This is a genomic window from Pseudomonas sp. ZS1P83, from assembly GCF_054897825.1.
Genome location: NZ_CM142706.1, coordinates 3,710,172 through 3,824,047, shown reverse-complemented (window position 1 = coordinate 3,824,047; position 113,876 = coordinate 3,710,172). Strand labels below are relative to the sequence as shown.

Below are 113,876 nucleotides of genomic sequence, written 5' to 3'. Positions count from 1 at the left end.
GCTTGAGGCTCGGGTCAAATGGCCGCTGATCAGTGTCACCAGCAATTGCCAGGTCGTGCAGCGTTTGACGTAGCGATCAGCTTGGTGTGTTTCGATGGATTGCTGGAAAAACTGGCGCGGGATCGCACTGAGTAGTTGGCTTAAACGGGTGCTGGAAAACATAAGTCAAAATCGAGTCTGAAAAAACCGATTATGCCTCACAGCCGCCAACAGCAAGAGGGAGCAAGCTCCCCCCTCGTTTTTTACCGGACACTAGTGACGCGGAGCGTGGGAACGATCAGCGTAAGTTTACCCGTCACCTCCTTGAATTATTCCTTGCCCGCCCAACCCTGTTTCGGTTATCACTCTGTACATGATTAGACAGGTACGATTTGACAAGAAAAAACGGGTGGTCGACGAACTCATCCGGCGCATCGAAAACGGCCTCATGGAGGACGGCTTTCTGCTGCCGGGCGAGCATCAATTGGCTCAAGAATTCAAAGTCAGCCGCGGCACGCTGCGCGAGGCCCTCGCCGAGTTGAAACGGCGCAACTACATCGCGACCCAAAGCGGGGTGGGCTCCATCGTCACCTTCGACGGTGTGGTGCTCGATCAGCGCAGCGGCTGGGCCCAGGCCCTGGCCGACAGCGGGGCGCTGATCAATACCGAAGTGCTGCGGCTGGAGGCGGTCACCCGTCCTGACCTATTGCCGCGTTTCGGCACTGACCAATTCATCACCCTCGACCGGCGGCGCCGTTCCAACGAAGGCAAGCTGGTCTCCCTCGAACGCTCATTGATGCCCGCCACCGGAGGCCTGGAAAGCCTGCCGCGGGTCGGCCTGATCGATAACTCCCTGACCATCACCCTGGCCGCCTATGGCTACATCGGCGAACGCGGCGATCAATGGATCGGCGCCGAACCCTTGAACGCCGAAGACGCCGAACTGCTGGGCCGTCCGGTCGGCACGGTTTTCCTCAAGGCCTTGCGCACCACCTACGACCGTCAAAACCGATTCATGGAGCAGGTCGAAAGCTTGCTCGACCCGGTGCATTTTCGCCTGCACCTGCAGTTTGGAGAGTCAAATTGACCGCGCTCGACCGTGCCTTGGGTGCGTTCTACGGACTGGCCCTGGGCGATGCGCTGGGCATGCCGACCCAATCCCTGAGTCGTGCCGAAATCAAGGCGCGCTTCGGTGAAATAACTGCCCTGGAGGATGCCGGCCCGGATCAACCGATCGCAGCTAACATGCCCAAAGGCTCGATCACCGATGACACCGAACAGGCGATTCTGGTCGGCCAATTGCTGGTTGAAGGCGAGGGTCGGATCGAACCGGCGATGCTCGCCCAACGGCTGATCGAATGGGAAACCGAGATGCAGGCCAAGGGCTCGCAAGACTTGCTCGGCCCTTCGACCAAGCGTGCCATCGAGATGATCCTCGCCGGCCACTCGCCGGAAGAGGCGGGGCGCTACGGCACCACCAATGGCGCGGCGATGCGCATCACGCCGGTGGGGCTCGCGGCGGACGTTGCCAACCCTGAGCGTTTCATCAACGCTGTCGTGCAGGCTTGCCAGGTCACCCACAACACCACGTTGGGCATTTCCAGCGCGGCGGCGGTGGCGGCGGTGGTCTCGGCCGGTATCAACGGCATGGACCTGGGCGAGGCGTTGAACCTCGGCCAGCAAATCGCTCTGCAAGCTGAAAGCCACGGTTACTGGGTGGCTGGCGGACGCATCGCCTCGCGCATCAGCTGGGCGCGGACCCTCAGCGTCGACAGCGACAAGGCATTGCTGGCGGATTTGATGTACGACGTGATTGGCACCTCAGTGGCCTCGCAGGAATCGGTGGTGGTCTCGTTTGCCCTGGCCCAGCAAGTGGCCATTGGCGAAATGAACGCGTTCGAAGCGCTGTGCATGGCCGCGAGCCTTGGCGGAGACACTGACACCATCGCGGCGATTCTCGGCGCCATGCTCGGGGCCTGCCAGGGCCTTGAGAGTTGGCCGGCGGCGATGATCGACCAGGTCAAAACCGTTAACGACCTGGAGCTGGAACCTTTGGTAAGAGGACTTTTAGCTTTGCGCTGACTGGACTGACGCCATCGCAGGCTTGCCCGCGATGGGCGCGCTGCTGACTTGAATTTATTACCCGCAATGGATCGCACTGACTTGGCCAGGACAGCCGGGATGTCGTTTTGTCTTCCGTCATTGCCCACAACCACAACAAAGGCAACAGGAGCATTTTCACATGAGTTCATCGAACGCCGGGCAAAGCGCCGGGCAACTGGAAACCCGTGGCATCGAGCCGGTGCCGGAAGCGGAGTGCAACGGTCATCCGCTGCAACTGTTCTGGGTCTGGTTCGCGGCCAACATTTCTATCCTCGGCCTGCCGCTGGGTGCGACCCTCGTAGCCTTTCGCGGGCTGGCGATCTGGCAGGCGATCATCGTCGCGATCCTTGGTGCCGCCGGTTCCTTCGCGGTGGTCGGGATCATCTCTATTGCCGGTCGCCGTGGGCGCGCACCGAGCCTGACGTTGTCGCGAGCGATCTTCGGTGTACGCGGCAACATCGGGCCGACCCTGGTTTCGTTGATGTCGCGTCTGGGCTGGGAAACCGTCAACACCACCACTGCAGCGTTCGTGTTGCTGTCGCTGTGCTCGATTCTGTTCGGCTCGCCGGTAGAAGCCCAAAGCGCACCGCTGCTGACCCTGGTGTTCATCGCAATTTTCGTGTTGCTGACGTTGTCGGTCTCTGGCCTCGGTCACGCCACGTTAGTGGTGATTCAGAAGTGGGCGACTTACGTGTTCGGTGCGCTGAACCTGCTGGTGGGCGGCTTCCTCTGCGCCACCATCGACTGGAGCGCGGTGTTCAACGCAACGCCCGCGCCGTTGAGCGCGATGATCATCGGCGTTGGCACCATGGCCGCTGGCACCGGGATCGGTTGGGCCAACGCCGGTGCCGACATGTCGCGCTATCAGCATCGCAGTGTCAAAGCCGCGCGCCTGGTGGCTTCGGCAGCGTTCGGTGCGGGGATTCCGCTGGTGCTGCTGATCACCCTCGGCGGCCTGCTGTCGGTGGGCAACAATGACCTGGCCTCGGCCACTGACCCGATCATTGCAATCCGCGACATGCTGCCGACCTGGATGGCCGTGCCGTACCTGATCACCGCGTTCGGTGGGTTGCTGCTGTCGAACAACCTCTCGGTGTACTCCGCCGGTTTGACCACGTTGACCCTCGGACTGAAGGTCAAACGCGTCTACGCCGTGGTGGTCGATATCGTCGCGATCTTCGCCGGTTCGATTTATTTCATGCTGATCGCCGACAGTTTCTACGGTCCGTTCATTACCTTCATTTCGCTGCTGGCGGTGCCGATCACAGCGTGGGTCGCGATCTTCGTCGTCGACCTGATTCACCGTCATTACTACAGCCCCCAAGACCTGCTGGACGTCAGCCCGAGCAGCGCTTACTGGTACAGCGGCGGTATCGAATGGCGCGCCTTCGGTGCGTGGGCGGTGGCGATCGTATTGGGCTTCAGCTTCACCACCATTGGCGCGACCGAACAAACCGTGTGGTTCCGGGGATTTTTGTCCGACTCCTGGCTGGGTCATAACGGACTCGGCTGGATCGTGACGTTCCTGGTGGCCGGCGGGATTTATTGGGTACTCGGCGGGGCCAAGGATCGTCGTGGCGCGATGACCGAGAACGCTCATGCCTAGATTGCTGCACACCGGCCAGGTCATGATCGACCTGGTCATGGCCGTGGATAAACTGCCTGATTCGGGCGGCGATGTGCTGGCGCAGTCCGCCAGTTTCGAGGCTGGCGGCGGCTTCAATGTGATGGCTGCCGCCCAGCGCAATGGCTTGCCGGTGGTTTACCTCGGCCGACATGGCACCGGACGTTTCGGCGACCTGGCCCGCGAAGCGATGAACGCTGAAGGCATTCGGATCGGCATCACTCACCGCGCTGAGCGGGATACGGGATTGTGCGTCGCGGTGACCGAAGCGTCAGCCGAGCGCAGCTTCATTTCCTACATCGGTGCCGAGGGTGAGTTGACCGCCGAGGACTTGGCGAGCGTGCCGACCAAGGCGGGTGACTATGTCTACGTCAGCGGCTACAGCCTGCTGCATGGCGGCAAAGCCCAGGCACTGGTGGATTGGATTCTGGATTTACCGAGAGCGATCAACGTGGTTTTCGATCCGGGTCCGCTGGTGGATTCGCCGGATGAGCCGTTGATGCAAGCCTTGCTGGCACGCATCGATCTGTGGACCAGCAACAGTGTCGAGGCGTTGAAGTTTACCGGTGCGTCGGACATTGCCGAGGCCTTGAACCGGTTGGCCGATCATCTGCCGGTCGACGTCTTGATGGTGATTCGTGACGGCCCTCAAGGGTGCTGGATCAGTCAGTGTGGGGATCGCCAGCATGTGCCGGGTTTCAAGGTTAAGGCGGTAGACAGCAATGGTGCGGGGGATGCGCATGCCGGGGTATTTGTGGCCGGGTTGGCGCAAGGATTGTCGGCGGGTGAGGCGGCGCGGCGGGCTAATGCGGCGGCGGCATTGGCGGTGACTCGCTGGGGGCCGGCGACTTCACCGGGGACTGCCGAAGTGGATGCGCTAATTAGCCAGACTTTCGGTGCCTGATCGCGATGGGGCCTTAAAATTCGAGTCTGTCAAACGGTCGCAGCCGCGCACGACTGCGACCTGATTAGTCTTGCTAAACGTCCAGCTTGCGCGCCGCCTCAACCCCTGCGGAACTGAGTTTGATCGGCAAGCTCAACGAATGCTCACCCGCTTCGTTGCAGGTCACATGCCCATGTTGAATCAGCCCGCGATCCTGCAGCGTGGCGAGGGTGCTGGCCACGACTTTTTCCCCCCGGTAATTGTCCAGGACCTCTTTGCCCAAGCCGCTTGGATGGGCATGCAGCAGACGGGTCAGGATTTCTTTCTCAAGGTTTTTATCGACGTTCATGGTTACCTCTTCATGGATGTGGAAAGGTCGCTCGCGTCGGCGAGCTATTGGCTGGCACCACCTTCTGAACCCGAGCCACCGGTGGTGGTTTTCGAGCCGACGCCGGTGTCGGCGTTATCGGGTGTCTGGGTGTCTGGCCTGTTCATTCCGCCTTGACGGCCCGCGTCGTTGCCCTGGGTCCGTGGGTCGGTGCCCGTAGACGGAGGCAGGCTGCTGTCGACGCCCGTGCCATTGGTGTTTATGCCGGGTGCGCTTTGGATGGCTGGAGCTTTTGGGGCTTCGACCGGGTCGGTCGGGCCGGTGCCAGAGGCGGTAGTCGCAGCAAACGTGGCGCAGGACAACAGGGAGGTGAGAGCGAGCGCGGTCAATCTGGACATCATCATGGTGTGTCTCCATTTAATAGAGTCCCTACTTGATGTTGGTCCGCCCCCGATTTGGATTGGTGCCTGATGAACGACGAACGGTCTAGACCTGCTGCAGCGCTTTGCTGGTAACGGCGCGGCGCCAGACCAGCCGGCCGACGCTGATCAGCCAGTTCAGCACGGACACTGCCAGTACCGTGAGCAGCAGCGTCGACATCCCTTGTTCGACGATGATTTTCCCGGCCAGCAACGGAAAACCGAACACGCCGATGAAGTAGGACAGGCTGAACAGCAGCAAGGATTGCGCGGTGGTGCCGTTTGGCGCCTCGTTGGCCGCCAGGCCGTTGATCACCGAATAGGTCAGCCCGTAACCGAACCCGAGCATCACTGCCGCCAACACATAGCTGAACCTGTCGTCGACGACGAAACCGAACATCAGGATCGAGCCCACCATCAAGCCCGACAGCAGGCAGGACGCCCAGAATGGGTCGCGCTTGACCACGAAGCTGGCGATCAGCATTCGGCTGCTGATCGCAGCGCTCATGAAGCCGAGGAAGAACAGTGAATAGTCCAGTGACCGCGCCGCCGCGTAGCTGGTTTGGAAACTCGACAGACCGCCGAACACACAACCACCGAGGCCAACCATGATGATCGGGAACACCGCTTTGGACGACAGCACTTGCGCCGCTGCACGCCAGGAAATTCGTGACACCGATGCCGAGTGGGCGGGCGCCTTCTTCAGCTGAGAATCCAACCGCCAAAACAGCAAAACGCCGATCAGGCTGGCCAGCGCCGCCAGGTAAAACGCCGCGGTGATCGGATACCCGAGGGCGCTCGCGGCGCGACCCAGTAATGGACCGCTGCCGATCCCGGTCATCATGCTGCCCGACAGCAGCGCAAAGTATTTCGCGCGTTGGGAAGGCGTTACCAGACTCGCCACGATGATCGGCCCCAAGGTGTAGAACACGCCCCAACCAAGCCCCAGCAAGAGCCCGAAAAACAACAGCAGATTGCCGAAGCCTGATGCCAGGGCGAAGCCCAGACTGGCGGCCACCAGCAAGACGCCGAACAGGGCAATCGATCGAGCGGCACCGAGTAGATCGGACAAGTGTCCGGAGGCGATGACCGCGACAAAGGTGCTGAGCATCGCCGCCGAAATCACACTGCCGGCATCGTGCTCGTTGCCGCCGCGGGAACCGATCAACAGCGACAGCAAAAAGGTCGAGCCGTAGGACAGCGACAGCAAATAGCTGGCGAGGCAAAACAGTCCGAACAACCTGCTGGAGACTGGGGGTGTTGGGCTAGACATGACGCGGTTCCTTGACCCGAGAAGAGAGTTTCATCTATCTATCACGCAAGGCATCGATGTTAGGTCTGAGGTTATCGATTTCAGGGTTAGCGCTGGCCGGAGTAAAGCTTCAGCACGCACCGATTTCTTCCTTGAACAACACCATGAACCCCTTCAACCGTTCGTGGCGAATCTGCGCCAGACGCTGGCCGGTGGTCGTCTGGAATCCGTCCGCCAAGTGCAGTAGTTTGGTCTGGAAGTGATCGAGGCAAAAACGTTTGTCATCGTATTTCCGTGCCTTCGCCTCGGGATCCTGTGGGTCGTACAGCGCACTCCCCATACGTCCGGCGATGTAAAAGGTCCGCGCCACACCGAGCATGCCGAGAGAGTCGAGGCGGTCGGCGTCCTGCATGATTTTGGCTTCGAGCGTGGTCGGCGCGATGTTGGCGGAAAAACTGTGCGCTTCGATGGCATGGGCAACATCGCTGATTTTTGCGCCTGGCCAGACCCTGTCTGCCAACACGTTTGATGCCTTCTCGGCGGCCAGCCGCGACGCCTGAGAACGCAGCGGCGAGTTCTTCTCTACCGCCACGCAATCATGCAAAAGCACCGCTGCGAGCAGCACCTCAAGATCGCCACCTTCTTGCGCGTGGAGCGTTCGCACGTTGTGCCAGACCCGCTGCAAGTGCGACAGATCATGAGCACCGTCCTCTGAGGGTTCCAGCGCGTGGGGTAGCAGTTGCGCAGCGAGAAGTTGCAGTGGCGCGAAAGCATCAGTGTTCATAAACATCCCGTTAAGTGAAATCGTCTTTTGCAGCGACATAGCCCTGTAATTGGATGGACTCGCCCAAGCCGAGGCGTCAATGCGCCACGATGGCAGTCTAATTAGCCAACGACAGCGAGGGCGAGTCCATGAAAAAGCATACTTCGATTGATCAATCCCTGTCTTCTTCCGATTTGTCGGCCTGCACAACCGTGGCGGTCGATCTGGCCAAGCAGGTCTTTCAGGTCGCCGGTGAAGACGTCCTCGGCCAGGTGCACTACGAGCAACGGATCAAGTCGCGCGAGGCGTTTTATGAGTTTCTCCGCCAGTTGCCGCCTCATGTCGTGGTTCTGATGGAGACCGGTCCGGGTGCTCAAGCTTGGGCCCGGCAGTTGCAAGACCAAGGCAATCTGGCACGGATTCTTCCAGCCGGTTTGGTGGCCACACATCGCAGCGGGCCTAAAAATGATCGCAACGATGCGCTGGCGATTCTGCGGGCTGGTCGCGATGAAAAGATCCACGCAGTGCCGGTGAAAAGCGTTGCGGCGCTGGCAATGCAGGCGTTGCATCGCGCCCGCCAAGGTTATGTGCGTCGACGCACGGCGGTGAGTAATCAGATGCGCGGTCTGCTGCTCGAGCACGGCGTGGCCTTGGCGCAGGGCGATGTTGCGATCAGCCAGAAAATTCCGCGGGTACTGGAAGATGCCACCCAGCCGGTGCCGGGCCTGCTGCGAGAACTGATCGACGAACTGTTGGCCGAGTGGCGCCATTTGGGCGAACGCATCAGCGTGCTGACGGGGCGCCTGGAGGTGGCCGCCCGCGCCGACATGACGGCGAAGCGACTGATGACTGTGCGCGGCATCGGCCCAGTCACTGCCACGGCACTGGTGGCCAAGGAAACCAAGCCTGAGCGATTTCCCAATGCCCGCAAGTTTGCCGCGTACTTTGGCATGGTGCCTGACCAGCACAGCAGCGGGCAGACGGTCCGGCTGGGGGACATGACCAAGCGAGGCGATGTTTATTTACGCAGCCTGATGATCCAGGGAGCCCATGCGGTACTGCAACAACTACGACCTGATTCCCAGCAACCCGATGACCGCCGCTTGTTGCGCTGGATGAGCCGACTGGGCCGTAAGGAGGCTGCGGTCAGGCTAGCCAACCGCAACCTGCGAATCGTCTGGGTGCTTCTACAGAATGACCAGACTTATCGTCGCCAGGCTGGTGATGGCCAGCAAGCGACGATGAGCCACTGAGCGACAGAGTTCTGCCACCGAGGTACTAACTGTCCGGCCCTTTGCTGAAAAAAAATTGACCCCAGGTAAGACCGGCGTGGATTGATGCCTTAGCTGCTACTGGCCTTCGAGGCCTGACTGTAATCGGCATACCACGAGCTCTTCCAATTTTGGCCAGAAGCCGAAGACGGCTTCCTCGAATAGGCCTAATACATAGATGCAACGGGGCGGCGGTTTTTCAAAAGCGGGTAGACAGTGAGGGCGAGTCCATACATAGCAGCTGGCGAAGCCTGCGTTCGGCTGCGCCAGCCGCTACACATGCTCCATGGATCAGCTTTGAATTTCCAGTGTGACGAGCGCCGCTCGCCGACTTAGTATGGCGTTTTCCACTGTTGACGAAGGCACGTCCATGACGATCGAGATCCGCCCGGCGACCCCGAGCGATGCACCGCAAATCCTCGGGTTCATCACTGAACTGGCCGACTACGAACGCGCCCGCCACGAAGTCATCGCCAGCGTCGCCGACATCGAGCGCAGCCTATTCAGCGAAGGCGCCACCGCCCACGGCCTGATCTGCCTGCGCGACGGCTCGCCGATTGGCTTCGCGGTGTTCTTCTTCAGTTATTCCACGTGGTTGGGCAGCAACTGCCTGTACCTCGAAGACCTCTACATCACCCCCGAACAACGTGGCGGCGGCGCCGGCAAAACCTTGTTGCGCCATCTGGCGAAAATCGCCTGCGCCAATGATTGCGGTCGATTTGAGTGGAGCGTGCTGGACTGGAACAAACCGGCGATCGAGTTCTACAAATCCTTGGGTGCTCAGCCGCAGGAAGAGTGGGTTCGGTATAGGATGGATGGGGCGGTGTTGAGGGAGTTTGCCGAGGGCAATTGATCGCACACGACATCCTTTAAAGATCGCAGCCTTCGGCAGCTTCTACCTCGATTTGTAGGCGTCGCCGAAAGCTGCGATCTTTTTTTGTTCTCCTCCCAATATATGGGATAGATATTTATATATTGAGATTTTGGCGCGTCCGGGTTTATAGTCCAGCTCACTCACTGCCAATAAACAAAACAGGTGAAGCGATGCTGGCGCAATTGATCGCGCTCGATTGGGGGACAACCTCATTACGTGCCTACAAACTCGCCGCGGGTGGCCAAGTGATGGAACAGTGTTCGCTGTCGTTTGGGATCATGCAGTTACCCCGGACGCCGCGAATCATTAAAGGTCAGGAATGCGCCGACGGTTTTGAGCTGGCCTTTGATGAGGCCTGCGGTGACTGGCTCGACGCGCAACCCGATTTGCCGGTGATTGCTTGCGGCATGGTCGGCAGCGCACAAGGCTGGCGAGAAGCGGCTTACTGCGATACGCCGGCGAACGTCGCCAATCTCGGAACTTCCCTACAAACGGTTCGCAGTCTTCGCGGTGTTGATGTGCACATCGTGCCGGGCGTGATTCAGCGTTCGCGCCTGCCGAACGTGATGCGTGGCGAAGAAACCCAGGTGCTCGGCGTGCTGCAGAATTTACCGGTCGAGGCGGGCGGTGATCTGTTGATCGGCCTGCCGGGCAGTCATTCGAAGTGGGTGGAAGTGGCCGACGGCTGCATCGTGCATTTCGATACCTTCATGACCGGCGAAGTCTTCGCCGTGCTCAGCGAACACAGCATTTTAGGGCGAACCCAGCACAAGGGCGCGTCCTTCGATGGCCAAGCGTTTGATCGTGGCGTGCAGGTGGCTCTGTCGGCGGATGGCGAGATCGGGCCGTTGTCGACAGTGTTCAGTGCCCGCAGCCTCGGATTGACGGGCGAACTCAGCGCCACCGCTCAACCGGATTACTTGTCCGGTCTGTTGATCGGCCATGAACTGTCAGCGTTGGCGAGTGTTCAGCGCCGCCGACGCAACAGCGTTCATCTGCCTTCGATCATCCTCATCGGTAATGCCCAACTCTGTGCCCGCTACAGCCGGGCCCTCGACGCCTGCGGTTTTGCCCGGGTGACCCTGGCCGAACACGCCACCGAGCGCGGCTTGTGGCAGTTGGCGGTTGCCGCCGGGCTGATCACACCACACTCATCCCGTTAAACCTGACTGGAGGTCTGAAATGCTCAAGCAAGCATTGGCGCAAAACGGTCTGATCGCTATTTTGCGTGGCCTGCGCCCGCAAGAAGCGGCAGCCATCGGCGAAGTCCTTTACGCCGCCGGATTTCGCGTCATCGAAGTGCCGCTTAATTCCCCAGAACCGTACGAAAGCATCCGCATCCTGCGCAGTACCTTGCCCGCCGATTGCCTGATCGGCGCGGGCACGGTGTTGACGCCGGAACAGGTCGAGCAAGTGAAAGCGGCGGGGGGCCAATTGATCGTCATGCCTCACAGCGATGCCAAGGTGTTGCGCGCAGCGAAAGCGGCGGGGTTGTTCCTGTCGCCGGGTGTGGCGACGCCGACAGAGGCCTTTGCCGCATTGGCCGAAGGGGCGGACGTGCTGAAGATGTTCCCGGCCGAGCAGATGGGCCCGGCAGTCGTCAAAGCCTGGCTGGCGGTGCTGCCTGCCGGAACGATTCTGGCGCCGGTCGGCGGGATCACGCCGGACAACATGCAGGTGTTTATCGACGCTGGCGTCAAAGGCTTCGGACTGGGTTCCGGGTTGTTCAAACCGGGTATGACACCTGGGGAAGTGGCCGTAAACGCCAAGGCGTATGTCGCTGCATGGAACGCTCTGCGTTAAGACTTTTGGCGCCGAGCGCGCTGCATCTATTAGAGCTGCATTTATAAAAAGAGAGCACAAGATGAAAATCACCAAGCTGACCACTTTCATCGTTCCGCCGCGCTGGTGCTTCCTCAAGGTCGAAACCGACGAGGGCGTGACCGGCTGGGGTGAACCCGTGGTCGAAGGCCGCGCGCACACGGTTGCCGCCGCCGTTGAAGAATTATCCGACTACCTGATTGGCAAAGACCCACGCAACATTGAAGACATCTGGACGGTGCTCTACCGCGGCGGCTTCTATCGTGGTGGCGCCATCCACATGAGCGCGTTGGCCGGTATCGATCAGGCGCTGTGGGACATCAAGGGCAAGGCCTTGGGTGTATCGGTCAGCGACCTGCTGGGCGGGCAGGTGCGGGACAAGATTCGTGTGTATTCGTGGATCGGCGGCGACCGGCCGGCGGACACCGCTCGCGCTGCGAAAGAGGCGGTCGAGCGTGGTTTCACTGCGGTGAAAATGAACGGCACCGAAGAGCTGCAATTTCTCGATTCCTTCGAGAAAGTCGACCTGGCCCTGGCCAACGTCGCCGCCGTGCGTGACGCGGTGGGCCCGAACGTCGGCATCGGCGTGGACTTCCATGGCCGGGTGCACAAGCCCATGGCCAAGGTGCTGATGAAAGAACTCGACCCCTACAAATTAATGTTCATCGAAGAACCGGTGCTCAGCGAAAACTACGAAGCGCTGAAGGAACTCGCGCCGCTGACCAGCACCCCGATTGCCTTGGGAGAGCGGTTGTTCTCGCGTTGGGATTTCAAGCGCGTGCTCAGCGAAGGTTACGTCGACATCATTCAGCCGGATGCTTCCCACGCCGGAGGTATCACCGAAACTCGCAAGATCGCCAACATGGCCGAAGCCTATGACGTGGCGCTGGCGCTGCATTGCCCGTTGGGCCCGATTGCGTTGGCGGCGTGCCTGCAACTGGACGCGGTTTGCTACAACGCGTTCATCCAGGAGCAGAGCCTGGGCATCCACTACAACGAGAGCAACGACCTGCTGGATTATGTCAAGGATCCACGGGTGTTCGACTACGACAAAGGCTATGTGAAAATCCCGAATGGCCCGGGCTTGGGGATCGAGATCAACGAGGAATATGTGATTGAGCGCGCGGCTGTTGGCCATCGCTGGCGCAACCCGATCTGGCGCCATGCCGATGGCAGTTTTGCCGAGTGGTGATATGACACCGTCCTTGTAGGAGCGAGGCTTGCCCGCGAAGGCGTCAGTGATAGCGCCGCCGACAGTCAGACAGACAGACCGAGGAGTGGCCTTCGCGGGCAAGCCTCGCTCCTACAGGATTTTGCGTTTCGTCCATAGCCCTCAATAAACATAAGAAGAGGCACTCCCCATGCAACCGCAAACCCTCACAGGGCAGGCGTCGTTGGTGACGCCCAGCCGCAAGCGTTTTTTCATCATGGTCCTGCTGTTTATCACCGTGGTGATCAACTACCTGGACCGCAGCAACCTGTCCATCGCCGCTCCTGCGCTGACCAGCGAACTGGGCATCGATCCGATTCATGTCGGTCTGATTTTCTCCGCATTCGGCTGGACTTACGCCGCCATGCAAATCCCCGGCGGCTGGCTGGTTGATCGCGTCCCGCCGCGGATTCTCTATAGCGTCGCGCTGCTGTTATGGTCGATCGCCACCGTCATGCTTGGCTTCGCGGCCAGCTTCATCGCCCTGTTCGTGTTGCGTATGGCGGTCGGCGCACTGGAAGCACCGGCGTACCCGATCAACAGCCGTGTGGTCACCACTTGGTTTCCCGAGCGCGAGCGTGCTACGGCGATCGGTTTCTACACGTCCGGGCAATTCGTCGGTCTGGCGTTCCTTACGCCGGTATTGGCTTGGCTGCAGCATCAATATGGTTGGCACATGGTGTTTGTCAGCACCGGTGCGGTGGGCATTCTCTGGGCGGTGATCTGGTACGCGGTGTACCGCGAGCCACGGGATTTCAAAGGCGCCAATGACGCCGAAATCGACCTGATCCGCGAGGGCGGCGGCTTGGTGGATATCCAGGCTGAACAAGCCAAAGTCAAAGCCAAATTCAGCTGGACCGATCTCGGCATCGTTCTGACCAAACGCAAATTGTGGGGTATCTACCTCGGCCAGTTTTGCCTCAACTCGACGTTGTGGTTTTTTCTGACGTGGTTCCCGACCTACCTGGTGAAATATCGCGGCATGGACTTCATCAAGTCCGGCCTATTGGCGTCGCTGCCGTTTCTCGCAGCCTTCGTCGGTGTGCTGTGTTCGGGGTTCTTTTCCGACTGGCTGATCCGCCGCGGTTACACAGTGGGTTTCGCCCGCAAGTTGCCGATCATTGGCGGCCTGCTGATTTCCACCTCGATCATCGGCGCCAACTTCGTCGAGTCGACACCGCTGGTGATTGCCTTCCTCGCGTTGGCGTTCTTCGGTAACGGGCTGGCTTCGATCACCTGGTCGCTGGTTTCAACGCTGGCCCCGGCGCGATTGCTGGGATTGACCGGCGGGGTGTTCAACTTCATCGGCAACCTGTCGGCGATTACCACGCCGATCGTCATCGGTTTCCTCGCCACCGGTGATTCGTTTGCCCCGGCGATCACCTACATTTCGGTTCTGGCGTTGATTGGTGCGCTTTCCTACATCTTGCTGGTAGGCAAGGTCGAGCGTATCAAGTTGTAGTCGCAGCCGTCGGGCGACCATAATGCCGCCCGTTCACTCGCTCAACGGTAAAGGCTGGATATGCAGGAAGACGCCCCAAAAATCGCCAAGGACGCCGCACCGACCGGCACCCAGACACTGCTTCGTGGTTTGGGTGTGGTTCAGGCCGTGGCCAGTGGTGCTCGCGATCTCAAGGAAATCGCCCGGCTGATCGGCACCACCCGCAGCACCACCCATCGTCTGGCCAGTTGTCTGGTGGACGAGCGTTACCTGCGCGTGGTGCCGCAAGTCGGTTATTTGTTAGGGCCGAAGCTGATCGAACTGGGTTTCCAGGCGCGCGAAGAGCTGCCGTTGGTGACCTTGGCCGGTCCGTATCTGGATGAGTTGTCGGCGTTGACCGGCGACACCATTCATTTGGCGATTCGTGAAGGCGACGAGGTGCTGTACCTGCACAAGAATCCGGGGCGCAATGGCCCGGAAATGCGTTCGCGGGTCGGCCATCGCATGCCGTTGGCGCGTACCGGGATCGGCAAGGCGCTGATGCTCGATGACACGCAGGACGAATGGCAGCGGTTGTACGAAGTCAGCTTGCCGGCGGGTGGGAAAAATCAGTTCTGGCCGCAACACCCGGAGCAGTCCTGGGAGCAGTTTCAGCAGCGCATGGTCGAGTATGTAGCGGGCGGATATGCCTTCGATCTGGAAGACAACGAACCGTCGATCCGCTGCGTGGCGGCGCCGATCCGCGATGCCAGCAAACGCATCGTTGCCGGCATCAGCATCGCCAGCACCGTGCCGTATATGCCGCTGGAAAAAATGGCCGAGCTGATTCCCCTGATCAAAGGGGTCACAGCCCGGCTGTCGGCGGAGCTTGGCGCTAAGGTCTGATCAGACCTTCAATGTCGCCATGTCGATCACGAAACGGTACTTCACATCACCTGCAATCATGCGGGCGTAAGCCTCGTTGATCTGGCGGATGTCGAGCATTTCGATGTCGCAGGTGATGTTGTGCTCGGCGCAGAAATCCAGCACTTCCTGGGTTTCGGCGATGCCACCGATCAGCGAGCCGGCCAATACGCGACGGCTCATCACCAGTTTGCCAGCGTGGACCGGTGGATCTACCGGTTCGATCAGCCCGACCAGAATGTGCACGCCGTCGAAACGCAGCGTATCGAGGTAGGGATTGAGGTCGTGCTGCACCGGAATGGTGTCCAGCAGGAAGTCGAAATGGCCGGCCGCAGCCTTCATCTGATCGGCATCGGTGGAGACGATCACGTGGTCTGCGCCTTGACGACGACCTTCTTCAGCCTTGCTCGCCGAGCGGGTGAACAGCGTCACTTCCGCGCCCATCGCCTTGGCGAACTTGATGCCCATGTGACCGAGGCCGCCCATGCCGAGAATCCCGACCTTATCGCCCGCCTTCACGCCGTAGTGCTTGAGCGGCGAGTAGGTGGTGATGCCGGCGCAGAGGATCGGCGCGGCGCTGGCCAGATCGAGTTTTTCCGGGATGCGCACGACGAAGTGCTCGCTGACCACGATGCTGTCGGAGTAACCGCCCATGGTGTTGCTGCCATCGACGCGGTCCGGAGTGGCGTACGTCATGGTCGGACCTTCGAGGCAGTATTGCTCAAGGTTCGACTGGCAGGCTTCGCAGCTGCGGCAGGAGTCAACCATGCAGCCGACGCCGACCAGATCGCCGATTTTGTGCTGGGTGACGTTCGAACCAATCGCGGTAACTTTGCCTACGATCTCGTGGCCAGGCATCAACGGATAAACGGCAATGCCCCACTCGTTGCGTGCCTGGTGGATGTCGGAATGGCAAACACCGCAGTAGAGAATATCGATCGCAACGTCGTCGGCCCGAGGGCTGCGGCGCTCGAATTTCACGGGGGCGAGGGGAGTGGTGGCCGACTGGGCGGCGTATCCGATGGCGGTGTACATGATGAACCTCGCAAAAGCGGTGACAGGTGAGAGGGGCCATTCTGGGCGTCGCACCTGTCACCGGCCATGGCGATTCCTCCGGGTGTCATGCCTAATCCTCCGGCTTGTTTCTTTGACTGGTCAAATGGGCGATCAGACCTGCGATGATGCTTTCATCCCTTTTTCCGTGACTTTTTCTGTGAAGAGCTCCCCATGTTGTTGACCCGTCATCTCGATGCCAATGCCACCCTGGTTTCGCTGATTGAGCCACTGGCGATCCGCGACGGTTTCACACAGACCGCGTTGCCCGGCGTGCAGGTCTTGCGGGCGAGTTGCGATGTCGCCCGGGGCCCGCATATCTATGAGCCAAGCCTGATGATCATCGCCCAGGGCAGCAAACTGGCGTATCTAGGGCCGCGAACGCTGGAATACGGCGCCGGGCATTATTTGATTCAAGCGTTGCCGGTGCCGTTCGAGTGCGAAACCTTTGCCTTGCCGAATGCGCCGCTGCTTGGGGTTTCTGTAGCGATTGACCGGGTGCTGCTGGGTGAGTTGGTGCTGGCCATGGGACTGTCGCCGGGACGGCATATTGCGGTGCAGACGCCGGAGTCGATGACGTCGGTAATACTCGACGACGGGATGCGCGGTTGTGTGGAGCGGCTGTTGCGTTGCCTGCACGATCCGCTGGAATCCCGGATCATGGGGCCGTCACGATTGCGTGAGTTGCTGTTCGTCGCGTTGCGTGGACCGCAAGCCGATGTGTTACGTGCGCTGGTGGAGCAGCAGGGTCAGTTCGCCCGTGTCGCGGCGTCGATCAGCCATTTGCATGCGCATTACACCGAGCCGTTGAATGTCGAGACTTTGGCCAGCTGCGCGAACATGAGTGCGTCGACGTTTCATGAGCATTTCAAACGCAGCACCTTGTTATCGCCGGTGCAGTACTTGAAGCGCTTGCGCTTGCTCAAGGCGCAGACGTTGCTGGTGGCCGAAGGTTTGGGTGTGGCGCAGGTGGCGCATCGGGTCGGGTATCAAAGTACGTCGCAGTTCAGTCGCGAGTACAAGCGCTACTTCGAGCGTAATCCCGGCGATGAGCGCGCTGCCTGACGGACAACAAAAAGGCCCCCATTCGGGAGCCTTGATGTTCAGCCGTTCGACTTACATGTTGGGATAAGTCGGGCCGCCGGAGCCTTCCGGCGCCACCCAGGTGATGTTCTGTGCAGGGTCCTTGATGTCGCAGGTCTTGCAGTGAACGCAGTTCTGGGCATTGATCTGGAAGCGCTTCTCGCCGTCTTCCTTGGTCACCACTTCATACACGCCGGCCGGGCAGTAGCGCTGAGCGGGCTCATCGTACATCGGCAGGTTCTTGGCGATCGGGATGCTCGGGTCGGTCAGCTTCAGGTGGCACGGCTGTTCTTCTTCATGGTTGGTACCGGAGATGAACACCGAGCTGAGTTTGTCGAAGCTGATCTTGCCGTCCGGTTTCGGGTAGTCGATTTTCTTGCAATCGGCCGCCAGTTTCAGGCAAGCGTAATCCGGCTTGTTATCGTGCAGGGTGAACGGCAGTTTGCCGCCGAAGATGTTCTGGTCGAGCCAGTTGAAACCGCCGCCGACGATGGCGCCGAACTTGTGGATCGCCGGGCCGAAGTTGCGGCTGGTGAACAGTTCGTCGTGGAGCCAGCTCTTCTTGAAGGCGTCGACGTAAGTGGTCAGCTCTTCGGTGCCGTCTTTTTCAGCAAACAGCGCCTCGGCCACGGATTCAGCGGCGAGCATGCCGGACTTCATCGCGGTGTGGCTGCCTTTGATCTTGGCGAAGTTCAGGGTGCCGAGGTCGCAACCGATCAGCGCGCCGCCCTTGAAGACCATTTTCGGCAGCGAGTTCAGGCCGCCCTTGGAGATGGCGCGAGCACCGTAGCTGATGCGCTTGCCGCCTTCCAGGTACTGCTTGAGCACCGGGTGATGCTTGAGGCGCTGGAACTCGTCGAATGGCGACAAGTAAGTGTTGCTGTAGGACAGGTCGACGATCAGACCCACTACAACCTGATTGTTTTCCAGGTGATAGAGGAACGAGCCACCGGTGTTCTCGGTGCCCATGATGTCCAGCGGCCAACCGGCGGTGTGGACTACCAGGCCTGGCTGGTGCTTGGCCGGATCGACTTCCCAGATTTCTTTCAGGCCGATGCCGTAGTGCTGGGCGTCGGCATCGCTGTCGAGGTTGAAGCGCTTGATCAGCTGCTTGCCGATATGGCCGCGGCAACCTTCGGCGAACAGCGTGTACTTGCCACGCAGTTCCATGCCCGGGGTGTACAGGCCTTCTTTCGGATGGCCTTCGCGGTCAACGCCCAGATCGCCCGTGATAATTCCGCGAACCACGCCGTTCTCGTCGAACAGCGCTTCCTGAGCGGCGAAGCCCGGGTAGATTTCTACACCCAGGTTCTCGGCCTGCTGGGCCAGCCAGCGGCATAGGTTGCCCAGGGAGATGATGTAGTTGCCTTCGTTGTGCATGGTCTTGGGCACAAAGAAGTCAGGAATCTTCTGCGCGCTGTCGGCGTTCTTGAGAACGAAGATGTCATCGCGAGTAACCGGCGTGTTCAGCGGGGCGCCGAGTTCTTTCCAGTCCGGGAACAATTCGTTCAGGGCGCGGGGTTCGAAAATCGCGCCGGAGAGAATGTGAGCACCGACTTCGGAGCCTTTTTCGACCACGCAGACGCTGATTTCCTTACCGGCTTCGGCGGCCTTCTGCTTCAATCGGCAGGCGGCGGAAAGACCCGCGGGGCCGGCACCGACGATGACCACGTCGAATTCCATGTATTCGCGTTCCACAGGTTATCTCCTACTCAAGGCTCAACAGTTTTTTTTCTAATTGGAGGTTTGGTGTCGCATCCATGAATTCCTGCTCAATGCTGGAAGAGGACAATCGATGAACCACCTTTCTCTCTGGGTGGCGCATTATATCTACACCACTCCTAGCGTCCAATACAAACGTTTGTTTGAATCGGCTCAAAGCCAGAGAAATCAAAGTCACGCGGCTTATGACTGGCCATTTTGCCGTATTGACCGGAATAGGCGTTCCGGTCAATATACGGTCGGTTTTGCGCTCGCCGTAGGCTGACTGTTGGTTTCAAGAGCACCTCTAAAGACAGGGCGATGGCAGTACAGGGTGGTGCGCCGCGCAAGTTTGCTGCGCAGTTTACACGTCGCGATATTGAATGACTTGTCAGTCATCACTGACGAACGGTCATCAGCATCGTGAGCGCTTATCCCTTGACACCTTTGCCAGCGTTTTTAGAGGTGCCCTTGCGCCGATGAGCATCAAACCGCCAGGTTCGCCTAGGCGACTTTCTTTTCACCGGAGAGTAACGAGGAATCCATGAAGGTTCTTGTAGCTGTCAAACGCGTTGTGGATTACAACGTCAAGGTTCGCGTCAAGGCGGACAATTCCGGCGTTGACCTCGCCAACGTCAAGATGTCGATGAACCCGTTCTGCGAAATCGCAGTGGAAGAAGCCATACGCCTGAAAGAGAAAGGTGTTGCGACTGAAATCGTCGTCGTCTCCATCGGCCCGTCCACCGCTCAAGAGCAACTGCGCACCGCGCTGGCTCTGGGTGCCGACCGCGCCATCCTCGTCGAATCCGCCGAAGATCTGACTTCCCTGGCCGTTGCCAAACTGTTGAAAGCGGTTGTCGACAAGGAACAGCCTCAGCTGGTGATCCTCGGCAAACAAGCCATCGACAGCGACAACAACCAGACTGGCCAGATGCTCGCAGCATTGAGCGGCTACGGTCAGGGCACGTTCGCATCCAAAGTCGAAATCAGCGGCGACACCGTTGCCGTGACTCGCGAAGTCGACGGCGGCGCGCAGACGGTTTCCCTCAAACTGCCGGCCATCGTCACCACCGACCTGCGTTTGAACGAGCCGCGCTACGCGTCCCTGCCAAACATCATGAAAGCCAAGAAGAAGCCTCTCGAAGTGCTGACTCCGGACGCTTTGGGCGTTTCCACCGCCTCCACCAACAAGACCGTGAAAGTCGAAGCGCCAGCTGCACGCAGCGCGGGTATCAAGGTCAAGTCGGTGGCTGAACTGGTTGAAAAACTGAAAAACGAAGCGAAGGTAATCTAATCATGACTATCTTGGTAATCGCTGAACACGACAACAAAGCAGTGGCCCCGGCCACGCTGAACACCGTGGCTGCCGCTGCGAAAATCGGTGGCGATGTTCATGTACTGGTTGCAGGTCAGGGCGTTGGCGCCGTGGCTGAAGCCGCTGCGAAAATCGCTGGTGTGGCGAAAGTGCTGGTGGCCGACAACGCCGCCTACGCTCACCAACTGCCGGAAAACGTTGCGCCGCTGGTAGCAGAGTTGGGCAAGGGCTACAGCCACATCCTGGCTGCCGCGACTTCCAACGGCAAAAACATCCTCCCGCGCGTTGCCGCCCAGCTGGACGTTGACCAGATCTCCGAGATCATCTCGGTCGAAAGCGCTGACACCTTCAAGCGCCCGATCTACGCCGGTAACGCCATCGCCACCGTTCAGTCGAACGCTGCGGTCAAAGTGATCACCGTTCGCGCCACCGGTTTCGACCCGGTTGCTGCTGAAGGGGGTTCGGCGGCTGTTGAAGCCGTTGCGGCTGCTCACGACGCTGGCACATCGAGCTTCGTCGGCGAAGAACTGGCCAAGTCCGATCGTCCGGAACTGACCGCTGCCAAGATCGTCGTTTCCGGCGGCCGTGGCATGCAGAACGGCGACAACTTCAAACACCTGTACGCCCTGGCTGACAAGCTGGGCGCTGCCGTCGGTGCTTCCCGCGCCGCGGTCGACGCAGGTTTTGTACCCAACGACATGCAGGTCGGTCAGACCGGCAAGATCGTTGCTCCACAGCTGTACATCGCCGTCGGTATCTCCGGCGCGATCCAGCACCTGGCCGGCATGAAAGACTCCAAAGTGATCGTTGCGATCAACAAGGACGAAGAAGCGCCGATCTTCCAGGTGGCCGATTACGGCCTGGTGGCGGACCTTTTCGAAGCCATCCCTGAGTTTGAGAAGCTGGTCTAATCCAGCGGCCTGACTTATAAAGAGCCCGACCTTTTGGTCGGGCTTTTTTTTGTTTCGGATTTGAGTGGGAGAGTGTCGCCATGGATCTGCGCCGAGTTTACGGCTGGTCATTGCTGCTGGGTCTGACGGTGTTGCCGGTGCTGTCCGTCGCCGCGGGCAAGTGCGAACGCCTGGTGGTGACCGGCAGCCCGGATGCGCCGCCGTACCTGTGGCAAGATCCGCAAAACCCCAAGCACCTGATCGGCGCCAGTGCTGACCTGTTGCAGCAAGTGGCGGGGGAGCTGGGGATCAAGGTCGAACTGCTTTACGCCGGCAAACGCTCCCAGGCCCTGGACGAAGTGCGCAGTGGGCGAATGGACATGCTGGCGGATGCGTCATTGACGGTCAGTGAACTGGAATCCCTGGATTACATTCATCCTCCGTTACTGGAAAACGATTACCTGGTCTGGACCCGCAAAGACTCGACGCTGGACTACAACGAAGCGCAGGACCTTCACGGTCATCCCGGCGCGTTGTCGGAAAAGTCTCGCATGACCCCGGCATTTGGCACGTTCGCCGAGCAGCAATTGACCCTCATACGGACTCCCAACCTGACCCAGGCGTTTCAGAAATTGCTGCTGGGCGAGGTGGAATTTGTCCTTGCGGGACGCTACTCGGGCATGGCAGCTGCGCAGACACTTAACCTGGCCAACGACCTGATCGCCCGTCCACAACCGATCGACAAACCCGGCCTGTTCCTCGCGGTTTCCCACAGCTCAGCCTGCAACGATCCGTGGTTGCGCGGACAGCTGGCCAAAAAGATGACAGAATTGCCCGCGTCCGGACTGACGGAAGCCGTGCTGCAACGCAATATCGAGCGCTGGAAGGCGCAACAGCAGCAATCGCCGCAACAACCCGTCAGGACCCCAAAACAGTAGGGATTTTTAGTGAGTATTCGACCTCTTTTCGCTGCCCTGGCCGTTCTGGCTCTGGCGGGTTGTGCAGCCGATCCGGCGCCGAATGAACAAATGCGCCTGACCGAACAGGCACTCGTACAGGCAAAGGCCGTGGGCGCCATTGCCGAGGACGTGCCGGAAATGAAACTGGCCGAAGACAAGTTCAACCGTGCCAAGGGCAGCATGAACGACCAATCCTTCAAGAACGCGCGCATGCGGGCCGAGCAGGCCGAGCTGGACGCGCGTCTGGCCGAAGCCCGGGTTCTGACCCTCAAGAGCGAGGAGCAGTTGAACGTGCTCAATACCCGCATCACTCGCCTGCGCAAGCAACTGGGAGATGCCCAATGAACCTCAAGACCAAAGCACTCGGCGGTTTGATCCTGGCAGGCTGCGTAAGTCTCTATGGTTGTGCCGGTCAGCACAACGAGGCCGCGTTGCAGCAAGCCAGTACTGACTTCCAGAAGGTCAAGGAAGACTCCAGCGTGCTGCGAATTGCGCCCAAGGACGTGATTCGCGCGGGTGAGTCGCTGGCCCGCGCCGATCGTCTGTCCAGCTACTGGGGCAGTGGATCGGACGTGCTGCATTACGCTTACCTGAGTGAGCGCTACAGCGAAATCGCGCGCGAACACACCAATCAGGTGCTCAACGAAGAACGTGCCGCGAAGCTCGAACTGGAGCGTCAACGACTGCAACTGGCCCTGCGCGAATCCAAACTGCTCAGCGTGCAGCAGCAGGGCAAGTGGCTCGAAGAACAGATTGTCGCGCTGGCGACCACCCAGACCGACCGAGGCCTGGTGATGACCTTGGGCGATGTGCTGTTCGACACGGGCGAAGCCGAGTTGAAAAACTCGGCGAACCGTGTGGTGTTGAAGATCGTGCAGTTCCTGCAGCTCAACCCCAAGCGCGTGGTGCGCATCGAAGGCTACGCCGACAGTACCGGCGGCAAGCAGGAAAACCTCAAGCTGTCTCGCGACCGTGCGCAATCGGTAGCGAACGTGCTGATGGATCTGGGCATCGACGACAAACGCATCCAGGTCGAAGGGTATGGCGATGAATACCCGGTGGACGTGAACGCCTCCGAGCGGGGCCGGGCACAGAACCGTCGGGTGGAAATTGTGTTCTCCGACGAAAAAGGCCAGCTCGGCGCTGCCCGCTAAGGGCTGCGTCACTGGAAAACCCGGCCTGCCAGTCAGCGCCGGGTTTTTTGTGCCTGCCATTTACCTCTCGCCGGGCGAATAAAAGCAGTACAGTTTTTGCTGACAATGCACTGTACGGTCGACTATTGTGGCAACTGTCCCAGTACACTTCTAAACTGTTCCGGTATTGTTTCACACAAGAATAAAATGCCCGTGAAATCGAGTGCTGCGTCATGACCAATCTCTTGCTCTACCAACGTATTGCTCAGCAACTGGCCGAAGACATCCGCCGTGGCGTCTATCAACCGGGGGAGCGCGTGCCTTCGGTGCGCAAGATGAGCTCGCAGCTCAACGTCAGCCATGCGACGGTGTTGCAGGCTTACGCCAACCTCGAGGATCAGGGGCTGATCCGCGCCCGGCCGCAGTCGGGTTACTACGTGCACCAGACCCCGGCCTTGACCGCACCGACACCGGACATCGCCCGAGTCGAACGTCCCGGTCTGGTCACTCGCAGCAGCATCATTCAACAAGTCCTGGTCGAGTCTCGCCGCGAAGGTGTGTTCCCTTTGGGCGCGGCCGTGCCGAGCGTCGATTATCTGCCGGTGCGGGCGCTGCATCAGCAACTGGCCAAAGTCACCCGGTTCCATAGCCCGCGGGCTTTCAGCTACATGTTCAGCCCGGGTTTCGAACCGCTGCGACGTCAAGTGGCGATCCGCATGCGCGATGCCGGCGTGGTGGTCGATCCGTCGGAAGTGGTGATTACCCACGGCTGCGTTGATGCCTTGCAGATGTCGCTGCGCGTGCTGACCCGGCCGGGCGATTTGATCGCCGCCGAGTCGCCGACCTACTACGGTTTGTTGCAACTGGCTGACCTGCTGGGCCTCAAGGTCATCGAAATCCCCAGCGATCCAGCCACTGGCATGAGCCTCGAAGCCTTGCAACTCGCGGCCAACCAGTGGTCGATCAAGGCGCTGGTGTTGACCACTCGCCTGAGCAATCCATTAGGCGGCACCATGCCTGAAGAGCGGCAAAAGCAACTGCTGCGTCTGGCCTCGGATTTCGATATCCAGATTGTTGAAGACGATATCTACGGCGAGTTGATGTTCGAGCAGGGTCGCACCAAGTCGCTTAAAGCCTACGATCGGCTGGACCGGGTGATCTATTGCTCAAGTTTCTCCAAAACCCTGTCGCCGGGCGTGCGGATCGGCTGGATGATTGCCGGCAAGTACCAGCAGGAAATCCAGCGTTTGCAGACCTTCAGTACCCATTCGGCCTGCAGCGTCACGCAAATGGGTATTGCGGCCTATCTGGAGAACGGTGGTTACGACCGGCATTTGCGCTACATCCGTCAGGAGTACCGCAAGAACCTCAGCGCCTTCCAGCTGGCCGTGCAGCAATACTTCCCGGAAGGCACACAGATGACCCGGCCTACCGGCGGCTTCATTCTTTGGGTCAGTCTGCCGGGGCGGGTCAACACTCAGGAGCTGCACGTTCGTGCGTTGCAGCAGGGCATCAGTATCGCGCCGGGGCTGATTTTCAGTAACACCGAGCAGTTCAATCACTGCATTCGGCTGAACTGCGGCACACCGTGGAACCGTGAAGCCGAGCGTGCATTGATGACCCTGGGCATGCTGGCCACCCAGCTCTGCCAGGAGATGGCCGGCGGCCTGTGACGGGGCTGGCAGGTTATTCCTGTCCGTGCTTGTCATGTTGCCTGCAACAGGCGAGCATATGGCCTCCTGCCGTTGCGCCGTTGGGTACATGAAATCGATTTTCCCCGCCGTCTGGCTATCGATCTGCCTTCTGATGACGCTCCAGGCCGAAGGCGTCATGGCGGCTTCCGTTCAGGAAAAGCCGGCAGCCAGCGCCACATCGAAAAAACCGGCTCCCGGCAAAAAAGCCGCGCCGGTCAAAAAGAAAGCGGCCCCGGTGAAAAAACGACCGCCGATTGTCTCCAAGTCCAAGCCGGCCAGTGAGGTCGTGAAAACCAAGCTTCCTTCGGCCAATCTGGACTTGAGCCTGCCCGAGGACATGGTCGAGGAGCTGAAACCGATCGGTACGGTAGCGTTGCCACGGCACGATGCAGTATTGCCGCAAATGTTCGGTGACAAGGCTGGCAGCACTCCGTTTCAGCTCAACGGACGGCTGATCAGCAACGAAATGCAGTTGCAACTGCGCAACGAAGAGCGCCGTGAAGTCGAAGGCGCAGCGCTGGAATTCGAGTTCAAGCGGTAATTCCCTCCCATCTGTGACCCGCTGGCCAGACGCTTTGTCGGAGACTGGTCAGTCACGCTCGTTTTGAGCGAAAAAACCCGGGTCCAGGCAATTTTAAACAAGCGTTTTAGCGGTTACTCTGTGCCACGTCCTTTAACACATCGCCCGTCGCGAGGAGCTCGTCGTCATGAAATGCCGTGAAGGCTGTGGCGCCTGTTGCATTGCCCCTTCCATCAGTTCACCGATTCCCGGAATGCCCAAGGGCAAAGCCGCCGGAGAACGTTGCGTACAACTTTCTGTCGAAAACCTGTGCAATATTTTCGGCAACCCGGAACGTCCTGCCGTGTGTTCGGCTTTCGAAGCCGACATCGAAGTCTGCGGAAGCAGCAGTGACGAAGCGATCAAATTGCTGGGTTGGTGGGAGCAAATGACGGCTGCGTGATGTGTTCACCCAACGGAACTTCAACAATAAGGAATAAGATTATGGGTTCGCTGCAACGTATGGCTGTGCTGTGTGGTTTGACGGTAATACTCTCTTCCACGGCTGCTCAGGCCGAAGACTGGAAAGTCGCCAAGGAACAGGACGGCATCAAGATCTCCTTGAGCGAGGTGGCCGGCTCCGATTACAAGGCCTACCGTGGTGTCACGCTGATGAAGACCACCCTGGCCAAACTGCGCGCATTGCAGGAAGACGTGCCAGGGGCCTGCGCCTGGATTCACGAATGCAAGACCCAGAAGTTGCTCAAACACGAAGGTGATCAGAGCTGGACTTACACCCAGTTCAATACGCCTTGGCCGGTCACCGCGCGTGATTCGGTGCTGCATGTGACCACCGTCGAGGGTGCCGATGGCAGTCTGACCCGTAAACTCGAAGGCGTGCCGAAGTACATTCCTGAGGAAAAAGGCTTTGTGCGGGTGACCAAGGTCGACGGTTTCTGGAAGTTCGTGCCCAAGGGGGACCAGATCGAAGTGACCTATCAGGTGCACACCGAGCCGGGCGGTAGCATACCGTCGATGGTCGCCAACAAGTTTGTGGTTGATGCGCCATTCAATACCTTGAAAGCCCTGAAAGAACGCGCCGAGAAGTAATCGATTCGCTCTTTTGATAAAGCGCCCTGACTGGTTCGGGGCGTTTTCTATTTGAATGCCGGATTGCCCACTGCGCAGGACTCACGCCTCGCGCCGATAGCGGGACGCAGAGCGTCCCCGGCGGCATTCCCACGCGGAGTGGGAACGATCAGTGGGTGAGCGCTGAGTGCTGTTGACCGCTGCAACGGAAATATCCCGAACTAACGGCATCAGGAGCAGGGGACTTTATTTTGTTTCGGGATATGCGCTGCACGAAATTTTCACAAAGTCTACAAGACAATTCGCCCGCGCCAAACATGCCGGGCAGTAATCAATGGCAATGCCGCGGTTGATCGTGCAACATTTGCGCACCGCACAAGCCCCGGGGCCGAGTACTGGCCAACAGAGGGCTAAGGCGCAGATGTATTTTTTGAAACTTCAACTTCCAATGGGTCCTAAAACGACATGGCAAACCCGGACGCCCTGAGTCAGCAGCGAGCTTCTAGTCGCCTGCTGCAACCGACCGTCAAATCGCATCTGGCCTACACGCTGCTGTGTGCCCTGGTCATGATGGTCATGTTCAGCCTGCTGCGCGTTGCGCTGCTGGTTTACAACAGCGAGATGATCCTCGACACCCCCGCCTCGACCTTTCTCGAAGCGTTCGTCAACGGTCTGCGTTTCGACCTGCGTCTGGTGGTCTATCTCAGCATTCCTTTGCTGCTGGCGCTGTTCAGCACCCGTGCGATGGCCGCACGCGGGTTCTTCCGTTTCTGGTTGACCATTGCCTCGAGCATCGCGCTGTTCCTCGGCCTGATGGAGATGGATTTCTACCGCGAGTTCCACCAGCGCCTCAACGGCCTGGTCTTCCAGTATGTGAAGGAAGACCCGAAAACCGTAATGAGCATGCTCTGGTACGGTTTCCCGGTGGTTCGCTACCTGCTGGCCTGGGCCGTGGGCACGTTGATCCTGACCCTGGCGTTCAAGGGCGCCGACCGCGCCACCCGCCCTCGTGGTCCATTCAGCGGCGGCAGCATCGGCACGCGCCAGATCGCCCCGTGGTATGCGCGCATCGCGGTGTTCGTCGTCTGCCTGCTGGTCTGCGTGGTGGCCGCTCGTGGCACGTTGCGTCAGGGCCCACCACTGCGTTGGGGGGACGTCTACACCACCGACTCGAACTTCGCCAACCAGTTGGGCCTCAACGGCACATTGTCTTTGGTCGCAGCGGCCAAGAGCCGGATGTCCGCAGATCGCGACAACATCTGGAAGGCAACCCTGCCACAGCCGGAAGCGCAGAAAATTGTGCGTGACATGCTGGTGATGGCGGACGACAAACTGGTGGATACCGAAACCGCAGCAGTGCGTCGCGATTACACGCCGCCGGCCGACAAGACCCTGCCGATCAAGAACGTCGTCGTGATCCTGATGGAAAGCATGGCCGGTCACTCGGTGGGTGCCTTGGGCGCACCGGGCAACATCACGCCGTACCTCGACAAACTGTCGAAGGAAGGCCTGATGTTCGACCGCTTCTTCTCCAACGGGACCCATACTCACCAGGGTATGTTCGCCACCATGGCGTGCTTCCCGAATCTGCCGGGTTTCGAATACCTGATGCAGACGCCGGAAGGCAGCCACAAGTTGTCCGGCCTGCCGCAATTGCTCAGCGCCCGTGACTACGGTGACGTCTATGTCTATAACGGCGACTTCGCCTGGGATAACCAGTCGGGTTTCTTCAGCAACCAGGGCATGACCAACTTCATTGGTCGTAACGACTTCGTGAATCCGGTGTTCTCCGATCCGACCTGGGGCGTGTCCGACCAAGACATGTTCGACCGCGGTCTGGTCGAGCTCAAGGCGCGGGAAAACGGCAAGCCGTTCTATGCGTTGCTGCAAACCCTGTCCAACCACACGCCATACGCCTTGCCGACGCCATTGCCGGTTGAGCGCGTGACCGATCGCGGCAGTCTGAACGAGCATTTGACTGCCATGCGCTACGCAGACTGGGCGCTGGGCCAGTTCTTTGAAAAGGCCCGCAAGGAGCCGTATTTCAAGGAAACCCTGTTTGTGATTGTTGGCGACCACGGTTTTGGCAACGAGCGTCAGATCACAGAAATGGACCTGGGCCGATTCAACGTGCCGATGCTGATGATCGCACCGGGCATCCAGGAAAAGTTCGGCCAGCGTGACCATACAGTGGGCACGCAGATCGACATCGTGCCGACCATCATGGGCCGCATTGGTGGTGAAGTGCGTCATCAGTGCTGGGGGCGCGACCTGCTCAACCTGCCTGAAGGCGACACCGGTTTTGGCGTGATCAAGCCGTCGGGTAGCGAGCAGACCACCGCCATCATCACGGCCGATCAGATCCTGGTGCTGCCGAAAGAAAAGGAAATGGCGCCGAAGATGTACCAGTACGAACTGGGCGCGACACCTCACGCCGAGATCGTTCCAGATGCGCCGCGTACCGCTGAGCTGAAGCTCAAGCTCGAAGCGTTCCTGCAAACGGCGACCAAGAGCCTGATCGACAATACCGCCGGTGTGGTTGACGGCAAGCCGGACTAAGTCTTGATGCAATAAAAAAAAGAGGCCCTTGAAAAGGGCCTCTTTTTTTTGCCGGTTAAACCTTTATATCTTGCCGAGCAACAGCAGGATCAACAGCACCACCAACACGACGCCGATGATACCCGACGGGCCATAACCCCAACTTCTGGAGTGCGGGAACACTGGTAAACCACCAATCAGCAAGAGGATCAGGATTACGATAAGAATTGTGCCCATGTCTATTTCCTTGTTGGAAGTGTTCTGGAATACCTGGCGTTTAACTGTCAGCCGGGATGCTATAAAACCAGGCTGCTTACAAAATCCGACTGTCGCGTATGAAAGAAAATTCCAAGTTTTTTTAATGTTTTTCGAAGAAAGGCTTATTTCGTTTTTTGTTGTACTAGTTGGTTCAGTGTTTGCCACGGTTTGCTCGGGCCATTCAGCAATCTGATGGAGCGTGGGCCCGGCAATATCCTTCGCTACACTCGGCTCATCTTCCCCAGAACAACAAGGCTGTTTGCTATGCAAAATCGCATGATGATCACTGGCGCGGGCTCGGGCTTAGGTCGCGAAATCGCGCTGCGCTGGGCGCGTGAAGGCTGGCAGTTGGCCTTGTCGGATGTCAGCGAACCCGGTCTGCAGGAAACCCTGAAGCGGGTTCGCGAAGCCGGTGGCGATGGTTTTATCCAGCGCTGCGACGTGCGCGATTATAGCCAGCTGACCGCTTTCGCTCAGGCTTGCGAAGAGAAACTCGGTGGCATCGATGTCATCGTCAATAACGCCGGTGTTGCCTCGGGCGGGTTCTTCAGTGAGTTGTCCCTGGAGGACTGGGACTGGCAAATCGCGATCAACCTGATGGGTGTGGTCAAGGGCTGCAAGGCCTTCCTGCCGCTGCTGGAAAAAAGCAAAGGCAAGATCATCAACATCGCGTCAATGGCAGCCCTGATGCAAGGCCCGGCCATGAGCAACTACAACGTGGCCAAGGCTGGCGTGGTGGCATTGTCCGAAAGCCTGCTGATCGAACTGGCGCAGCAGGAAGTCGGCGTGCATGTGGTGTGCCCGTCGTTCTTCCAGACCAACCTGCTGGACTCCTTCCGTGGCCCGACGCCGGCCATGAAAGCCCAGGTCGGCAAGTTGCTGGAAAGCTCGCCGATCACCGCTGCCGACATTGCCGACTACATCTATCAGCACGTTGCCGCTGGCGAATTCATGATTCTGCCCCACGAGCAGGGCCGCATGGCCTGGGCGCTCAAGCAGAAGAACCCGCAACTGCTCTACGACGAAATGACCGTCATGGCTGATAAAATGCGCGCCAAGGCCAAACAAACCGCAGGCTGAGCTTGCCCATGCACAACACCGTCGTTAGGGTGGCCACAATCGGCCATCCTCGCGAGACGTTTGCATGCTCAATTACCTGTGGTTTTTCCTTGCCGCGCTGTTTGAAATCGCCGGATGCTTTGCCTTCTGGATGTGGCTGCGCCAGGGCAAAAGCGCCTGGTGGGTCGTGCCGGCTCTGTTCAGCCTGACCTTGTTCGCGCTGCTGCTGACCCGCATCGAAGCGACCTATGCCGGTCGCGCCTACGCCGCTTACGGTGGCATCTACATCATCGCGTCGATTGGTTGGCTGGCGGTGGTCGAGCGGATTCGTCCGCTGGGCTCGGACTGGATCGGCGTGGCGTTATGTGTAATCGGGGCGAGCGTCATCCTTTTCGGCCCGCGATTCTCCGCTGCCTGAAGGATCGGTCCTTCATTCAAAGGATTTGTCAGACGTATCCTTAGGAAGCGTTCGTCCTGCGCTGTAGGGCGGGACTGATTGTCTGTCAGCGTATTGAAGAGCCGCTGCACGCGGGGCATCTTCAGGGTCCGAAAACCCTGAAGGATGAATGTCATGCTTGTACTCAGTCGCGTTGTGGGCGAATTGATTTCCATCGGTGACGACATTTCTGTGCGCATTGTTGCGGTCAACGGCAACACTGTGCGCTTCGGCGTCGAAGCGCCGCAGAACGTCAACGTTCACCGGGCGGAGGTCTACGACCGCATCCAGGCCAAACGGGCAAAAAACAAAGGGCGCTGAAGGCCTCAGTCGAACAGGTGCTTGGGCACATCATGCTTGAGCATCAACTGGCATTGCTCGCTGTCCGGATCGAAGACAATCAGCGCCTGGCCCTTGGTCAATGCCTGGCGAACCCGCAGAATACGGGTTTCCAGCGGCGTGTCATCACCGTTATCCGTACCGTCACGGGTTACGAAATCCTCGATCAGGCGAGTGAGGGTGTCGACTTCAAGTTGGTCGTGGGGAATCAGCATGGGCACCTCGGCTAAACAATGGCGCGATGCTACGGCGAATGGGAGGTTGCGGCTAGCCTGCTGGCCTTAGTGTTTGTGTTAGTGATCGTTCCCACGCTCTGCGTGGGAATGCCTCAACGGACGCTCTGCGTCCGCTTTTGGGACGCGGAGCGTCCCGGGCTGCATTCCCACGCGGAGCATGGGAACGATCGAAAATGCCAAGCGCGAACTCAGGTATCCGATCGCTGCCCCACCAAACTATCCACCGACGGCACCCGCGTATCGCTTTCCATCTGCGTGTCATGTTCGATCTGATGACTGAACCGGTCCAGTGAGCCCTTGGCCGGTTGTGCATCGCTGGCAAACACCGGCGGACTAAGGATGTAGGCGCCGAGCAATCGACTGAGCGCAGCAAGGCTGTCGATGTGGGTGCGTTCGTAGCCGTGAGTGGCGTCGCAGCCGAAGGCGAGCAGGGCGGTGCGAATGTCGTGCCCGGCAGTGACCGCCGAATGGGCATCGCTGAAGTAGTAGCGGAACAGGTCGCGACGCACCGGCAACTCGTTGTCACTGGCCAGGCGCAGCAGATGCCGTGACAGGTGATAGTCATAAGGTCCGCCGGAATCCTGCATCGCCACGCTCACGGCGTGTTCGCTGGAATGCTGGCCCGGTGCGACCGGGGCAATGTCGATGCCGACGAATTCGCTGACGTCCCAAGGTAGTGCCGCCGCGGCGCCGCTGCCGGTTTCCTCGGTAATGGTGAACAGTGGATGGCAGTCGATCATCAGCTCTTCGCCGCTGTCGACGATCGCTTTCAATGCCGCCAACAAGGCTGCAACACCGGCCTTGTCGTCGAGATGTCGAGCGCTGATGTGGCCGCTTTCGGTGAACTCCGGCAACGGGTCGAAGGCGACAAAGTCACCGACGCTGATCCCCAGAGAGTCGCAATCGGCACGGGTGGCGCAATACGCATCCAGGCGCAGTTCGATGTGATCCCAACTGATCGGCATTTCATCCACGGCGGTATTGAACGCATGCCCGGAAGCCATCAGCGGCAGCACGCTGCCACGGATCACGCCGTTGTCGGTAAACAGACTGACCCGGCTGCCCTCGGCAAAACGGCTGGACCAGCAACCGACGGGGGCCAGGGTCAGACGACCGTTGTCCTTGATCGCGCGAACCGCCGCGCCGATAGTGTCCAGGTGAGCGGAGACCGCACGGTCGGGGCTGTTCTTCTTGCCCTTGAGAGTGGCGCGGATGGTGCCGCGGCGGGTCATCTCAAAGGGAATGCCCAGCTCTTCAAGCCGCTCGGCGACATAACGCACGATGGTGTCGGTGAACCCGGTCGGGCTGGGAATGGCGAGCATTTCCAGCAGGACTTTTTGCAGGTAGTTCAGATCCGGTTCCGGAATTTTGTGGGTCATGGAAACTCCTGATGAGTTAACGACTGATCGTTCCCACGCTCCGCGTGGGAATGCAGCCAGGGACGCTCTGCGTCCCAAATACGGACGCGGAGCGTCCAGTGAAGCATTCCCACGCAGAACGTGGGAACGATCGAGAGGGAGCGTTAGCCAGCCGGCTGACTATGCGGAAACAACAAATCCACAAACCGCTCGGCCGTCGGCTGCGGTTCATGGTTGGCCAGTCCGGCGCGCTCATTGGCTTCGATAAATACATAGTCCGGTTGATCGGCGGCGGGCACCATCAGGTCGAGCCCGACCATCGGAATATCCAGCGCACGCGCCGCACGCACCGCCGCTTCCACCAACGTCGGGTGCAAGATCGCCGTCACATCCTCAAGAATGCCGCCGGTATGAAGATTCGCCGTACGCCGTACGAACAGATGCTCACCGGCCGGCAGAATACTGCTGTAGTCATGGCCGGCCGCCTGCAAGGTGCGCTCGGTTTCATGGTCCAGGGGGATTTTGCTCTCACCGCTGGTCGCCGCCTGACGCCGCCGACTCTGGGCTTCGATCAACTCACCGATGGAATGCTGACCGTCACCCACCACTTCTGCCGGTCGGCGAATGGCCGCGGCGACCACCTCAAAACCAATCACCAGAATCCGCAAGTCGAGGCCTTCGTGGTAGCTCTCCAGTATTACGCGGCTGTCGAACTCGCGGGCGAATTCGATGGCTTGCTGGACCTCTTCGATGGTGCGCAGATCTACGGCGACGCCCTGGCCTTGTTCGCCATCCAGCGGTTTGACCACCACGCGTTCGTGCTCGTCGAGAAACGCCAGGTTGTCATCGGCGTTGCCGGCCATTTGCTGCGACGGCAGGTTCAAACCGGCGGTCTTGAGCACTTTATGCGTCAGGCTTTTGTCCTGGCACAACGTCATGCTGATGGCGCTAGTCAGATCGCTGAGAGATTCACGGCAACGTACGCGGCGACTGCCATGGACCAATGTGAACAGGCCGGCATCGGCGTCATCGACTTGCACTTCGATGCCGCGACGGTGAGCTTCCTCGACGATGATCCGTGCATAAGGATTGAACTCGGCTTCGGGGCCCGGGCCAAGAAACAACGGCTGATTGATGCCGTTTTTGCGCTTGATCGCGAAGGTCGACAGGATGCGAAACCCGAGTTTGGCGTAAAGACTTTTCGCCTGCCGGTTGTCGTGCAGCACCGACAGGTCCAGGTAACTCAGCCCACGGCTCATGAAGTGCTCGATCAAGTGTCGCACCAGCACTTCACCGACACCCGGTCGCGAACAGTGCGGATCGACCGCCAGGCACCACAGGCTGCTGCCGTTCTCTGGATCGTTGAACGCCTTGTGATGATTGAGGCCCATGACACTGCCGATGATCGAGCCGCTGTCCTCATCTTCGGCCAGCCAATAGACGGGGCCACCCTGATGGCGCGGGGTCAGCAAACTCGCGTCGATCGCCAGCATGCCGCGCAATTGATACAGCTGATTGATCGCTTGCCAGTCCGCGTCACTCTGGGCCCTGCGGATGCGAAAGCCGCGAAACACCCGAGTGGACTGACGGTAATCGCTGAACCACAGGCGCAAGGTGTCGGACGGGTCGAGAAACAACTGGGCCGGCTCCAACCCCAGCACTTGCTGGGGCGCAGCCACGTATAGGGCGATGTCGCGCTCGCCGTTTTGTTCGTTAAGCAGCTCTTGGGCCAGGCTCGCCGCATCCGGAAAAGTATGGCCGATCAGCAACCGGCCCCAGCCGCAATGCACGGCTATCGGTGCGGCGCCCAATTCGCTGCCGTCTTCGGCCAGACGCGCCTGCAAGCGTTCGTACGAGGGCGCCTGACCGCGCAACAAGCGTTGGCTGTAGGCCGTGGCGTGGGGTTTCATCGATCAGATTCCTTGTTCACTGAGCCACAGGTTCAGCGCCGCCAATTGCCACAGCTTGGAGCCGCGCAATGGGGTCAACTGGCCTTGGGGATCGGTCAGCAGGCGGTCGAGCATCTCTGGCTGGAACAGGCCGCGATCCTGGCTCGGATCAAGCAGCAGTTCGCGCACCCAGTTCAGCGTGTCGCCCTGCAAATGCTTCAGACCAGGGACCGGGAAGTAGCCTTTCTTGCGGTCGATCACTTCACTCGGAATGACCAGTCGCGCGGCTTCTTTCAAGACTTGCTTGCCGCCGTCCGGCAGTTTGAATTTGCCCGGCACGCGCGCCGACAATTCCACCAGGCGGTAGTCGAGAAACGGCGTGCGCGCTTCCAGGCCCCAGGCCATGGTCATGTTGTCGACGCGTTTGACCGGGTCGTCCACCAGCATGATCGTGCTGTCCAGACGCAGGGCCTTGTCCACCGCCGCATCGGCACCGGGCTGTGCGAAATGTTCTTTGACGAAGTCACCGGCCGCGTCATTGGCCGTCAGCCATTTCGGCTGCACAGTGGCGGCGTAATCGTCGTAGCTGCGGTCGAAAAACGCATCGCGATAGGCCGCGTACGGATCGGCGGCACCGTCGACTTGTGGATACCAGTGATAACCGGCGAACAACTCGTCGGCACCCTGGCCGCTTTGCACCACCTTGCAATGCTTGGCCACTTCACGGGACAGCAGATAGAACGCAATGCAGTCATGACTGACCATCGGTTCGCTCATGGCGCGAAACGCTGCGGGCAGTTGCTCGATGATCTCTTTTTCGTCGATGCGCAGTTGGTGATGTTGCGTGCCGTAGTGCTTGGCGATCAGGTCTGAATACTGGAACTCGTCGCCGCGCTCGCCGCCGGCGTCCTGGAAACCGATGGAGAAGGTCGACAGGTTTTCCACACCGACTTCACGCAACAGACCGACCAGCATGCTCGAATCGACCCCGCCCGAAAGCAGCACACCCACATCGACCGCCGCACGTTGACGGATCGCCACCGCGTCACGGGTGCTGTCGAGTACACGGTCACGCCAGTCTTCGAGTGTCAGATTCATCTCGTCGGCGTGTGGGCCGTAGGGCAGGGTCCACCAGGTTTTCTGCTCGGTGGTGCCATCCGCTTCGATGCGTATCCAGGTCGCCGGTGGCAGTTTTTCGATGCCGGCCAGCAAGGTGCGCGGCGCCGGGACCACTGCGTGGAAATTCAGGTAATGATTGAGTGCCACCGGATCGAGGATCGGGTTGATGTCGCCGCCCTTGAGCAGCGCCGGCAGCGCCGAGGCAAAGCGCAGGCGCTGACCGGTGCGCGACAGGTACAGCGGCTTCACGCCGAGACGGTCGCGGGCGATGAACAGGCGTTGGGCGTCGCGTTCCCAAATGGCGAAGGCGAACATGCCGTTGAGCTTGGGCAGCAAGGCTTCGCCCCAGGCGTGATAGCCCTTGAGCAGCACTTCGGTGTCACCACCGGAATAGAAGGCATAACCGAGGCTTTCAAGCTCGGTGCGCAGTTCCGGGAAGTTGTAGATCGCGCCGTTGAAGGCCAGGGACAAGCCCAATTGATTGTCGATCATCGGCTGCGCCGAGCCGTCCGACAGGTCCATGATTTTCAGGCGACGATGGCCTAGGGCAATCGGCCCTTGGCTATGAAAGCCCCACGCGTCAGGGCCGCGAGGCGCCAGGTGATGGGTGATTCGTTCAACGGCCGCGAGGTCCGCAGGTTGATGATCAAAGCGTAACTCGCCAGCTAATCCACACATAAAGTCCTTACCGGTTTTTCCGTTGGGGAGGGTCAATCGATACGCGCCAAAAACGGCGGGTACTCAGAAACTGACCCGGCTGAATCCCCGGAGTTTTAGACCGATAAGTTATAAGGCGAGCCGTCAGACTTTTCCGCGGATCAATTGGCGCACGGCAAAACGGTTGGGATGACAGGCCTCGGCGACCGCTCTGGGCAGGGGCAGAGGTTCGTTCTCGATCCACGCTGCGAGCAATTCACCCGACAGTGGCGCGGTGATCAGGCCGCGAGAACCGTGGCCGCTGTTGACGTAAAAACCCTCAAGCCAAGGGCAGAGAATGTCCGGTACTTGCCGGGCGTCCTTGCTCAGTACGGCGTAGGCGTCGACGAACGCTCCTTGCTCGGCCAACGGGCCGACGATCGGCAGATAATCCGGGCTGGTGCAGCGGAACGCGGCGCGCCCTTCAAGCTGCTGCGGCTCCAGTTTTTGAGCATGCAGTCGAGTGGCCAGGTCGGGGGAGATTTCCTCGAGCAAGGCCAGATTGTCGAGGTGTTCCGCGAGGGTCGGGGTCAGGTCATCGCTCTTGAAGTCGAAGCTGGCGCCGAGCGTGTGTTCGCCCAGTCGAGCCGGCGCCACATAGCCTTCGGCGCAGACGACGGTGGCCAGGCTCTGACTTTCAGGTGTTTGCGCCAGTCGGGTGATCTGGCCACGAATGCGTTTGAGGGGCAGTTCGGCGCTGTGCGCAAAACGCTTGATCTCGGCGGCGCCGGCCAAAATCACCACGGGGGCACTGGCCAGCAAATCATCCCCGTCCCAGGCCTGCCACTGATCATCAACCTTGCGCAGTTCCAGTACATCGCGATGGGGCAGCCACTGGATGTTCGCTGAAGACGCCTGCCAGTGGCACAACGCGGGCGGATGAACCCAGCCGCCTTCCGGGAAAAATAATCCGCCGTGCTCAAGGGCGATGCCGGCCTGGGCCTCGGCTTGCGGTTGATCGAGCAAGTGCACCAAGTCTGGCGCAAAGGCTGAAGCCAATTGCGCCTGACGCTCCGCTTCCTTGGCGTTGAAGGCCAGTTGCAAGACCCCGCAATCGTCCCAGTCGACGCCTCGATGCAAATGCTCAAGCAAGCGCCGGGTGTGACCGAAACCACTGACAATCAATTGCGACAACGCCGTCCCATGGGCCGAAAGCTTGAGGTACAACACGCCCTGAGGATTGCCCGAAGCTTCCTGCGCCAGGGCGTGGTGGCGTTCCAGCAGACTGACTTGCCAACCCCGCGCCGCGAGGCTGGCAGCCGTAGCACAACCGGCCAGGCCAGCACCGATCACCAGCGCCCGACGTTCGCCGGTCAGCGGCGTTGGGCGCGCAAACCATGGTTTGGCCGCGGCGGGCGCCGGGACTTCTTCAGGCCAGCCGAGGAACACGCCGCGCAGGATTTCCCATTTGTGGCCAATGCCGGGCGTGCGCTTCATCTTGAAGCCCGCCGCATTCAGCAAGCGGCGCACCCAGCCGGTGCTGGTGAAGGTGCTGATGGTCGAGCCGGGTGCCGCCAGCCGGGCGAGTTCGGCAAACAGCTCGGCGGTCCACATGTCAGGGTTTTTCGCCGGGGCGAAACCGTCGAGGAACCAGGCATCGATCTGTGCGTCCAGTTGCGGCAACTGCTCCAATGCATCGCCGATCAACAGGGTCAACGTCACGCGACCGTTATCCAGCACCAGCCGCTGGAAGCCTTGATGGATAGCCACGTACTGCGCGAGTAACTGATCGGCAAACGGCTTGAGCTCCGGCCATAGCGCAAGCGCCCGTTGCAGATCCGGTGCACTCAGCGGGTACTTTTCGACACTGACAAAATGCAGTCGCGCTCCGGCCACCGCATGCTGCTCGAACAACTGCCAGGCGCACAGAAAATTCAACCCGGTGCCGAAACCGGTCTCGCCAATCACCAGTCGACCGCCGGCCGGCAACGCAGCGAAGCGCTCACGCAAAGCATTCTGTTCGAGGAATACGTAGCGGGTTTCGTCCAGCCCCGACAGATCGGAGAAATACACATCATCGAACACCCGCGAGCGCGGGAGCCCTTGGTCGTCCCAGTCGAGCTGGGCGTGGGGCAATACAGGTTTCATGGCAGGCTCGGCAACGGCAAGGCGGCCATTCTAGCCGATCGCCGATTATCGGGCGATGATGATGGTGCGGACTCGAACCGCTTTTCGTAGGAGCATGGCTTGCCAGCGAAGGCGTCCTCGAGTGCGCCTTCGCTGGCAAGCCATGCTCCTACAAAGAACGGTGCAACAGCATGGGGAATTTCCCCGTCGTCCACCTGCCCAATCCGCTAGTCTTGCTCAATCCTGGAAGGAGCCGTCCCATGTTCGAATCCGCCGAAATCGGTCACGCCATCGACAAAGAAACCTACGACGCCGAAGTGCCGGCCCTGCGTGAAGCCTTGCTCGAAGCGCAGTTCGAACTTCACCAGCAACGCCGTTTTCCGGTGATCGTTTTGATTAATGGCATCGAAGGCGCCGGCAAGGGCGAGACGGTCAAGTTGCTTAACGAATGGATGGACCCACGCCTGATCGAGGTCCGCACGTTCGATCAACAGACCGACGAAGAGCTGGCGCGGCCACCGGCCTGGCGCTACTGGCGGATGCTCCCGGCGAAAGGCCGGATGGGGGTGTTCTTCGGCAATTGGTACAGCCAGATGCTGCAAGGTCGGGTTCATGGCTTGTTCAAGGACCCAGTGCTGGATCAGGCGATCAACCAGTCCGAGCGCTTTGAAAAAATGCTCTGCGACGAAGGCGCACTGATCTTCAAATTCTGGTTCCACCTCTCCAAGAAGCAAATGAAGGCGCGGCTCAAGGCCCTGGCGGATGACCCGCTGCACAGCTGGCGCATCAGTCCGCTGGACTGGCAACAATCGCAAACCTACGACAAATTCGTGAAATACGGCGAACGCGTATTGCGCCGTACCAGCCGCAACTACGCGCCTTGGCATGTGATTGAAGGCGTGGACGCTCATTACCGCAGCCTGGCGGTGGGCAAGATCCTGCTCGAAGGTCTGCAAAATGCTTTGACGCGACGCAAGGTCCATCCCGACAAGGTCAATGCTGCGCCGTTGTCCATCAGTGTCGATCAGCTCAACCTGCTCGACAGCCTGGATTTGACTCAGCGTCTGGACAAGGACGATTACGAAGAACAACTGATTACCGAGCAGGCGCGATTCTCAGGCCTGATGCGCGACAAACGCATGCGTCGGCACGCCTTGGTGGCGGTGTTCGAAGGTAATGATGCGGCCGGCAAGGGCGGGGCGATCCGCCGGGTCGCGGCGGCCCTCGACCCGCGTCAGTACAGCATCGTGCCGATTGCCGCGCCCACTGAAGAGGAGCGGGCGCAGCCGTATCTGTGGCGGTTCTGGCGGCACCTCCCGGCCAAGGGCAAGTTCACAGTGTTCGATCGTTCGTGGTACGGGCGGGTGCTGGTGGAACGCATCGAAGGCTTCTGCCCGCCGGCGGACTGGTTGCGGGCGTACAGTGAAATCAATGATTTCGAAGAGCAGATCACTGACGCCGGGGTGATCGTGGTCAAGTTCTGGCTGGCCATCGACAAACAGACGCAACTGGAGCGTTTCCAGGCCCGGGAAGAAATTCCCTTCAAGCGTTTCAAGATCACCGAAGATGACTGGCGCAATCGTGATAAATGGGACGACTACCGCGCGGCGGTCGGTGACATGGTCGACCGCACCAGCACCGAGATATCGCTCTGGACGCTGGTGGAAGCCAATGACAAACGCTGGGCGCGGGTTAAAGTCCTGCGCACCATTAATCTGGCACTGGAAGAGGCTTTCGAAAAGTCTGACAAACACGACAGGAAGGTGAAAAAGCCCAAGAAGTGAGCGATGGTTGCGCATACGCGGGGTGAATGATTGTCGCGGTCGATAACACGGTGGACTTATGCTCGGTCCACTCCCAACCGACAACAATAATGAGGTATGCCATGCGTGAAGTAGTGATCGTCGACAGCGTGCGGACCGGCCTGGCCAAATCCTTTCGCGGCAAGTTCAACCAGACCCGTCCGGACGACATGGCGGCTCACTGCATTAATGCGCTGCTCGAGCGCACGGGCATTGACCCGGCCAGCGTCGAGGATTGCATCGTCGGTGCCGGCTCCAACGAAGGCGGTCAGGGTTTCAACATCGGACGCAACGTCGCGGTGCTGTCGCGCCTGGGGACTGGCACTGCCGGCATGACACTCAACCGTTTTTGCTCGTCGGGCTTGCAGGCGATTGCCATCGCCGCCAACCAGATCGCTTCGGGTTGCAGCGACATCGTCATCGCCGGTGGCGTCGAGTCCATCAGCCTGACCATGAAAAGCATCAACACCGACAATCTGATCAATCCGCTGCTTAAAGAGCAGGTGCCAGGCATCTATTTTCCGATGGGGCAGACGGCCGAAATCGTTGCCCGTCGTTACAACGTCAGCCGCGAAGAACAGGACCTGTACGCGCTGCAAAGTCAGCAACGTACCGCTCAGGCTCAGGCCGCTGGATTGTTTGACGATGAAATCGTGCCGATGGCGGTTAAGTATCGCGTTGAAGACAAGGCCACCGGTCAGGTGCAGATCCTTGACGGCATCGTCGATCGCGACGACTGCAATCGCCCGGGCACTACCCTGGAAAGTTTGGCGGGATTGAAACCGGTGTTTGCCGAAGGTGGTTCGGTGACGGCGGGCAATTCTTCTCAGTTGTCCGATGGCGCGTCGATGACGCTGGTCATGAGCCTGGAAAAAGCACTGGAACTGGGGTTGAAGCCGAAGGCGTTCTTCCGGGGTTTCACTGTGGCCGGGTGCGAGCCGGATGAAATGGGCATCGGCCCGGTGTTCTCGGTGCCGAAGTTGCTCAAGGCCAAGGGTTTGCAGGTTGCCGACATTGATCTGTGGGAACTCAACGAAGCCTTCGCGTCCCAGTGCCTCTACAGCCGCAATCGGCTGGAGATCGATAACGACAAGTACAACGTCAACGGCGGTTCGATTTCCATCGGCCATCCGTTCGGCATGACCGGTTCGCGTCAGGTCGGGCACCTTGTGCGTGAATTGCAACGGCGTAATCTGCGTTACGGCATCGTCACCATGTGTGTGGGTGGCGGGATGGGGGCGACCGGGTTGTTTGAGGCGGTGCGTTAACCCTTAAGATGTTTGCTGTTTATTAGATGGCCTTCGTCGGAACGCCGCACGGAGCAAGCCCGCTCGCACATTCAACCGCATTCCCATGTGGAAATTCGGTCAAAAATGTGGGAGCGGGCTTGCTCCGGGCGGCGATCCGACGAAGGCAGCGCCGCGGCCTATAGGCTCATACGCAAAAGCAGCATCCGCTCGATGTAAGCCTGTACCTCCCGCGCCAATTTCTCCGTGTTTTCAAACGGCCCCTCCAGGGTGTTTTCACGGGTGCTGAAATACAACTCCCCATTCACACGACACACCCGGTCGCAGCGAAAGTGCGTGGCGGGGGCAATGTCCTGGGCGCGTTTGCCGTACATGGCGATCTCCTGAGTGATGTTCCTGCTGGCGAATTCAATGAGCTTATGCATGAACTACTTGCAACGCCTGGCCAGCCGATCGACGGCATAGCGCCAATTTAATGGTGCGACCCGCACAGTTTCATTCGCGGCCAACGCCCAACTGTCCCTGTGTGCCGAATGGCGCTAAGCCTAGAATGACCTTTCTCACCACTGGGCTTCGGGGTTCGCCATGCACATTTCATCGGGTCGCTGGGTTTATGGTCTGTTCCTGGCCTTGCTGACCGCGTTGCTGTGGGGAATCCTGCCGATCAAACTCAAGCAAGTGCTGCTGGTGATGGACCCGGTGACGGTGACTTGGTTTCGCCTGATCGTGTCTGGCGGGTGCCTGTTCATTTACCTGGCGGCGACCAGGCGCCTGCCGAGCCGTAAAGTGCTCGGGCCGCGCGGAGGCTGGTTGGTGTTGATGGCAGTGCTCGGCCTGGTGGGCAACTACGTGCTGTACCTGATGGGCCTGAACCTGCTCAGCCCCGGCACCGCGCAACTGGTGGTGCAGATGGGGCCGATCATGTTGTTGATCGCCAGCCTGTTTGTGTTCAAGGAACGGTTCAGCGTGGGGCAGGGGATTGGCCTGCTGGTGCTGCTGATCGGCTTCGCGCTGTTTTTCAATCAGCGCTTGGCCGAGTTGCTGACCTCGCTGACCGATTACACCGCCGGTGTGCTGTTGGTGCTGTTAGCGTCCACGGTCTGGACCTTCTACGCGTTGGGCCAGAAGCAATTGCTCACGGTGTGGAATTCGTTTCAGGTAATGATGGTGATTTACCTGTTCTGCGCGCTGCTGCTGACGCCGTGGGTGCATCCGCTGGAAGCGCTGCAACTGAGTCCGCTGCAAGGCTGGCTGCTGCTGGCGTGCTGCATGAACACCCTGATCGCCTATGGCGCGTTTGCCGAGGCTCTGGCCCATTGGGAGGCTTCGCGGGTCAGTGCAACGCTGGCGATTACGCCGTTGGTGACCTTCGCTGCGGTGGCCGTGGCGGCGGCGTTATGGCCAGACTATGTGCATGCCGAGCAGATCAACGGTCTGGGTTATGGCGGGGCTGTGCTGGTGGTGCTGGGGTCGACGCTGGTCGCGCTGGGGCCGTCGTTGATTGCAGGTCTGAGAGCACGGCGGATGCGGATGGCGTAAGTTGATCGTTCCCACGCTCTGCGTGGGAACGATCGGGGTAGGGGGCTTAACCCTTGGCACCCGCCTCCAACATATTCTCCGGCCTTACCCACGCATCAAACTCTTCATCCGTCAGATACCCAAGTTGCAACGCCGCCTCACGCAAGGTCAGCCCTTCTGCGTAAGCCTTTTTGGCGATCTCCGCCGACTTGTCATAACCAATGTGCGGATTCAGCGCCGTCACCAGCATCAATCCACGTTCCAGGTGTTCAGCCATTTTCTCTGCATCCGGTTCCAGACCCGCGATGCAATGCTGCTGGAAGTTGCTGCAGCCATCGCCCAGCAGGCGGATCGATTGCAGCAGGTTGTGGATGATCACCGGTTTGAACACGTTCAATTGCAAATGGCCCTGACTCGCTGCAAAACCAATGGCGACGTCGTTGCCCAGTACCTGACAAGCGAGCATCGATAGCGCTTCGCACTGAGTCGGATTGACCTTGCCCGGCATGATCGAGCTGCCCGGTTCGTTGGCTGGCAGTTTCACTTCGGCGAAGCCTGCTCGCGGCCCGGAGCCCAGCAAGCGCAGGTCGTTGGCGATTTTCATCAGGGTCACGGCAAGGGTTTTCAGCGCGCCGGACAGTGTTGTCAGCGGTTCATGGCCAGCCAGGGCGGCGAATTTATTCGGTGCGGTGACGAACGGCAGGCCGGAGAGGGCGGCCAGCTCGGCAGCGATGGCTTCGCCAAAACCATGGGGCGAATTGAGCCCGGTGCCGACCGCGGTGCCACCCTGGGCCAGTTCACACACGGCCGGCAGCGCGCTGCGGATGGCCCGCTCGGCGTAATCCAGTTGCGCGATGAACGCCGAGAGTTCCTGACCGAAGGTAATCGGCGTCGCGTCCATCATGTGGGTCCGGCCGGTCTTGACCAGTTTCATATGCCGCGCGGCCAGCTCGGCCAATCCGCCCGACAGTTCGCTGATCGCCGGCAGCAAATGCTGTTGCACCGCCTGAACGGCGGCAATGTGCATGGCGGTCGGGAAACAGTCGTTGGAGCTCTGCGAGCGATTGACGTGATCGTTGGGGTGGACCGGCGTTTTGCCGCCGCGAGGATTACCGGCCAGTTCGTTGGCGCGTCCGGCGATCACTTCGTTGACGTTCATGTTGCTCTGGGTGCCGCTGCCGGTCTGCCAGACCACCAGCGGGAACTGGTCGTCGTGGCTGCCGTCGAGCACTTCGTCGGCGGCCTGCTCGATCAACCGGGCGATGTCGGCGGGCAGGTCACCGTTGCGGTCATTGACCCGCGCCGCGGCTTTCTTGATCAGCGCCAGGGCATGCAGCACCGCCAGCGGCATGCGTTCGTTGCCGATGGCGAAGTTAATCAGCGAGCGTTGCGTCTGAGCGCCCCAGTAGGCTTCATCCGGGACTTCCACCTGGCCAAGGCTGTCGGTTTCGATACGGCTCATCATGCACACTCCTGTAAGTCTGATAGCGCAGTTTAGGCCGTGATCGCCGGCCGTGGTTCCATCAGTCTGGAATTTGACCGTTCAACCCCTCTAAATCAGGCCCGATAAGGCTTGGGGTTGAGCGACACACTTTTTTAGGCGCAGAATGGACGCCCTTGGGGTTTTACCTCGCCTGCTAGAAAAGGAAACTCGATGACTCGTCTTCGTGCCATCTGTACCGCGGTTGCACTGGTTTGCGCCAGCGGCCCTGTTTTTGCCGATACCGCCAGCCACAACGCCAGTGCCGAAGCTTTCCTGACCCTGGCGCACGCTGACAAATTGGGCACCCCGGTGTACATGCAAGTGCAGCAAATGTTCGCTCAGCGCTTTCAACAGACCAAAGCACCTGAATCGAAAAAAGCCTTACTGGAAACCTACCAGGCCAAAGCCAACGCCGCGCTGGACCAAGCCATTGGCTGGAACAAGCTGAAGCCGGACATGGTCAAGCTCTACACCACCAACTTCAGCGAATCCGAGCTGAAAGACCTGGTCGCGTTCTACCAATCGCCACTGGGCAAGAAAGTCCTGGAAAAAATGCCGCAGCTGACTCAGCAATCGGCCCAGATGACTCAAGCCAAACTGGAAAGCGCAGTGCCTGTGGTCAACAAACTGCTGGCTGACATGACTGCCGAGCTGGAGCCTAAAGGCGCCGCCGCTCCAGCCAAGAAAAAGCCTTAAGCGGAGTTCGGTATGACCATGCAACAACGCATCGAATCGACGCTGGCCCTGTTGCAGCCGCAGCATCTGCAAGTGTTGGATGAAAGCCACATGCACAGCCGTGGGTTGCAGACCCACTTCAAGGCCGTGGTGGTCAGCCAGCAGTTCGAAGGGCTCAACCGGGTCAAGCGTCACCAAAAAGTCTACGGCACGCTCGGCGAGCTGATGGGCGAGTTCCATGCGTTGGCGCTGCATACCTACACACCAGAGGAATGGGCACAGATCGACGCGGCTCCGGCCTCTCCAACCTGTGCTGGCGGCAGGTAGGAGCGAGCGGTGCGGCGATCCGACTTGCCCGCGAAGGCGTATTCAAGATCGCCTTCGCCGGCAAGCCGTGCTCCTACAGAGAAACATTTTTTTTGCTAGAATCCGCAACGCGCCGCTTACCCGGCGCGTTTTTTTTCGCATCCGGTTCACCCTTTACGAGGGTAGCCACCTGGAGAATCACCCATGACACAACAGATTGTCGTGGCGGCACTGTATAAGTTCGTCACTCTGGAAGATTACGTCGCCCTGCGCGAGCCGCTGCTGCAAGCAATGGTCGACAACGGCATCAAAGGCACGCTGCTGATCGCTGAAGAAGGCATCAACGGCACCGTGTCCGGCAGCCGCGAAGGCATCGACGGGCTGATGGCCTGGCTCAAGAACGATTCACGTATGGACGACATCGACCACAAAGAGTCGTACTGCGACGATCAGCCGTTCTATCGCACCAAAGTCAAACTCAAGAAAGAAATCGTCACCCTCGGCGTTGAAGGCGTGGACCCGAACAAAAAGGTCGGCACCTACGTCGATCCAGAGAACTGGAACGCCTTGATCAGCGATCCTGAAGTGCTGTTGATCGACACTCGCAACGACTACGAAGTCTCGATCGGCACCTTTGAAGGCGCCATCGACCCGAAGACCACCAGTTTTCGCGAGTTCCCTGACTACATCAAAGCCAACTTCGACCCGGCCGTGCACAAGAAAGTCGCGATGTTCTGCACCGGCGGCATTCGTTGTGAAAAGGCCTCGAGCTACATGCTCAGCCAAGGCTTCGACGAGGTTTATCACCTCAAGGGCGGCATTCTGAAGTACCTCGAGGAGGTGCCGCAGGAAGAAACCAAATGGCAGGGCGACTGCTTCGTGTTCGACAACCGCGTGACCGTTCGTCACGACCTCAGCGAAGGCGACTACGATCAATGTCATGCCTGTCGTACACCGATCAGTGTCGAAGACCGCACATCCGAGCACTATGTGGCCGGCATCAGTTGCCCGCATTGCTGGGATACGCTCAGCGAGAAAACCCGCCGCAGCGCCATTGATCGGCAGAAGCAGATCGAACTGGCCAAAGCGCGCAACCTGCCTCATCCGATCGGCTACAACTACAAGCAAACTCCTTCCGAGGCTTGAATCATGTCAGCGCAACGCCTGCTCTATGTGATGGACCCGATGTGTTCCTGGTGCTGGGGCTTTGCGCCCGTCGCCAATGCGCTGGTCGAGCAGGCGCAGGCGGCAGGTGTGGACGTGCACTTGGTGGTGGGAGGTTTGCGCACCGGCAGTGGTTCGGCGCTGGAGCCGACCACCCGGCGCTACATTCTTGAGCACTGGCAGGCGGTCACCGAAGCGACTGGCCAACCGTTCAAACTTGAAGGCGCATTGCCCGACGGGTTTGTCTACGATACCGAACCCGCCTGTCGGGCACTGGTGACTGCGCGCAGCCTGGCGCCGGATTGCGCGTGGAAACTACTTGGGCTGATTCAGCACGCGTTTTACGCCGAAGGTCGCGATGTCACCCACGCCAGTGTTCTGGTGGAGTTGGCGGAGCAGGCCGGTCTACCGCGCATCGAGTTCGCCGCTGCGTTCGACCGTGCCGATCAGCACGCCGCGACGGCTGCCGATTTCACCTGGGTCCAGGACCTGGGCATTGCCGGTTTCCCTACATTGCTGGCTGAGCGTGATGGTCAATTGGCACTGTTGACCAATGGCTATCAGCCGCTCAGCGTATTGTCTCCGTTGCTCGGCCGCTGGCTGGAGCGCGCTGCCTGTGCATGATCTGCCCGATGATGCGCCAGCTCCAAAGCGTATCGATCGCCTGAGCTGGGGGGAAATTCGTCGACTGGCTCTTCATCACAAAAAATCCCTGTGGATTGCCAACGGCGTGGCGGTGTTGGCAACGCTGTGCAGCGTGCCGATCCCCTTGCTCTTGCCGTTGCTGGTGGACGAAGTGCTGCTGGGCCACGGCGACACTGCGCTGAAAGTCATGAACCACGCGCTGCCCGAAAACTGGCAGAAAGCCGCAGGTTACATCGGCCTGATGCTGCTGGTGACCTTGACGCTGCGCTGTGGCGCCTTGTTGTTCAACGTGGTGCAGGCAAAGTTGTTTGCGGCTTTGGCCAAGGACATCGTGTATCGGATTCGCACACGACTGATCGAACGGCTCAAGCGCATCTCACTGGGTGAATACGAAAGCCTGGGCAGCGGCACGGTGACCACGCACCTGGTCACCGACCTGGACACCGTAGACAAATTCGTCGGCGAAACCCTCAGCCGTTTCCTCGTCGCCATGCTCACACTGGTCGGCACCGCGAGCATTCTGGTGTGGATGCACTGGAAACTGGCGCTGCTGATCATGCTGTTCAACCCGCTGGTGATCTATGCCACGGTGTTGCTAGGTAAGCGGGTCAAGCACCTGAAGAAACTCGAGAACGACAGCACCTCGCGCTTCACCCAGGCACTCACCGAAACCCTCGACTCGATTCAAGAAGTACGCGCCGGCAACCGTCAGGGCTTTTTCCTCGGTCGTCTCGGCCAGCGGGCTCGTGAGGTCCGCGATTATGCGGTGACGTCGCAGTGGAAAACCGATGCCTCGAACCGTGCCAGCGGCTTGCTGTTCCAGTTCGGCATCGATATTTTCCGTGCGGCGGCGATGCTCACTGTGCTGTTTTCCGACCTGTCCATCGGCCAGATGCTCGCGGTGTTCAGCTACCTCTGGTTCATGATCGGCCCGGTGGAACAACTGCTGAATCTGCAATACGCCTACTACGCCGCCAGCGGCGCGCTGTCGCGGATCAACGAGTTGCTGGCCCGGGCCGATGAGCCTGAATATCCGGGCGGAGTGGACCCGTTCAACGGTCGCGAAACCGTTGGCATCGAAGTCCAGGGATTGAGTTTCGGTTACGGCGACGAGCTGGTGCTGAACCAGATGAACCTGTCGATCGCTCCCGGTGAGAAAGTCGCGATCGTCGGTGCCAGCGGCGGTGGTAAAAGTACGCTGGTGCAGTTGCTGCTGGGCTTGTACACGCCGCTCGCCGGAACGATCCGCTTCGGCGGTTCGACCCAGCAGGAAATTGGTCTGGAAACCGTGCGCGAGAACGTCGCTGTGGTCCTGCAACATCCAGCGCTGTTCAACGACACTATCCGCGCCAACCTGGCCATGGGCCGTGAGCGCAGTGACGAAGCCTGCTGGCAGGCTTTGGAGATTGCTCAGTTGCACCAAACGGTTCGTGAGTTGCCCAACGGCCTGGACAGCATCGTCGGCCGTTCCGGTGTGCGCTTGTCCGGCGGCCAGCGTCAACGTCTGGCCATTGCGCGGATGGTCCTGGCCGAGCCCAAGGTGGTAATCCTCGACGAGGCCACCTCAGCGCTGGATGCCGCCACTGAATACAACTTGCACCAGGCGCTGGCGCGGTTCTTGAGCAACCGCACCACGTTGATCATTGCGCACCGTCTTTCCGCAGTAAAACAGGCCGACCGGGTGCTGGTGTTCGACGGCGGGCAAATTGCCGAGGATGGCGACCATCAGCAGTTGATTGCCGATGGTGGGTTGTACGCCAAGCTTTATGGGCATTTGCAGCAATTGCAGGTCAGCCCCAAAGCACCTTGAGCGCGTTGTCTGCGCCATCGTGACCGAACTCTTTCAACACCACTGAACACGACTCACAAGGGCGCATCGTCGTCGCCACGTCGACGGAGCGGATCTGCGACAAGTCGGGATATTTCTTACGAATCGCAGCGATCAGCTTGCTTTCGCTGTCCAGCGAAGTCGGTCTGATCGTCTGTGCCGGTTTATAGGTGTTGATGTCCTTGATCGTCAGGGGAACGGCCAATATCTTGCCCTCGGAAGTGACCTCAAGGGAGGTTCTGGGGTAAGCCTGATCGAAATCAATGTTGAAGTACGTCGTATCACCCATACGGACCTGATTGCCGCCCAGATGCTGGAACAACGGCAAGCGGGTGGTGGTGCGCTGGGCTCCGGAAACACTGACGTAGACCTCCCGACTCCCCGAAACGGTCGTCACGTCGGCGAAGGCGATGTTTCTGGCATTGAGCGCACGTTCGCGCAGGGGCAACAGCCGTTGCAGTTTCTGCATCGCTCTGTCGATACGCAACGCGGCGGCGGCATTGGCGGGATTGCTGGTCGGCGACTGGAATAGCGTATCGAAGATAGTGGCTGTTCTTTCCCGGAAGGCTTGCGGCGCTCCGGTGCTGCGTGTCCAGGAACTCGCTCCTTCCGGTAATCGGGTGACGATCATTCGTGTCGAGTTGTCGAACATCAACGCCTCACCCGGGCTGGTGTCCACTCTCAGCCAGTTCATATTGTCGGGCGGCGTCGTCGTGACGCCGAGGGGGATGGCGATGTCATCCATGGTTTTCATGGCGCGTTCAACGGCCTCGACCCCGTGAATGCGCGCGACGTTGTTGGCATTCAGCGAGCCGGTGTAGACCACTATCAGTTCGTTTTTCAGTTCGTCGCCAAGGGTATCGGCTTTTTTGAGGGACAGCAGGCCGTCGTACAGACTCTGCCCCACGCCGCGTTCGGCCACGTAAAAGTCTCCCGCGTTGAGGCGTGTAAACACATAGTGTTTCGAGCCATCCCTGGACAGGCAGATAATCGCGCCCACCTGAAAAGTATCGTCAAGACCCTGCTCCGGCACGTTGACTTTGACGCGCGCATAAATGCCCTTGCGAAATTCGATGGTCGCGGTGAGGTGATCGCGTTTGACAAAGGAGGTCGCTTTCAGGGGGGCGCGGCCGCCGGCCGGGGTGTAAATCGTGTCACCGAACCAGAGCGCCCAGCCTTTGGCTTCGTCGAATCGCTCGGCGGGAAGCGGAGGGGCCGCCGGCGGCCTCGTGACGAAACTCGTGGTGCACACCGCTCCAGGGATGCAACGCACTCGGCATGGCAGCGCCGTGTATCCGACCTCCACAAGGTCAGCGCGGCGTAACGTGTTTTCGTGCAGTCGATAGGGCACGTCATCAAGCAGTATCGTTGTCCGGCCATCAACTTCGAGCAGTTCTCGCGCCCGGACGTTTTCCGACAGTTCGACGAGTACGTGATCGCTGCTGGTTTCCAGGCTCCGGTAATGAGATCGACCTCGTATCAATTCATCGTTTTTCAATGCCGGCCCGTAAGGTCTGGACGCTATCGGGTCCAGCAGACGGTAGTGGGGTTCAGCACCCGTGCGCATCTGGCGCACAGGCATATCATCGACCCCTTTGAGCGTGACCAAATCATCCGTGGCGGCCAGCGGCCTCCATCGTCCAGCGTCCTGAACGTCGGGCAGGCTGCGCAGCACGTCATACCGGGCGGCATTGCCGATCAGCATCTTGGACCTGAAGATGCCGGACCTGCCTAATTTGATGATGGCTTTACCCAGTGGATGCACCAGTTGCGGAAGCCCATCAAGGGGCAAAAGTGCTCGTAGGCTGGATGTCAGCAAACGCTTTGTCAGCGTTCCAAACGTGTTCAGACGAGCGAAAACCGTCAACTGGCCTCCGGCTTTCAATAGCGCCACGGAGCCTGAAGCAAACTTGCCGACGGGCTGCACGAACGCAACCAGGTCAGCAAACAGGCCGAATACACCGTTGATGATTCGGTGGCGGTCCCCGGAGGCCAGGTCTTCGATGCTGTTCCAGAACGGAACGAAGATTTTCACGAGCTGGAGGGTTTTTTTATCTTGCGCTGCTTTGCGTTCAAATGCGGTTTGCCCGTTAGCGGCCTTTCTCAGCGCCTTGGGGTCGACATATAGAAGCTCAGTCGCGATCAGGTGGCTGATGGCTTTCGTTCGCTCGGACGACAATGTAGTGGGAGCGTTCTGTGCGCTTGAAGACCCGGAGGCTGTGGCCGGTAGCGTGTTACCCAGCTGTTCAATGATGGCCTGGCAAGACGCATTGTCCTTCGGGACGGTGCCCGATGAGTGAGCGCCCCAGTCGAATGGCAGGTCTTTATGGCGAAGCACTGAAACCTTGACGGTTCCGGATCTGCTGACTTTCCACTCCTGGGTGGTGTTTCGGCCGCCAATCAGCTCCGGTGAGAGCGCTTCGAGACGGCGTATGACCCCGGCACGAGGCAATAGCTCGTAAGTGACAGTTTGCTGCTTGTGAGTGGCCCGTAATATCAAACCGTTGCGGGCTCTGAGCGGCAGGATCATTTCAGCGGTTTCATTCTGTGCTTCGACACTCGTTGTCTCTTTTCTCAAACTGTAAACTCTGACCTCGCCGGACTCCAGTATCCGGCGATCAACCCTGGGCAGTGAAGCGAGCAGGCTCTGAATCAGTGTTTCATACGCCGCTTTAATCAATTTCAGATACTGTTTAAAGGCGCTATCAAAGAGCACTTTGATATCTGGCAGCTGTTTGTGGGGAGACAGGAAGAAAATGGAATTGGGCAATTTCCAGTGGGGCGAGACTCTTATTTTTCTGTCCTCCAGCAGCTGTATTTTCTGGGGAGTAAGGGTGCGGCCGTCATTCTCGGTAATGGTCCAGACTTTCTTATTGTCGAATTGGCCCGAGGCGTAAACATCAACGAAGCTGTAATAGTCATACTCCTTGCCTCTGAGCACGGGAGTGTCGCGAAAACCATTCGGGTCGAGAAAGATTTTCCAGGCAAGTTTTTTCCCGTCGGAACTGAAGCTGCCTTTGCCAAAGATGCGTTCCACCTGCGCTTTCGCCATATCGAGCCGGCTTGGGGGGTGCTGATCAAGTTGCAGGACGGCTTTCGTCAGTTCGTCCGTGTGCCGGTCGAGGCAGCACAGCGCGTGTTCAATCTCGTCATCCGAATAATTCCCATCGTCGCGATGAGCTACTTCATCCTGGGTTATCGCCCAGGCAAGGGCCGGATCAATCCTTGTCAGGGTAAGGAGTTCCAGTTGTTCGGGCGACGCCTCCCTGGAGGTATCGATCGGCAGATTGACCAACTGCTGGAATGTCATCTGGTCCATCGCTTGCGCATCTGTCGCCTGAATAAGGTTCACGCCGTTGACAAAATTCACCCAAGCGACAGAACCGCAGTATCGAAGCGTGGGCGGAATGTCTCTGACGCGAAATTCGCTCGGAAATCGGGGCAGAAACAACCGAGACATGATGATGGCTTCTTTTTCCGAGGCTGCCCGTGCGGACTTGATCAGATGGACCACAAATTCGGACTGGATGGTCTGATAGCTTTTTCCCTGGATCGAGGCGGTCCGCAAGTCGTAACCGGCTACGCAGACGGGGGATTCACTGTCGGGCCGGTTCAGCCAAAGCTGTAAGGCCCGGGCGGTCAATTGGCTGCGGATGGTGGGTGATGTTTCCTCACCCTGATTGCCTCCGTACCAATCAATGGCCTTTAAAAGTGAACGGCCCAGCGTTTCGGCTTCGGCGGTTTGTAGAATCCTCTGTAAAAAAACAGTGGGTGTTGCCTTGATCTGCTCGATAGTCTGCGACGAAAGAACATGTCCGGCGAGATAACTAAAGGGTGAAGAGGTTTTTTCGGGTAAAAAATTCTGGACGGCAAGGATCACTTCTTCCCGGATGATCCGGTCGTGCAGTGCATGCACATCCACGCGGTCGGGATTGGCGGACACTCGTTTGACACTTTCGAACAGCGCCAGGTCTTGTGGGGTCGGGCCTCGCCTCAACTGTAAAAGGTCATTGCCACTCTCGAGCTTTAAAGCGGCCGCCGCCCGCCATTCTTCCAGCTCTTTTACCGATAAGCTCAAAGGGTTGCTATGTCGACGTTCGGCCGGCAAGGCGTCGTATTGCGCCATTTGACCTTGAGGTTGTTGTGATGCGGTTATTTCAGGGGGAATGGATGTCATATCAATTGGCGTCTTCAGTTATGAAAGACACCAGTCTTGAGCACCTGAAGCTGCTTGTGGCGGTACATAGTTATTACGGGTCGCGGTTTTTGCACTCCAAGCGTCGGGCTGTCCCCCAGTGCGCGTTGCATGCGCCGCTATGCCAATTGAAATTGCCGGACGCGATCTGTCCGCTTGCCGGAAGAGGAACTCCCCCCTAGTCTAGCTGTAGCGATTTCGTCCGGAAGACGATCAAGCAGTGCTAATGCAAGGGACCTCATGAATCAAACGCGGACTCTCGGAACGCCACGGTTGTTGGGCATCGTCTGGCCATTCATCGCCGTAGTGCTGTTTCAGGCCCTGCTGGGCGGTGTCAGCCTGTACGTTCTGTCGGCGGTGCGCGGCTATGTGGCCGGTGAAAGCCTCTGGTCCAAGGGCCAAAAAGACGCCATCTATTACCTTAATCTCTACGCCGACAGTCGCGACGAGAGCATTTTTCTTAAATACCAGAACGCCATTGCCGTGCCCCAAGGGGGCCACGAGTTGCGCGTGGCGCTGGACCATCAGCCGCCGAATATCGAGGCGGCACGAAGGGCGATCCTCAAGGGTGGCAACCACCCGGACGACGTCTCCAGCGTGATCTGGCTGTACCTCAATTTCCGGCACTTCACTTACCTCGAGAAAGCCATCGACCTCTGGACAGTGGGCGACGCGTACCTGGTGCGTCTTGATGATGTTGCACGGGAAATGCACCAGCTCATCACTGTCAGTCAGGCCTCCGAGAGCGATATCAAGCGTTGGAAGGATCAGATTTTCGCCATCAACGATGAAGTGACGCCGGCGGCGAAGGCCTTCAGCGATGCCTTGGGCGAAGGCTCGCGGGTGATTCTGCGTCTGCTGCTGGTGACGAACCTGGCCACCGCCCTGGGCTTGATTGTCCTGGCCCTGATGCGCACGCACAAACTGCTCAAGCAGCGCCATGCCTTCGCCGACGCGCTGCAGTTGGAGAAAGACCGGGCGCAAATCACCCTGCAATCGATTGGCGATGGCGTGATCACCACGGATGTCGAAGGCGCGATCGCCTACATGAACCCGGCCGCCGAGGCGTTGACGCACTGGAAGGCCGAACAGGCGACAGGTTTGCCGCTGGCGGCGCTGTTCAATCTGCTGGACGAGAACGCTCAGACCGATGGCTTTACGCTGATCGAGCACATTTTGAGCGGACAGCTCAGCGGTGGCAGCGAACACTCCAAATTGATTCAGCGTCTGGATGGCAGCACGGTGTCGGTCACCCTCGTCGGTGCGCCGATCCGCAACGCTGGCAAGGTCAGCGGCACGGTGCTGGTGCTGCACGACATGACCCAGGAGCGGCAGTACATTGCCAATTTATCCTGGCAGGCGACTCATGACGCCTTGACCGGGCTCGCCAATCGCCGCGAGTTCGAGTATCGCCTGGAACAGGCGTTGCACAACCTGACGCGGCAATCGGGGCGCCATGCGCTGATGTTCCTCGATCTGGATCAGTTCAAACTGGTCAACGATACCTGCGGCCATGCCGCGGGTGACGAATTACTGCGGCATATCTGCGCTTTGTTGCAATCCGGTTTGCGCGAAGGCGATACCTTGGCCCGGCTGGGTGGAGACGAGTTTGGCATCCTGCTGGAGAACTGCGCCCCGGAAGCCGCTGAGAAAATCGCCGAGGGCCTGCGTCAGACCGTGCAGAACCTGCACTTCGTCTGGAAAGGCCGACCGTTCGTGACCACGGTGAGCATCGGGCTGGTTCACGTCGCTCAGAACCCGGCCACCCTTGAAGTCTCGCTGCGCGCTGCCGACATGGCGTGCTACATGGCCAAGGAAAAGGGTCGCAATCGGGTTCAGGTCTATCACGCCGACGATTCGGAACTGTCCCTGCGCTTCGGCGAGATGGCTTGGGTGCAGCGCTTGCACATGGCGCTGGAAGACAACCGCTTCTGTCTATACGCCCAGGAAATTGCACCCCTGGGTCATATCGAAAAGGTCGGCGGACACATCGAAATCCTGTTGCGCCTGCATGACGAAGCCGGACGCATGATTCTGCCCGATAGTTTTATTCCGGCTGCCGAACGTTATGGGCTGATGACATCCCTTGACCGCTGGGTTGTGCAGAACGTATTCAAGATCATTGCCCAATGCATTGCCGAAAAGCACAAAGGGCCGTTAGCCATGTGTGCGATTAATCTGTCAGGTACAACTATCGGAGATGACGCGTTTCTGGACTTCCTGCGTGAACAGTTTGTTACTTACTCCATACCGCCTGAAATGATTTGTTTTGAAATCACTGAAACCAGCGCAATTTCCAATCTTGGAAGTGCAATTAGATTTATTAATGAACTCAAAGGTTTAGGCTGCCATTTCTCGTTGGATGACTTCTGCGCCGGAATGTCCTCATTCGCCTACTTGAAACATTTACCTGTAGACTTCCTGAAGATCGACGGGAGTTTCGTAAAGGATATGCTGGACGACCCGATTAACCGCGCCATGGTCGAAGTGATCAATCACATCGGTCATGTCATGGGTAAGCGTACGATTGCCGAGTTTGTTGAAACACCGCAGATCGAGCAGGCATTGCTGGAGATTGGGGTGGATTACGCTCAAGGGTATGTTATTGAACGCCCGCATCCGTTTACCTGCGACAGTTTACAAAGTCGTCCTGCCAGGCCTCAGCCTTTGTTATTCAAGGCGCCTGGCACGTTCCGTTGAAATCTCTTGCTGATCCTTATAATCACAATCAAAAGGAGCTCGACAGTGATCGACACATTCAACCGAACCGGCCCCCTCATGGAAGCTGCAAGTTACCCCGCCTGGGCTCAGCGCCTGATCCAGGATTGCAGCGAGAGCAAACGCCGGGTTGTCGAACACGAATTGTATCAGCGTCTGCGTGACAATAAACTCAGCGCAAAGACCATGCGCCAGTACCTGATTGGTGGCTGGCCAGTGGTCGAACAGTTCGCTTTATATATGGCACAGAACCTCACCAAGACGCGCTTTGCCCGCCACCCGGGCGAAGACATGGCGCGTCGCTGGCTGATGCGCAACATTCGTGTCGAATTGAACCATGCCGATTACTGGGTGCACTGGAGTCGCGCTCACGGTGTCAGCCTGGAAGATCTGCAAGCGCAACAGGTTGCCCCTGAACTTCACGCCTTGAGTCACTGGTGTTGGCACACCAGTTCGGCGGATTCGCTGATCGTTGCCATTGCCGCCACCAACTACGCCATTGAAGGTGCGACCGGGGAGTGGTCGGCGCTGGTCTGTTCCAGTGGCGTCTACGCGGCATCGTTCCCGGAGGAAGATCGCAAGCGGGCCATGAAGTGGTTGAAGATGCATGCTCAGTACGACGATGCCCATCCGTGGGAAGCACTGGAAATCATCTGCACGCTGGCGGGCATGAACCCCAGCAAATCCCTGCAAGTGGAATTGCGGCAGGCAGTCTGCAAGAGCTACGACTACATGTTCCTGTTCCTGGAGCGTTGCATGCAGCTTGAGCATGCGGAAAAGGCCCCGGTCGCGCGTGAGCGTATGGCGCTGGCCGAAAGCTGATCCGTTATCCCCGTATTGAAAAAGCCTGCTCCCCTCTGTCCGTATCGACAGGGGGGGCAGGCTTTTTAGTGACAGCTGAAAATGACTAGGCGCTGACCTTCAGTCCAACCAGCCCGGCAATGATCAGCGCCACACTGGCTAGCCGGAACAGCGCCATGGATTCGCCAAACAGAATGATCCCGGCGATCACTGTCCCGACTGCACCCACACCCGTCCAGATCGCATAGGCCGTGCCCAGCGGCAATTCCTTCATGGCAAGGCCCAGCAGACCAAGGCTGATGGCCATGGCGGCAACGGTCAATGCAGTGGGGAGAGGGCGGCTGAAACCATCGGTGTATTTAAGGCCGACGGCCCAGCCAACTTCGAACAGACCGGCGAAAAACAGAATGATCCAGGACATGAGAGACCTCCATCGATTGACGGGGTCGTCCCCAGATTAATGACTCGATCGAGCCGCGAGGTCGTCCTCGCGTTGTGCATTAGAGTGCCCTTCATTAATCCGGGGATCAAGTTTACGGATCAGTCGACAGCCTGCTGAGCATCTGTTTTCCGATCTTCTTTCTCACTCATCCGGCGGAAATAGGTCGAGAGCAGCGCCCCGGAGATGTTGTGCCAGACGCTGAACAACGCACTCGGCACCGCCGCCAGCGGCGAGAAGTGCGCACTGGCCAAGGCCGCGCCCAACCCGGAGTTTTGAATGCCGACTTCCAGTGCCCGAGATTTACGCTGGGCCAGTGGCAACTTGAACAGCCGCCCGGTCAAGTAACCCAGCACAGCACCAATTGCAGGAACGACCAGAACAGTTCCATGAAGGAGAACCGGCAACCAGGCTGAGGCCGGCAGCCAGATCAATGCGGAGTCAGCAACGGGGCGAGGAGGGTGGTGACAGGGCCACGCGCCATGGATGGCGAGCGACTTCGGCGAAGTCTTCGAGCTTGAGGGTCAGGCCCATGCCGAACATCACCAGCCCAAGCAGCGGCACGATGGCACCTTTCAGGCCGATGAACCAGGTCGGTTGCAAGAACGCTACGACGGCGAAAATCAGAACCCAGTAAGCGAAGGTGTTGCCGACAAAGCGACTCAATGCAGCCAGTGCACGCATGGCCTGATCCTTATTATGTGAAACGCCACCGAAGCGGTGGCGTTTGAAGATCATCCAATACCTGCAGCGAGGTTTAGATCCCCTGCGGAGTCTCTTCGCTGCCCAACGCTTCAACCAGCGCCGGCAGGAAGTCGCCAAAGGTCAGCATCATCAGGGTGAAGCTGGCATCCAGTTGGCCGAGGGCTTCTTCGCCACCGTCCTGTTCCGCCTGGTCTTGCAGCAGGTCTTCGAACTTCAGGCGCTTGACCACCATTTTGTCGTCAAGTACGAAAGACAGCTTGTCTTGCCAGGCCAGCGACAGCTGAGTGACCACTTTGCCGGTGCTCAGGTGCAACTGGATTTCTTCGCTGGTCAGGTCTTGACGCTTGCAACGCACGATGCCGCCGTCTTCGTGGGTGTCGCGCAGTTCGCACTCGTCCAGTACGAAGAAGTCGTCCGCAGCTTTCTGGGTGGTGACCCATTCGGTCATGGTCGCGGTAGGGGACATCTTCACGGTCAGCGGACGCACCGGCAGCGAGCCGATCACTTCACGCAGGGTGGACAGCAAGTCCTCGGCACGTTTCGGGCTGGCCGAGTTGACCAGGATCAGGCCCTGTTTCGGCGCGATGGCGGCGAAAGTCGACGAACGACGAATAAAGGCGCGCGGCAGGAAGGCCTGGATGATTTCATCCTTGATCTGGTCGCGTTCCTTTTTGTAGACCTTGCGCATTTGTTCCGCTTCGATCTCTTCGACCTTTTCCTTCACGGCGTCACGCACGACGCTGCCCGGCAGAATGCGTTCTTCTTTACGCGCGGCGATCAGCAGGAAGTCGCCGCTGATGTGCACCAGCGGAGCATCTTCACCCTTGCCAAATGGCGCGACGAAGCCGTAGGTGGTCAACTCCTGGCTTGCACATGGACGCGCCAGTTTGGTGGCCAGTGCAGTTTCCAACGCCTCGGCATCAAAAGGCAGATCTTGGGTCAGGCGATAGATAAGCAGGTTTTTGAACCACATGGGGCGAGTCTCTCCTTTATACAAAGGGGGGCATTATTCTCTTCGCGGCGCCATAGGCCAACCCTTCTCTAAGCCTTTGGAAGGCCTGAAAAATTATTTTAAAAAGTGCTTGCCAGAGGTGAAGTCGCTCCGTAGAATGCGCGCCACACCGAAAGTGAAGGGTGATTAGCTCAGCTGGGAGAGCGTCTGCCTTACAAGCAGAATGTCGGCGGTTCGATCCCGTCATCACCCACCATTCGCTTTTAGTGTTACGCGCAGCGGTAGTTCAGTCGGTTAGAATACCGGCCTGTCACGCCGGGGGTCGCGGGTTCGAGTCCCGTCCGCTGCGCCATATTCGGTAACCTGGAACGCTGAACGCCAGGTCACCACGGAAAAGCCCGCTAGCGCGGGTTTTTTTCTGTCCGTAGTTCCTGCAGGGTGTATCGTTTACGGGTTTTCAGATTTTTTTGATAAATTTATCAATTAAATCAACATGTTATGAAAATCTGTGGCACAATGCGCCCCGCAACGAAGGTAAAGGGTGATTAGCTCAGCTGGGAGAGCGTCTGCCTTACAAGCAGAATGTCGGCGGTTCGATCCCGTCATCACCCACCACTACTTTCAATGTTACGCGCAGCGGTAGTTCAGTCGGTTAGAATACCGGCCTGTCACGCCGGGGGTCGCGGGTTCGAGTCCCGTCCGCTGCGCCATATCCGGTAACCTGGAACGCTGAACGCCAGGTCACCACAGAAAGCCCGCTTAATGCGGGCTTTTTGCTGTCTGGGGTTTGGCTTCTGCCGGGGCTCCACTGAGAAAGCGACCTTGGGATCGCTTTTGTCGTTCTGCCTTCTTATTGTTCGGCGTTGCGGCTGTGTCGGTAGTCGCTCACGGCTTCATACACGGCTTTGCGCAACCGGTTGATGCCGCCGATAGGGCGATGAGCCTCAAGGCCAAACCACGGGTTGAACGACTGGTTATCGCATTGCACGTTCAGCGCAGGCGTATCGAAGTCCTGGGCAGGTACATTGATCCGCGCCACGGTCTCGAACGGTGCATCGCTTTGCTGCCACTCAATGCTCGTGTCTTCGATCGGCATGTACTTGGCCGGGTCCTGGCGTTGTATCTGCAAGACGAAACAGGCCGGCATCCGGTCGGCCGACAGTTGCTGGTTCAGCGCATTGCGCAGGAAGTTCGGTAACTTTTGGTTTTGCGCGGGCAGGGTGTAGGTCGGGCAGCTTGCCAGATCGGGCGTGACGCGGAACTTGGCATTGTCTTCGCCGAATTTGTAGGGCGAGACCGAAAAGTAAGTCGTCTGGGTCGGACTTTCCGGGGCGGCTGACAGTGTCGCCAGCGCGATAAACAGGTGGCGAACCTGCCAGGTCCGTGGGTCCCAACCCGGGAAGAACGCCATCAGCTTCTTGCCGTCAGCCTGTGCGGCTACATTCTGACGGTACTCGGCGACATCGCTGACGAAGAAGTTCGGATGGCTGAACATTACGAAGTCCTGTTCGCCACGACTCTGTTGATCGTTCAGCAGTTGTTTGTCGGGCACGTCGAGAAACTTGATTGCCATACCCCGTGCATCGCGAATACTGTCGAACTGCGGGTACGCATTGCCGTTGGACAGCCGCATCGTCGCTTGCCAGGTTTTCCCGGGTTCGCTGAACACACCCTGACGCAGCTCATCCGCCAGATTCGGCAGCACCTGAACCTCGGCCTTCACGCAGCCGTGGGCCTTGGCATGGGCGTCGCGCAGGTAGCGAGTGCTTTCACGGTGTTGATCGACGATGCGCACGGCAGTCTGGATGATGTCTTGGGTCATCGCTGATTCGCCATCCGGAATCAGTTCTTCAGCCGAAACCGGGCCAGTGTGTTGCCAGGCGAACCACGCCGTGGCCAGCGCCCAGCCGAGCAATCCAAGGCCCAGCAAGCACAACAGGGTTTTGCCGAGAAAGACGCCAAGACGCATCCAAAGCCTTTTCATGGCAATTGCGCCTCCAACGGCCCGCCCAACACTTTCAGGAACTCCAGCAATGCCCAGCGTTCTTCCGGTTGCAGCCAGCGGCCGATAACGCCGTTGCCACGCTTGCCTGCGCGGAACTCGTGGCCACTGTTGTGATTGCCGGTGATGCGTGTGTCGAACAAAAATCCATCGGTGAAAGCCTCGGTGCGATAGCCGAGGTGCCTCGGGTCGTACTCGAAGGTGCCTTTGTAGAAGGTGGTTGCGCGTTCATCCTGAGGCGAGAGCAATTGATAAAGGCTCGGTACCGAACCGTTATGCAGAAATGGCGCGGTCGCCCAGACGCCTGCCAAGGGGCGCGCCTTGTAGGCCCGCATTTCGCGCACGCCAATCGGCAGGCCGAAGCCATCCATGTCCGGTCGTCCGGCCGTAGGAATGTCTGCTTCGCGGTAGGCACGATTTCCGACGAAAGCGGTGACATAGGCCAACCCTTTAGCCGATGAGAGCTTGCTCAAATCCAGCGATTCGGAGGGCGTCGGCTGCAATTGCACATCCAGCTGCGCCAGTTCCACCGGATCCCATTGCAAGGCCGTCAGGTCGAAGCGATGGTCGGCGATGTTATTGGCGGCGCCTGGGTCTGTGCCAATGAACTCTACGGGCAGCATTTTCAAATGTTGCACCCAGCGTCCGTTGCTCTGGACCGATCGAGGCACATGGCAGCCAGCGCAGTTCTCGGAAAACAGCGCGCGACCTTTGGTGGCCATGGGTTTGTCGACAGCGCCGAGCAGCTCTTCAGGCCAGGCCGGTGGTTTGAGACGTTGCAGGGTTTGTTCGATCAGGTGCAGATCACGCAATCGGACACTGGACGGATAACGGGCGTCACCTTTAAGCGGTTGGCCGTTAGCGTCGAAGAAATTCAGCGTGGCGCCTACGCCCAAGGCCTCACCGATGTTGCGGGCCATCGGTTGTTGCGCCGAACCGTTCCACTGCACCCAGTCGAAGGTCCACATGTCCCACAGTTGTGGATAGTCGACCGGAGCGTTGGCCACGCGGTAGTTGGCGGGGGAAATCGCATCGCCGAAACTGGCGTTGGCAATGCGACCGAAAGCGTCGGTGCGGCCGGGGCCTTCTTCGGTCGGGTAGAGCCCGCGATGGGTGTCGTTCCAGGCCACCTTCAAGAAGGTGTCGAGAGAGATCTTGAAGTCTTTGCGCAGCTGTTGATGCCGGGCATCGTAGTCCTGGCCCAACACGTTGCGTGCGAAACGTTCGAATTTCCACGGGTTGTAGTAAGTCGACGTCAGACTGGCCACCAGCGCTTGCCCGAAACTGCCACCGCGCAACGTAGGAACGCTGGATGGCAAAACGTGCTGCGCCGAACCACCATCGATACGCACGGCCTGGCCGTTAAAACGCAGTTCGCCGGTATGGCAGGCAGCGCAGGTGATGTCCAGAAACTCGTCCTGGCTTCCAGGATTCTGATGACGGGCAAAACCCACGGGCAGATTGCCGGGGTTGTTCGGCGTGGGTCTTTGGCTGGGGTCGATCAGAAAACCGAAGCGCGCGAGGTATTCGGGAGCGGCGAATCGCTGTTGCGAGAACGGCAATTCGAGGGCCTTGAACCAGTCATACCGCAAGCCTTTGACCTGAGTACCCTGAGGCGTGAAGTAGTAAATCTCGCGGTCGGCGGCGCTCCATTGCTCCAGATAATGCACCTGCTGCACGGGTGACCAGGCCGGCAGTTTCGGGTTGGCGACGTAGTACAGAACCACTGCGAGGCCCAGCCCGAGCAGCGCTGCGAGCAGAACCAGCAAACGGAAGAAGAGTTGCAAGATAAACATCCTTGTCAATTTATAACTCCCTTATGCCTCAACACCAGAGGTGCGGCAAGTGGCCATTACGCCAGATGGTGTGGTATCCAATACCAGTTTCTATGAGCGAAAGATGACAGAAGCTTCATCCTCCCATTCCCGAAATGCGTTAAAACACCTGAACTTATCAGAAGTTTCCTGCTCTCATGCCGGTAGCCATTGGTCGTGGCCGCCTGATAAGCTCGCGGCTTTATTCGATTGCCCTTTAGGCGCATGAACAAGGAAATAGCATGAAACAGCATCGGTTGGCGGCGGCGGTGGCCCTGGTTAGCCTGGTACTTGCGGGTTGTGACTCGCAGACCAGCGTAGAGCTGAAAACCCCGGCGCAAAAAGCTTCCTACGGGATTGGCCTGAACATGGGCAAGAGCCTGGCTCAGGAAGGCATGGATGACCTGGACTCCAAAGCCGTAGCCCAAGGCATCGAAGATGCCGTCGGCAAGAAAGAACAGAAGCTGAAGGATGACGAATTGGTCGAAGCCTTCGCAGCACTGCAAAAGCGTGCTGAAGAACGTATGGCCAAAATGAGCGAAGAGTCGGCAACCGCCGGCAAGAAATTCCTCGAAGACAACGCCAAGAAAGCCGGTGTAACCACCACCGCTTCGGGCCTGCAGTATGAAGTGGTCAAGAAGGCCGAGGGTGTACAGCCCAAGCCGACCGACGTAGTGACCGTTCACTACACCGGCACCCTGACCAACGGCACCGTTTTCGACAGCTCCGTCGAGCGTGGTAGCCCAATCGATCTGCCGGTCAGCGGTGTGATTCCGGGTTGGGTCGAAGGCCTGCAACTGATGCACGTTGGCGAGAAGTACAAACTGTACATCCCTAGTGAACTGGCTTACGGCGCCCAAAGCCCAAGCCCGGCGATTCCAGCCAATTCGGTGCTGGTATTCGACTTGGAACTGCTGGCGATCAAGGATCCAGCAAAACAAGACGCCACTGCCAAGTAACCGGCGTCTGCTCTAAAAACAACGCCTCGCTTATGCGGGGCGTTGTTGCATCTGGCGTCCGGCGAAGGTAAACAAAGCGAACGGATGCTGTAGGCTGGAGTCATAGCCATTGAGGACGCCTGTGCTAGCCGCGCCAGAGCGCCAAGTCAATGAAATCTTGGGTTTTTTTATGTGAGTAAAAAACGCCCGATCTGAGTTAAGCCCTTATGAAACGGGGCTTTCAGCCGTGAAAAGCAGCTCTGTTCACAAGGTTATCCACAATTTGTGTGGATAACATTTCAGTGGGAGGAATGATGAAAATACCTTGGAATTTCGCTCGTTTCCTGCCTCTGGCCGGACGCCTTCTCGCGCGTGGACGTTTGCCGACCTTGCTCTTCGCGGTGGCCAGCAAAGGTGCCAGCCAAGGCAACCGGCTGGGCAAACTCAAGGATGATCTGCGCCTGTTGCAGGCACTCTGCCTGGCTTATTGGCGCGGTGAATATCGAGCCATCAGCCCCAAGGCCCTGATATCAGTCGTGGCAGGCTTGATGTACTTCCTCAGCCCGGTGGATGCGATTCCGGACTTCATTCCGGTGTTCGGTATGCTCGATGACATCGCGGTGCTGGCTTGGCTGATGAAAGTCCTCGACGACGAACTCAACGCCTTCCGCGCCTGGCGCAATCGTCAGCTACCGGAGAAGCTCGCAGTGGTCGAGCGCCTACCCGATACCCCGGAACAACTTCAGCTTCAGGGGCCGAAAAAAAACTGAGTTGATTCAGTCTCATCCACAGATTGATGCCCCCCGCGACCTTGGCCGCTGTTAGGATTACACTTCTAGGGAAAAGTGCCGACTCGCTAAGTGTTGTTGTCCTACGGGGTAGTCATGGATATTCAGATAATTACACGCGAAGGCGAGCCCGAATATGCGGTTTTGCCGTGGGCTCAGTATCAGGCTCTACTGAAAGCAGCAGGCATCAACGAACAACCGCCGCAGGTCGCCCCAGAGCGTCACGCGGCAACACCAGACCAGATTCTTCCGGGTCTGGATCAACTACGCAGTTTGCGCGAAGGGAAGGGCATCGCCATCGAGGCGCTCGCCCGCACGGTAGGCATCAGCCCGTCTTATCTGGCCTTGATCGAAAGTGGCGAGCGTCAACCCGACGCTGCGATTCGCCGCAGCCTGGCCTGGGAGTTGACGGTGCCAGGGTGGAGGGATGAATCGTGAGCGTACGCATCAGTCGTCAGCATTGGGACGGGTTGCTGGGTGAACTGGATCAGGCGCGCCGCCAGCGCCATCTTCTGACATACCGGGCGTTGCTCGAACGTTTGCAACTGCCCACGCCGGCCATGCAAACCCTGACCGCCGCCCTTGAGCATCTGGCCGCGCTGGACGCCAAGGCCGAGCAGCCCTTGCGCAGCTCGCTGGTGATCAGCCAGGGTGCCAGCCGCTTGCCGCGCACCGGTTTCTTTGAATGTGTCGAGCGTCTGGGGCGTTTCTCCGGTCCTTCCGATGGCATCGCCGCAGCGTCCTGGCATGCCTCGGAAGTGGTGCGGGTGTTCGAGTACGAATACCCTGAGTCGGCGGAGGCCTGAGTGTTTCTGCGACTCAAGGCGAAGGCCAGTTACTGGCTGGCGCGTAGGCTGTTTCACTGGTCGTGGTTTGTGCGTCAGCCGCGTGGCTGGAGCTGGCTCGAAGGCCAGTTCGCCCGCATGGCGAACCTAGGTGATGTCGGCGCCCAGAGTTTCTACGGCCACATCCTGACCTTTCGCGGCGTCGGCCTTGGGGCACGCGAGGAAGGTGTGAGATTACTGCGCCTGGCGGCGTTGGCGGGGGATGGCAAAGCGGCGTATCAGGTGGGCGTGATCAGTCTTGCCGGAACGCCGAGCAAGGCGCCGGATCCGGTTGAAGCGGCTCGCTGGTGGGGCATGGCCGTGAAGGCCGGGCATCCGCTGGCTGAGCTCAAATTGAAAGAGTTGGCGACCGGTCGCTCTTCGCAGTAATCCAATGATTGTCCGATAAACAAGCGTGGTGTGAGGGAAACCTCCCGCCACGTTTGCGTTTCTGCCTGCTTGTCACTCAGTGATCGTTAATTGGGGATTAGTCCTACATTCATATCCTACTTCCCTGACTTCTTTCTTGATTGATCCCCCGCACAGTCTCGCGCGCCCATTTTCTGCGCGAGGGATTGCTCATGTTTGACCCGATTTTTCACTCTGCTTCATGCCGATCGGTGCGTTGATGGCGCACATCGCCCGCATCGAGCAGGAGCTCGACAGTTTTAAAGACACCCTGAGTGTGTATCGCCAACAACTCGGCGGCTTCCTGAGCAGGAATGCGGACAAGCTCAGCCGAGCGACGGACATGCCATCGCTGATGGGCATGGAACGGCGGATCACACTGGGCAAGACCAGCACGGCGGTGAGCAGTCGTGATGAGGACTTTTTCTCCAGTGTTGCGCAGTGTCCGGTCAGTGGAGTTCTGGAGATCGAGAGCAAGTTCGAGTCGGTCTATGACATTCCGTTGGGGAATATTCAGGTCGATGTGATTGCTAAAGATGGTGGTGAAAAGACGTCGGTCACGCTCGATGAACATGGCAAAGGAAAGTTTAAGGGCATTCCCGGCAAGTTCTACCGCGTTCATGTTCAAAGTGAAGTCACCCCGAAACAAATCGATGAGCTTTTTTCTTCTTACGACGGCCTGACCAAAAAGTTGGAAGGCTGGCTGCGCAAAGAGTGGGAAGGGTTTAAACCGCAGTGGTCGCAGCAATCGGCATCCGCTTCGTTGGCGGCGGTGGGCAATGGCATGCTCGCGGGAAGTTGGGCGGCGGTCGAGGCTGTTTGGGATGGCATCGGTGAACTCGCCGACATCCTGAAGAACCCCAAGGCCTTTGCCGAGAAGCTGGGTGAAAGTGCCGGTCGGCTTGCCGAACTGGCGGTTTCCGCCCCCGACCTGATGGAAAAAGCCATGTTGCTGGCCAGCGACGAGGCCGCGCTGTGTTTGCTGATGCGCACCGCAGTGCTATGGCTGGAAGCATTGCCACCTTCGCAGCTGGCCGGGTCCTCGGCTGAAGCCATTTCCAAAGTCGTGGTTGGTCTGGTTATCGATTTGTTGATTGGCCTGGTGCTGAGCGTGGTCGGGGTTGGTATTGCCTGGCTCACGGTGCGCTTGATGAAGTACAGCGCACAGATTTATGAGGCCGCGATGGGCTTCGTGAAGTCGATGGTCACGATCATCAACAACTTCATGGGGTACGTCGATCGCTACAAAACAGTCGCTGCGCGCGGCGTCGCGGCCGGTGTGAAAAAAGGTCGAATGCAATTGCGCTGGAATGGCCGCAAGAACACCACGCTGAAAAAAGACGAACACCACGACGACGTCCCGGATCAAGCGAAAAACCCCAACGGCGACAGCGCCGACTCCGTCGATAAAACCGCCACCAACAAATGCCCGGTGTCGATGGTCACCGGCGAAGAACTGCTGACCCTCACCGACGGTTCGCTGGACGGCATCCTGCCGTTCGACTTCACCCGGCTCTATCGCACCAGCGCCGCCGAAATCGACGGCGGCCTCGGCTACGGCTGGAGTCACAGCCTCGCGCATCGACTGGAAATCGACGGCGAAAGCGTCATCTGGATCGACCACGAAAACCGTCGCACCCCCTTCCCGCTGCCCAACCGCGAACGCCCGGCGATTCACAACAGCCTCTCGCGGGCGGCGATTTATCTCGGCGATCAACCCGAAGAACTGATCCTCGCTCAGGCCGGCGACGACGCGCGTTTCTTTCACTTCCATAACGGTCGACTGACCACCATCAGCGACGCTTATGACAACCGCCTGCGCATCACCCGCGACCGTCAGGACCGGATCAAACGCCTCGACAACGGTGCCGGTCGCGCCTTGCTGTTGCGTTATGACCGCAGCCATCTGGTCGCCGTCGACTACCAGCATTTTGTTCCGGCCCAGACCCTCGACGAGGCCTGGCAGACCGCGCAAACACTGGTCAGTTATCGCTACGACGAACGCTCGCAACTGATCGAAGCGACCAACGCCGCCGGTGAAAGCGAGCGCTACGACTACGACGATCAGCACGTCATCCTGCAGCGACAACTGGCCGGTGGGGCGAGTTTCTTCTGGGCGTGGGAAAGGTCCGGCAAGGCGGCCCGATGCATCCGCCACTGGGCGTCGTTTGCGCAGATGGACGCGCGGTACGTCTGGGATGACCAGGGCAGCGTCACCGTCGAGAACATCGACGGCAGCGAAGAGGTTTACGTCCACGACGAGCGGGCGCGGCTGGTGCGCAAGGTCGAACTGGATGGCGGCGAACAGCTCAAGGCCTACGACGACCAAGGTCGGCTGATTGCCGAGCAGGATCCGCTCGGCGCCGTCACTGAATACCACTACGACGAAGTCGGACGGCTGGTCGCGCTGATTCCACCGGAAGACGAACCGACGGCCTACGAGTATCGCAACGGTTTCCTGCACGCGCGCTATCGCGGCAAAGCCGTCTGGACCTATCGGCGCAATGCTCAGGGTGACGTGACCGAGGGCACCGATCCCGACGGGCATGTCAGCCACTATCACTACGACGACAAAGGCCAGCTGCTGTCGATCCGTTACCCGGACAACAGCCGGCATGTGTTCGTCTGGAGCGCCTTAGGGCAACTGCTCGAAGAGACCTTGCCGGACGGTGGCCAGCGGCGGTATTCCTACGATGCCTTGGGGCGGCAGCTTACCCGTCAGGATGAACACGGCGCCGTCACCCACTACCAATGGGACGCCGTCGGCCGACTGATTCAGACGACGCTGCCCACCGGTGCCAGCCGCGCGTTCAGTTACAACGCCTACGGCAAGATCACCGCCGAACGCGACGAACTGGGGCGCGTCACGCGTTTTGAGTACGTTGACGATCTGCACCTGGTCAGCCGCCGGATCAATCCCGACGGCACCCAACTGACGTATCGCTACGACAACGCCCAGCTGTTGCTCACCGAAATCGAAAACGAATCCGGCGAACACTATCAGCTGGACTACACACCCAACGGTCTGATCCGACAGGAAACAGGGTTCGACGGCCAGCGCACGGCGTACAGCTACGACCTCAACGGCCATCTGCTGGAGAAAGCCGAGTTCGGTGATGACGACTCGCGGTTGGTCACGGCTTATGAGCGGGACTCGGCAGGGCGATTGCTGGTCAAAACCCTGCCCGACGGCATCAAGATCGACTACCGCTACGACAGCCTCGGTCGCCTGAACAGCGTCGACGACGGTCATGACCATCCGCTGGAATTCGAGTACGACCCACAGGATCGCCTGATCACCGAGCATCAGGGCTGGGGCACCCTGCGCTATGGCTACGACGCCTGCGGCCAACTCAATCGCCTGCGCCTGCCGGACGGCAGCAAACTCGATTACCACCACGCCAAGGGTGGCGCGCTGACCGCCATCGACCTCAACGGTGCGCGACTCACCACCCACCAATTCGCCTTCGATCGCGAACAAAACCGCCAGCAAGGCCTGTTGCTCAGCGAATATGCCTACGACGATCAGGGCCGCCTGAAGGCTCACGCCGTCAGCCAACAGCAACAACCGCTGTATCGCCGCGACTATGCCTACAGCGCCAACGGCAATCTCGACCGCATCGCCGACACCCGCCACGGCCAGCGCAGCTATCAGTACGACCCACTCAACCGCCTGACCCGCGTCCGCCACACCCGCGACGACCCAGCGGAAACCTTCGCCCACGACCCGGCCGGCAACCTGCTGATGCAGGACCGCCCCGGCGCCGCGTCCGTCAAAGGCAATCGCCTGCTCATGCAGGGCGACCGTCACTACGACTACGACGCCTTCGGCAACCTGATCCGCGAACGCCGCGGCACCGCGCAAAAACTCGTCACCGACTACCGCTACGACTGCCAACACCGCTTGATCGGCGTCACCACCCCGGACGGTCGTTGCTCCAGCTACCGCTACGACGCCTTCGGCCGCCGCATCGCCAAAACCGTCGACGGCCACACCACCGAGTTCTTTTGGCAGGGCGACCACCTCGTCGCCGAAAGCAGCCGCGAGCACTACCGCAGCTACGTCTACGAACCCGGCAGCTTCCGCCCACTGGCCATGCTCGACGGCAAGGGCCCGCGCCAGGCTTGTCCGTTCTACTACCAACTCGATCACCTCGGCACACCGCAGGAACTGACTGATTTTGGTGGCGAGATCGTCTGGTCGGCGAAGTACAACGCCTACGGCAAGGTCACGCGCCTGGCGTTCGGTGGGGGTGAGCAGCTCGAGCAACCCTTACGGTTTCAGGGCCAATACTTCGATGCCGAGAGCGGTCTGCACTACAACCGGCATCGGTACTATGATCCGGAGGTGGGCCGGTACCTGACGCCGGATCCGATCAAGTTGGCGGGGGGGCTGAACCAGTACCAGTACACGCCGAATCCGACGGGGTGGGTTGATCCGTTGGGGTTGAGCGGGAATTGCCCGCCGCCGAATAGGCCAGGGTGTAAGGCGCCGGATGATGTCGCCGGCGCCACGGTTGCACAAGGTGAGCCAAAGGTCCCACAGCCGAAATCACGCCCTCAGGATTTTGGTAGCGAAGAAAAGCTTGTTGGGCATTATGAAAAACATGGCGCAGAATTTAAGGCTATGAGCAGGGAGGAGTATTTGCTAATAGCTCGTGATGTTGTGAATCAAGGTGCCCGTGTGGAGTACCAATATAAAGGCGAGATTCGCGCGGGATATTTGCAGTTAATGGGAAATAATCGAAGAGGGGAGACTAAATTCGCGTTTGTTGGCACAAACAATAAGCAGGAAATAACGACTTTACATACGAAGAGTGGAAAGGAATTTTGGAGAAATATAAATGGTGATTCTCACGACAAAGTATTGAGGCCCGTGAATGACTAATAAATATTCTGCGGTTTTACTGGCAGTAGATCAAATCGTCGAAGAAGAGATTTTATTGCTCGTTAACGGTGTAAAAGTTAAATGCTTTGCGAGCCACTGTCCTGAAAAAATAGAAGTGGGAGAATCCTACGAAGTGGAATTAGAAATCGTCCTTCCTGATGGCGATTTTATTGTCGCTACGGAAAAGCCAACTGGCACGCCGATTGAAATGACGGGCGACGGGTTCTCATGCACCCTATATGGGTATCTGGATGGAAGTATTTTCCGATCCTTCATTGACTTCACGGATCAGGAAATCCACTACGACTTTCCAGAACTCAATGAAAAATTCGTAAAGCTCAAGGTGGAGCGAATTGATGTGGCGTTCTAATTGAGGTGCGAAATTTCTGGGCAAGGTCGTCGGAAGTTTCCTTCAAACTGCGGCGGTTTCCATGAACTGGTTTGAAGTGTGTTCCCCCGATAGGCTCTGGTGGTCACTGAAAATTCAGTGGCAGGGTGTAGGAACCCTTCAAGACTAGAGAGGACGCCTTGGCGTCGACACCTGAATTGCGGCCATCAACGTGCGTCCGTAAGATCAGTTGCGGCGGCTGTGCGCGGGCACGCTTCGGCGTGGTCGAGTTTGCTCTGGTCTCGATATTCCTACCCCGCGTATAGCTGCCACCCAAGCCTGTAGGAAGGCCGATGGTAGCGCCCATTTACTACCAGAGGTTTCAAAAATGAATAGTCTTCACCCCGATCCACCCTACAAAAAACCAACCCCCCACCCCGAAAACCGCTTCATGGCGCTCACCAGCAACTGCGACGACATGCCCACACTGTTCGTTGATACCCAAGCGCCGCTTGATGTTTTGTATGACGCTGCCAGCTACCGAATCCGCGCCGTCACTCAAGTGATGGAGAACCTGTCCATGCGGGGTTCGATTGAGTGTCAGTCCTTCATTCTCAGTGACTTTGCCTTGCTCTGCGCCATTCCGTTGCGGGATGGGTGTGATGTGCTGGATGCGCTTGGCCGGCGTTTGCGGGCGCGGCCTTCCTGACCAGTTTTCAGCATTGAAGAATTGTGTCGTTTGAACAGCCGCCTTCGCGGGCAAGGCACTCCCACACTTATTTTCTGATGTTCACAAATTTGTGTTCACCGTAGATCTAATGTGGGCTTACCCGCGAAGACGTTAGGGAAATCAGTGATGACCCAGGAGCAATTCATCTTCTTGTACGGGCACCGCCAAACTATCAATCACATGCACGCTAGACCCCGGCACATTCTTCGCGTGATGTTTGGCCTGCGAGGCCATCTCCGCCAGCTGGCTTGCATCGAGTTGTCCACAGGCCTGTGGATGTAAATGCACCACGCCGATTGATAGTGACAGCAACGCAAATTCCTGGCGCACACCCTGACGGTTTGGGGCGATGAAGCAGCCAGCTTCCAGGTGTTCGCTGCGGTAGAAACGTCGGCACTGGCTCTGGAAGTCGTCCAGCAACTGGTTTAAACGTTTGCGCCAGTCTTCCGGGCCGAGTACCAGCAGAAAGTCGTCGCCGCCGATATGCCCGACGAAGTCGCGGGAAGGGTCGACGCGATCATTCAGGCATTGCGCCAGGCACAGTAGGACTTCGTCCCCACGGCCGTAGCCGTAGATGTCGTTGAAGGGTTTGAAACTGTCGATGTCCACGTAGCAGATCACCGATTCCCGTTGCTGTTGAAGCAGCCGTGTCAGGCATTGCTGGATCGGCACATTGCCTGGCAACAGGGTCAGCGGGTTGGCGTAACGGGCTTGTTGGATCTTCAGTTCGGTAATCAATTTGAGCACATCGATCACTCGGCCCAGTCCCAGGTAACCGCCATTGAGGGTGATGATGAAGTCCTCTTCGATGCGCTGCCGCGCGCGGCTGGTGATCAGGCGACTCACTTGCTGCAACGACTGGCTCATCTCAACGGCGAGGAAGTCATCGCTCATTAAGCGGCTGATTGGTTTGCGGGCGAACAAGTCGGTGGCAAAGGGTTTGAGCAGTGCGTCGGAGAGCGAATGTCGATGGACGATGCCGCAGGGCTGGCATTGGTCGTCGAGCACCGCCAGGGAGTTCAGGTTGGCCTGGCGGCGGAAGGCTTCCAGCACCGTGGCGGTCGGGGTGTCGCGGGCCACGGCCGGTTGGTCGTTGAGCAGGGCAGTAAGGTCACTGCCTTCATCGTTCAGCGCCACGGCGGAGCTGTCATGTTTGGGCATCATCGCTCGGGCATCCCGTGGCGGTTGCTCTTGAGGCCGACAGAGCAAATAGCCCTGGACCAGGTCGACACCCATCTCGGTCAACACTGCGAGTTCTTCCGGCAGCTCGATGCCTTCGGCGATCACTTGCGCCCGTGAGGCCTTGGCGATTTGCAGGATCGAACCAACGAATTCGCGCTTAAGGGCGTCCTGGTGTATGCCGTCGATGAAGTGTCGATCAATCTTCACGTAGTCTGGACGCAGTTCGGACCAGAGCCGCAAGCTCGAATAACCTGCACCCAGATCATCCAGAGCAATGGAAAACCCCATCGCTCGATAATGATGCAGCGCGGTTTGCAGCAGCTCGAAATCGTCGGTCGGGGTCTGTTCAGTCAGTTCGATCACCACCTGACTCGGCGGTATGCCGAAATCCTGCAGCAGTTGCAGGGTGCGACCGGGTTGGTGAGCGACTTCGAGCAAGGATTCCGGGGAAACGTTGAGGAACAGTTTGCCGGGCAGTTTTTGTTCGTTGAAGCGGCGGCAAGCGCTTTGACGGCAAGCGATCTCCAGTTCGCTCAGGCGGCCAGCCTGCCGGGCGACGGCAAACAGTGCGATGGGGGAGTGCAACGGACTGTTGGAGGGGCCGCGACTGAGTGCTTCGTAACCGAGAATGCGTCGCTCAGAGAGGCAAATGATCGGCTGGAACAGGCTGTGCAAACCGCTTTGAGTCAGTATGGAACTCAAGGCACTCAGCTGTTCGGTAGTGGTCATGGCGATCTCTGGCGATAAAAAAAGGACTGGGAGCACACTCTTGATTTAAAGAGGGCTCCCAGTCCTGTATTTCACGACAGAATGATGACTGTTTGATGACGCTCCGGGGAGCGTCGACATTAAATTGCCATCATCTTGCTTGTAACAACTTAGTGCTTGGCTACCGCGGTGTTGAGTTTCAGGTAGTCCAACAGAATCCGCCCGGTCTCGCTCAGATAAGCATCGTCTTCTGGTTTGGTCTTGTCTGGCTCGGCCGCGATCGCGTCTTCGTCTTCTTTCTTCAGCTCTTTGAGCGGCTCTTCACCCTTGGCCTTGCGACGAATGTTTTCCATGACAAGTTGCTTGGCTTCGATATCGGCGTGTTGGGCACGACGATCAGCTTCATTGAGGCTGACGGTTTTTTCCGCCATCAGTTTCTGCGCCAGGGCCAGTTTGTCGCGGATGAACACGAACTCCGCGTCTTTGGTCGAGCGTAACTCATGCTCGGATTTAAGCTGCGAGATGTACGGCTTGAACGGGTCAATCGCAGGCTTGATGGCCGCACGGATGGTGTCCCACGGCATGGCTTCAGGCAGTGCGCTTTCGCCGATTTCCTTGGTGTCGATGATTGATGGGTAATCGATGTCCGGCAGTACGCCCTGATGCTGGGTGCTCTGGCCGGAAACCCGGTAGAACTTGGCCAGGGTCAGTTTCAGTTCGCCATGGTTCAGCGGCTGAATGGTCTGTACGGTGCCTTTACCGAAGGTCTGGCCGCCGATGATCAATGCGCGGTGGTAGTCCTGCATGGCGCCGGCAAAAATCTCCGAAGCCGAGGCGGACAAGCGGTTGACCAGCAACGCCATTGGCCCTTTGTAGAAGGCGCCCGGGTTTTCATCTTCCAGCACATCGACCCGGCCGTCGGCATTACGCACGAGAACGGTCGGACCTTTGTCGATGAACAGACTGGTCAGCTCGGTGGCTTCCTGCAGGGAACCACCGCCGTTGTTGCGCAGGTCGATGACTACGCCGTCAACTTTGTCTTTCTGCAACTCGGTCAGCAGCTTCTTGACGTCGCGAGTGGTGCTCTTGTAGTCCGGATCGCCAGCACGGAAGGCCTTGAAGTCCAGGTAGAAGGCCGGGATCTCGATGACGCCGAGCTTGTAGTCCTTGCCGTCCTGTTTCAGGTTGAGGACCGACTTCTTCACAGCCTGGTCTTCAAGCTTCACTGCTTCGCGGGTGATCGGGACGATCTTGGTGGTCTGGTCGTTCGGCGCGTTGCTGGCCGGGATCACTTCCAGGCGCACCACGGTGCCTTTCGGCCCACGGATCAGCTTGACCACTTCGTCCAGACGCCAGCCGACCACGTCGACCATCTCTTTGTTGCCCTGGGCAACGCCGATGATCTTGTCAGCCGGTGCGACTTGCTTGGTCTTGTCGGCCGGGCCTGCCGGCACCAGACGCACGACTTTCACCTGGTCGTTGTCGCTCTGCAACACGGCGCCGATGCCCTCGAGGGACAGGCTCATGTTGATGTCGAAGTTCTCCGCGTTATCCGGCGACAGATAGTTGGTGTGCGGGTCGTAGGACATGGCGAAGGTATTGATGTACGCCTGGAAGATGTCTTCCGGACGGGTTTGGTCCAGGCGCGCCAATTGGTTCTTGTAACGCTTGGTCAGGGTTTCCTGAATCTGCTTGGGCTCTTTGCCGGCAATCTTCATCCGCAGCGCTTCGTCCTTGACGCGTTTGCGCCACAGGTCGTCGAGTTCTGCTGTGGACTTGAGCCAAGGGGCGTCCTTGCGATCGATCAGCAAGGTTTCCTTGGTCGTGAAGTCGATCTTGTCGACGCCTTTGTTCAGCTCGGCAAGGGCGAAGTCCAGACGCGCTTTGACGCGGTCCAGGTAGCGCTTGTAGATGGTGAACCCGGCGTTCAGGTCGCCGCTTTTGAGGAAGTCGTCAAACTGGGTTTTCCACTTGTCGAATTCGGCAATGTCGCTGGCCATGAAGTAGCTGCGCGACGGATCCAGCAGCTTGAGGTAGCTGTCATAGATGATCACGGAGCGCGCATCATCGAGAGGCGGTTTGCTGTAGTGATGGCGCTTTAGCAACTCGACGACGTTCAGGCTGGCGATTACTTCGTCACGATCAGGCTGAAGCTTGTCCCAGCTATTGGCTGCAAACGAATTGGTCGACATCGGCAACAGGCCGATACCAATGAATAGAGCTAGGGCAGTGCTGGGGAAAAAATGCTTCATGCTGATTCGACGCGGGGACAATTGATCACGCATATTAGGCCGTCTTTGAAGTCGCCGGTTCCACAAAGGGCCGGTCAAAAAATGCAAGAAAGCCCGGCGCTACAGCTACGGGCTCAGTCCAGACTCACTATGGAGGCACTGTGAAAGCATTGCAAGGCGTTGAAGGTCAAGTGGAGTGGGTGGAAGAGCCCAGTCCTACATGCGATGTAGGACAAGTTCGGATTCGAGTGGCGGCTGCGGGTCTCAATCGCGCCGATTTGTTACAGAAGGCGGGTCTTTATCCGCCACCGCCGGGAGCCAGTCAGGTACTGGGTCTTGAGTGTTCGGGGGTGATCAGCGAGGTGGGGCCGGGTTCCTCCTGGCAGGTCGGGGACCGGGTCTGCGCCTTGCTGGCCGGGGGTGGGATGGCCGAGGAGGTAGTTGTCGACGGACGGCATGTGTTACCGGTTCCCGAAGGTTTGTCTCTGGCTGAGGCAGCAGCGCTGCCGGAAGTGTATGCGACCGTTTGGCTGAATTTGTTTCAATTGGCTGCACTCAAGCCAGGTGAGAACGTTCTCCTGCACGCCGGAGCAAGTGGAATCGGTTCAGCTGCCATCCAGCTGTGCAAGGCGTTTGGTAACCCGTGCTGGGTCAGCGTCGGTTCCGCCGAGCGTTTGGCTTACTGCGAAGCGCTGGGCGCACAAGGCGGGGTAGTGCGCAACGGGGATCTGGATAGCTTGGGCGATCTGGGGCCGTTTGATGTGATCCTTGATCCGGTCGGCGGTAACTACGCGACGTTGAATCTGAAACTGCTGGCTCGCGATGGTCGTTGGGTGTTGATTGGCCTGATGGGCGGGCGTGAGGCGAAGCTGGATCTGGCGCAGGTGCTGGCCAAGCGTGTGCAATTGCTGGGTTCGACCTTGCGCAGTCGCGACGATCAGTTCAAGGCGGATTTGTTCAGTGATCTGAGCCAGCATGTCTGGCCGCTGTTTGCCGAAGGGCGTTTGAGTCCGCAACTGGCCAAGACCTTCCCGATCAAGGATGCCGAAGCGGCGTTTGCTGAGTTGGCGACCAATAAGGTGGCGGGGAAGTTGGTGTTGGTGATCGACGAAAGCCTGGTGTAATCACTGTGGGAGCGAGCCTGCTCGCGAAAGCGGACTTACATTCAACACATGAGTTGAATGACACGCCGCCTTCACGCCCTGAGCCTTTCCGTCAACACGGTTTTGCTGTGTCCGGCTCGCTGGTCAACGGTGAGCCGTGCCGGAGCAAGGCTTGTAAATAAACCTTTTCGTCGTACACGGTGCTGCTCTTCCAGCACTGATAAACGATCCGGATCCACTTGAACGCCAGGGCCCTGAGGGCCGCTTGGTATGAGCAGCCTTTGGCCCTTTGCTGGCGATAATAAGCCTCTGCCCACACCGATTGATTGATGCTGTGTGCAGCCCACTCAACAAAGGTCTGGCGCAAAAAAGTTGCGCATTGATAGCGCCAGTGGACGACTTTTTTCTTGCCACTGCGTTCGGTGACCGGGGCAATCCCGGCATATCGCTGCACAGCACTGGCATCCTTGAAGCGATCACGCTGCTCACCAAAGGCGACCATCAACCGTGGTGCAAGCTGCTGTCCCGCGCCGGGCAAGGCCTTGAAGAGTCGATAGTCGGCCAGGGTGTTGGCAGTTTTTTCGATCTCCCGATCAAAATCTTTGATCGCCGTGATGACCCCTTTCAGTTGCGAGACCAGGGCCAGCACATACAGCGCTGAAGGACTGACCACGCCTGGATCTTCAGTCAACGGCATGGCGTTGGCGATCAATGCCAAACGCTGCTGATTGAGCTCAGCATGGCGAACATTATGCGCGTGAAGGAACTTCAAAACGCTGGCTGGCCGAGCGTGCTTAAGCACTTCAAATGTCGACCAGCGCGCCAAAAACTCACAGAAAACCAGCGTGTCATGGTCATGAAACAGCTCAAGAGCCAACGGATAATACTGTTTGAGCATGCAGACCAGACGATTGCTGATCTTGACCCGGTCATCGACCAACCCGCGGCGATGTTCGGTCAGGCTGGCGAGCGAACGCATGGCGGAGCTTTGCTGGACCAGTTGAGGAAACCGTTCGGGGTGATTCAGCAACAGCTCAAGCGCCCATTGAGCATCCGTTGGATCATCCTTGGCGCCACTGGGGACGAAGGTTTTACGGTGCCGGGCCAAGATGCTCGGATTGATCGGAAAGATACAAAAAAACTCATATTTTTGCAGAGCCGCTATCAGTGGCCCTTTGTTCAACTCCACGGCGATCGCGATCGGGCCACCGTAACGTTGATGCAGCGACTTGGCCCAGCGATCAATCGACTCGGGCTTGTGGTCGATGACCTCGAAACTCCGCTGCGCCTCTCCAGCAATCTGCAAACAGATGTCGTGCTTGGCGTCTGCCCAATCAATTCCGATATAAGCAGTGAAATTCTGAGACAGGAGCGTTTGCATGGAACACCTCCACAGGCGCTAAAGTACATGCAGGGACATGCATGCTTGCGTCCAGCGAAGGCGATATAGAGAGCCGTGTCGGGCTTTCCCTGAGAATTCGTTAGAGGGCGCAAGCGCACCTGTGGACTCGAAGGTGAAGGCGTAATCATCGAGTGCTGCGCGAGCATATTCGTAGCCCGCAGGTGCATGTTCCTTCCTCGCCGACAGCCAACTTCCAGCGAAGTCAGTATGGAAGAGAAAGGAACGGACTACCTATATCGCGAGCAGGCTCGCTCCCACAGGGGTATGGGTTACTTCCAGAGATGGACCGGCCAGCCCGCTTTTTCGGCGTGCTCAAGCAACACTGGATCCGGATTCACCACGTGCGGGAAATCCACCTTCAGCAACAGTGGCAAGTCATTGCGTGAGTCCGAGTAGAAACTCGCGCCTTCCAGATTTTCCTCCTCCGCATCCAGCCATTCCAGCAAGCGCGTGATCTTGCCTTCGCGGTAGGTCAGCGTGCCGACGGTATTGCCGCTATAAACTCCGTGTGCGACTTCCAGCTCGATGCCGAGAATCTCGTCAATGCCCAAACGATCGGCAATCGGTCTCACCAGGTGCGTGCCCGACGCCGAAATCACCAAAATCCGGTCGCCGGCCTTGCGATGGGCTGCAATCGCTTTGGTGGCGTCACTGAAAATGATCGGCTCGATGAAGTCTTCCACCCAAGGCCCTACCAAATGGTCGACCTCTTCCGGTGTGCGCCCGATCATCGGCTCCAGACTGAAGGTCATGTACTCCTCCATTCGCAGCTTGCCGTGGCTATAGGCGTCCATCAGTTCGTTGTTCTGACGCATGAACGACTCGGGATCGACCCAACCCAGGCGGCCCATTTGCTCGCTCCAAAGGGTGGCGCAGTCACCGTGGATCAGGGTTTCGTCCAAATCAAAAATTGCCAGGGCCATCAGTGCGGTTCTCTCTTCAACATCAGTAAAGGCATCAGGCTACCTCACAGAGGGCCGTCGGATCGATGGAAAGCGCCAGACGCTGACCATCGGGATGTAGATCGGCCGCCGAGCGATTCAGCACATCCACCACCAATTCCACGCCCCGAGCTTCAACCCGGTAGCGAATCACGTTGCCCAACAGGCTGTGGCTGCGGATTTGCGCGTCGAGTTCGCCGTTCAGGCTCAGCTCGATGGCTTCCGGGCGAATCGCGATGCGGTGGGTAATGGGTCGCTGCAGCAGTTTTGTGGCGCTGTCGGCGTCCAGCAGGTTGTAGTTGCCGATAAAGCCTGCGGCAAAAACATCCACTGGCGCGGTGTAAAGGGTTTCGGCATCGCCGCTCTGTACGATTTTTCCCTGATTCATCAGGAAAATCCGGTCAGACATGGTCAGTGCTTCTTCCTGATCGTGAGTGACGAAGATCGTGGTCAAGCCAAGTTCACGCTGGATCTGACGGATCTGTTCGCGCAGGTGCTTGCGAATCCGCGCATCGAGGGCCGACAGGGGTTCATCCAGCAACAGCAGCCGTGGCCGGGTCACCAATGAGCGGGCGAGGGCCACGCGCTGGCACTGGCCGCCCGACAGTTGATGCGGATACCGGGCGGCGAAGTCATTGAGCTCCACCAGTTTCAACACTTCGGCGACGCGCTTTTGGCTGTCGTCGGCGTTGACCTTCTGCATGCGCAAACCGAAGGCGACGTTCTGTTCCACTGTCATGTTCGGGAACAGCGCGTAGCTCTGAAACACCATGCCGATCCCGCGTTTCTGCGGGCTCAACGGCACGAGGTCGGCGCCATCGAGCAGGATCTTGCCGCCATCCACCGAGGTCAGCCCGGCGATGCAGCGCAGCAGCGTGGATTTACCGCAACCGGACGGGCCGAGGAGGGTGACGAATTCGCCCTTCTGGATCTCGCAGTTGATATCGCTGAATACGGTGGTGCCCGCAGGCCCTGAATGAGAGTAGCTTTTTTGCAGGTGTTGGACGCTCACATAGCTCATTCGCTTTTGTCCTTGTTCAAAATATTGGCAGCCCAAGTCAGAACCAGCACAAAGAAGAAGTAGGAAATCACCAGTGCGCTGGTGAAGTGGCCGCTGCTGTTACGCATGTTGTTGAGGTAAACCTGCAGGGTTTCGTAGCGGGTGCCGACCAGGATGTTGGCGAAGACAAACTCACCGAACAGGAACGAGAACGACAGCAGCAACGCCACCATCAAACCCTTGCGCAGGTTCGGCAGCACCACCAGGAACGCGGCTTGCCAGGTGCTGGCACCGAGCAATTGTGCGGCGTCCATCAGGTCGCGCAGGTTGATCGCTTGCAGGTTGTTGGTGATCGCCCGGTACATGAACGGCAGCGCGATGGTGAAGTAGCAGCCAATCAGAATCCACGGCGTACCGACCATCGCAAACGGCCCGGAACCATAGAGCTGCAACAGCCCCACCGACGACACCACCGGCGGCACCGCGAAGGGCAGCAGGATCAGAATGTTCATCAACGCATCAAGTTTGGGGAAGTGGTAATGCACCACGAACAGCAGCGGCAGAATCAGCACCACCGACAGAATCAACGCGCCGACGCAGACCAGCAGCGACTGCCCGAAGGCATGCAGAAAGCGCGGATCGCTCCACAGCTGGATGTACCACTTGAAGGTAAAGCCGCTGGGCAGAATGGTCGCCGACCAACTGCTGGAGATCGAGTAGATCAGCGTCCCGAGCAGCGGCAACAACAGAATGGCAAACAGCAAGTACACCACCACCCGGTGATAGACACCGATCGGGCCCAGTTCAGCGCGAGACATGGTAGCTCCTCTTCAACAGCAGCTGATGCACGATGGTCACCAGGGTCATCAACGCCACCAGCACCACGGCTAACGCACTGGCGAGGTTCGGGTCCAGGGAAATATCGCCGGACACCATCGCCGCGATGCGGATCGGCAGCACGTTGAAGTTGCCGGTGGTCAACGCGTAGACCGTGGCGTAGGCGCCAAGGGCGTTGGCCAGCAAGATCACGAAGGTGCCGAGCAGCGCAGGCGTCAGCACCGGCAAACCGATGTGGCGCCAGAAATGCCAGCCGTTGGCGCCGAGCAATTGGGCGGACTCACGCCAGTCTTCGCGCAAGGCATCGAAAGCCGGGTAGAGCAGCAGCACGCCCAATGGAATCTGGAAGTAGGTGTAAAGAATGATCAGCCCGGTTTTCGAGTACAGGTTGAAGTCCTGAATGATCCCGGCCTGCTTGAGCATGATGGTGAAGCTGCCGTTGAAGCCCAGCAGGATGATGAACGCGAAAGCCAGGGGTACGCCGGAGAAGTTGCTGGTCATGTTGGCGAAGGCGTTGACGAAGTTGCGCAGTTTCGAGTCGACCCGGCGCAGGGAATAAGCACCGAGGACTGCGATGATGATCCCGAATACGCTGGACCAGAAGCTGATCTCAAGGCTGTACTGGATCGCCTGCAAATAGAACTTCGACTTGAAGATTTTGCTGAAGTTGGCCACGCCCCAACCGAACTCTTCCGATTGCAGGCTGTTGATCATCACCCAGACCAGCGGGGCGATCTCGAACACGATAAAGAACAGTGCGAATGGCACCAGGCACAACGCTGCCAGCCATTTACCACGGGTATTGGCGTTCACTTGAGCAGCTCTCGGCAGACAGGTTTGTCGTGGGGAACGCCCAGCAGTTCGCAGACGGTGCCGCAGATTTCAGTCTGTTTCGGTGCGGCGCTGGTGTTGAAGCTGAAGGCGTCGCCAAGGACGAACAGCGGCACTTCGCGTTCTTCCGGCAGCAGGCCGTTGTGGGAACGGTCGTTGTTCATGCCGTGGTCGGCGGTCACCAGCACCTGATAGCCGGCGTCGAGCCAGGTTTGCAGGTAGTCGGCCAGAATAATGTCCGCCGAGCGGGCGCTGTTGCGGTATTGCGGGGTGTCGAGGCCGTGCTTGTGCCCGGCATCGTCGATGTTCATGGGATGGATCAACAAAAAATCCGGCGCGTGGCGCAAGCGCAGGTTTTCGGCGTCGGCGAACAGGTGCGAATCCGGGTAGTGATCGTTCCAGTAGAAGTGACCGTGCTGGATCGGCAGGTCGGGGTTGTCGGTGTGACGATCCCGTGCCGCCACGAAGGGCGAGCGGTTATACAACTCGCTGACCCAGTGATAGGCCGCGGCGGCGGTCGTCAGGCCGGCATCCGTGGCGTAGTGATAAATGCTGCGCTGGTTGGACAGGCGCGAGACGTTGTTGTGGACGATGCCGCTCTCGATGGGCGGGACGCCGGTGAGGATGCATTCGTAAAGCGGTCGGGACAGGGCCGGCAGTTCGCACTCCAGTTTGTAGAGCGCCGCGCGTCCTGCGCCAACATAAGCCTGCAGGTGCCCCATGGCGTGGCGCGCGACTTCGTAATTGAGGCCGTCGAGCACGACAAGGATGACGTTGTGCTTCATAGGTGCGATGACTCCGTAAAACATTAGATTTCAGCGAAACCTGTAGGGGCGAAGCTTGCTCGCGAAAGCGGGCTTTCAGCCAACATCAATGTTGAATGTCAGTCCCTTTTCGCGGGCAAGCCTCGCTCCTACAAGAAGCACGGCATCACTTCATCTCGACGATGACTTCTTCGTTCCACTTCTGAGGCAGTGCCTTGGAGGTCTTTTCCCACGCATCCGCGTCTTTGATCGGCGTGACCTTTTTGTACTGTTCGTTAGGCAGCAGTTTGGCTATGACGTCATCCGGCAGTTTGACGTGCTCGGCGCGGATCGGACGGGCGTTGCCGCGCGCCAGGTTGATCTGACCGGCATCGCTGAAGATGTATTCGCGGGTCAGCTTGGCGGCGTTCGGGTTTTTCGCGTATTTGTTGATGATGGTGGTGTAACCGGAAATCACCGAGCCATCGGATGGAATCAGCACCACGTAATCATCCGGATTCGCCATCTTGGCCTTGTAGCTCAGGCCGTTGAAGTCCCAAACCACGCCGACTTCGATTTCACCCTTTTCCATCGTGGCGATGGTCGGGTTGGCCATGGATAGGCGGCCCTGTTTGGCAATGTCTGCGAACAGCAACAGCGCTGGTTGCAGGTTCTTTTCGTCGCCACCGTTGGCCAGTGCTGCGGCCAGTACACCGTTGGCGGCCTGGGCGGCGGTGCTCACGTCACCGATGGAAACCTTGTATTTACCGGTTTTCAGATCAGCCCACTTGGTCGGGGCTTCGGAACCGTGCAGCAGCTTCTTGTTGACGATAAACGCGATGGTGCCGGTGTACGCCAGCGCCCAGTTGCCGTCCTTGTCTTTGGCCCAGTCCGGGACTTGCTCCCAGGTGCTTGGCTTGTAAGGTTGCACCACGCCTTGTTTGACCGCGATCGGGCCGAAGGCTGCGCCAACGTCGCCGATGTCAGCGCTGGCGTTGTCTTTCTCGGCGGCGAACTTGGCGATTTCCTGCGCCGAGCTCATGTCGGTGTCGATGTGTTTCAGGCCGTAAGTCTTGGCCAGGTCTTCCCAGGTGCCTTTCCAGTTGGCCCAGTCATCGGGCATGCCGACGCTATTGACCGTGCCTTCCGCTTTCGCAGCGGCTTCCAGGGTTTTCAAATCATCAGCGGCCATGGCGGCGGTGCACATGGCAATGGTCGAGCCTAACAGTGATGCCAGGAAAAGCTTTTTCATCCGAAGCTCCTTTGGGTGTTTTCAACGCTGCGATTGCGGTTGTGTTGGTCTAGGTCAGCAATACCTGAGCCAATTTAGGCCGGTTGGATGACATTTTGATGTCGACGACCGGTCTACCTTTATGTTCTGTATTGGAATGCTCAGGCTCCGGGGTAAGCGTAGACCATGGCTAAAGAGTTGATATGAAAGGACTTGGCCATGAAATTGCAGGTGTCTGGATCAACCGTTCGGCGGCTTTGTCATCTGGCAGTCATAAGCAGTGCCTAGGCTTGCAGGGAGTTGATGGGAGCCGATTGAATCGCGGTTCCGCCCCGAAACAGTGCTGGTCTAGTCCAGATAGGTAACGTTGATGCGCATCGAGACAACCAAAGCGGTGACAGCGATCGGGCAGGTTCTGCAGGAACAGCTTGACCACGGCCTGTTGGCGCCCGGGAGCAAACTGCCGGCCGAGCGCAAGCTCAGTGAGTTGTTCGGTACCACGCGGATCACCGTGCGTGAAGCGTTGTTGCAGCTGGAAGCCCAGGGGCAGATTTATCGGGAGGAGCGCCGTGGCTGGTTCGTGTCGCCACCGCGCCTGGCGTATAACCTGATGCAGCGCAGTCACTTTCACGCGATGGTCAGTGCACAGGGGCGTCTGCCGTCCACCGAGGTAATTTCAGCGCGGTTGCAACCGGCGTCGGCGGCGGTCTGTGCCTGGTTGCAGTTGCCGGCGTTGTCGAGCGTGATTCAGATTTGCCGTGCGCGGCGGATTGATGAACGGCTGGTGTTGTATGTGGAGCACTATTTGAATCCGCAGTTTTTTCCGGGGATTCTGGATTTCGATTTGAATCAGTCGATTACCGAGTTGTACGCGCGGCATTACGATTTGCACTATGGGCGGGTGCGTTTCGAGATTGTGCCGACGGCGTTGTCGGTGGATGCGGCGGCTGCTTTACGGGTGTCGGTGGGGAGTCCGGGGTTGCGCATCGCTCGGGTCAATTACGATCAGCATGAACGGTTGATCGATTGTGATCTGGAGTTTTGGCGGCATGATGCAATTCATGTCGGGGTTGATGTGGTCTGAGCCTGGCCGCCACAGGCTGAGCGCTTGTACTGCGACATTATCCGAAGCGGTAAATGTCCATGCCCAAGGCCCCCATGGTGAATCCCTTGTGCGCCACGCTGAAGTTTCCTCCGGCACCGCGGGCAAAATATAAAGGCAGCAAATGTTCATCGCTCGGATGGTTACGCACGGCATTCGGTGCTTGCTGACGGTAGTCGTGCAACGCGGTTTCGTCGTTGGCAGCGAGTTTTTCGATCATCCAGTCTCGAAATGCCTGGGCCCAGGGTTCGACGCTTTCCGGGCCAGCGTGCCAGTCCAGTTCGCGCAGGTTGTGGGTGATGCTGCCGGAACCGATCAACAGCACGCCATGTTCGCGCAGACTGGCCAGCGCATGGCCGACGCGGGTTTGCAGGGTCGGGCCACCACGGGTGGGCAGCGAGACTTGCACCACGGGGATATCGGCTTGTGGATACATCAACGACAACGGCACCCAGACACCATGGTCGAACGGCCGTTTGGCGTCGATGCGTGCGGGCAGGCCATCGCTCTTCAGCAGTTCGACAACCTCTGCGGCCAATTGTGGATCGCCGGGCGCCGGGTATTGCACGTCGAATAACGCCTGTGGAAACCCGCCGAAGTCATGCCAGGTTTCAGGCTGGGAATTGCCGCTGACGAGCAATTCAGTGCTTTCCCAATGCGCGGAAACAATGATGATGGCCTTGGGTTTCGGCAATTCTGCGGCCAGGCGAGCGAGGGCAGGCCCGCTGGCACCGGGTTCCAGTGCCAACATGGGCGAGCCATGGGATATGTACAGGCTGGGGAACATGAATGAGCTCCTGAGGCGTAAGATGGCATCATCTTCAGTCAGATCATTGATCTAAATCTAATATAAGTTTTAGGGTCTTTTGATCGAATTTTCGGGATTAATTATGCAGCCGGAGTTTTGGCACAAGCGGTGGACGTCGAATCAGATCGGCTTTCACCTGCCGGAAGTAAATCCATATCTGCAACGGCACTGGCCGCAACTGGGCCTGGAAGAGGGCGCGCGCGTACTGGTGCCGTTATGTGGGAAAAGCCTGGATCTGCTGTGGCTGGCGAAATGCGGTCACGAGGTGTTGGGCGTCGAGTTGTCGGAAAAAGCGGTGGAAGACTTTTTCCACGAGCATCAATTTGATCCAGACGTCAGCGACCAAGGCCCCTTCACTGTTTATCGTGCGGGCTCGATCGAGATCTGGTGTGGTGATTTCTTCGCGTTGACTGCCGGCGATGTCGCCGATTGCAGTGCGCTGTACGACCGCGCTGCGTTGATCGCCTTGCCACCGACCATGCGCGAGCAGTACGCCGAACATCTGAAGCGGATTTTGCCGAAGGATTCTTTGGGGCTGCTGATTACCCTGGACTACGACCAGCCGCAAATGGACGGACCGCCCTTTGCAGTGCTGGATGACGAAGTCCAACGGTTGTTCGGGGCTTCGTGGAAGTTGAAGATTCTGGAGGACCAGGACGTTCTGGGCGAGAGCTGGAAGTTTCTGGAAAGCGGTGTTACGCGGCTTGAAGAGCGGGTGTATCGCCTGATGAGTTGATGGAACAGCAAGGCACAAAAAAGGGGTGATCAGATGATCGCCCCTTTTTTTGTCTCGCAGAACTATCAGCCCCGACGACGCAACGCGTCGATGCGCTCTTCCAGCGGCGGGTGGCTCATGAACATGCGGGCGAACCCCTGTTTGATGCCACCGTTGATGCCGAAAGCAGTCAGGGTGTCCGGCATGTGCACCGGCAGACCCTGTTCCGCACGCAGGCGTTGCAGGGCGCCGATCATTGCGGCGGTGCCGGCCAGACGTGCACCGGCTTCATCGGCACGGAATTCGCGTTTGCGCGAGAACCACATGACGATGGCGCTGGCCAGAATGCCCAGGACCAGTTCGGCGAAGATGGTCGCCACGTAGTAAGCGATGCCCTGGCCTTCTTCGTTCTTGAAGATCACCTTGTCGACAAAGTTACCGATGATCCGTGCAAAGAACATCACGAAGGTGTTCACCACACCCTGGACCAACGCCAGGGTGACCATGTCGCCATTGGCTACGTGGCCAATTTCGTGGGCCAGAACGGCTTTCACTTCATCCGGCGAGAAACGCTCGAGCAGGCCCTGGCTGACCGCGACCAATGCGTCGTTCTTGTTCCAGCCAGTGGCGAAGGCGTTCGCCTCATAGGCCGGGAAAATACCGACTTCGGGCATTTTGATCCCGGCTTCCCGGGACAATTGCTCGACGGTTTGCAGCAGCCATTGCTCGTGACGTGTGCGCGGCTGGCTGATGATTTGGGTGCTGGTGCTCATCTTCGCCATCCACTTGGAGATGAACAGCGAGAACAGCGAACCGGCGAAACCAAAGACCGCACAGAAAATCAGCAGCTGATTGAGGTTGAGATCAACCCCGTTGGCCGCCATGAACCCGTTGAAGCCGAAAAGGCTCAAGGTGATGCTGGCAATCAGCACGACCGCCAGGTTAGTGGCCAAAAACAGCAGGATGCGCATCATGGTTGTAGAAATCTCCTCATGCTAAAGATGTAGCGTACTGCGGGGTATATAAGGTGCTGACCCGGGCTATTCAACCGGGTGACTATTTCAAACTGTGTCCTACGGCAACAGTCTAGCTGCTTGAAGGGCATTTCCGACGTCGGTAGGGGAAGGGTTTGTCAGTCATTTCACGTCGCAGGCCCCGTCGTTGCTAGACGCGAGCGCGCAACAAGTCATCAGTCAGCAATTGAAGAAGCGATGTTCGGCAGGGCGCAAAGATATGTTGCTGAATCAATCACCGTGCGACTTGTGTAAGCGTCGCACGGTGACAGGCCGCTTACTGGCGATAGGACTTGAGGAAGTTGCCAATACGTCCGATGGCCATGTCCAGGTCGTCCAAACGCGGCAGGGTCACCACACGGAAGTGGTCCGGCCATGGCCAGTTGAAGGCGGTGCCTTGAACCACCAGCAGTTTCTCCGACAGCAGCAGGTCGAGCACGAATTTCTCGTCGTTATGGATCGGGCAGACTTTCGGGTCGATCCGTGGGAACGCATACAGCGCGCCCATTGGTTTGACGCAGCTTACGCCGGGAATGTCGTTGAGCAGTTCCCAGGTACGGTTGCGCTGTTCCAGCAGGCGACCTTGGGGTAATACCAGATCATTGATGCTCTGATAACCGCCGAGGGCTGTCTGGATAGCGTGCTGGCTCGGCACGTTGGCACACAGGCGCATGTTCGCCAACATGTCGATGCCTTCGATGTAGCTCTGGGCGTGGTGTTTCGGGCCGGAAATGGCGATCCAGCCCGAACGGAAACCCGCCACGCGATAAGATTTGGACAGACCGTTGAACGTCAGGCACAGCAGATCTGGCGCCAGGGAGGCCGTGCAGATGTGCACGGTATCGTCGTATAGAATCTTGTCGTAGATCTCGTCGGAAAAAACCACCAGGTTGTGCTGACGGGCCAGTTCCAGCATGCCCAGCAGGACTTCTTTCGAATACACCGCGCCGGTCGGGTTGTTCGGGTTGATGATCACCAGTGCTTTGGTGTTCGGGGTGATCTTGGCCTTGATGTCGGCCAGATCCGGCCACCAGTTGGCCTGCTCGTCGCACAGGTAATGCACCGGGTTGCCGCCCGACAGGCTCACCGCGGCGGTCCACAGCGGGTAATCCGGGGCTGGCACCAGCACTTCGTCGCCGTTATTGAGCAGGGCCTGCATCGACATCACGATCAGCTCGGAAACGCCGTTGCCCAAATAGATATCTTCAATGCCGACGCCTTCCACCTGCTTTTGCTGGTAGTACTGCATGACGGCCTTGCGGGCGCTGAACAAACCTTTGGAGTCGCTGTAGCCCTGAGCGGTCGGCAGGTTGCGGATCACGTCCTGGAGGATTTCATCCGGCGCTTCGAAACCAAAGGGCGCCGGGTTGCCGATGTTCAGCTTGAGGATGCGATGGCCTTCCTCTTCCAGGCGTTTGGCGTGCTTGAGCACTGGGCCGCGAATGTCGTAGCAGACGTTGGCGAGCTTGTTCGATTTGCTGACCTGCATGGCGATGTGTTCCCGAAAATGAACGATCCAGGCGGCGTATGAACATCCGTACTGGGAATCCTGCGTATTCACACAGGCCTGGCGCCTTGAGAGGCAGCACCCATAAATCCGTTTGAATGCGCGTGGTCTGGCTGCCAGACTGACGTTTGACGAGGCGCAATCATACGTGCCGCCCGATCCGTGGAAAAGGTACAGATCGGGCTTTTTCAGCCGCTGAGGTGTGATGATGGAAAAGTTGGAAAAAACCCTGGAAGAATGGAAAGCAATGCTCGACCCAGAGCAGTACAACGTTTGCCGCCTGAAGGGCACCGAGCGACCGTTCTCCGGCAAATATAACGACACCAAAACTGACGGTGTTTACCACTGCATCTGCTGCAACGAGCCTCTTTTTGACTCCAAGACCAAATTCGACTCCGGTTGCGGCTGGCCGAGCTTCTACGCGCCGATCGGCGACAGCGCCATGGTCGAGATCCGTGATGTCAGCCACGGCATGATCCGTACCGAAGTGGTCTGCGCCAAATGCGAAGCGCACCTGGGTCACGTGTTCCCCGACGGTCCACCGCCGACTGGTCTGCGTTACTGCATCAACTCGGTGTGCCTGGACCTGGTACCCCGCGGGTAATAAGCCAGAGGGCGATCCGATGATCGCCCTTCGGATATTTAAATTGCACGCAATTCAATTGCTCGCTATGTTTGTCTCGTCTTCCCTCATTTAGAGTCCGAATCATGAGCGACAAGCTGCTAAGCATCCCTTGCACCACCATCAAGGGTGAGCAAAAGACCCTGGCGGATTTCGCTGGCAAAGCCGTGCTGGTGGTCAACACGGCGAGCAAATGCGGCTTCACCCCGCAGTACAAAGGCCTTGAAGAGTTGTGGCAGACCTACAAGGATCAAGGGCTGGTGGTGCTGGGTTTCCCGTGCAATCAGTTCGGCAAGCAGGAGCCGGGCAACGAAGGGGCAATTTCCGAGTTCTGCGAATTGAACTTCGGCGTCAGTTTTCCGCTGTTCAAAAAGATTGAAGTCAATGGCGCCGGGGCCCATCCGCTGTTCGTTCAACTGAAAAAGCGCGCACCGGGTGTGCTGGGTTCCCAGGGCATCAAGTGGAACTTCACCAAGTTTCTAATCGGCAAGGATGGCCAACTGGTCAAGCGCTTCGCCCCCGCGACCAAGCCGCAGGACCTGAGCCGCGAGATCGAAGCCCTGCTCAAATGAACACCTTGTCAGTCGATTCCCTGAAGCTCGACAGCCAACTGTGCTTCAAACTGTACGCCGCTTCCCGGGCGGTGATCCGCGCCTACAAGCCGATGCTCGATCAGCTCGGCCTGACCTACCCGCAATACCTGGCGATGCTGGTGTTGTGGGAATGGCAGGAGGCAGCCCCCGAGCAGCCGACGGTCAAGGCGTTGGGCGAGCGCCTGGCGCTGGATTCCGGCACGCTGACGCCGTTGCTCAAGCGTCTTGAGCAACTGCAACTGGTTCAGCGTCAACGCTCGGCGCGGGATGAGCGTGAAGTGCACTTGAGCCTGTCGCCCACCGGCAAGGCCTTGCGCGATCAGGTCGGGCCGCTCAAGGCCCGTCTGCTGTGCGACAGCGGTGTGGATCTGGATCGCCTGAATGATCTGCGCGATGGCCTTGATCACTTGTTGGGGCAAATCAAAGCACTGTCGTACTAGGGATCCATAAGTCCAACAGGGCAGCCAACTCTTCCCGACGGAAGGGTTTTGCCAGGTAATCGCTCATACCCGCCGCACGACAGCGTTCACGCTCTTCGGACATGGCATTGGCGGTCAGGGCGACGATGGGCAGCTGTGGCCAGCGCCCGCTGCGACGGATTTGCCGACTGGCCTCGTAGCCGTCCATCACCGGCATGTTGCAGTCCATCAGCACCAGATCGAATTCGCTCTGCTCAAGCTGATCCATCGCCTCGCCACCGTGACCGGCGACGATCACTTCGCATCCGAGTTTCCCGAGCATCCCCTTGGCCACTAATTGGTTGACCGGATTGTCCTCCACCAGCAGCACGCGTCCGCGTCGTTGTGGGGAGAGCGTGTTGAGCCGGGCATCGTTGATCGTGTTGAGTTCCGGCTGCAGGACTCGTCGCAGAGTCTGGTACAGCGCGTTGCGCGCCAGAGGCCGCGCCTGTTGCTGCAAGGGGGCGAGGGCGAGGGCTTCTTCGCTGGGCATGAAACTGCCGTAAGCGGTGACCAACAGAATGGGGGCTGTACACGAGGGACGCAGGCCAAACAGGCATTCGGGGCAATCGGTAATCAGTACATCAGGGTTCAGACCCAGCAACGCGTCATCGATGGAACGCTGCTGATAGTCGAGCCCCCAGCCGGGCAACACACTGTTCAACAGTTCTGCCAGACCGCTGCTCGCGGCGGTGATTGCGATGACCTTTCCCTGTAAAGAGGCCGGGGGAAGGGCGCGGGTGTGGCTGGGCAGCGGCAGGTCCGCGCAGAACTGGCTGCCGAAGCCTGCTTGCGAGCTGATGGTGAGGCGCCCTTGCATGACTTCGCAGAGGTTGTAGGTCAGTGCCAGGCCCAACCCGGTCCCGCCGAACTGCCGGGTAATGCCGGCACCCGCCTGGGTGAAGGGCTGGAAAATCTTGACCTGGGCGTCCTGGGCGATACCGATGCCGGTGTCACAAACTTCGATTCTGACGCCGTCCTCGAATGTCGAGAGGCGCACATCGACCCGACCGAAACGGGTGAACTTGAGGGCGTTGGACAACAGATTGCTGACGATCTGACGGACCCGGGTCGGATCCCCGAGCACCAGCGCCGGAAAATGCGGATCGATCAGGCAGCTCAGCTCGACGCTCGGCGCGGCGTTCTGTGACAGCAGGTTGGCGGTGTCCTCGATCAGCGAGCCGAGGTCGAACGGAATATGTTCGAGCTCAAGTTGGCCGGCATCGAACTTCGACAGATCGAGAATATCGTTGAGCAGTTCCACCAGTACTTTGCCCGAGTCATGGGCGATGGAAAGCTGTTGCTGTTGCTCGGCATTGAGCGGACCGTCCAGGGAAAGCGCAATCATCCCCAGCAGGCCGTTGAGCGGTGTGCGGATCTCGTGGCTCATGTTGGCCAGGAACACCGAGCGCGCGTCGGCCATGCCCAGGGCGGTGCTGCGGGCGACCTCCAGCTCCTGATTGGATTGGCTGAGCCGATTGTTGATCGCCTTGAGTTCCGCCGTGCGGGCCGAGACGATGTTCTCCAGTTGCCCGAGGTAGTCGGTCAGGCGGTTTTCGGCGTTGCGTCTCTGCTGGATTTCGGTGGCGATGTTTTCGAACTGTTGATTGGCAACCTTGACCAGTACCCCGATTTCATCGTTTTCATGGTCCGTCGGACACTCCAGCGACGTCGACTCCGCGCTGCGCGGGTCGCGAATACTGAGTTCACGGATGACCCGCACCAACGGCTTGGTCAGCATCACATAGAACAGCGCCAGCAGGATGCCGGTCAGCAACAGGCTGCGGGCGAAGCCATTGAGCAGCGTCACCTCGGCCCGGCGCAGGAACCGATTGCCAAATGAATAGGTATCGACGTCCAGACGCAGAGTGCCGAGGGATTCGGTCGGCAAGTGATCCAGGTAGAGACGGTCTTCGAACTGCCGGTTGGCGCCGAACAGGAAGTCGCTGATCACCCGATAGCCGCTTTGCACGCCTGGGCGTTTGACGTTGGCCAGCACGGTATTGTTGTTGTCGATCAATTGCGCGCCGATGATCGCCGGGGAGCGCAACAGGCCCAGGGTCAATTCCTGAGCGAGTTCGGCGTCGATGTTGTAGGCGATGCGGGACGCGGGGTTATGGCTGATTTCCAGTAAAGACAGGATTTCTCGGTTGATGGAGGCGTCTTCACTGGCATAATCGATGCCTATTTGCAGCAGACTGAGCAGCGTGCCAAGAATGAAACCGACCAGCACAGTCAGCCTGGCTTGCTTGTAGGACAGCCGGTTGGTGAACTTGATATCCATGGGGTGTCGAACCACTTCCGTTTCCCTTCGCTGCTCAAGCATAGTCGATCATGCATGGATACCGATGTTCTCACGAGCCCTTGTGCCAAGGGGTGAACCGGACACCGAACGCTGTGTTTCGTCGCTGTGTCGCCATCATTACTGTGAACGTGCCCGAGGAGAAGACGTGGATTCCCGATTAAATGCTTTTCTTGAACGTGCCGATGCCGTTTTGGCCCGTATCGAACCGCTGCTGCCCGCACCTCGGCAAGCCATCGACTGGAACCACTGCCTGGCTGCACGCTGGCAGCGCGAGGGGCGCAGCGGTTTTATGCTGCCGCTGCAAGTCAGCCTCGACATGCGTTTGTCCGACCTGATCGGCGTCGACCGGCAACTGGAGCAACTGGGGCGAAATACCCAACAGTTCCTCGACGGCATGCCGGCCAACCACGCGTTGCTCTGGGGCTCGCGCGGCACGGGTAAATCGTCGCTGGTTCGCGCCTTGCTGGCCGAACACGCCAAGGCGGGTTTGCGGCTGATCGAGATCGAACGCGATCACTTGGCAGACTTGCCGCGAGTGGTCGAACAAATCGCCAAGCTGCCCCAGCGTTTCGTGCTGTTCTGCGATGACCTGTCGTTCGAGTCGGGCGAGGGTGACTATCGCGTACTCAAGAGCGTGCTCGACGGCTCTCTCGAACAGGCGCCGGATAACGTTTTGCTGTACGCCACTTCCAACCGTCGCCATCTGGTGCCGGAAAAGGAAAGCGATAACGAAAACTGGAAAAGGGTCGACGGCGAACTCCATCCCAGCGAGGCGGTGGAAGACAAGATTGCACTGTCGGACCGTTTCGGATTATGGCTGTCGTTCTACCCGTTTACCCAAGAACACTTCCTCAACGTCGTCGAACACTGGATCGGCCAACTGTCCGAAAAGGCGGGCCTTAAGTGGCAACGAGACGAGGAACTGGACATCCTCGCGGTGCGCTGGGCCACGGGCCGGGGTAATCGCAACGGACGTTGCGCGTATCAATTTGCCCGCTATTGGGTCGGGCTGAAGCTGTTGGAGCTCAAGGCATGATCGATTTACAGAAGAGCGGCCAGGACCTCGAAGGCTACGGCATGCTGTGGGCGCAATTGGAGTCATTGCTGGCGGACGAGCGGGATTTCATCGCTAACGCCGCGCAGTTCTCGGCGTTCCTGTACAACCAGCTCGATGACCTGAACTGGGCTGGGTTCTACCTCAATCGCAACGAAGAACTGGTACTCGGCCCTTTTCAAGGGCAGATCGCCTGCGTGCGGATTCCATTCGTTCGGGGCGTGTGCGGGGCTGCGGCGACGACCTTGCAGACCCAGTTGGTCGAGGACGTGCACGCGTTCCCCGGACACATCGCATGCGACAGCGCATCGAACAGCGAACTGGTGGTGCCGCTCGTCAAGGACGGTCGATTGATTGGCGTGCTGGACCTCGACAGCCCGAAACTGGCGCGTTTTACCGCTGAAGATCAGGCCGGTATCGAGCAATTGGCGGCGATTTTCCTGCGCCTGACCGACTGCTGATCATGCCCTCAAGCCTGCCTTGACCAGCAGGCTCGACGGGTCCACCGCATCGATTTGTTGGGGGTCGAGGAATCGATCGGCGTACTGCAAATAGATTTGTGCGTTGATGAACAGCCCGAACAACTCAGGATCGATGTGGGCGTCCCGGCACAGGGTAGCCATGATGCCCAGCGCTTCGCTCAACGACTTGGCTTTCTTATAGGGGCGATCGGCGGCGGTCAGTGCTTCGAAAATATCGGCAATCGCCATCATCCGCGCCGGCAGGCTCATTTCTTCACGCTTCAACTGTTTGGGATAGCCGGTGCCGTCCATTTTTTCATGGTGGCCGCCAGCGATCTCCGCGACGTTGTTGAGGTGACCGGGGAAGGGCAGGTGGCTGAGCATCAGAATCGTCTGCACCATGTGGTGATTGATGATGTAGCGTTCCTCGCGGGTCAGGGTGCCTCGGGCAATGCTCAGGTTGTAGAGCTCGCCCCGGTTGTACTTGTAGCGCGGCACATCGAGTTTGAACCCCCAGGAATTATCCTCCGGAATCAGTTCGGCTTTGGGTCGTTCAAACAGGTGCTCGGGTTTGTCCGCCAGCAACGGCTCGCTGACCGGCAGTGTCGGTGCCAGGGTTCGCGCCTGGCGCCGGTTCTCTTCCCAGGATACGCCCAGCCGGTCATCCAGTGTTCGGGTCCAGGTGCGCTGGGCCATGCTGCGCAAGCGTTGCAGGTCGGACTCAGCCATCGCCTCGCCACCCAGGTTGCAGCGGGCGATGAACGCGAAGTCATCGTCCAGACCCGTCAGAGTGGCGTTGCGCAGTTCGGCCAGGTGCTGCTCGTCACCGCCCAGGGCAATGGCTTGCCAATAGTTGATCCAGACATCGCGCTTGAGCACCTCGAAACGGGTGCGGATTTCGTGGATGCGGTCGTTAAGCGTTTCCAGCTTCGTGGCTTTATCGACCACGTATTCCGGAGTGGTGACCTTGCCGCAGTCGTGTAGCCAGGCCGCGATGTGCAGCGCTTCCCATTCATCTTCGGTGGGTTGATAGCCACTGAAGGCCGGGTCCTGGCTGGCCGCAGCGGCTTGGGCGAGCATCAGGGTCAGCGCCGGCACTCGCTGGCAGTGACCGCCGGTGTAGGGGCTTTTGGCGTCAATCGCACCGGCCAGCAGTTGAATGAAGGCGTCCAGCAGTTGTTTTTGTTTGGCTTGCAGTCGCTGACTTTCAATACTCACGGCGGCCGCGCCGGATACGGCCTGGAGGAACGCGATGCGGTCCGGACGAAGTTTTTCCAGATCGCTCTGGTTGCCGGTATCGGCCAACAGCAGGACCAGCAGGCCCACGGTTTCGTTATGACGATTGTGCAGTCGAATACCGATCAGATGAACGCGGGGGCACTCCAACGCAAGCAACACCTTCTGCAAATCCCCGGCCTGTTCGAAACCAAGCGCGGTGACGATGTTGTCGGCATTCGACAGCTGCCGTAGCCATGCAGGGCTTTGCGGAGCCTGGAGTCCGTGTCCTCGAAGATCAAATGACGGCAATGCCTGTGAGGTGCCGTTAATGACCAGACCCTGCGGCTCCATGCGATCGCCATCACTTTCGCGCAGGTAGATCAGACCGGCCTGGGCCTGGCCGATTTTCACAGTTTCAAACAACACGCGTTCCAGCAAGGGGGCAAAATGGACCTCGGCGCTCAGGCTATCGGTGATCTGGAAAAAACTCGCCAGGGTGTCTTTCATGCGCGTCATCGATACGCTCAGTTGGTCGACTTCGAGCACGGGAGAGCGACGGGAGGCCGGAAAGTTGAAGTCGAAACTGCGAACCGCATCGGCCTCTCGCACCAGCGCGCGCAGGGGTTTAACCAGAATCCGAGAGGTCAGCCAGCCCAGCGGCAGGCACAGCAACAGCGTGGCCAAGGTAATCAGCGCGCCTTGCCAGCGCATGCGGTAGGCATCGCCGAGTAATTCATCTTCCGGTACCAGCAGCGCCAGTTGCAGTCCCTGGGGGCCGCCCTCCTGCATGCTGCTGCGGGCAACGATCCATTGGCGACCGGCGACATCCAGGCGGTTACCTTCGGGGGGATTGTTGAGCAATGCGCCAAGGCTGGGGCTCAGGTCGGCGGCTTTGATCAGGCGGGCAGTCTGATCGTCGATGATCAGTTTGCGGCTGTCGGGATAAGCAATGGCATTGCCCTCGGCATCGAGCAGCACGATTTCGGTGCTGGGGGTCACCACATGATTGGCCAGGGTCGCGGAGAGTTCCGCCAGGGTCAGATCGGCGCCCATGACGGCTTGTTCGCCGCTGCGCCGGGCCAGGGTGGTGCCGACATTGTGGGTGGAGAAAAAAATGTAGGGTTCGGTGGTGATCTGATCCCTGTCGCTGCGGGCGTTGGCATACCAGGCACGGGTTCGCGGATCGTAAGTTTCGTCGGGATTGTCCTGGCGGCCGATGAAGGCCAGATCTTGATCGAAAAACAGTGATTGGGAGCGGACCTTTCCGCTGTTGCCGGCTCGCTCAATGCTCCACACCTGATAAGCCGCAGTGTCCGGGGCATTGAGGAGCGTTTTCAGACCGGGGGTTCGCAAGGGCCGAACCATGAAGAAATCACCGTTGCCGTAGCCCAGATACAGCGAGGCCAGGTCGGGGTTGTCCTTGAGTGACTGGCTGAAGGGTTTGAACAACGCCAGCCGTTGCTCCAGGTCAGGTGCCTGCGTCGCTGGATAATCCGCCAACAGGCTCAGCAGATGACGAATCGGCTGATAGGTGGTGTGCAGGTCCAGGCGGACGTCCTGTTCGATGCGGTTGAAGAGCTTTTCACTGCTGGAAAGAATGATTTGCGTGGTGTGCCGGTAGTTGAAAATGCCCAGCACCACTCCAGTCAGCATCAGCAGGAGAGTGAACATCACGCTGATATGGACGTGCAGGGGAAACCGCCGTTGATCCGGGCGCAGTGGGCTGGGCATTACAGGTCTCTCCATGATGGTTAACACACTGCTCAGCGTCCAAGCATAGTTAAGGCTCTGTCATTCTGCTGTTGTCGTTTTGGCCAATCTGTTGCTGCAAGGCTTGCTCCAGTTCGAGCATGGCGCGCTCTATAGCCTTGCTGCAATCGGCCACCTCGTCGTGATGGAACACATCCTGGCAGGCCTTTTCCAGCGCCTCGCAGCCGTCGATCACCCGGGAGGCCTGGACAATTCGGGCGGCGCCCTTGATTTTGTGGGCGACGTCGAGAAATGACTGAGGGTCTTTGGATCGGGACAGGGCCAGCAATTCTTGTCGGTCCAGACGATTGCTGTTCAACAGTTCGGCCAGCAATCGCTGGTCCAATAGCGGATTTCCACCCGTCAAAAGACGCAGTCCTTGCAGGCTGAACGCCGGATCGCGGACGGTCGGCCTGATACCTTCTACCCACTGACTCAAGGCTGTCAGGGTGAGGGGCTTGAACAGGCAGTCGTCCATCCCGGCTTGTTTGCAGCGTTGTATTTCTTCCGGTTGGGCGTTGGCGGTAAAACCCAGAACGGTACAGGGCGGGCGTTGCGTGTGTTGTTCCTGTCGGCGAATGGCGCGGGCCAGTTCGTATCCATTCATGATCGGCATGTTGCAATCGACAATCACCAGATCGAACGGCTCTGCTTTCCACGCCTCGTATCCCGCTTCGCCATCCGCCTGGACGCTGAATCGATGCCCCAGAAACTCCAGTTGCTGGCACATGAGCAAGCGATTGGCCGGGTGATCGTCGACCACCAGAACGTTCAAGGGGGTCGTCGTGGTGTGTATGTGCGCTTCAACAGTCTCCGGAACCTGCTCGCGTGGCAGTGTTGCCAGGTGCAACGAAACCTCGACTTGAGTGCCCACACCCGGCTGGCTGCTCAATTGCAGGCGGCCACCCATCATCTCGCACAGGTTGCGGCTGATCACCAGACCCAGTCCTGTGCCACCTCTGTCTGATTGTGCGCAATTATCGGCTTGAGCGAAGGGTTCGAATAACCGCTGCTGATCCTGTTCGCTGATGCCTATGCCACTGTCCTGAACATGCAACATCATCTGAACCCCCTCGGGTTCGGCGGTAGGCTGCAGGTCGACGATGACCCTGACCTGACCCTGCTCCGTAAACTTGATGGCGTTGCTGACCAGGTTGGACAGCACCTGCTTGAAGCGCATCGGGTCCAACAGGACATCAAACTCCGAATTGCCAGGGTGGAATTCCAGCAGCAGTCGGAGATTTTTCTGGCGCGCCAGTCCATCGAAGACCCGCACGACCGAGGTCACGATTTCACTTGGATTGACGCGTTCAGGGCTCAGGCTAAGACGCCCTGATTCGATCCGTGCGATGTCGAGAATGTCCCCGATCAGTTCCAGCAGGTCCTTCGCCGAGTTGTACGCCACTTCGATGGCCGGGCGATCCGGGTGCTCATGATCGATACGCTTGAGCGTCAGTTCGAGCATGCCGATGACCGCATTCATCGGGGTGCGGATCTCATGACTCATGGTCGCCAGAAACGTGCTTTTGGCCCGGTTGGCTTCATCGGCACGCTCTTTCGCGCAGCGCAGCTCATCGAACAGTTGCCGCCGTTCGCTAATGTCGATCCAGCCGCCGATGATGCCTTGCACTACACCGCTCGAATCACGGTAGGGAAGAATCCAGTGGTAAATCGTCAGCCTGCGGCCGCCGATGTGCAACGCGCGGTCGAGAATCAGCGGTATCCCCTCGGCCACGACACGCTGGTAATCGGCCTGATATTCCCGGGCTTCGAACGCATTGCTCATGTTGCCCTGCATGACGCTTTTGCCGATGACGTCTTCACGTTTCGCACAGAAGGCTTCCAGGTAACTGTCGTTGCAGCTTTGCAGCAGTCCCTGACGATCGCGTACGTAGATGGGATGAGGCGTACCGTTGACCAGCGATCGCATGAATTCGAGTTGATCGTTCAACGCGCGCTCGGCCGCCTGACGCTGCTTTATCTGGCGACGCATGTAAGCGTTCCAGGCAACGGAAACCAGCAGTAGCACCCCGGCACCGATAACGATTTGGTAGAACAGTCGGTGATAGAGGCGCCAGGTACTTTGCGAAGACGCCGAATAGCCACGCCAGCGGCTGTTGATGATGCCCAGCTCTTGCGGCTCAATGCTCAGCAGCGCCTTGTTGAGGATGGAATTCAGTTCTTTGGCCTCTCGGCCTGTGGCCAGGGAGAACGCGGCCTGGCGGGTACCGATGGTGGTACTGATTTGAAGTGTGTGCTCGAAGAGCCGCGATGAGATGAAGTAGTTGGCAATCACCAGTGAGTTCACCGCGCCTTCTGCACTGCCCTCGGCCAGCCACTCCACGGCGCTGAACGCGTCCGGTGTTTCAATCAGCTTGATCCGTGGAAACTCGCTGCGCAGGTAATCCACCAGGGGATTGCCTTGAGCAATTGCCAGGCGTTTGTCCTGCAACTGCGCAAGGCTTGTCGGGCTGTCGGCGGCTTTGCGAGTCAGCAGGACAAAGGAGTTTTGCAGATAGGGGCGGGTGAAGTTCAACGTCGTTTCACGTTGGGCGCTGGGGAGCAGGGCGGCGATCAAATCGGCCTGATTGTCCCTGATCTGCTCGATCATCTCGTCATCGCTGCGGCTGCGATGGACGTCGAAGCGTAACCCGGTGCGCAATCTGATCAGCTCGAGCAAGTCCGCGGTAACCCCGCGAAAGTTGTTATTACTGTCGAAAAACGTCAGCGGCGCAAAGGCCTCATTGACCACCACGCGGACTACCGGATGTTGTGCCAGCCAGCGTTCCTCGGTGTGGGTGAGCTGCAGTTTTTGATCGGTAAGAAGAATGTCACTGCCGGCACTCCAGCGTTTGGCGATGTTATCGCGTTCGTTGGTGGGGATCGCCCTGAGCATTGCGTCGATGATCCCGAGCAATTGTGGGTTGTCCTTGCGCACGGCAAAGCTGAAACCGTGGGCTTCGTGTTTGCCGAAGTTGGCCATGCGGATGTTGTTCAGATAGCCCTTGTTGATCATGTAATGGGTGGAAATTGTATCTCCCAGAAAAACATCAGCCTGGTCGAAGGCAACTGCATTGATCGCATTCTGGTAGGACGGAAAGGACGTGATGATCGCCCTCGGATACATTGCCTTGACCTCTTCCAGCGGCAAATAGTGATACACCATGCTCAGCCGTAGACCGGCCAGGCCGTCGGTCAAAGATCTGGTTTCTCCTTCGCGTGTCACCAGAACCGGCTGGTCCACGGCGTAGGGTGTGGAAAGTACAATGTCGGCGTTATGTGCTTCGAATCCATTGGCGCTACCCAGCAAGTCGACCTCGCCGTTTTCGAGTGCTTTGATTGCGGCCTCCCGGGACGCAAAGCGCAGAACCTTGATTGGCAAACCGGTTGATGTACCCAGGATGCCCGCGTAATCGGCGGTATAACCTTCGTAGTCGCGACCACCGGTGGTCAGGTCGAAAGGTGGGTAGTCCGGGGCTGACGTGCCAAGGATCAGTTCCCGTTTATTCTTGATCCATTGTCGTTGTGATTTATCCAGTTGGACTTCCTGGTGTCCGGTCATTGAGCGACTGAGCAGGGTGTAGCTCTCGCTGACGGTCTGCGCAGCGAGCACTGAGGTGCTCAGGCATAAACCGGCGGCCATCAGTGTCAGATAATCCTTTATACGACTGGGCATCCTGTCTCTCACACTAATGCGTTACGTTTTGCCATATCGATGAGTTCCACCAAGGATTTGGCTTTGAGTTTTTGCATAAGGCGTTTTTTGTAAGTGCTGACAGTCTTGTTGCTCAGAAACATACCTTTGGCAATTTCCTTGTTGGTGCGGCCCTGGGCAAAGAGTTGCAATACCATCAGTTCTCGGTCATTGACTGACTTGAACAGTTCGAGGTCGGCAAAGCGTGCGTCATCACTGCGAACAGGGTTCAAGGCCTGACTTGGAAAATAGTTGTAACCTGACAACACGGCTTTTATAGCACTGACCAGTTCACTCAGGTCTTCCTGTTTGCACACATAGCCCGATGCGCCGGATTGCATGCAGCGAATACCAAAAAGTGTCGGGCACTGCGCTGTTAACACCAATGTTTTGAGACGGGTACTCATTGCGTTGAATCGGGCGAGAACTTCCAGCCCATCCAGTTTTGGAATGCTGATGTCGAGAATGACCAAGTCGGGCGTGCATTCGCGAACCATCTGCATGGCGTCGACCCCATTATCAGTTTCGCCGATGACTTTGTAACCTTCATGTTCAAGCAACATTCTGACGGCAAGGCGGATGACCGGGTGATCGTCGACAATAAAAACGGAGTTCATAATCAAATCCCATACGAGCTCAAATAAAGCGCGCACCTTAGCTCAGATAGTTGAGGTGACGCATGAACTGACGGACCTGTAGCGGCAATATAGGATGATTCCTACAAAGGAAAAGGAATAGGACTACGTATCAACTGGATTTTTTATGAAGAAGGGCGACGTTTGTTGAGGGTTAGTCGAGGTGTTGCAAGTATGGAGTTGTAAGTTTCGATTTGGTCTTGTGCGGAATTTTTTGTGCGTTTGGTGTGCATTTTTTTACAGTGAAGCCAAGGTCAACAAGTTTCGAAATTCGGATTGTTTCAGCGGCTTGATCAAGTAACCCAATAATGGCAGCCCGTGTGCGTTGGCCTTTTTTTCAAGTTCGTCCAGTTCAGCGGATGTCAGGCTACTTAACAGTATTGCCTGTCTAATCATCCCCCGGTGGCTGGCGAATTCGACCAGATCGAGCCCGGATAGTCCGGGCAGACATTGATCGCATAAAAGAATATCAAACGGTTGCACAGCCTTGAGCATTTGTTGCAGCGCGCCATCGGCACTGTCGGTGGTGGTCAGTTGGGTGAAACCATAACTCTCAAGCAGGTATTGAGTCGCCTTGAGTTGAAAGGGATGATCTTCCACCAGCAAGATGCGCAGATCGTCTTTGAACATAGGATTATTCACGCTTCTTCTGTCGAACTGAGGGAAGCGGGATTATTTCGCGAGGTTACTGAATAATCGATCAGTTAGCTCAGCGCATGTTGTAGGGGGATTCGGCGAACGTTGAGTGCACTTGGGTTTTTTGGAGGTAAATCAACCATTGCAGGCGGCGTAATGGCTGATCAACCGGGTCTCATCAGTGGCTCGAACGACCAGTCATCTCCAGCGCCATTTCGCTCGCATAGCTGTCGGTCATACCGGCGATGAAGTCAATCATCCGTAGAAACGAGGCGTGCAATGGGCCGTGAGGATCGGGTGCATTGTTGCCCAACAGGTCGAGGATGCGGCGACTCTTGAAGGACGGCGTTCGACCGTTATGCTGTTCCAGTGCCGCGCCGCAGAAGGCGTTGAGCAGGATTTCCAGCGTGGTGTATGCGCCGATTTCATGCAGCGTCTTGCGCTTGTCCTGAAAGATTTTTTTGCGCGCCATGTCCTTGGCATTCAGTACGCAACGCTTGGCGGGACCGTGCATGTGCTCCACCAGATCACCAAGCAGCGTGCCGGCCAGCAACGCGTCCTGTTGCTCGACAAAGGCGCGGGCTGCGGCGTTGGTCAGGTGTTCAATGGCTTTGCCTCGCAGGATCGCCAGTTTGCGCCGACGCGAATCCTGTGGACCGAGTTGGCGGTAGGTTTCCGGCAAATCGTCACCTACAAGGTCCAGCAACAGGGACTCGACTTCGGCGTATTCCAGCAGTTCCATCTCCAGACCATCTTCCAGGTCGATCAGCGCGTAGCAGATGTCATCGGCAGCCTCCATCAGATACACGAGCGGATGGCGCGCCCAGCGCTGTTCCTCGAGTTGCGGCAGACCAAGTTTAAGGGCGATCTGTTCCAGTAGCGGCAATTCGCTCTGATAGCAACCGAACTTGTGTTTCTTGTAGCCCAGTGAATCCGCGTGTTTTGCAGTCCATGGATACTTCAGATAAGTACCCAGCGTGGCGTAGGTCAGCCGGGTGCCGCCGTCGAACTGGTGATATTCCAGCTGAGTGAGTACCCGAAAGCCCTGGGCATTGCCTTCGAAATTGAGGAAATCATTGCGTTCGACTTCGCTCATTGCATCCAGCCAGCCACGGCCGGCGGCTTGCTGGAACCAGTGGCGAATCGCGTCTTCGCCCGAGTGGCCGAAGGGCGGATTGCCGATGTCATGGGCCAGGCAAGCGGATTGCACCACCATCCCCAGGTCGCTGGGCTCGCACCAGTCGGGCAGGGCGCTGCGGATGGTTTCGCCGACGCGCATGCCCAGCGAACGGCCGACGCAGCTGACTTCCAGCGAGTGGGTCAGGCGCGTATGGATATGATCGTTGCTGGTGACCGGATGGACCTGGGTCTTACGCCCGAGGCGGCGGAACGCTCCCGAGAAAATAATGCGGTCGTGGTCTTTGTGGAAAGGGCTGCGGCCGAGTTCTTCCGGGCTGTGCAGAGGCTTTCCGAGGCGTTCGCGGGTAAGCAGGGTTTGCCAATCCAAGGCTGGTTCGCTCCGTCAGGTGACTGAGCTCCTAGCTTCCCGTTTCACGTCATGGCCTGCAAGGGAAAAACACGCACACCTGTAGGAACACGGCTTGCCGGCGATGAGGGTGTGTCAGGCACTTCATATCGATTGAAGTGCCGTCATCGCGAGCAAGCTCGGCTCCTACAGCCCGACGGCGTCAATATCGATGAGCAGCAGTCGCTCACTGTCCGGTTGCAGCGCGAGTACGCGATCAAGCTGGGAGTAACCGGCACCAAATCATCGATGGCGATCCGCGCGCCGGCCTGTCGGTAGCGTGCCGCGACATCGGCCAGGCGCTGAATATCGCCTCCCAGTTCGGTGATCTCGAAGACAATGCGTTGCGGGTCAACGTTGTGCCTGCTCAATTGCTTGAGGCTCGGTAGAGCCTGGTCCCGCCGCAAGCGGTTGATCCAGCGTGGCGATATGTTCAGGCTCAGAAACCAGTCCGAGGGCGCTTCATGCAGACGGCTCAACGCGTTATCGCGGATCTGGCGATCCAGACGACGCAACGCGATAGCGGGCGTTCGCGGGTCGGCGAACAGCGGCCCCACCGAGGCCAGTTGACCGTCGGCGTGGCGCAATCGACCCAGTGCCTCGACGCCGGCGATGCGGCCGGTGGCGGTATCAATGAATGGCTGAAAGCAGGCGAGCGGTTGCCCGTCGATCACGAGGCCTCCTTGGTTAGGTCTTGTTCTTGGATAAAACCTGGTCACCGGTCAGGCACACAGGATTGAACCCCTCGATAAAGAGGTTCATCCCGGTGATGTTGCAAGAATGCAGCCAGAGGGTGGGGTTAGCGGTTGCGCGGAGAACCCTGCATGACCAGCTTGATCAGCGGCCCCAGCGTGGTGCCCAGACGAACCAGTCGAGTGAGGCTGCTTACGCCACCGCTCTTGGCGCCCTTGCCAGTCAAAAAGCCCAGCAAGGTGACGGCTGCCACGCCCCAGAGTGGGGCGTGCTTGATGCCGAAACCTTCGTGCAGGTTTTGCGTCATCCCGCGCATGCGCTGCAAGGGTTGCAGCAATTCCCGGGATTCGTGGCGAATTTCCTGGCGATGCATTTCCATGCGCAGGCGGATCAGCGCCTTGCGCATTTCTGTGCGCGAGCTGTTGTGAGGCAGTTCAGGCAGGCTCATGGCAGCAGGCGCTCCCGATCATTGGCCAATTCTTCCAGGGTGCCGTGGAAGGGCGAGGATTCATCGAAAATCGCCGCTCTCAAGCGCATGGCACAGAATATGGCCGCGAGTGTGTAGAACACGCAGAGCCCAATGATGGCCGCCAGGCGATAGGTGTCCCAAAACACGATCATCACCAGCGTCGACAACCCCACCAGTAACAGCAAGGCAAAAACCAGCGCCAGGCCTGCAAACAGCAACAGGCTTACAGTGCGCGCTTTTTGTTCCTGCAATTCGATGCCGAATAGTTCGACATGGCTGTGCAGCAGTCCAAGAAAAGCAGCACCCAGGCGCCGCGGTGAGGAGCTTGGGCCCGTCGCGGACGAGCCGGATTCGCCGATCGCCATATCAGCGCCGCGTTGCCAGCAAACCAATCAGGAACCCTACGCCAGCCGCGATGCCGACCGATTGCCATGGGTTTGCCTGAACGTAATCTTCAGTGGCAGTGACGGCTGCCTGGCCGCGTTCGCGCAGGGAATCTTCGGTCAATTTCAAGGTTTCGCGGGCACGCAACAGACTGTCGTGGATCTGCTCGCGCAACTCATCGGCCTGATCGCCGGCCAGGGAGGCGGTGTGTTCCAGCAACCGTTCGGTGTCGCTGACCAGTGTCTGAAAATCGTTCATCAGGATCTCTTGAGCAGTCTTTGCCTTGATGCTGGCCATTGGTGGATCTCCGTAAGTGGCTTCTGTTGCTTTCGAGTATGAGCCTTGCGCGAAGGTTCAGTACAAATGACTGGTACAACTTTTGCTACGTCACGGTGCATCTGCCTGCACCGTTGCGCTGTTGCTGGGCATGATTTCAGGAAAACCTTAACTCAAACAATCAAAACCCGCGCAAACGTCCCGGTCTTGATTTGCCTTCATGAATTTTGTGCGCCAAAGCGGTTCACCGCGATCGGCTCCTTGATTCCGGCAAGTCGCAACTTGGTGCATGAATCGTCTGCGCGAACTGCTTTGGTGCTTTTTTCAGCCTTAAGGTCTGCCAACCCCATGGAAAATCTGCAAAGCGCTGTGGACAGTCTGGTCCATAGCTCCAATACGTTGTTCATTCTGATCGGCGCGGTCATGGTGCTGGCGATGCACGCCGGTTTCGCCTTTCTTGAAGTCGGCACGGTTCGACAGAAGAACCAGGTCAATGCCTTGTCGAAGATCCTCAGCGATTTCGCGATTTCGACCCTGGCCTACTTCTTTATAGGCTATTGGATTTCCTATGGAGTGACCTTCATGCAACCGGCGGCTGTGATCAATGCTGATCATGGCTATGGTCTGGTTAAGTTTTTCTTTCTGCTGACCTTTGCTGCGGCGATACCCGCGATCATTTCCGGGGGGATTGCCGAGCGTGCCCGGTTCGTCCCTCAGTTGTGCGCAACGGCACTGATCGTGGCGTTCATCTATCCCTTCTTCGAGGGGATGATCTGGAACGGCAACTTTGGTCTGCAAGCCTGGTTGCTGGAACGCTTTGGCGCCAGCTTCCATGACTTCGCCGGCTCGGTCGTGGTCCACGCCATGGGCGGTTGGCTGGCCTTGGCAGCGGTGTTGTTGCTGGGGCCGCGCACTGGTCGTTATCGTGAAGGGCGTCTGGTGGCGTTCGCGCCCTCGAGCATTCCCTTTCTGGCGTTGGGGTCTTGGATCCTGATCGTCGGCTGGTTCGGTTTCAACGTGATGAGCGCGCAAACCCTGCAAGGTGTCAGCGGACTGGTGGCGGTGAACTCGCTGATGGCCATGGTCGGCGGTACCGTGGCGGCGCTGATCGTCGGGCGCAATGACCCGGGTTTTCTGCATAACGGCCCGCTGGCCGGGTTGGTGGCGATCTGCGCCGGTTCCGATCTGATGCATCCGGTAGGGGCACTGGTGACGGGCGCTATCGCCGGGGCTCTGTTCGTCTGGTGCTTTACCGCGGCCCAGGGCAAATGGCATATCGATGATGTGTTGGGGGTTTGGCCGTTGCATGGTTTGTGTGGCGTCTGGGGCGGGATCGCCTGCGGCATCTTCGGGCAAAATGCTTTGGGCGGTTTGGGCGGCGTCAGCCTGATCAGTCAGCTGATCGGCACGACTCTGGGCGTGGTCGTGGCGCTGGCCGGTGGTTTTACGGTGTACGGCGTGATCAAGGCGTTCCATGGTCTGCGCCTGAGTCAGGAAGAAGAGTATTACGGTGCGGACTTGTCGGTGCACAAGATTGGCGCCGTGAGCCAGGACTAGTTCTCTTCATCGTCGGCACCGGGATAGAAGCCGTGCAGCAAGCGATAGCGGTCATGTCGTACCTGGTCGACCCGGTCCTGCACCTGCTGCCCCGGCAAGCCGAGCATGATCAGCGCATGGGAGGCGAGCATCAGGCTGGACTCCAGCAACTCGGGCACGACTTCGCTGGCACCGGCCGCTTTCAACTCGGCCAACTGACTGTCATCGCGGGTGCGCACCAGGATCGGCACCGTCGGGTTGAAGCGGCGTGCCTCCTTGAGTATCAGCAGGGCGATGTCAGTGTTGTCGACCGCAACCACCAACAGGATTGCGCGCTCCAGCCCTACGGCAACCAGCAGTTCGCCGCGACGGGAGTCGCCGAAATGGACACAGCTTTCAGCGACGGCTGCTTCCTGGACGCGCACCGGATCACTGTCCAGCGCAATGTAGGGTTGATGCTCGTAGCGTAAAAAGCGGCCGATGGACTGGCCGACGCGACCGTAGCCACATATCACGACATGGCTGTGTAACCCGGCATTAAGCGCGCTGATTTCTTCAAGTTTCGCTTCTTCGTTGGGTTTGCGGTGCAGGCGTGTGGCGATACGAGGCGCGGCGCGCAGCAGCAACGGCGTGACGAGCATCGAACAGAAGGTCGCCGCCAGCAGCAGACCGCCGAGGTCGGCGGGCATCAGTTTGTTCAGCTGCATCTGTGCCATCAGCGCGAAGCAGAACTCGCCGCCCTGAGCCAATGCCAAGCCGCTGCGCCAGGCGGTTTCGCCATCGCTGCCGCGCCATTTGACCAGCAGCGCAACGACGCTGCCCTTGATCAGCAACAATCCCAGGGTCAGGCCTAGGATCAGCAAGCCGTGGCTGGCGAACAACTGCAAGTCGATCAACATGCCGATACTGACGAAGAACACCCCGAGCAGGATGTCACGGAACGGTCGGATGTCGGCCTCGATCTGATGCCGGTAGTGGCTTTCCCCTAGCAGCATGCCGGCGAGAAACGCACCCAGGGCAGGGGAGAGGCCGAGCAGGTGAGTCAGCCACGCTGTCAGCAGCACAATGACCAGCGCCAGTAGCACGAACAGTTCCGCGGAACGGGCCGCCGCCACTTCATGGAACAGCCGCGGCAGCACCCAGCGACTGGCCAGCAGCAGGCCGACGAACAACACGACGGTTTTCCCCAGCGTCAGTGGCAGCGCCCAATACCAGGCCTGATCGCTGCTGCCAGCGAACACTGGCACCAGGGTCAGCAGCAATACCGCCACGATGTCCTGGAACAGCAACACGGCGATGGCATTCTGGCCGTGGCTGCTGAAAATCTCGCCAAGACTGCTCAGCTCTTTACTGACAATGGCAGTGGATGACAGCGACAGGCCGGCGCCAAGTAACAGCGCAGGCGTGATCGGCATGCCGAGCAGCATCAGTAGAGCGCCCAGCAGTATCCCGGAACCCAACACTTGCAAGCTGCCAAGGCCAAACACCACCTGGCGCAACGCGAGCATTTTCGACAGGGAAAATTCCAGACCGAGGGAGAACAGCAGGAACACCACGCCCAACTCGGCGAGGTCCGGCAAATCCTCGTTTTCATTCACCCAGTTGAATGCTGTTGGCCCAATCATCAGCCCTACGCACAGGTAACCCAACACTGGCGGTAATCGCAGGCGCTGGAACAGTGCAATCACCACCAGAGAGGAGGCGAGGATGATCAACAGGTTGGCAAACACAAAAAACTCCGGTGATGGACGCTGGCAACTCAAGCGTAGAGGCAAAAAAACCGTGAGCATGGTGCAAAGGGTATTGAAGGCGACTGATGTGCGTCAGCGTATTGCCGCTACCCGTTGCCGTTATGGTCCAAGGGTAGGGTATCCAATGGCTCGACGGCTTTTCGGGGCAGGCCTAGAATAGTGACTTAATTTTTTTCGGTTGAGCGCTCATGCCTCCTGAATGTCAGCTGTTCGGCACCTGTGGGTGTCATCTCTGTGAAGTGGCTGAAGCCATGCTGATGGAATTTGTCGAAAACGGTCTGCTGGTGGAACTGGTGGACATTGCTGGCGACGAAACATGGTATGAAGCCTACAGTCTGCGTATTCCGGTATTACGGCGGGTCGATACTGGCGCTGAGCTGGATTGGCCGTTCGGTGCCGATCAGGTAGTGGCGTTCCTGCGTTAAGCGGTTTTTGCGGTGGCGGTGTTCCCATCTGTCGAACTTTGCGACTGATCCCCTTGGCTTTACCGGCGGCGTTCGGATACTGTATGCGCATACAGTTATTCGTAATGCCTGCCTTGCGCAGGCGGTCCGGGCGTGAGAGGGATGAATCGTGGTCAATGTTGAGCAATTGAAGAACAGCGTGAACCGGATGTCGGCGGACGTGGTACGCGAGGCTGTCCTCGAATTGCGTCTGGATGGCCTGGTGACAGAAGGAAAAACCCCCTTCAACAAACTGCATTTCAATACCTGTTTCGCCGAAATCGAAGCCTTGTTCCAGCGCGCAGGCTATCACCGGCAGCTGGATGTCGTGGGTTATCAGGGGTTGTTGTACGCGCTTTATGATCCCGGTCGCTGGGAAGCGGTCGATGTGTTGCGCTGGCTCAAGGAATTCACCGAAGCGGCAGCGCGCACGCAGATACCGGCTTGAAGATTCTCTTCTAGGTTCGTTCCGGCCGCTGTTGGATAATGCCGCCCTGTATTGAGGGTTAGAGCTTTCGTATGTCCACTTCATCTTTTTCTGCTGCACACAACCAGGCCAGTACGCTCTACTTGCCACCTGGCCCGTGGCAGACCGTACTCGATTGTCTGTGCGAACACTTCAGTGCCATCGGCCGTGAACAATGGCTGGACAGAATCGCCCGCGGTCGTGTGCTTGATGGGCATGGCATGCCAATCGCCCTGGATTTGCCTTACAAGGAAGGTCTGCGGATTCACTATTTTCGCGAAGTGCCCGACGAAAAGCCGATTCCGGTGGTTGAGTCGATTCTGTACGCGGATGAGCATCTGGTAGTGGCGGATAAGCCGCATTTTCTGCCAGTGACTCCGGCGGGTGAATACGTGGAGCAGACCCTGTTGCGACGGCTGATCCGTCGATTCGATAACCCGCATCTGGTGCCTTTGCATCGCATTGACCGTCACACGGCGGGGCTGGTGCTGTTTTCCGCCAACCCTCAGAGCCGTTCGGCGTATCAGTCGTTGTTTCCCACGCGGCAGATCGAAAAGCGCTACGAGGCAATTGCCCGAGCGTTGCCTGAACTCTCTTTTCCATTGGTCCATAAGAGCCGGCTCATCAATGGCGAGCCTTTCTTCCGCATGCAGGAAGGTCCTGGCGTCAGCAATACCGAGACGGCAGTCGAGGTCCGGGAGAAGAACGGTGACCTCTGGCGTTATGCGCTTTACCCGGTGACGGGCAAGAAACATCAGTTGCGGGTGCACATGACCGCCTTGGGCGCCAGTATCTGCAACGACCCGTTTTATCCGCAGGTACTCAACGATGTTGAGGATGACTATGCCAATCCTTTGAAACTGCTCGCTCAGGGGCTACGGTTTGTGGATCCGGTCACCGGCCAGGAAAGAGTATTCGAAAGTACCATCACCCTGCAGTGGTGATCGCGAGTTCAGCAAATCTGCTGATCTTCAGCCACGAAAAAGCCCGCAAAAAGCGGGCTTTTCCATATCCGGTTGTCACCGCAAAAGTTACAGCTCTTTAACGGTACGAACCTGATCCTTGTTGATGCGGGTCTGCTTGCCATCCAGTTGTTCGAATTCGTAGAAACCCGAATCCTTATCGAACCTTGGCGCGTCGACAGCCTGGATTTCTCGACCGTCATTCAAGGTGATCACTGTAGGCGATGCACAACCGGCGAGGGTAGCGAGGCCCAGTGCGAGCATGAAAGTGGCGAGGGTCCGTTGAGTCATGAGTGTGTCTCCGAATATGAATTCTTTTGGTTACTGTGCTTGAGACGTGTACAGCGCGTGCAAGTTCCTTCTCCTGTCAGTCTGACACAGTGTTGAGGGCACTTAACAGTTCTGGTGTGTTGAGGTTGGCCAGGCGCGGGTCATTGTCGGGGCATTGCAGGGCGGCAGCGCCCAGTTTGCGCATAAGGCGACCCGGGCTGCGTTCGCCGTCGTTCCAGGCACTGTCGAAATCTGCCAAGAGTGCCACGGGGATAATGCACAACAAAGGTTCCCAGTGTTCACCATGGCGCAGCATCAGCGGTTGATCCGGGTGCTGGCTGGCGGTTTTGCGCATGCTATTGAGCAGCGTGGCATCGATGCGCGGTACGTCACAAGGCAGCACCAACAGATGCGCATGACGGGCGGCCTTCAAGCCTGCGCGAATACCGGCCAGGGGGCCCGGAAAGTCGCCTTCATCGTCATGAACCAACTGGTCGGCGTAGGGCGCGTACTTTTCCAGGTTTCTGTTGCAGGAGATGATCAGGTCATCGCTCAGCGAACGGGTCTTGCGGTGCAAGTGGGCAATCAGTGGCTCGCCGTGCCATTCCAGCAATCCTTTGTCCTGTCCGCCCATGCGTTGGCCACGTCCACCTGCCAGGAGCAGAATGGAACAGGGTGGCAAAAGTGTGTTCGAGGTCATGGCAGGTCTCCATGGGGGCGGCGAAAAAATGAGGCGCTGTGATATAACACCGGGCTGTTTCTCCTACAACTGGATGAGCCTATGAAAGACAAGGCTGATGTACCTTTCACGCCGCTCAACATAGCGGTGTTGACGGTCAGCGATACCCGTACCCTGGAAACCGATACCTCAGGCCAGGTCTTTGTAGACCGGTTGAGTGCAGCCGGTCATAACCTTGCGGCCCGGATTCTGCTTAAAGATGACCTCTACAAAATTCGCGCGCAAGTCGCCAACTGGATTGCCGACGACGTCGTGCAGGTCGTGCTAATTACTGGCGGTACTGGTTTCACTGGACGCGACAGTACTCCGGAAGCGGTGAGTTGCCTGCTGGACAAACAGGTCGACGGTTTTGGTGAGCTGTTCAGGCAGATATCGGTGGCGGATATCGGCACCTCTACTGTTCAGTCCCGTGCCCTGGCCGGCCTGGCCAATGGCACGCTTGTCTGCTGTTTGCCGGGTTCGACCAATGCCGTGCGTACCGGTTGGGATGGCATTCTTGCCGAGCAGCTCGATTCGCGGCACCGCCCGTGCAATTTCGTGCCCCATCTCAAACAGGCGGCACCCTGTGAATCCCGCGGGTAAGCCAGGCAAGACGGGTAGTCTGCTGGCTGTCGAGGTGGCACTGGCACGCTTGCTGGCAATGGCTGAAGCTTCACCGATTCGTGAACGTGAACGCTTGCCATTGGCGCAGATTCAGGGCCGCGTGTTGGCCGATGATCTGGTCTCGACGCTTGATCTGCCTCCTTGGCCCAATAGTGCCATGGACGGTTATGCCTTGCGCATGGCCGATTGGACTGGAAAGTCACTGGTGGTCAGCCAGAAGATTTTTGCCGGACAGGCTCCGGAGCCCTTGAAGCCCGGCACCTGTGCACGAATCTTCACCGGTGCGCCAGTTCCCGCAGGGGCTGATTGCGTCGAGATGCAGGAAAATACCGAGGTTCAGGCGGATGAGCGAGTACGTTTCACCGAAACCATGGCCTCAGGACAAAACATCCGTCCCCAAGGCCAGGAGACCACTGTCGGTGAATTGATTCTGCCAGTGGGCACGCGCCTCGGGCCGATCGAACAGGGGCTGGCCGCATCGCTGGGATGTGCAGCGCTGGACGTGATTCGCAAGGTTCGTGTTGCTGTTCTGTCCACCGGGGATGAACTGATTGAGCCGGGTCAGGCTCTGGGGCCGGGACAGATCTACAACAGCAATCGAGTGTTGCTTTGCAGTTGGTTGCAGCGCTTGGGTTGTGAGGTGATCGATGCCGGTATTCTTCCGGATGATTTAGCAACCACTCGCGCTCGCCTTGGTGAATTGAAGGATGTCGATTTGATTCTTTCGACCGGTGGTGTATCGGTGGGAGAGGCTGACTTTCTGGGCATTGCCTTGCGTGAAGAGGGCGAGTTGACGTTGTGGAAACTCGCCATCAAACCAGGCAAACCACTGACATTCGGGCATTTTCGCGGCGTACCTTTGATTGGTTTGCCCGGCAATCCGGCGTCGACCCTGGTGACGTTTGCTTTGTTGGCAAGGCCCTATCTCTTGCGTCGACAGGGCGTAAAAGAGGTTGAGCCACTGAAGTTCCAGGTGCCGGCAGGGTTTGCCTGGCCCAAAGCAGGCAATCGGCGCGAGTACTTGCGTGGACGTCTGGAGAACGGCCGGGCAATCATCTACAAGAATCAGAGTTCTGGTGTACTGCGTAGCGCCGCCTGGGCCGATGGTCTGGTTGAGGTGCTGGAGGATCGCACGCTGATCGAAGGTGACTGCGTAAGCTTTATCCCGCTGAGCGAAGTCCTGAGCTGATTCCTGCAGCAGGCTTGCCGCAAACCCGGTTGATCGAACCGGGTTTTGCATTCATGGCTACCCCTTAATGAGCCAGGAGTGTCACGACCTGGTCAAAACGGCTATTGGCGATCCAGGCCAGCAGCCCGATAACCACGGTTGTTCCGCCAGCCGAATAGGCAAGCCTGTGTTTGATGGATTTGACGTCACTACGGACCTCATCCATGTCTCGTCGGATGTATTTGAGGTGAGTCTCCAATTCAACGACGCGAGGTTCCATATCAACTTCTCCAGTGGGTTGTGCGCTGTTTTTGAATTCAGCTTGATGATTA

General features: G+C 58.6%; 102 protein-coding genes, 4 tRNA genes and 2 pseudogenes (2 of these 108 cut by a window edge). 61 read left to right on the top strand and 47 right to left on the bottom strand.

Translation table 11 applies throughout. From position 1 onward, the window contains the following. Positions 1-162, bottom strand: partial view of an IS4 family transposase gene (locus ACYZT0_RS18215; RefSeq protein ID WP_462041955.1) — the 5' end (the start) only. It extends 1,008 nt beyond the left edge of the window; 162 of the gene's 1,170 nt are visible here — the first part of the coding sequence; it begins with the start codon at positions 160-162; the stop codon falls past the left edge of the window. Between the two features lie 190 nt (positions 163-352). On the opposite strand from ACYZT0_RS18215, the gene ACYZT0_RS18210 reads away from it, so the two are divergent. The 4 genes from ACYZT0_RS18210 (at position 353) to ACYZT0_RS18195 (ending at position 4,610) form a co-directional block, all read left to right on the top strand. Then, on the top strand, positions 353-1,066 hold the full coding sequence (locus tag ACYZT0_RS18210; RefSeq protein WP_462042405.1) for a GntR family transcriptional regulator: 714 nt from the start codon (positions 353-355) through the stop codon (positions 1,064-1,066). Then, positions 1,063-2,061 carry an ADP-ribosylglycohydrolase family protein gene (locus ACYZT0_RS18205; protein ID WP_462042404.1) on the top strand — a complete coding sequence of 333 codons (999 nt, stop codon included), beginning with the start codon at positions 1,063-1,065 and terminating at the stop codon, positions 2,059-2,061. The genes ACYZT0_RS18210 and ACYZT0_RS18205 overlap by 4 nt, the downstream gene beginning before the upstream one ends. A gap of 160 nt (positions 2,062-2,221) precedes the next feature. Next, positions 2,222-3,688: a purine-cytosine permease family protein gene (locus ACYZT0_RS18200; protein WP_462042403.1), complete on the top strand. Its 1,467-nt coding sequence runs from the start codon at positions 2,222-2,224 to the stop codon at positions 3,686-3,688. Beyond that, positions 3,681-4,610, top strand: coding sequence for a PfkB family carbohydrate kinase (locus ACYZT0_RS18195; RefSeq protein WP_462042402.1), 930 nt, complete (start codon positions 3,681-3,683; stop codon positions 4,608-4,610). Before ACYZT0_RS18200 ends, ACYZT0_RS18195 begins: the two co-directional genes overlap by 8 nt. Positions 4,611-4,683: 73 nt before the next feature. Here ACYZT0_RS18195 and ACYZT0_RS18190 read toward each other — a convergent pair whose 3' ends face one another. From ACYZT0_RS18190 to ACYZT0_RS18175, 4 genes are all read right to left on the bottom strand, one after another. Next, on the bottom strand, positions 4,684-4,938 hold the full coding sequence (locus tag ACYZT0_RS18190; RefSeq protein ID WP_282375731.1) for a hypothetical protein: 255 nt from the start codon (positions 4,936-4,938) through the stop codon (positions 4,684-4,686). Positions 4,939-4,982: 44 nt separating this feature from the next. Continuing rightward, positions 4,983-5,321 (bottom strand): hypothetical protein, encoded by a 339-nt coding sequence (locus tag ACYZT0_RS18185; protein WP_462042401.1) that lies wholly within the window; start codon positions 5,319-5,321, stop codon positions 4,983-4,985. Between the two features lie 82 nt (positions 5,322-5,403). Further along, the gene (locus tag ACYZT0_RS18180; RefSeq protein WP_462042400.1) at positions 5,404-6,609 is read right to left on the bottom strand and encodes an MFS transporter; all 1,206 of its coding nucleotides are present in this window, start codon (positions 6,607-6,609) and stop codon (positions 5,404-5,406) included. Between the two features lie 109 nt (positions 6,610-6,718). Then, positions 6,719-7,372 (bottom strand): HD domain-containing protein, encoded by a 654-nt coding sequence (locus ACYZT0_RS18175; protein WP_462042399.1) that lies wholly within the window; start codon positions 7,370-7,372, stop codon positions 6,719-6,721. Positions 7,373-7,545: 173 nt separating this feature from the next. Between ACYZT0_RS18175 and ACYZT0_RS18170 the strand changes: the two genes are divergently transcribed. From ACYZT0_RS18170 to ACYZT0_RS18140, 7 genes are all read left to right on the top strand, one after another. After that, positions 7,546-8,604 carry an IS110 family RNA-guided transposase gene (locus ACYZT0_RS18170; RefSeq protein ID WP_462046497.1) on the top strand — a complete coding sequence of 353 codons (1,059 nt, stop codon included), beginning with the start codon at positions 7,546-7,548 and terminating at the stop codon, positions 8,602-8,604. 388 nt (positions 8,605-8,992) lie between these two features. Then, on the top strand, positions 8,993-9,475 hold the full coding sequence (locus ACYZT0_RS18165; RefSeq protein WP_149417666.1) for a GNAT family N-acetyltransferase: 483 nt from the start codon (positions 8,993-8,995) through the stop codon (positions 9,473-9,475). A gap of 191 nt (positions 9,476-9,666) precedes the next feature. Continuing rightward, the gene (locus tag ACYZT0_RS18160; protein WP_462042398.1) at positions 9,667-10,659 is read left to right on the top strand and encodes a 2-dehydro-3-deoxygalactonokinase; all 993 of its coding nucleotides are present in this window, start codon (positions 9,667-9,669) and stop codon (positions 10,657-10,659) included. Positions 10,660-10,678: 19 nt separating this feature from the next. Beyond that, entirely contained in the window at positions 10,679-11,299 is a 621-nt protein-coding gene (locus tag ACYZT0_RS18155) for a 2-dehydro-3-deoxy-6-phosphogalactonate aldolase (protein WP_462042397.1), read from the top strand. Between the two features lie 61 nt (positions 11,300-11,360). Next, the gene (gene dgoD / locus ACYZT0_RS18150; protein ID WP_462042396.1) at positions 11,361-12,509 is read left to right on the top strand and encodes a galactonate dehydratase; all 1,149 of its coding nucleotides are present in this window, start codon (positions 11,361-11,363) and stop codon (positions 12,507-12,509) included. Positions 12,510-12,678: 169 nt separating this feature from the next. Continuing rightward, positions 12,679-13,989: an MFS transporter gene (locus ACYZT0_RS18145; protein ID WP_149629305.1), complete on the top strand. Its 1,311-nt coding sequence runs from the start codon at positions 12,679-12,681 to the stop codon at positions 13,987-13,989. A gap of 60 nt (positions 13,990-14,049) precedes the next feature. Next, a complete protein-coding gene (locus ACYZT0_RS18140; protein WP_462042395.1) occupies positions 14,050-14,853 on the top strand; it encodes an IclR family transcriptional regulator in 804 nt (267 codons plus the stop codon). Here the strand turns inward: ACYZT0_RS18140 and ACYZT0_RS18135 are convergent, their stop codons facing one another. Further along, the gene (locus ACYZT0_RS18135; RefSeq protein WP_462042394.1) at positions 14,854-15,906 is read right to left on the bottom strand and encodes an NAD(P)-dependent alcohol dehydrogenase; all 1,053 of its coding nucleotides are present in this window, start codon (positions 15,904-15,906) and stop codon (positions 14,854-14,856) included. It abuts the gene before it with no gap. A 192-nt stretch (positions 15,907-16,098) separates the two neighbouring features. On the opposite strand from ACYZT0_RS18135, the gene ACYZT0_RS18130 reads away from it, so the two are divergent. After that, positions 16,099-16,989: an AraC family transcriptional regulator gene (locus ACYZT0_RS18130; RefSeq protein ID WP_462042393.1), complete on the top strand. Its 891-nt coding sequence runs from the start codon at positions 16,099-16,101 to the stop codon at positions 16,987-16,989. 51 nt (positions 16,990-17,040) lie between these two features. Here ACYZT0_RS18130 and ACYZT0_RS18125 read toward each other — a convergent pair whose 3' ends face one another. Further along, complete coding sequence (locus ACYZT0_RS18125) at positions 17,041-18,705, bottom strand: electron transfer flavoprotein-ubiquinone oxidoreductase (RefSeq protein WP_462042392.1); 1,665 nt, start codon at positions 18,703-18,705, stop codon at positions 17,041-17,043. A gap of 547 nt (positions 18,706-19,252) precedes the next feature. On the opposite strand from ACYZT0_RS18125, the gene ACYZT0_RS18120 reads away from it, so the two are divergent. The 10 genes from ACYZT0_RS18120 to ACYZT0_RS18075 all read left to right on the top strand — a co-directional run bounded on the left by ACYZT0_RS18120 (position 19,253) and on the right by ACYZT0_RS18075 (position 28,846). Further along, on the top strand, positions 19,253-20,002 hold the full coding sequence (locus tag ACYZT0_RS18120; RefSeq protein ID WP_462042391.1) for an electron transfer flavoprotein subunit beta/FixA family protein: 750 nt from the start codon (positions 19,253-19,255) through the stop codon (positions 20,000-20,002). 2 nt (positions 20,003-20,004) lie between these two features. Continuing rightward, complete coding sequence (locus ACYZT0_RS18115; protein ID WP_462042390.1) at positions 20,005-20,934, top strand: electron transfer flavoprotein subunit alpha/FixB family protein; 930 nt, start codon at positions 20,005-20,007, stop codon at positions 20,932-20,934. A gap of 80 nt (positions 20,935-21,014) precedes the next feature. Further along, entirely contained in the window at positions 21,015-21,851 is an 837-nt protein-coding gene (locus ACYZT0_RS18110; RefSeq protein WP_462042389.1) for a substrate-binding periplasmic protein, read from the top strand. A gap of 9 nt (positions 21,852-21,860) precedes the next feature. Then, entirely contained in the window at positions 21,861-22,217 is a 357-nt protein-coding gene (locus ACYZT0_RS18105) for a DUF4398 domain-containing protein (RefSeq protein ID WP_462042388.1), read from the top strand. Beyond that, on the top strand, positions 22,214-23,026 hold the full coding sequence (locus ACYZT0_RS18100; protein WP_462042387.1) for an OmpA family protein: 813 nt from the start codon (positions 22,214-22,216) through the stop codon (positions 23,024-23,026). The genes ACYZT0_RS18105 and ACYZT0_RS18100 overlap by 4 nt, the downstream gene beginning before the upstream one ends. A 212-nt stretch (positions 23,027-23,238) precedes the next feature. Next, a complete protein-coding gene (locus tag ACYZT0_RS18095; RefSeq protein WP_462035926.1) occupies positions 23,239-24,678 on the top strand; it encodes an aminotransferase-like domain-containing protein in 1,440 nt (479 codons plus the stop codon). Positions 24,679-24,766: 88 nt separating this feature from the next. After that, positions 24,767-25,240 carry a translation initiation factor 2 gene (locus tag ACYZT0_RS18090; RefSeq protein ID WP_462042386.1) on the top strand — a complete coding sequence of 158 codons (474 nt, stop codon included), beginning with the start codon at positions 24,767-24,769 and terminating at the stop codon, positions 25,238-25,240. A 166-nt stretch (positions 25,241-25,406) separates the two neighbouring features. Beyond that, the gene (locus ACYZT0_RS18085) at positions 25,407-25,661 is read left to right on the top strand and encodes a YkgJ family cysteine cluster protein (RefSeq protein ID WP_462042385.1); all 255 of its coding nucleotides are present in this window, start codon (positions 25,407-25,409) and stop codon (positions 25,659-25,661) included. A 41-nt stretch (positions 25,662-25,702) separates the two neighbouring features. After that, positions 25,703-26,308 (top strand): START domain-containing protein, encoded by a 606-nt coding sequence (locus ACYZT0_RS18080; RefSeq protein WP_462042384.1) that lies wholly within the window; start codon positions 25,703-25,705, stop codon positions 26,306-26,308. Between the two features lie 444 nt (positions 26,309-26,752). Beyond that, positions 26,753-28,846 carry an LTA synthase family protein gene (locus tag ACYZT0_RS18075; protein WP_462042383.1) on the top strand — a complete coding sequence of 698 codons (2,094 nt, stop codon included), beginning with the start codon at positions 26,753-26,755 and terminating at the stop codon, positions 28,844-28,846. Between the two features lie 63 nt (positions 28,847-28,909). Here the strand turns inward: ACYZT0_RS18075 and ACYZT0_RS18070 are convergent, their stop codons facing one another. Further along, positions 28,910-29,068, bottom strand: a complete 159-nt coding sequence (locus tag ACYZT0_RS18070) for a DUF3309 family protein (protein ID WP_172901242.1) — start codon at positions 29,066-29,068, stop codon at positions 28,910-28,912. A gap of 279 nt (positions 29,069-29,347) precedes the next feature. Here ACYZT0_RS18070 and ACYZT0_RS18065 point away from each other — a divergent pair, with 279 nt between their 5' ends. The 3 genes from ACYZT0_RS18065 to csrA all read left to right on the top strand — a co-directional run bounded on the left by ACYZT0_RS18065 (position 29,348) and on the right by csrA (position 30,899). Then, positions 29,348-30,163 (top strand): SDR family oxidoreductase, encoded by an 816-nt coding sequence (locus ACYZT0_RS18065; RefSeq protein WP_462042382.1) that lies wholly within the window; start codon positions 29,348-29,350, stop codon positions 30,161-30,163. A 64-nt stretch (positions 30,164-30,227) separates the two neighbouring features. Further along, positions 30,228-30,560 (top strand): YnfA family protein, encoded by a 333-nt coding sequence (locus tag ACYZT0_RS18060; RefSeq protein WP_462042381.1) that lies wholly within the window; start codon positions 30,228-30,230, stop codon positions 30,558-30,560. Between the two features lie 153 nt (positions 30,561-30,713). Then, positions 30,714-30,899: a carbon storage regulator CsrA gene (gene csrA / locus ACYZT0_RS18055; protein ID WP_282380831.1), complete on the top strand. Its 186-nt coding sequence runs from the start codon at positions 30,714-30,716 to the stop codon at positions 30,897-30,899. A 5-nt stretch (positions 30,900-30,904) separates the two neighbouring features. Here the strand turns inward: csrA and ACYZT0_RS18050 are convergent, their stop codons facing one another. The 5 genes from ACYZT0_RS18050 to mnmC form a co-directional block, all read right to left on the bottom strand. Then, entirely contained in the window at positions 30,905-31,132 is a 228-nt protein-coding gene (locus ACYZT0_RS18050; RefSeq protein WP_462042380.1) for a YheU family protein, read from the bottom strand. Between the two features lie 209 nt (positions 31,133-31,341). Then, positions 31,342-32,532: an osmoprotectant NAGGN system M42 family peptidase gene (locus ACYZT0_RS18045; protein ID WP_462042379.1), complete on the bottom strand. Its 1,191-nt coding sequence runs from the start codon at positions 32,530-32,532 to the stop codon at positions 31,342-31,344. A gap of 143 nt (positions 32,533-32,675) precedes the next feature. Next, on the bottom strand, positions 32,676-34,421 hold the full coding sequence (gene ngg / locus ACYZT0_RS18040) for an N-acetylglutaminylglutamine synthetase (RefSeq protein ID WP_462042378.1): 1,746 nt from the start codon (positions 34,419-34,421) through the stop codon (positions 32,676-32,678). 3 nt (positions 34,422-34,424) lie between these two features. Next, positions 34,425-36,197 carry an N-acetylglutaminylglutamine amidotransferase gene (locus ACYZT0_RS18035; RefSeq protein WP_462042377.1) on the bottom strand — a complete coding sequence of 591 codons (1,773 nt, stop codon included), beginning with the start codon at positions 36,195-36,197 and terminating at the stop codon, positions 34,425-34,427. A 123-nt stretch (positions 36,198-36,320) separates the two neighbouring features. Further along, positions 36,321-38,303: a bifunctional tRNA (5-methylaminomethyl-2-thiouridine)(34)-methyltransferase MnmC2/FAD-dependent 5-carboxymethylaminomethyl-2-thiouridine(34) oxidoreductase MnmC1 gene (gene mnmC, locus ACYZT0_RS18030; protein WP_462042376.1), complete on the bottom strand. Its 1,983-nt coding sequence runs from the start codon at positions 38,301-38,303 to the stop codon at positions 36,321-36,323. Positions 38,304-38,542: 239 nt separating this feature from the next. Here mnmC and pap point away from each other — a divergent pair, with 239 nt between their 5' ends. Then, positions 38,543-40,066 (top strand): polyphosphate:AMP phosphotransferase, encoded by a 1,524-nt coding sequence (pap, locus tag ACYZT0_RS18025; RefSeq protein ID WP_462042375.1) that lies wholly within the window; start codon positions 38,543-38,545, stop codon positions 40,064-40,066. 101 nt (positions 40,067-40,167) lie between these two features. Next, positions 40,168-41,352 (top strand): thiolase family protein, encoded by a 1,185-nt coding sequence (locus ACYZT0_RS18020; RefSeq protein WP_462042374.1) that lies wholly within the window; start codon positions 40,168-40,170, stop codon positions 41,350-41,352. Positions 41,353-41,510: 158 nt separating this feature from the next. On the opposite strand, the gene ACYZT0_RS18015 is transcribed toward ACYZT0_RS18020, so the two are convergent. Beyond that, positions 41,511-41,705 carry a DUF6316 family protein gene (locus ACYZT0_RS18015; protein ID WP_462046597.1) on the bottom strand — a complete coding sequence of 65 codons (195 nt, stop codon included), beginning with the start codon at positions 41,703-41,705 and terminating at the stop codon, positions 41,511-41,513. 211 nt (positions 41,706-41,916) lie between these two features. Between ACYZT0_RS18015 and ACYZT0_RS18010 the strand changes: the two genes are divergently transcribed. After that, entirely contained in the window at positions 41,917-42,870 is a 954-nt protein-coding gene (locus ACYZT0_RS18010) for a DMT family transporter (RefSeq protein WP_462042373.1), read from the top strand. A 46-nt stretch (positions 42,871-42,916) separates the two neighbouring features. On the opposite strand, the gene ACYZT0_RS18005 is transcribed toward ACYZT0_RS18010, so the two are convergent. After that, positions 42,917-44,311, bottom strand: coding sequence for a class II fumarate hydratase (locus ACYZT0_RS18005; RefSeq protein ID WP_462046596.1), 1,395 nt, complete (start codon positions 44,309-44,311; stop codon positions 42,917-42,919). A 192-nt stretch (positions 44,312-44,503) separates the two neighbouring features. On the opposite strand from ACYZT0_RS18005, the gene ACYZT0_RS18000 reads away from it, so the two are divergent. From ACYZT0_RS18000 to ACYZT0_RS17980, 5 genes are all read left to right on the top strand, one after another. After that, on the top strand, positions 44,504-45,028 hold the full coding sequence (locus ACYZT0_RS18000) for a DUF2059 domain-containing protein (RefSeq protein WP_461975596.1): 525 nt from the start codon (positions 44,504-44,506) through the stop codon (positions 45,026-45,028). A gap of 12 nt (positions 45,029-45,040) precedes the next feature. Next, positions 45,041-45,334: a BolA family protein gene (locus ACYZT0_RS17995; RefSeq protein ID WP_347803777.1), complete on the top strand. Its 294-nt coding sequence runs from the start codon at positions 45,041-45,043 to the stop codon at positions 45,332-45,334. 183 nt (positions 45,335-45,517) lie between these two features. Next, positions 45,518-46,459, top strand: a complete 942-nt coding sequence (gene trhO / locus ACYZT0_RS17990; RefSeq protein ID WP_462042372.1) for an oxygen-dependent tRNA uridine(34) hydroxylase TrhO — start codon at positions 45,518-45,520, stop codon at positions 46,457-46,459. 39 nt (positions 46,460-46,498) lie between these two features. Next, on the top strand, positions 46,499-47,101 hold the full coding sequence (locus tag ACYZT0_RS17985) for a DsbA family protein (protein WP_177338865.1): 603 nt from the start codon (positions 46,499-46,501) through the stop codon (positions 47,099-47,101). Then, on the top strand, positions 47,094-48,932 hold the full coding sequence (locus tag ACYZT0_RS17980) for an ABC transporter ATP-binding protein (protein ID WP_462042371.1): 1,839 nt from the start codon (positions 47,094-47,096) through the stop codon (positions 48,930-48,932). The genes ACYZT0_RS17985 and ACYZT0_RS17980 overlap by 8 nt, the downstream gene beginning before the upstream one ends. Here the strand turns inward: ACYZT0_RS17980 and ACYZT0_RS17975 are convergent. Further along, positions 48,913-53,127: a hypothetical protein gene (locus tag ACYZT0_RS17975; RefSeq protein ID WP_462042370.1), complete on the bottom strand. Its 4,215-nt coding sequence runs from the start codon at positions 53,125-53,127 to the stop codon at positions 48,913-48,915. The two genes, ACYZT0_RS17980 and ACYZT0_RS17975, sit on opposite strands and share 20 nt — an antisense overlap. Before the next feature lie 258 nt (positions 53,128-53,385). Between ACYZT0_RS17975 and ACYZT0_RS17970 the strand changes: the two genes are divergently transcribed. Continuing rightward, a complete protein-coding gene (locus ACYZT0_RS17970; RefSeq protein ID WP_462042369.1) occupies positions 53,386-55,845 on the top strand; it encodes an EAL domain-containing protein in 2,460 nt (819 codons plus the stop codon). Positions 55,846-55,923: 78 nt separating this feature from the next. Further along, on the top strand, positions 55,924-56,685 hold the full coding sequence (locus ACYZT0_RS17965) for a TenA family transcriptional regulator (protein WP_462046595.1): 762 nt from the start codon (positions 55,924-55,926) through the stop codon (positions 56,683-56,685). Between the two features lie 85 nt (positions 56,686-56,770). Here ACYZT0_RS17965 and sugE read toward each other — a convergent pair whose 3' ends face one another. The 3 genes and pseudogenes from sugE to rdgC form a co-directional block, all read right to left on the bottom strand. Then, positions 56,771-57,085 carry a quaternary ammonium compound efflux SMR transporter SugE gene (gene sugE / locus ACYZT0_RS17960; protein WP_027922462.1) on the bottom strand — a complete coding sequence of 105 codons (315 nt, stop codon included), beginning with the start codon at positions 57,083-57,085 and terminating at the stop codon, positions 56,771-56,773. Between the two features lie 119 nt (positions 57,086-57,204). Next, positions 57,205-57,787: pseudogene (locus tag ACYZT0_RS17955) on the bottom strand (hypothetical protein). Between the two features lie 73 nt (positions 57,788-57,860). Further along, positions 57,861-58,781 carry a recombination-associated protein RdgC gene (gene rdgC, locus ACYZT0_RS17950; RefSeq protein ID WP_462042368.1) on the bottom strand — a complete coding sequence of 307 codons (921 nt, stop codon included), beginning with the start codon at positions 58,779-58,781 and terminating at the stop codon, positions 57,861-57,863. A gap of 159 nt (positions 58,782-58,940) precedes the next feature. Here rdgC and ACYZT0_RS17945 point away from each other — a divergent pair. From ACYZT0_RS17945 to ACYZT0_RS17930, 4 genes are all read left to right on the top strand, one after another. Beyond that, a tRNA-Val gene (locus ACYZT0_RS17945) sits at positions 58,941-59,016 on the top strand. A 19-nt stretch (positions 59,017-59,035) separates the two neighbouring features. Continuing rightward, a tRNA-Asp gene (locus ACYZT0_RS17940) sits at positions 59,036-59,112 on the top strand. Positions 59,113-59,299: 187 nt separating this feature from the next. Next, positions 59,300-59,375, top strand: a tRNA-Val gene (locus tag ACYZT0_RS17935). Positions 59,376-59,393: 18 nt separating this feature from the next. After that, positions 59,394-59,470 (top strand) — tRNA-Asp (locus ACYZT0_RS17930). A gap of 140 nt (positions 59,471-59,610) precedes the next feature. Here the strand turns inward: ACYZT0_RS17930 and ACYZT0_RS17925 are convergent. Beyond that, the gene (locus ACYZT0_RS17925) at positions 59,611-60,744 is read right to left on the bottom strand and encodes a catalase family protein (protein ID WP_462042367.1); all 1,134 of its coding nucleotides are present in this window, start codon (positions 60,742-60,744) and stop codon (positions 59,611-59,613) included. Continuing rightward, complete coding sequence (locus ACYZT0_RS17920; RefSeq protein WP_462042366.1) at positions 60,741-62,549, bottom strand: di-heme-cytochrome C peroxidase; 1,809 nt, start codon at positions 62,547-62,549, stop codon at positions 60,741-60,743. The genes ACYZT0_RS17925 and ACYZT0_RS17920 overlap by 4 nt, the downstream gene beginning before the upstream one ends. 269 nt (positions 62,550-62,818) lie before the next feature. Between ACYZT0_RS17920 and ACYZT0_RS17915 the strand changes: the two genes are divergently transcribed. The 8 genes from ACYZT0_RS17915 to ACYZT0_RS17880 all read left to right on the top strand — a co-directional run bounded on the left by ACYZT0_RS17915 (position 62,819) and on the right by ACYZT0_RS17880 (position 71,459). Beyond that, positions 62,819-63,535: an FKBP-type peptidyl-prolyl cis-trans isomerase gene (locus ACYZT0_RS17915; protein ID WP_462042365.1), complete on the top strand. Its 717-nt coding sequence runs from the start codon at positions 62,819-62,821 to the stop codon at positions 63,533-63,535. Between the two features lie 293 nt (positions 63,536-63,828). After that, positions 63,829-64,284, top strand: coding sequence for a YkvA family protein (locus ACYZT0_RS17910; protein ID WP_462042364.1), 456 nt, complete (start codon positions 63,829-63,831; stop codon positions 64,282-64,284). Between the two features lie 114 nt (positions 64,285-64,398). Then, positions 64,399-64,740, top strand: a complete 342-nt coding sequence (locus tag ACYZT0_RS17905) for a helix-turn-helix domain-containing protein (protein WP_282381005.1) — start codon at positions 64,399-64,401, stop codon at positions 64,738-64,740. Then, entirely contained in the window at positions 64,737-65,108 is a 372-nt protein-coding gene (locus ACYZT0_RS17900; protein ID WP_059401930.1) for a hypothetical protein, read from the top strand. Before ACYZT0_RS17905 ends, ACYZT0_RS17900 begins: the two co-directional genes overlap by 4 nt. Continuing rightward, positions 65,109-65,516, top strand: a complete 408-nt coding sequence (locus ACYZT0_RS17895) for an SEL1-like repeat protein (RefSeq protein WP_462042363.1) — start codon at positions 65,109-65,111, stop codon at positions 65,514-65,516. 238 nt (positions 65,517-65,754) lie between these two features. After that, positions 65,755-70,422: an RHS repeat-associated core domain-containing protein gene (locus ACYZT0_RS17890; RefSeq protein ID WP_462042362.1), complete on the top strand. Its 4,668-nt coding sequence runs from the start codon at positions 65,755-65,757 to the stop codon at positions 70,420-70,422. Then, positions 70,415-70,792, top strand: coding sequence for a hypothetical protein (locus tag ACYZT0_RS17885; protein WP_462042361.1), 378 nt, complete (start codon positions 70,415-70,417; stop codon positions 70,790-70,792). Before ACYZT0_RS17890 ends, ACYZT0_RS17885 begins: the two co-directional genes overlap by 8 nt. Positions 70,793-71,138: 346 nt before the next feature. Continuing rightward, the gene (locus ACYZT0_RS17880; protein WP_462042360.1) at positions 71,139-71,459 is read left to right on the top strand and encodes a hypothetical protein; all 321 of its coding nucleotides are present in this window, start codon (positions 71,139-71,141) and stop codon (positions 71,457-71,459) included. Positions 71,460-71,600: 141 nt separating this feature from the next. Here the strand turns inward: ACYZT0_RS17880 and ACYZT0_RS17875 are convergent, their stop codons facing one another. Both ACYZT0_RS17875 and ACYZT0_RS17870 read right to left on the bottom strand, forming a co-directional pair. Beyond that, the gene (locus ACYZT0_RS17875) at positions 71,601-73,391 is read right to left on the bottom strand and encodes a bifunctional diguanylate cyclase/phosphodiesterase (protein WP_462042359.1); all 1,791 of its coding nucleotides are present in this window, start codon (positions 73,389-73,391) and stop codon (positions 71,601-71,603) included. A 149-nt stretch (positions 73,392-73,540) separates the two neighbouring features. Then, positions 73,541-75,622, bottom strand: coding sequence for a carboxy terminal-processing peptidase (locus tag ACYZT0_RS17870; protein ID WP_462042358.1), 2,082 nt, complete (start codon positions 75,620-75,622; stop codon positions 73,541-73,543). Between the two features lie 140 nt (positions 75,623-75,762). Between ACYZT0_RS17870 and ACYZT0_RS17865 the strand changes: the two genes are divergently transcribed. Beyond that, entirely contained in the window at positions 75,763-76,725 is a 963-nt protein-coding gene (locus ACYZT0_RS17865; protein ID WP_462042357.1) for a zinc-binding dehydrogenase, read from the top strand. 91 nt (positions 76,726-76,816) lie between these two features. Here the strand turns inward: ACYZT0_RS17865 and ACYZT0_RS17860 are convergent, their stop codons facing one another. The 7 genes from ACYZT0_RS17860 to ACYZT0_RS17830 form a co-directional block, all read right to left on the bottom strand. Further along, the gene (locus tag ACYZT0_RS17860) at positions 76,817-78,085 is read right to left on the bottom strand and encodes an IS110 family RNA-guided transposase (protein WP_462042356.1); all 1,269 of its coding nucleotides are present in this window, start codon (positions 78,083-78,085) and stop codon (positions 76,817-76,819) included. A 290-nt stretch (positions 78,086-78,375) separates the two neighbouring features. Then, positions 78,376-79,029 carry an HAD family hydrolase gene (locus tag ACYZT0_RS17855; RefSeq protein ID WP_462042355.1) on the bottom strand — a complete coding sequence of 218 codons (654 nt, stop codon included), beginning with the start codon at positions 79,027-79,029 and terminating at the stop codon, positions 78,376-78,378. A 34-nt stretch (positions 79,030-79,063) separates the two neighbouring features. Continuing rightward, a complete protein-coding gene (locus tag ACYZT0_RS17850; RefSeq protein WP_462042354.1) occupies positions 79,064-80,068 on the bottom strand; it encodes an ABC transporter ATP-binding protein in 1,005 nt (334 codons plus the stop codon). Continuing rightward, positions 80,065-80,865: an ABC transporter permease gene (locus ACYZT0_RS17845; protein ID WP_462042353.1), complete on the bottom strand. Its 801-nt coding sequence runs from the start codon at positions 80,863-80,865 to the stop codon at positions 80,065-80,067. Before ACYZT0_RS17845 ends, ACYZT0_RS17850 begins: the two co-directional genes overlap by 4 nt. Beyond that, positions 80,852-81,697, bottom strand: a complete 846-nt coding sequence (locus ACYZT0_RS17840; protein ID WP_462042352.1) for an ABC transporter permease — start codon at positions 81,695-81,697, stop codon at positions 80,852-80,854. The genes ACYZT0_RS17845 and ACYZT0_RS17840 overlap by 14 nt, the downstream gene beginning before the upstream one ends. Then, a complete protein-coding gene (locus ACYZT0_RS17835; RefSeq protein ID WP_462042351.1) occupies positions 81,694-82,500 on the bottom strand; it encodes an alkaline phosphatase family protein in 807 nt (268 codons plus the stop codon). Before ACYZT0_RS17835 ends, ACYZT0_RS17840 begins: the two co-directional genes overlap by 4 nt. A gap of 145 nt (positions 82,501-82,645) precedes the next feature. Then, positions 82,646-83,710 (bottom strand): ABC transporter substrate-binding protein, encoded by a 1,065-nt coding sequence (locus tag ACYZT0_RS17830; protein WP_462042350.1) that lies wholly within the window; start codon positions 83,708-83,710, stop codon positions 82,646-82,648. A 349-nt stretch (positions 83,711-84,059) separates the two neighbouring features. Here ACYZT0_RS17830 and ACYZT0_RS17825 point away from each other — a divergent pair, with 349 nt between their 5' ends. Further along, positions 84,060-84,773 (top strand): UTRA domain-containing protein, encoded by a 714-nt coding sequence (locus tag ACYZT0_RS17825; RefSeq protein ID WP_462042349.1) that lies wholly within the window; start codon positions 84,060-84,062, stop codon positions 84,771-84,773. Positions 84,774-84,810: 37 nt separating this feature from the next. Here the strand turns inward: ACYZT0_RS17825 and ACYZT0_RS17820 are convergent, their stop codons facing one another. Continuing rightward, positions 84,811-85,578 carry a DODA-type extradiol aromatic ring-opening family dioxygenase gene (locus ACYZT0_RS17820; RefSeq protein ID WP_462042348.1) on the bottom strand — a complete coding sequence of 256 codons (768 nt, stop codon included), beginning with the start codon at positions 85,576-85,578 and terminating at the stop codon, positions 84,811-84,813. 103 nt (positions 85,579-85,681) lie between these two features. Between ACYZT0_RS17820 and ACYZT0_RS17815 the strand changes: the two genes are divergently transcribed. Next, the gene (locus ACYZT0_RS17815) at positions 85,682-86,335 is read left to right on the top strand and encodes a thiopurine S-methyltransferase (RefSeq protein ID WP_462042347.1); all 654 of its coding nucleotides are present in this window, start codon (positions 85,682-85,684) and stop codon (positions 86,333-86,335) included. Between the two features lie 65 nt (positions 86,336-86,400). Here ACYZT0_RS17815 and htpX read toward each other — a convergent pair whose 3' ends face one another. Both htpX and ACYZT0_RS17805 read right to left on the bottom strand, forming a co-directional pair. Continuing rightward, a complete protein-coding gene (gene htpX / locus ACYZT0_RS17810; protein ID WP_008145865.1) occupies positions 86,401-87,288 on the bottom strand; it encodes a protease HtpX in 888 nt (295 codons plus the stop codon). Positions 87,289-87,604: 316 nt separating this feature from the next. Continuing rightward, complete coding sequence (locus ACYZT0_RS17805) at positions 87,605-88,816, bottom strand: pyridoxal phosphate-dependent aminotransferase (protein WP_462042346.1); 1,212 nt, start codon at positions 88,814-88,816, stop codon at positions 87,605-87,607. 226 nt (positions 88,817-89,042) lie between these two features. Here ACYZT0_RS17805 and msrB point away from each other — a divergent pair, with 226 nt between their 5' ends. From msrB to ACYZT0_RS17790, 3 genes are all read left to right on the top strand, one after another. Continuing rightward, the gene (gene msrB, locus ACYZT0_RS17800; protein WP_462042345.1) at positions 89,043-89,438 is read left to right on the top strand and encodes a peptide-methionine (R)-S-oxide reductase MsrB; all 396 of its coding nucleotides are present in this window, start codon (positions 89,043-89,045) and stop codon (positions 89,436-89,438) included. A gap of 104 nt (positions 89,439-89,542) precedes the next feature. Continuing rightward, the gene (locus tag ACYZT0_RS17795) at positions 89,543-90,028 is read left to right on the top strand and encodes a glutathione peroxidase (RefSeq protein WP_462042344.1); all 486 of its coding nucleotides are present in this window, start codon (positions 89,543-89,545) and stop codon (positions 90,026-90,028) included. Beyond that, the gene (locus ACYZT0_RS17790) at positions 90,025-90,489 is read left to right on the top strand and encodes a MarR family winged helix-turn-helix transcriptional regulator (protein WP_462042343.1); all 465 of its coding nucleotides are present in this window, start codon (positions 90,025-90,027) and stop codon (positions 90,487-90,489) included. Before ACYZT0_RS17795 ends, ACYZT0_RS17790 begins: the two co-directional genes overlap by 4 nt. Here ACYZT0_RS17790 and ACYZT0_RS17785 read toward each other — a convergent pair. Beyond that, a complete protein-coding gene (locus ACYZT0_RS17785) occupies positions 90,470-92,791 on the bottom strand; it encodes a hybrid sensor histidine kinase/response regulator (protein WP_462042342.1) in 2,322 nt (773 codons plus the stop codon). The genes ACYZT0_RS17790 and ACYZT0_RS17785 overlap by 20 nt on opposite strands. A gap of 166 nt (positions 92,792-92,957) precedes the next feature. Between ACYZT0_RS17785 and ACYZT0_RS17780 the strand changes: the two genes are divergently transcribed. Continuing rightward, on the top strand, positions 92,958-93,848 hold the full coding sequence (locus ACYZT0_RS17780; RefSeq protein ID WP_462042341.1) for an ATP-binding protein: 891 nt from the start codon (positions 92,958-92,960) through the stop codon (positions 93,846-93,848). Next, entirely contained in the window at positions 93,845-94,327 is a 483-nt protein-coding gene (locus ACYZT0_RS17775; RefSeq protein WP_462042340.1) for a GAF domain-containing protein, read from the top strand. Before ACYZT0_RS17780 ends, ACYZT0_RS17775 begins: the two co-directional genes overlap by 4 nt. On the opposite strand, the gene ACYZT0_RS17770 is transcribed toward ACYZT0_RS17775, so the two are convergent. The 9 genes and pseudogenes from ACYZT0_RS17770 to ACYZT0_RS17730 all read right to left on the bottom strand — a co-directional run bounded on the left by ACYZT0_RS17770 (position 94,328) and on the right by ACYZT0_RS17730 (position 105,627). After that, on the bottom strand, positions 94,328-97,276 hold the full coding sequence (locus ACYZT0_RS17770) for an HD domain-containing phosphohydrolase (protein WP_462042339.1): 2,949 nt from the start codon (positions 97,274-97,276) through the stop codon (positions 94,328-94,330). 49 nt (positions 97,277-97,325) lie between these two features. Further along, positions 97,326-100,970, bottom strand: coding sequence for a transporter substrate-binding domain-containing protein (locus ACYZT0_RS17765; RefSeq protein ID WP_462042338.1), 3,645 nt, complete (start codon positions 100,968-100,970; stop codon positions 97,326-97,328). An 8-nt stretch (positions 100,971-100,978) separates the two neighbouring features. Beyond that, positions 100,979-101,605 carry a response regulator gene (locus ACYZT0_RS17760; protein ID WP_462042337.1) on the bottom strand — a complete coding sequence of 209 codons (627 nt, stop codon included), beginning with the start codon at positions 101,603-101,605 and terminating at the stop codon, positions 100,979-100,981. A 255-nt stretch (positions 101,606-101,860) separates the two neighbouring features. Beyond that, positions 101,861-102,253, bottom strand: coding sequence for a response regulator (locus tag ACYZT0_RS17755; RefSeq protein ID WP_462042336.1), 393 nt, complete (start codon positions 102,251-102,253; stop codon positions 101,861-101,863). Positions 102,254-102,437: 184 nt separating this feature from the next. Then, complete coding sequence (locus tag ACYZT0_RS17750; RefSeq protein WP_462042335.1) at positions 102,438-103,766, bottom strand: deoxyguanosinetriphosphate triphosphohydrolase; 1,329 nt, start codon at positions 103,764-103,766, stop codon at positions 102,438-102,440. Positions 103,767-103,964: 198 nt separating this feature from the next. Next, positions 103,965-104,458, bottom strand: a pseudogene (locus tag ACYZT0_RS17745) (EAL domain-containing protein); the annotation flags it as partial. A 125-nt stretch (positions 104,459-104,583) separates the two neighbouring features. Then, positions 104,584-104,925, bottom strand: coding sequence for a hypothetical protein (locus tag ACYZT0_RS17740; RefSeq protein ID WP_462042334.1), 342 nt, complete (start codon positions 104,923-104,925; stop codon positions 104,584-104,586). Further along, the gene (locus ACYZT0_RS17735) at positions 104,922-105,311 is read right to left on the bottom strand and encodes a phage holin family protein (RefSeq protein WP_462042333.1); all 390 of its coding nucleotides are present in this window, start codon (positions 105,309-105,311) and stop codon (positions 104,922-104,924) included. The genes ACYZT0_RS17740 and ACYZT0_RS17735 overlap by 4 nt, the downstream gene beginning before the upstream one ends. 1 nt (position 105,312) lies before the next feature. Continuing rightward, complete coding sequence (locus ACYZT0_RS17730; protein ID WP_282380109.1) at positions 105,313-105,627, bottom strand: ElaB/YgaM/YqjD family protein; 315 nt, start codon at positions 105,625-105,627, stop codon at positions 105,313-105,315. Between the two features lie 327 nt (positions 105,628-105,954). Between ACYZT0_RS17730 and ACYZT0_RS17725 the strand changes: the two genes are divergently transcribed. Continuing rightward, positions 105,955-107,163 (top strand): ammonium transporter, encoded by a 1,209-nt coding sequence (locus tag ACYZT0_RS17725; protein WP_462042332.1) that lies wholly within the window; start codon positions 105,955-105,957, stop codon positions 107,161-107,163. On the opposite strand, the gene ACYZT0_RS17720 is transcribed toward ACYZT0_RS17725, so the two are convergent. Further along, complete coding sequence (locus ACYZT0_RS17720; protein ID WP_462042331.1) at positions 107,160-108,872, bottom strand: cation:proton antiporter; 1,713 nt, start codon at positions 108,870-108,872, stop codon at positions 107,160-107,162. The genes ACYZT0_RS17725 and ACYZT0_RS17720 overlap by 4 nt on opposite strands. Before the next feature lie 209 nt (positions 108,873-109,081). Between ACYZT0_RS17720 and ACYZT0_RS17715 the strand changes: the two genes are divergently transcribed. From ACYZT0_RS17715 to ACYZT0_RS17705, 3 genes are all read left to right on the top strand, one after another. Further along, positions 109,082-109,318: a glutaredoxin family protein gene (locus tag ACYZT0_RS17715; RefSeq protein WP_462042330.1), complete on the top strand. Its 237-nt coding sequence runs from the start codon at positions 109,082-109,084 to the stop codon at positions 109,316-109,318. Positions 109,319-109,466: 148 nt separating this feature from the next. Further along, the gene (locus tag ACYZT0_RS17710) at positions 109,467-109,784 is read left to right on the top strand and encodes a hypothetical protein (protein WP_008145883.1); all 318 of its coding nucleotides are present in this window, start codon (positions 109,467-109,469) and stop codon (positions 109,782-109,784) included. A gap of 71 nt (positions 109,785-109,855) precedes the next feature. Beyond that, a complete protein-coding gene (locus tag ACYZT0_RS17705) occupies positions 109,856-110,746 on the top strand; it encodes a pseudouridine synthase (protein ID WP_462042329.1) in 891 nt (296 codons plus the stop codon). Positions 110,747-110,833: 87 nt separating this feature from the next. On the opposite strand, the gene ACYZT0_RS17700 is transcribed toward ACYZT0_RS17705, so the two are convergent. Further along, entirely contained in the window at positions 110,834-111,055 is a 222-nt protein-coding gene (locus ACYZT0_RS17700; RefSeq protein WP_462042328.1) for a YgdI/YgdR family lipoprotein, read from the bottom strand. A 76-nt stretch (positions 111,056-111,131) separates the two neighbouring features. After that, complete coding sequence (mobA, locus tag ACYZT0_RS17695; protein WP_462042327.1) at positions 111,132-111,734, bottom strand: molybdenum cofactor guanylyltransferase MobA; 603 nt, start codon at positions 111,732-111,734, stop codon at positions 111,132-111,134. Positions 111,735-111,815: 81 nt separating this feature from the next. On the opposite strand from mobA, the gene moaB reads away from it, so the two are divergent. Together moaB and ACYZT0_RS17685 are read left to right on the top strand one after the other, a co-directional pair. Beyond that, positions 111,816-112,355, top strand: a complete 540-nt coding sequence (gene moaB, locus ACYZT0_RS17690) for a molybdenum cofactor biosynthesis protein B (RefSeq protein ID WP_462042326.1) — start codon at positions 111,816-111,818, stop codon at positions 112,353-112,355. After that, positions 112,339-113,565, top strand: coding sequence for a molybdopterin molybdotransferase MoeA (locus tag ACYZT0_RS17685; protein ID WP_462042325.1), 1,227 nt, complete (start codon positions 112,339-112,341; stop codon positions 113,563-113,565). Before moaB ends, ACYZT0_RS17685 begins: the two co-directional genes overlap by 17 nt. Before the next feature lie 64 nt (positions 113,566-113,629). Here ACYZT0_RS17685 and ACYZT0_RS17680 read toward each other — a convergent pair whose 3' ends face one another. Further along, positions 113,630-113,876 carry the 3' portion of a hypothetical protein gene (locus ACYZT0_RS17680; RefSeq protein ID WP_462042324.1) on the bottom strand. The gene runs 62 nt beyond the window's last position, so only the last 247 of its 309 coding nucleotides appear in the window; the start codon falls outside the window, past its right edge; it ends in the stop codon at positions 113,630-113,632.

Excerpts from the sequence above, each read along its gene's own strand:
- ACYZT0_RS18210 (WP_462042405.1), top strand. The coding sequence starts at position 353 with ATGATTAGACAGGTACGATTTGACAAGAAAAAACGGGTGGTCGACGAA.
- ACYZT0_RS18200 (WP_462042403.1), top strand. The coding sequence starts at position 2,222 with ATGAGTTCATCGAACGCCGGGCAAAGCGCCGGGCAACTGGAAACCCGT.
- ACYZT0_RS18195 (WP_462042402.1), top strand. The coding sequence starts at position 3,681 with ATGCCTAGATTGCTGCACACCGGCCAGGTCATGATCGACCTGGTCATG.
- ACYZT0_RS18190 (WP_282375731.1), bottom strand. The coding sequence starts at position 4,938 with ATGAACGTCGATAAAAACCTTGAGAAAGAAATCCTGACCCGTCTGCTG.
- ACYZT0_RS18185 (WP_462042401.1), bottom strand. The coding sequence starts at position 5,321 with ATGATGATGTCCAGATTGACCGCGCTCGCTCTCACCTCCCTGTTGTCC.
- ACYZT0_RS18180 (WP_462042400.1), bottom strand. The coding sequence starts at position 6,609 with ATGTCTAGCCCAACACCCCCAGTCTCCAGCAGGTTGTTCGGACTGTTT.
- ACYZT0_RS18175 (WP_462042399.1), bottom strand. The coding sequence starts at position 7,372 with ATGAACACTGATGCTTTCGCGCCACTGCAACTTCTCGCTGCGCAACTG.
- ACYZT0_RS18165 (WP_149417666.1), top strand. The coding sequence starts at position 8,993 with ATGACGATCGAGATCCGCCCGGCGACCCCGAGCGATGCACCGCAAATC.
- ACYZT0_RS18160 (WP_462042398.1), top strand. The coding sequence starts at position 9,667 with ATGCTGGCGCAATTGATCGCGCTCGATTGGGGGACAACCTCATTACGT.
- ACYZT0_RS18155 (WP_462042397.1), top strand. The coding sequence starts at position 10,679 with ATGCTCAAGCAAGCATTGGCGCAAAACGGTCTGATCGCTATTTTGCGT.
- dgoD (WP_462042396.1), top strand. The coding sequence starts at position 11,361 with ATGAAAATCACCAAGCTGACCACTTTCATCGTTCCGCCGCGCTGGTGC.
- ACYZT0_RS18145 (WP_149629305.1), top strand. The coding sequence starts at position 12,679 with ATGCAACCGCAAACCCTCACAGGGCAGGCGTCGTTGGTGACGCCCAGC.
- ACYZT0_RS18140 (WP_462042395.1), top strand. The coding sequence starts at position 14,050 with ATGCAGGAAGACGCCCCAAAAATCGCCAAGGACGCCGCACCGACCGGC.
- ACYZT0_RS18135 (WP_462042394.1), bottom strand. The coding sequence starts at position 15,906 with ATGTACACCGCCATCGGATACGCCGCCCAGTCGGCCACCACTCCCCTC.
- ACYZT0_RS18130 (WP_462042393.1), top strand. The coding sequence starts at position 16,099 with ATGTTGTTGACCCGTCATCTCGATGCCAATGCCACCCTGGTTTCGCTG.
- ACYZT0_RS18120 (WP_462042391.1), top strand. The coding sequence starts at position 19,253 with ATGAAGGTTCTTGTAGCTGTCAAACGCGTTGTGGATTACAACGTCAAG.
- ACYZT0_RS18115 (WP_462042390.1), top strand. The coding sequence starts at position 20,005 with ATGACTATCTTGGTAATCGCTGAACACGACAACAAAGCAGTGGCCCCG.
- ACYZT0_RS18110 (WP_462042389.1), top strand. The coding sequence starts at position 21,015 with ATGGATCTGCGCCGAGTTTACGGCTGGTCATTGCTGCTGGGTCTGACG.
- ACYZT0_RS18100 (WP_462042387.1), top strand. The coding sequence starts at position 22,214 with ATGAACCTCAAGACCAAAGCACTCGGCGGTTTGATCCTGGCAGGCTGC.
- ACYZT0_RS18095 (WP_462035926.1), top strand. The coding sequence starts at position 23,239 with ATGACCAATCTCTTGCTCTACCAACGTATTGCTCAGCAACTGGCCGAA.
- ACYZT0_RS18090 (WP_462042386.1), top strand. The coding sequence starts at position 24,767 with ATGAAATCGATTTTCCCCGCCGTCTGGCTATCGATCTGCCTTCTGATG.
- ACYZT0_RS18085 (WP_462042385.1), top strand. The coding sequence starts at position 25,407 with ATGAAATGCCGTGAAGGCTGTGGCGCCTGTTGCATTGCCCCTTCCATC.
- ACYZT0_RS18080 (WP_462042384.1), top strand. The coding sequence starts at position 25,703 with ATGGGTTCGCTGCAACGTATGGCTGTGCTGTGTGGTTTGACGGTAATA.
- ACYZT0_RS18075 (WP_462042383.1), top strand. The coding sequence starts at position 26,753 with ATGGCAAACCCGGACGCCCTGAGTCAGCAGCGAGCTTCTAGTCGCCTG.
- ACYZT0_RS18065 (WP_462042382.1), top strand. The coding sequence starts at position 29,348 with ATGCAAAATCGCATGATGATCACTGGCGCGGGCTCGGGCTTAGGTCGC.
- ACYZT0_RS18060 (WP_462042381.1), top strand. The coding sequence starts at position 30,228 with ATGCTCAATTACCTGTGGTTTTTCCTTGCCGCGCTGTTTGAAATCGCC.
- csrA (WP_282380831.1), top strand. The coding sequence starts at position 30,714 with ATGCTTGTACTCAGTCGCGTTGTGGGCGAATTGATTTCCATCGGTGAC.
- ACYZT0_RS18050 (WP_462042380.1), bottom strand. The coding sequence starts at position 31,132 with ATGCTGATTCCCCACGACCAACTTGAAGTCGACACCCTCACTCGCCTG.
- ACYZT0_RS18045 (WP_462042379.1), bottom strand. The coding sequence starts at position 32,532 with ATGACCCACAAAATTCCGGAACCGGATCTGAACTACCTGCAAAAAGTC.
- ngg (WP_462042378.1), bottom strand. The coding sequence starts at position 34,421 with ATGAAACCCCACGCCACGGCCTACAGCCAACGCTTGTTGCGCGGTCAG.
- ACYZT0_RS18035 (WP_462042377.1), bottom strand. The coding sequence starts at position 36,197 with ATGTGTGGATTAGCTGGCGAGTTACGCTTTGATCATCAACCTGCGGAC.
- mnmC (WP_462042376.1), bottom strand. The coding sequence starts at position 38,303 with ATGAAACCTGTATTGCCCCACGCCCAGCTCGACTGGGACGACCAAGGG.
- pap (WP_462042375.1), top strand. The coding sequence starts at position 38,543 with ATGTTCGAATCCGCCGAAATCGGTCACGCCATCGACAAAGAAACCTAC.
- ACYZT0_RS18020 (WP_462042374.1), top strand. The coding sequence starts at position 40,168 with ATGCGTGAAGTAGTGATCGTCGACAGCGTGCGGACCGGCCTGGCCAAA.
- ACYZT0_RS18015 (WP_462046597.1), bottom strand. The coding sequence starts at position 41,705 with ATGTACGGCAAACGCGCCCAGGACATTGCCCCCGCCACGCACTTTCGC.
- ACYZT0_RS18010 (WP_462042373.1), top strand. The coding sequence starts at position 41,917 with ATGCACATTTCATCGGGTCGCTGGGTTTATGGTCTGTTCCTGGCCTTG.
- ACYZT0_RS18005 (WP_462046596.1), bottom strand. The coding sequence starts at position 44,311 with ATGAGCCGTATCGAAACCGACAGCCTTGGCCAGGTGGAAGTCCCGGAT.
- ACYZT0_RS18000 (WP_461975596.1), top strand. The coding sequence starts at position 44,504 with ATGACTCGTCTTCGTGCCATCTGTACCGCGGTTGCACTGGTTTGCGCC.
- ACYZT0_RS17995 (WP_347803777.1), top strand. The coding sequence starts at position 45,041 with ATGACCATGCAACAACGCATCGAATCGACGCTGGCCCTGTTGCAGCCG.
- trhO (WP_462042372.1), top strand. The coding sequence starts at position 45,518 with ATGACACAACAGATTGTCGTGGCGGCACTGTATAAGTTCGTCACTCTG.
- ACYZT0_RS17985 (WP_177338865.1), top strand. The coding sequence starts at position 46,499 with ATGTGTTCCTGGTGCTGGGGCTTTGCGCCCGTCGCCAATGCGCTGGTC.
- ACYZT0_RS17975 (WP_462042370.1), bottom strand. The coding sequence starts at position 53,127 with ATGACATCCATTCCCCCTGAAATAACCGCATCACAACAACCTCAAGGT.
- ACYZT0_RS17970 (WP_462042369.1), top strand. The coding sequence starts at position 53,386 with ATGAATCAAACGCGGACTCTCGGAACGCCACGGTTGTTGGGCATCGTC.
- ACYZT0_RS17965 (WP_462046595.1), top strand. The coding sequence starts at position 55,924 with ATGGAAGCTGCAAGTTACCCCGCCTGGGCTCAGCGCCTGATCCAGGAT.
- sugE (WP_027922462.1), bottom strand. The coding sequence starts at position 57,085 with ATGTCCTGGATCATTCTGTTTTTCGCCGGTCTGTTCGAAGTTGGCTGG.
- rdgC (WP_462042368.1), bottom strand. The coding sequence starts at position 58,781 with ATGTGGTTCAAAAACCTGCTTATCTATCGCCTGACCCAAGATCTGCCT.
- ACYZT0_RS17925 (WP_462042367.1), bottom strand. The coding sequence starts at position 60,744 with ATGAAAAGGCTTTGGATGCGTCTTGGCGTCTTTCTCGGCAAAACCCTG.
- ACYZT0_RS17915 (WP_462042365.1), top strand. The coding sequence starts at position 62,819 with ATGAAACAGCATCGGTTGGCGGCGGCGGTGGCCCTGGTTAGCCTGGTA.
- ACYZT0_RS17910 (WP_462042364.1), top strand. The coding sequence starts at position 63,829 with ATGAAAATACCTTGGAATTTCGCTCGTTTCCTGCCTCTGGCCGGACGC.
- ACYZT0_RS17905 (WP_282381005.1), top strand. The coding sequence starts at position 64,399 with ATGGATATTCAGATAATTACACGCGAAGGCGAGCCCGAATATGCGGTT.
- ACYZT0_RS17890 (WP_462042362.1), top strand. The coding sequence starts at position 65,755 with ATGGCGCACATCGCCCGCATCGAGCAGGAGCTCGACAGTTTTAAAGAC.
- ACYZT0_RS17885 (WP_462042361.1), top strand. The coding sequence starts at position 70,415 with ATGACTAATAAATATTCTGCGGTTTTACTGGCAGTAGATCAAATCGTC.
- ACYZT0_RS17880 (WP_462042360.1), top strand. The coding sequence starts at position 71,139 with ATGAATAGTCTTCACCCCGATCCACCCTACAAAAAACCAACCCCCCAC.
- ACYZT0_RS17875 (WP_462042359.1), bottom strand. The coding sequence starts at position 73,391 with ATGACCACTACCGAACAGCTGAGTGCCTTGAGTTCCATACTGACTCAA.
- ACYZT0_RS17870 (WP_462042358.1), bottom strand. The coding sequence starts at position 75,622 with ATGAAGCATTTTTTCCCCAGCACTGCCCTAGCTCTATTCATTGGTATC.
- ACYZT0_RS17860 (WP_462042356.1), bottom strand. The coding sequence starts at position 78,085 with ATGCAAACGCTCCTGTCTCAGAATTTCACTGCTTATATCGGAATTGAT.
- ACYZT0_RS17855 (WP_462042355.1), bottom strand. The coding sequence starts at position 79,029 with ATGGCCCTGGCAATTTTTGATTTGGACGAAACCCTGATCCACGGTGAC.
- ACYZT0_RS17850 (WP_462042354.1), bottom strand. The coding sequence starts at position 80,068 with ATGAGCTATGTGAGCGTCCAACACCTGCAAAAAAGCTACTCTCATTCA.
- ACYZT0_RS17845 (WP_462042353.1), bottom strand. The coding sequence starts at position 80,865 with ATGTCTCGCGCTGAACTGGGCCCGATCGGTGTCTATCACCGGGTGGTG.
- ACYZT0_RS17835 (WP_462042351.1), bottom strand. The coding sequence starts at position 82,500 with ATGAAGCACAACGTCATCCTTGTCGTGCTCGACGGCCTCAATTACGAA.
- ACYZT0_RS17830 (WP_462042350.1), bottom strand. The coding sequence starts at position 83,710 with ATGAAAAAGCTTTTCCTGGCATCACTGTTAGGCTCGACCATTGCCATG.
- ACYZT0_RS17825 (WP_462042349.1), top strand. The coding sequence starts at position 84,060 with ATGCGCATCGAGACAACCAAAGCGGTGACAGCGATCGGGCAGGTTCTG.
- ACYZT0_RS17820 (WP_462042348.1), bottom strand. The coding sequence starts at position 85,578 with ATGTTCCCCAGCCTGTACATATCCCATGGCTCGCCCATGTTGGCACTG.
- ACYZT0_RS17815 (WP_462042347.1), top strand. The coding sequence starts at position 85,682 with ATGCAGCCGGAGTTTTGGCACAAGCGGTGGACGTCGAATCAGATCGGC.
- htpX (WP_008145865.1), bottom strand. The coding sequence starts at position 87,288 with ATGATGCGCATCCTGCTGTTTTTGGCCACTAACCTGGCGGTCGTGCTG.
- ACYZT0_RS17805 (WP_462042346.1), bottom strand. The coding sequence starts at position 88,816 with ATGCAGGTCAGCAAATCGAACAAGCTCGCCAACGTCTGCTACGACATT.
- msrB (WP_462042345.1), top strand. The coding sequence starts at position 89,043 with ATGGAAAAGTTGGAAAAAACCCTGGAAGAATGGAAAGCAATGCTCGAC.
- ACYZT0_RS17795 (WP_462042344.1), top strand. The coding sequence starts at position 89,543 with ATGAGCGACAAGCTGCTAAGCATCCCTTGCACCACCATCAAGGGTGAG.
- ACYZT0_RS17790 (WP_462042343.1), top strand. The coding sequence starts at position 90,025 with ATGAACACCTTGTCAGTCGATTCCCTGAAGCTCGACAGCCAACTGTGC.
- ACYZT0_RS17785 (WP_462042342.1), bottom strand. The coding sequence starts at position 92,791 with ATGGATATCAAGTTCACCAACCGGCTGTCCTACAAGCAAGCCAGGCTG.
- ACYZT0_RS17775 (WP_462042340.1), top strand. The coding sequence starts at position 93,845 with ATGATCGATTTACAGAAGAGCGGCCAGGACCTCGAAGGCTACGGCATG.
- ACYZT0_RS17770 (WP_462042339.1), bottom strand. The coding sequence starts at position 97,276 with ATGCCCAGCCCACTGCGCCCGGATCAACGGCGGTTTCCCCTGCACGTC.
- ACYZT0_RS17765 (WP_462042338.1), bottom strand. The coding sequence starts at position 100,970 with ATGCCCAGTCGTATAAAGGATTATCTGACACTGATGGCCGCCGGTTTA.
- ACYZT0_RS17760 (WP_462042337.1), bottom strand. The coding sequence starts at position 101,605 with ATGAACTCCGTTTTTATTGTCGACGATCACCCGGTCATCCGCCTTGCC.
- ACYZT0_RS17755 (WP_462042336.1), bottom strand. The coding sequence starts at position 102,253 with ATGTTCAAAGACGATCTGCGCATCTTGCTGGTGGAAGATCATCCCTTT.
- ACYZT0_RS17740 (WP_462042334.1), bottom strand. The coding sequence starts at position 104,925 with ATGAGCCTGCCTGAACTGCCTCACAACAGCTCGCGCACAGAAATGCGC.
- ACYZT0_RS17735 (WP_462042333.1), bottom strand. The coding sequence starts at position 105,311 with ATGGCGATCGGCGAATCCGGCTCGTCCGCGACGGGCCCAAGCTCCTCA.
- ACYZT0_RS17730 (WP_282380109.1), bottom strand. The coding sequence starts at position 105,627 with ATGGCCAGCATCAAGGCAAAGACTGCTCAAGAGATCCTGATGAACGAT.
- ACYZT0_RS17725 (WP_462042332.1), top strand. The coding sequence starts at position 105,955 with ATGGAAAATCTGCAAAGCGCTGTGGACAGTCTGGTCCATAGCTCCAAT.
- ACYZT0_RS17715 (WP_462042330.1), top strand. The coding sequence starts at position 109,082 with ATGCCTCCTGAATGTCAGCTGTTCGGCACCTGTGGGTGTCATCTCTGT.
- ACYZT0_RS17705 (WP_462042329.1), top strand. The coding sequence starts at position 109,856 with ATGTCCACTTCATCTTTTTCTGCTGCACACAACCAGGCCAGTACGCTC.
- ACYZT0_RS17700 (WP_462042328.1), bottom strand. The coding sequence starts at position 111,055 with ATGACTCAACGGACCCTCGCCACTTTCATGCTCGCACTGGGCCTCGCT.
- mobA (WP_462042327.1), bottom strand. The coding sequence starts at position 111,734 with ATGACCTCGAACACACTTTTGCCACCCTGTTCCATTCTGCTCCTGGCA.
- moaB (WP_462042326.1), top strand. The coding sequence starts at position 111,816 with ATGAAAGACAAGGCTGATGTACCTTTCACGCCGCTCAACATAGCGGTG.